Origin of the sequence: Pseudomonas sp. OE 28.3 (assembly GCF_014268205.2) — a bacterium.
Classification (GTDB): Bacteria; Pseudomonadota; Gammaproteobacteria; order Pseudomonadales; family Pseudomonadaceae; genus Aquipseudomonas; species Aquipseudomonas edaphica.
The window spans coordinates 4,403,609-4,518,951 of sequence record NZ_CP077082.1; the positions used below are offsets into that span (position 1 = coordinate 4,403,609).

At 60.6% G+C, this 115,343-nt stretch carries 103 protein-coding genes, 1 tRNA gene and 1 pseudogene (2 of these 105 running past the window's edge); 42 read left to right on the top strand and 63 right to left on the bottom strand.

The features are described from left to right. The 5 genes from HU759_RS19685 to HU759_RS19705 all read right to left on the bottom strand — a co-directional run. Positions 1 to 947 carry the 5' portion of an FGGY-family carbohydrate kinase gene (locus tag HU759_RS19685; RefSeq protein ID WP_170040462.1) on the bottom strand. It extends 586 nt beyond the left edge of the window, so only the first 947 of its 1,533 coding nucleotides appear in the window; it begins with the start codon at positions 945 to 947; its stop codon lies beyond the left edge, outside the window. A 3-nt stretch (positions 948 to 950) separates the two neighbouring features. Further along, positions 951 to 2,030 carry an alcohol dehydrogenase catalytic domain-containing protein gene (locus HU759_RS19690; protein WP_177034834.1) on the bottom strand — a complete coding sequence of 360 codons (1,080 nt, stop codon included), beginning with the start codon at positions 2,028 to 2,030 and terminating at the stop codon, positions 951 to 953. Between the two features lie 26 nt (positions 2,031 to 2,056). Further along, positions 2,057 to 3,049, bottom strand: coding sequence for a ribose ABC transporter permease (locus HU759_RS19695; RefSeq protein WP_099549997.1), 993 nt, complete (start codon positions 3,047 to 3,049; stop codon positions 2,057 to 2,059). Then, positions 3,015 to 4,523 (bottom strand): sugar ABC transporter ATP-binding protein, encoded by a 1,509-nt coding sequence (locus tag HU759_RS19700; protein ID WP_099549976.1) that lies wholly within the window; start codon positions 4,521 to 4,523, stop codon positions 3,015 to 3,017. Before HU759_RS19700 ends, HU759_RS19695 begins: the two co-directional genes overlap by 35 nt. A 63-nt stretch (positions 4,524 to 4,586) precedes the next feature. Further along, positions 4,587 to 5,510 (bottom strand): substrate-binding domain-containing protein, encoded by a 924-nt coding sequence (locus tag HU759_RS19705; RefSeq protein WP_099549975.1) that lies wholly within the window; start codon positions 5,508 to 5,510, stop codon positions 4,587 to 4,589. 322 nt (positions 5,511 to 5,832) lie between these two features. Here HU759_RS19705 and HU759_RS19710 point away from each other — a divergent pair, with 322 nt between their 5' ends. Beyond that, positions 5,833 to 6,504 carry a sterol desaturase family protein gene (locus HU759_RS19710; RefSeq protein WP_017139555.1) on the top strand — a complete coding sequence of 224 codons (672 nt, stop codon included), beginning with the start codon at positions 5,833 to 5,835 and terminating at the stop codon, positions 6,502 to 6,504. Between the two features lie 2 nt (positions 6,505 to 6,506). Next, positions 6,507 to 7,607 carry an SMP-30/gluconolactonase/LRE family protein gene (locus tag HU759_RS19715; RefSeq protein WP_186617592.1) on the top strand — a complete coding sequence of 367 codons (1,101 nt, stop codon included), beginning with the start codon at positions 6,507 to 6,509 and terminating at the stop codon, positions 7,605 to 7,607. A gap of 50 nt (positions 7,608 to 7,657) precedes the next feature. On the opposite strand, the gene HU759_RS19720 is transcribed toward HU759_RS19715, so the two are convergent. The 6 genes from HU759_RS19720 to HU759_RS19745 form a co-directional block, all read right to left on the bottom strand. Beyond that, positions 7,658 to 9,100: a hypothetical protein gene (locus HU759_RS19720; RefSeq protein ID WP_186617591.1), complete on the bottom strand. Its 1,443-nt coding sequence runs from the start codon at positions 9,098 to 9,100 to the stop codon at positions 7,658 to 7,660. Between the two features lie 123 nt (positions 9,101 to 9,223). Beyond that, positions 9,224 to 9,601 carry a hypothetical protein gene (locus tag HU759_RS19725; RefSeq protein ID WP_017139558.1) on the bottom strand — a complete coding sequence of 126 codons (378 nt, stop codon included), beginning with the start codon at positions 9,599 to 9,601 and terminating at the stop codon, positions 9,224 to 9,226. A gap of 2 nt (positions 9,602 to 9,603) precedes the next feature. Continuing rightward, positions 9,604 to 10,587: a hypothetical protein gene (locus HU759_RS19730; protein WP_186617590.1), complete on the bottom strand. Its 984-nt coding sequence runs from the start codon at positions 10,585 to 10,587 to the stop codon at positions 9,604 to 9,606. Between the two features lie 139 nt (positions 10,588 to 10,726). Next, positions 10,727 to 11,791 carry a lipocalin-like domain-containing protein gene (locus tag HU759_RS19735; RefSeq protein ID WP_186617589.1) on the bottom strand — a complete coding sequence of 355 codons (1,065 nt, stop codon included), beginning with the start codon at positions 11,789 to 11,791 and terminating at the stop codon, positions 10,727 to 10,729. Continuing rightward, positions 11,781 to 14,243 carry an FtsX-like permease family protein gene (locus HU759_RS19740; protein WP_186617588.1) on the bottom strand — a complete coding sequence of 821 codons (2,463 nt, stop codon included), beginning with the start codon at positions 14,241 to 14,243 and terminating at the stop codon, positions 11,781 to 11,783. Before HU759_RS19740 ends, HU759_RS19735 begins: the two co-directional genes overlap by 11 nt. A 1-nt stretch (position 14,244) precedes the next feature. Further along, the gene (locus HU759_RS19745) at positions 14,245 to 14,901 is read right to left on the bottom strand and encodes an ABC transporter ATP-binding protein (protein ID WP_017139562.1); all 657 of its coding nucleotides are present in this window, start codon (positions 14,899 to 14,901) and stop codon (positions 14,245 to 14,247) included. A 275-nt stretch (positions 14,902 to 15,176) separates the two neighbouring features. On the opposite strand from HU759_RS19745, the gene HU759_RS19750 reads away from it, so the two are divergent. The 3 genes from HU759_RS19750 to HU759_RS19760 all read left to right on the top strand — a co-directional run bounded on the left by HU759_RS19750 (position 15,177) and on the right by HU759_RS19760 (position 19,241). Further along, the gene (locus tag HU759_RS19750) at positions 15,177 to 15,851 is read left to right on the top strand and encodes a histidine phosphatase family protein (protein WP_026013879.1); all 675 of its coding nucleotides are present in this window, start codon (positions 15,177 to 15,179) and stop codon (positions 15,849 to 15,851) included. A 187-nt stretch (positions 15,852 to 16,038) separates the two neighbouring features. Beyond that, positions 16,039 to 17,697 (top strand): lipid IV(A) 4-amino-4-deoxy-L-arabinosyltransferase, encoded by a 1,659-nt coding sequence (gene arnT, locus HU759_RS19755; RefSeq protein WP_186617586.1) that lies wholly within the window; start codon positions 16,039 to 16,041, stop codon positions 17,695 to 17,697. Between the two features lie 26 nt (positions 17,698 to 17,723). Further along, positions 17,724 to 19,241 carry a glycosyltransferase family 39 protein gene (locus HU759_RS19760; protein ID WP_169988687.1) on the top strand — a complete coding sequence of 506 codons (1,518 nt, stop codon included), beginning with the start codon at positions 17,724 to 17,726 and terminating at the stop codon, positions 19,239 to 19,241. 21 nt (positions 19,242 to 19,262) lie between these two features. Here HU759_RS19760 and HU759_RS19765 read toward each other — a convergent pair whose 3' ends face one another. From HU759_RS19765 to HU759_RS19795, 7 genes are all read right to left on the bottom strand, one after another. After that, positions 19,263 to 19,976: an AAA family ATPase gene (locus HU759_RS19765; RefSeq protein ID WP_169988684.1), complete on the bottom strand. Its 714-nt coding sequence runs from the start codon at positions 19,974 to 19,976 to the stop codon at positions 19,263 to 19,265. Continuing rightward, positions 19,976 to 20,719, bottom strand: coding sequence for an ABC transporter permease (locus HU759_RS19770; RefSeq protein WP_170040444.1), 744 nt, complete (start codon positions 20,717 to 20,719; stop codon positions 19,976 to 19,978). The genes HU759_RS19765 and HU759_RS19770 overlap by 1 nt, the downstream gene beginning before the upstream one ends. A gap of 8 nt (positions 20,720 to 20,727) precedes the next feature. Next, the gene (locus HU759_RS19775) at positions 20,728 to 21,927 is read right to left on the bottom strand and encodes a YcaO-like family protein (protein ID WP_170040442.1); all 1,200 of its coding nucleotides are present in this window, start codon (positions 21,925 to 21,927) and stop codon (positions 20,728 to 20,730) included. Continuing rightward, positions 21,914 to 22,720: a SagB/ThcOx family dehydrogenase gene (locus HU759_RS19780; RefSeq protein WP_170040440.1), complete on the bottom strand. Its 807-nt coding sequence runs from the start codon at positions 22,718 to 22,720 to the stop codon at positions 21,914 to 21,916. The genes HU759_RS19775 and HU759_RS19780 overlap by 14 nt, the downstream gene beginning before the upstream one ends. Continuing rightward, on the bottom strand, positions 22,717 to 23,574 hold the full coding sequence (locus HU759_RS19785) for an McbB family protein (protein WP_170040438.1): 858 nt from the start codon (positions 23,572 to 23,574) through the stop codon (positions 22,717 to 22,719). Before HU759_RS19785 ends, HU759_RS19780 begins: the two co-directional genes overlap by 4 nt. 97 nt (positions 23,575 to 23,671) lie before the next feature. Then, positions 23,672 to 23,839: a hypothetical protein gene (locus HU759_RS19790; RefSeq protein WP_170040436.1), complete on the bottom strand. Its 168-nt coding sequence runs from the start codon at positions 23,837 to 23,839 to the stop codon at positions 23,672 to 23,674. 525 nt (positions 23,840 to 24,364) lie between these two features. After that, the gene (locus HU759_RS19795; RefSeq protein WP_186617584.1) at positions 24,365 to 25,207 is read right to left on the bottom strand and encodes a hypothetical protein; all 843 of its coding nucleotides are present in this window, start codon (positions 25,205 to 25,207) and stop codon (positions 24,365 to 24,367) included. A 631-nt stretch (positions 25,208 to 25,838) separates the two neighbouring features. On the opposite strand from HU759_RS19795, the gene HU759_RS19800 reads away from it, so the two are divergent. Further along, positions 25,839 to 26,141, top strand: a complete 303-nt coding sequence (locus HU759_RS19800) for a hypothetical protein (RefSeq protein ID WP_138454081.1) — start codon at positions 25,839 to 25,841, stop codon at positions 26,139 to 26,141. A 231-nt stretch (positions 26,142 to 26,372) separates the two neighbouring features. Here the strand turns inward: HU759_RS19800 and HU759_RS19805 are convergent, their stop codons facing one another. Further along, complete coding sequence (locus HU759_RS19805; RefSeq protein ID WP_186617582.1) at positions 26,373 to 32,630, bottom strand: non-ribosomal peptide synthetase; 6,258 nt, start codon at positions 32,628 to 32,630, stop codon at positions 26,373 to 26,375. A gap of 504 nt (positions 32,631 to 33,134) precedes the next feature. Here HU759_RS19805 and HU759_RS19810 point away from each other — a divergent pair. Together HU759_RS19810 and adeC are read left to right on the top strand one after the other, a co-directional pair. Then, positions 33,135 to 33,929 carry a helix-turn-helix transcriptional regulator gene (locus HU759_RS19810; RefSeq protein WP_026013880.1) on the top strand — a complete coding sequence of 265 codons (795 nt, stop codon included), beginning with the start codon at positions 33,135 to 33,137 and terminating at the stop codon, positions 33,927 to 33,929. Further along, positions 33,929 to 35,398: an AdeC/AdeK/OprM family multidrug efflux complex outer membrane factor gene (adeC, locus tag HU759_RS19815; protein ID WP_186617580.1), complete on the top strand. Its 1,470-nt coding sequence runs from the start codon at positions 33,929 to 33,931 to the stop codon at positions 35,396 to 35,398. Before HU759_RS19810 ends, adeC begins: the two co-directional genes overlap by 1 nt. Here adeC and hpaA read toward each other — a convergent pair. Beyond that, the gene (gene hpaA, locus HU759_RS19820) at positions 35,325 to 36,185 is read right to left on the bottom strand and encodes a 4-hydroxyphenylacetate catabolism regulatory protein HpaA (RefSeq protein WP_138450176.1); all 861 of its coding nucleotides are present in this window, start codon (positions 36,183 to 36,185) and stop codon (positions 35,325 to 35,327) included. The two genes, adeC and hpaA, sit on opposite strands and share 74 nt — an antisense overlap. Positions 36,186 to 36,313: 128 nt before the next feature. On the opposite strand from hpaA, the gene HU759_RS19825 reads away from it, so the two are divergent. The 8 genes from HU759_RS19825 to hpaI all read left to right on the top strand — a co-directional run bounded on the left by HU759_RS19825 (position 36,314) and on the right by hpaI (position 43,531). After that, entirely contained in the window at positions 36,314 to 36,979 is a 666-nt protein-coding gene (locus HU759_RS19825) for a fumarylacetoacetate hydrolase family protein (protein ID WP_138450178.1), read from the top strand. Further along, complete coding sequence (locus tag HU759_RS19830) at positions 36,976 to 37,746, top strand: fumarylacetoacetate hydrolase family protein (RefSeq protein ID WP_186617578.1); 771 nt, start codon at positions 36,976 to 36,978, stop codon at positions 37,744 to 37,746. The genes HU759_RS19825 and HU759_RS19830 overlap by 4 nt, the downstream gene beginning before the upstream one ends. Before the next feature lie 5 nt (positions 37,747 to 37,751). After that, positions 37,752 to 39,212: a 5-carboxymethyl-2-hydroxymuconate semialdehyde dehydrogenase gene (gene hpaE, locus HU759_RS19835; protein WP_138450182.1), complete on the top strand. Its 1,461-nt coding sequence runs from the start codon at positions 37,752 to 37,754 to the stop codon at positions 39,210 to 39,212. Between the two features lie 69 nt (positions 39,213 to 39,281). Beyond that, a complete protein-coding gene (gene hpaD / locus HU759_RS19840; protein WP_138450184.1) occupies positions 39,282 to 40,139 on the top strand; it encodes a 3,4-dihydroxyphenylacetate 2,3-dioxygenase in 858 nt (285 codons plus the stop codon). A gap of 16 nt (positions 40,140 to 40,155) precedes the next feature. Then, positions 40,156 to 40,548 carry a 5-carboxymethyl-2-hydroxymuconate Delta-isomerase gene (locus tag HU759_RS19845; RefSeq protein ID WP_138450186.1) on the top strand — a complete coding sequence of 131 codons (393 nt, stop codon included), beginning with the start codon at positions 40,156 to 40,158 and terminating at the stop codon, positions 40,546 to 40,548. A gap of 46 nt (positions 40,549 to 40,594) precedes the next feature. Further along, complete coding sequence (locus HU759_RS19850; RefSeq protein ID WP_138450187.1) at positions 40,595 to 41,899, top strand: MFS transporter; 1,305 nt, start codon at positions 40,595 to 40,597, stop codon at positions 41,897 to 41,899. A gap of 11 nt (positions 41,900 to 41,910) precedes the next feature. Beyond that, positions 41,911 to 42,714 carry a 2-oxo-hept-4-ene-1,7-dioate hydratase gene (hpaH, locus tag HU759_RS19855; RefSeq protein WP_170040428.1) on the top strand — a complete coding sequence of 268 codons (804 nt, stop codon included), beginning with the start codon at positions 41,911 to 41,913 and terminating at the stop codon, positions 42,712 to 42,714. Between the two features lie 16 nt (positions 42,715 to 42,730). Beyond that, entirely contained in the window at positions 42,731 to 43,531 is an 801-nt protein-coding gene (gene hpaI / locus HU759_RS19860) for a 4-hydroxy-2-oxoheptanedioate aldolase (RefSeq protein ID WP_170040426.1), read from the top strand. Positions 43,532 to 43,641: 110 nt separating this feature from the next. On the opposite strand, the gene hpaR is transcribed toward hpaI, so the two are convergent. After that, positions 43,642 to 44,064, bottom strand: a complete 423-nt coding sequence (gene hpaR / locus HU759_RS19865; protein ID WP_138453172.1) for a homoprotocatechuate degradation operon regulator HpaR — start codon at positions 44,062 to 44,064, stop codon at positions 43,642 to 43,644. A 208-nt stretch (positions 44,065 to 44,272) separates the two neighbouring features. Between hpaR and HU759_RS19870 the strand changes: the two genes are divergently transcribed. Genes HU759_RS19870 through HU759_RS19890 form a run of 5 tightly spaced genes read left to right on the top strand, consistent with a single transcriptional unit; the run spans position 44,273 to position 48,341 of the window. Further along, on the top strand, positions 44,273 to 45,571 hold the full coding sequence (locus tag HU759_RS19870) for an FAD-binding oxidoreductase (protein ID WP_170040424.1): 1,299 nt from the start codon (positions 44,273 to 44,275) through the stop codon (positions 45,569 to 45,571). A 30-nt stretch (positions 45,572 to 45,601) separates the two neighbouring features. Then, positions 45,602 to 45,967, top strand: a complete 366-nt coding sequence (locus tag HU759_RS19875; RefSeq protein WP_138453175.1) for a cupin domain-containing protein — start codon at positions 45,602 to 45,604, stop codon at positions 45,965 to 45,967. Between the two features lie 11 nt (positions 45,968 to 45,978). Then, a complete protein-coding gene (locus HU759_RS19880; RefSeq protein WP_170040422.1) occupies positions 45,979 to 46,800 on the top strand; it encodes a molybdenum cofactor biosynthesis F family protein in 822 nt (273 codons plus the stop codon). Then, positions 46,793 to 47,596: an SDR family oxidoreductase gene (locus HU759_RS19885; protein WP_138453179.1), complete on the top strand. Its 804-nt coding sequence runs from the start codon at positions 46,793 to 46,795 to the stop codon at positions 47,594 to 47,596. Before HU759_RS19880 ends, HU759_RS19885 begins: the two co-directional genes overlap by 8 nt. Further along, the gene (locus HU759_RS19890; protein ID WP_186617575.1) at positions 47,586 to 48,341 is read left to right on the top strand and encodes an SDR family oxidoreductase; all 756 of its coding nucleotides are present in this window, start codon (positions 47,586 to 47,588) and stop codon (positions 48,339 to 48,341) included. The genes HU759_RS19885 and HU759_RS19890 overlap by 11 nt, the downstream gene beginning before the upstream one ends. Positions 48,342 to 48,461: 120 nt before the next feature. Here the strand turns inward: HU759_RS19890 and feaR are convergent, their stop codons facing one another. The 3 genes from feaR to HU759_RS19905 form a co-directional block, all read right to left on the bottom strand. After that, the gene (feaR, locus tag HU759_RS19895; RefSeq protein WP_138452224.1) at positions 48,462 to 49,403 is read right to left on the bottom strand and encodes a transcriptional regulator FeaR; all 942 of its coding nucleotides are present in this window, start codon (positions 49,401 to 49,403) and stop codon (positions 48,462 to 48,464) included. Positions 49,404 to 49,515: 112 nt separating this feature from the next. Further along, positions 49,516 to 50,082, bottom strand: a complete 567-nt coding sequence (locus HU759_RS19900) for a DUF3156 family protein (RefSeq protein ID WP_170040418.1) — start codon at positions 50,080 to 50,082, stop codon at positions 49,516 to 49,518. Further along, complete coding sequence (locus HU759_RS19905; RefSeq protein WP_170040416.1) at positions 50,045 to 51,544, bottom strand: APC family permease; 1,500 nt, start codon at positions 51,542 to 51,544, stop codon at positions 50,045 to 50,047. The genes HU759_RS19900 and HU759_RS19905 overlap by 38 nt, the downstream gene beginning before the upstream one ends. Before the next feature lie 216 nt (positions 51,545 to 51,760). Here HU759_RS19905 and HU759_RS19910 point away from each other — a divergent pair, with 216 nt between their 5' ends. Next, positions 51,761 to 53,083, top strand: coding sequence for a hypothetical protein (locus HU759_RS19910; protein WP_138452231.1), 1,323 nt, complete (start codon positions 51,761 to 51,763; stop codon positions 53,081 to 53,083). A gap of 38 nt (positions 53,084 to 53,121) precedes the next feature. On the opposite strand, the pseudogene HU759_RS19915 reads toward HU759_RS19910, so the two are convergent. Further along, positions 53,122 to 53,595: pseudogene (locus tag HU759_RS19915) on the bottom strand (flavin reductase family protein); the annotation flags it as partial. Between the two features lie 57 nt (positions 53,596 to 53,652). Further along, positions 53,653 to 54,822 (bottom strand): p-hydroxyphenylacetate 3-hydroxylase oxygenase component, encoded by a 1,170-nt coding sequence (locus HU759_RS19920; protein WP_138452235.1) that lies wholly within the window; start codon positions 54,820 to 54,822, stop codon positions 53,653 to 53,655. A gap of 236 nt (positions 54,823 to 55,058) precedes the next feature. On the opposite strand from HU759_RS19920, the gene HU759_RS19925 reads away from it, so the two are divergent. After that, entirely contained in the window at positions 55,059 to 56,546 is a 1,488-nt protein-coding gene (locus tag HU759_RS19925) for an aldehyde dehydrogenase family protein (protein WP_170040414.1), read from the top strand. Between the two features lie 34 nt (positions 56,547 to 56,580). On the opposite strand, the gene HU759_RS19930 is transcribed toward HU759_RS19925, so the two are convergent. The 5 genes from HU759_RS19930 to HU759_RS19950 all read right to left on the bottom strand — a co-directional run bounded on the left by HU759_RS19930 (position 56,581) and on the right by HU759_RS19950 (position 61,186). Then, entirely contained in the window at positions 56,581 to 57,513 is a 933-nt protein-coding gene (locus tag HU759_RS19930) for a pyridoxamine 5'-phosphate oxidase family protein (protein WP_170040412.1), read from the bottom strand. Positions 57,514 to 57,589: 76 nt separating this feature from the next. Beyond that, positions 57,590 to 58,477: a LysR family transcriptional regulator gene (locus HU759_RS19935; protein ID WP_017139574.1), complete on the bottom strand. Its 888-nt coding sequence runs from the start codon at positions 58,475 to 58,477 to the stop codon at positions 57,590 to 57,592. Then, positions 58,477 to 59,397, bottom strand: a complete 921-nt coding sequence (locus HU759_RS19940) for a LysR family transcriptional regulator (protein WP_017139575.1) — start codon at positions 59,395 to 59,397, stop codon at positions 58,477 to 58,479. Before HU759_RS19940 ends, HU759_RS19935 begins: the two co-directional genes overlap by 1 nt. A gap of 178 nt (positions 59,398 to 59,575) precedes the next feature. Next, positions 59,576 to 60,208 (bottom strand): glutathione S-transferase, encoded by a 633-nt coding sequence (locus HU759_RS19945; RefSeq protein ID WP_017139576.1) that lies wholly within the window; start codon positions 60,206 to 60,208, stop codon positions 59,576 to 59,578. 105 nt (positions 60,209 to 60,313) lie between these two features. After that, on the bottom strand, positions 60,314 to 61,186 hold the full coding sequence (locus HU759_RS19950) for a LysR family transcriptional regulator (protein WP_170040410.1): 873 nt from the start codon (positions 61,184 to 61,186) through the stop codon (positions 60,314 to 60,316). Positions 61,187 to 61,478: 292 nt separating this feature from the next. Here HU759_RS19950 and HU759_RS19955 point away from each other — a divergent pair, with 292 nt between their 5' ends. Further along, positions 61,479 to 62,252 carry a glucose 1-dehydrogenase gene (locus tag HU759_RS19955; RefSeq protein WP_099549962.1) on the top strand — a complete coding sequence of 258 codons (774 nt, stop codon included), beginning with the start codon at positions 61,479 to 61,481 and terminating at the stop codon, positions 62,250 to 62,252. Between the two features lie 13 nt (positions 62,253 to 62,265). Next, positions 62,266 to 63,312: an L-idonate 5-dehydrogenase gene (locus HU759_RS19960; RefSeq protein ID WP_170040408.1), complete on the top strand. Its 1,047-nt coding sequence runs from the start codon at positions 62,266 to 62,268 to the stop codon at positions 63,310 to 63,312. A 203-nt stretch (positions 63,313 to 63,515) separates the two neighbouring features. Here HU759_RS19960 and fetB read toward each other — a convergent pair whose 3' ends face one another. Further along, positions 63,516 to 64,310 (bottom strand): iron export ABC transporter permease subunit FetB, encoded by a 795-nt coding sequence (gene fetB / locus HU759_RS19965; RefSeq protein ID WP_017139579.1) that lies wholly within the window; start codon positions 64,308 to 64,310, stop codon positions 63,516 to 63,518. Further along, positions 64,307 to 64,990: an ATP-binding cassette domain-containing protein gene (locus HU759_RS19970; protein WP_169988666.1), complete on the bottom strand. Its 684-nt coding sequence runs from the start codon at positions 64,988 to 64,990 to the stop codon at positions 64,307 to 64,309. The genes fetB and HU759_RS19970 overlap by 4 nt, the downstream gene beginning before the upstream one ends. A 174-nt stretch (positions 64,991 to 65,164) precedes the next feature. Here HU759_RS19970 and HU759_RS19975 point away from each other — a divergent pair, with 174 nt between their 5' ends. After that, the gene (locus HU759_RS19975) at positions 65,165 to 66,370 is read left to right on the top strand and encodes a DUF1835 domain-containing protein (protein WP_170040406.1); all 1,206 of its coding nucleotides are present in this window, start codon (positions 65,165 to 65,167) and stop codon (positions 66,368 to 66,370) included. Positions 66,371 to 66,377: 7 nt separating this feature from the next. Here HU759_RS19975 and HU759_RS19980 read toward each other — a convergent pair whose 3' ends face one another. Next, positions 66,378 to 66,899: a chemotaxis protein CheY gene (locus HU759_RS19980; RefSeq protein ID WP_099549957.1), complete on the bottom strand. Its 522-nt coding sequence runs from the start codon at positions 66,897 to 66,899 to the stop codon at positions 66,378 to 66,380. 194 nt (positions 66,900 to 67,093) lie between these two features. Here HU759_RS19980 and HU759_RS19985 point away from each other — a divergent pair, with 194 nt between their 5' ends. The 10 genes from HU759_RS19985 (at position 67,094) to HU759_RS20030 (ending at position 82,040) form a co-directional block, all read left to right on the top strand. Then, on the top strand, positions 67,094 to 67,777 hold the full coding sequence (locus tag HU759_RS19985; RefSeq protein WP_225933001.1) for a molecular chaperone: 684 nt from the start codon (positions 67,094 to 67,096) through the stop codon (positions 67,775 to 67,777). 23 nt (positions 67,778 to 67,800) lie between these two features. Next, positions 67,801 to 68,784 carry a fimbrial protein gene (locus HU759_RS19990; RefSeq protein ID WP_026013883.1) on the top strand — a complete coding sequence of 328 codons (984 nt, stop codon included), beginning with the start codon at positions 67,801 to 67,803 and terminating at the stop codon, positions 68,782 to 68,784. Between the two features lie 59 nt (positions 68,785 to 68,843). Next, entirely contained in the window at positions 68,844 to 71,642 is a 2,799-nt protein-coding gene (locus HU759_RS19995; protein ID WP_170040468.1) for an ATP-binding protein, read from the top strand. Next, positions 71,629 to 72,822, top strand: a complete 1,194-nt coding sequence (locus HU759_RS20000) for an EAL domain-containing protein (RefSeq protein WP_017139586.1) — start codon at positions 71,629 to 71,631, stop codon at positions 72,820 to 72,822. Before HU759_RS19995 ends, HU759_RS20000 begins: the two co-directional genes overlap by 14 nt. Before the next feature lie 82 nt (positions 72,823 to 72,904). Beyond that, positions 72,905 to 76,078, top strand: coding sequence for a hybrid sensor histidine kinase/response regulator (locus HU759_RS20005; protein WP_017139587.1), 3,174 nt, complete (start codon positions 72,905 to 72,907; stop codon positions 76,076 to 76,078). 23 nt (positions 76,079 to 76,101) lie between these two features. Then, positions 76,102 to 76,749 (top strand): response regulator, encoded by a 648-nt coding sequence (locus HU759_RS20010; protein ID WP_099549954.1) that lies wholly within the window; start codon positions 76,102 to 76,104, stop codon positions 76,747 to 76,749. Between the two features lie 194 nt (positions 76,750 to 76,943). Beyond that, entirely contained in the window at positions 76,944 to 77,546 is a 603-nt protein-coding gene (locus tag HU759_RS20015) for a fimbrial protein (RefSeq protein ID WP_017139590.1), read from the top strand. A 75-nt stretch (positions 77,547 to 77,621) separates the two neighbouring features. Further along, positions 77,622 to 78,362 (top strand): molecular chaperone, encoded by a 741-nt coding sequence (locus HU759_RS20020; RefSeq protein ID WP_170040402.1) that lies wholly within the window; start codon positions 77,622 to 77,624, stop codon positions 78,360 to 78,362. An 85-nt stretch (positions 78,363 to 78,447) separates the two neighbouring features. Continuing rightward, a complete protein-coding gene (locus HU759_RS20025) occupies positions 78,448 to 80,958 on the top strand; it encodes a fimbria/pilus outer membrane usher protein (protein ID WP_186617573.1) in 2,511 nt (836 codons plus the stop codon). A gap of 245 nt (positions 80,959 to 81,203) precedes the next feature. After that, positions 81,204 to 82,040, top strand: a complete 837-nt coding sequence (locus HU759_RS20030) for an HAD family acid phosphatase (RefSeq protein WP_170040398.1) — start codon at positions 81,204 to 81,206, stop codon at positions 82,038 to 82,040. A 15-nt stretch (positions 82,041 to 82,055) separates the two neighbouring features. Here HU759_RS20030 and HU759_RS20035 read toward each other — a convergent pair whose 3' ends face one another. Beyond that, on the bottom strand, positions 82,056 to 82,544 hold the full coding sequence (locus HU759_RS20035) for a type VI secretion system tube protein Hcp (RefSeq protein WP_170040396.1): 489 nt from the start codon (positions 82,542 to 82,544) through the stop codon (positions 82,056 to 82,058). A 185-nt stretch (positions 82,545 to 82,729) separates the two neighbouring features. Between HU759_RS20035 and HU759_RS20040 the strand changes: the two genes are divergently transcribed. Both HU759_RS20040 and HU759_RS20045 read left to right on the top strand, forming a co-directional pair. After that, positions 82,730 to 83,644, top strand: a complete 915-nt coding sequence (locus HU759_RS20040; RefSeq protein WP_170040394.1) for an NAD synthetase — start codon at positions 82,730 to 82,732, stop codon at positions 83,642 to 83,644. Next, entirely contained in the window at positions 83,641 to 84,207 is a 567-nt protein-coding gene (locus HU759_RS20045) for a hypothetical protein (protein ID WP_017138715.1), read from the top strand. The genes HU759_RS20040 and HU759_RS20045 overlap by 4 nt, the downstream gene beginning before the upstream one ends. 32 nt (positions 84,208 to 84,239) lie before the next feature. On the opposite strand, the gene HU759_RS20050 is transcribed toward HU759_RS20045, so the two are convergent. The 13 genes from HU759_RS20050 to HU759_RS20110 form a co-directional block, all read right to left on the bottom strand. Beyond that, entirely contained in the window at positions 84,240 to 85,424 is a 1,185-nt protein-coding gene (locus HU759_RS20050; RefSeq protein ID WP_170040392.1) for an EAL domain-containing response regulator, read from the bottom strand. Between the two features lie 159 nt (positions 85,425 to 85,583). Beyond that, positions 85,584 to 87,734, bottom strand: coding sequence for a phospholipase C, phosphocholine-specific (locus tag HU759_RS20055; protein WP_170040390.1), 2,151 nt, complete (start codon positions 87,732 to 87,734; stop codon positions 85,584 to 85,586). Positions 87,735 to 88,092: 358 nt separating this feature from the next. Then, complete coding sequence (locus tag HU759_RS20060) at positions 88,093 to 88,515, bottom strand: RidA family protein (protein WP_017138711.1); 423 nt, start codon at positions 88,513 to 88,515, stop codon at positions 88,093 to 88,095. 11 nt (positions 88,516 to 88,526) lie between these two features. After that, positions 88,527 to 90,110: an FAD-dependent oxidoreductase gene (locus HU759_RS20065; protein ID WP_170040388.1), complete on the bottom strand. Its 1,584-nt coding sequence runs from the start codon at positions 90,108 to 90,110 to the stop codon at positions 88,527 to 88,529. A 10-nt stretch (positions 90,111 to 90,120) separates the two neighbouring features. After that, the gene (locus HU759_RS20070) at positions 90,121 to 91,044 is read right to left on the bottom strand and encodes an ABC transporter substrate-binding protein (RefSeq protein ID WP_099549947.1); all 924 of its coding nucleotides are present in this window, start codon (positions 91,042 to 91,044) and stop codon (positions 90,121 to 90,123) included. Between the two features lie 18 nt (positions 91,045 to 91,062). Beyond that, positions 91,063 to 91,836, bottom strand: coding sequence for an amino acid ABC transporter ATP-binding protein (locus HU759_RS20075; RefSeq protein ID WP_138450888.1), 774 nt, complete (start codon positions 91,834 to 91,836; stop codon positions 91,063 to 91,065). Further along, positions 91,829 to 92,794, bottom strand: a complete 966-nt coding sequence (locus HU759_RS20080; RefSeq protein ID WP_017138707.1) for an amino acid ABC transporter permease — start codon at positions 92,792 to 92,794, stop codon at positions 91,829 to 91,831. Before HU759_RS20080 ends, HU759_RS20075 begins: the two co-directional genes overlap by 8 nt. 25 nt (positions 92,795 to 92,819) lie before the next feature. After that, the gene (locus HU759_RS20085; RefSeq protein WP_170040386.1) at positions 92,820 to 95,213 is read right to left on the bottom strand and encodes a TonB-dependent receptor; all 2,394 of its coding nucleotides are present in this window, start codon (positions 95,211 to 95,213) and stop codon (positions 92,820 to 92,822) included. A gap of 488 nt (positions 95,214 to 95,701) precedes the next feature. Continuing rightward, the gene (gene fecE, locus HU759_RS20090) at positions 95,702 to 96,493 is read right to left on the bottom strand and encodes a Fe(3+) dicitrate ABC transporter ATP-binding protein FecE (protein ID WP_186617571.1); all 792 of its coding nucleotides are present in this window, start codon (positions 96,491 to 96,493) and stop codon (positions 95,702 to 95,704) included. A 4-nt stretch (positions 96,494 to 96,497) separates the two neighbouring features. Continuing rightward, positions 96,498 to 97,466: an iron chelate uptake ABC transporter family permease subunit gene (locus tag HU759_RS20095; protein WP_138450896.1), complete on the bottom strand. Its 969-nt coding sequence runs from the start codon at positions 97,464 to 97,466 to the stop codon at positions 96,498 to 96,500. Further along, complete coding sequence (fecC, locus tag HU759_RS20100) at positions 97,463 to 98,452, bottom strand: iron-dicitrate ABC transporter permease FecC (protein WP_170040382.1); 990 nt, start codon at positions 98,450 to 98,452, stop codon at positions 97,463 to 97,465. Before fecC ends, HU759_RS20095 begins: the two co-directional genes overlap by 4 nt. Before the next feature lie 2 nt (positions 98,453 to 98,454). Next, entirely contained in the window at positions 98,455 to 99,375 is a 921-nt protein-coding gene (locus tag HU759_RS20105) for a Fe(3+) dicitrate ABC transporter substrate-binding protein FecB (RefSeq protein ID WP_170040380.1), read from the bottom strand. Positions 99,376 to 99,651: 276 nt separating this feature from the next. Beyond that, positions 99,652 to 102,057, bottom strand: coding sequence for a TonB-dependent receptor (locus HU759_RS20110; RefSeq protein ID WP_170040378.1), 2,406 nt, complete (start codon positions 102,055 to 102,057; stop codon positions 99,652 to 99,654). A 167-nt stretch (positions 102,058 to 102,224) separates the two neighbouring features. Here HU759_RS20110 and HU759_RS20115 point away from each other — a divergent pair, with 167 nt between their 5' ends. Beyond that, positions 102,225 to 102,854: a CatB-related O-acetyltransferase gene (locus tag HU759_RS20115; protein ID WP_017138700.1), complete on the top strand. Its 630-nt coding sequence runs from the start codon at positions 102,225 to 102,227 to the stop codon at positions 102,852 to 102,854. A 5-nt stretch (positions 102,855 to 102,859) separates the two neighbouring features. Here HU759_RS20115 and HU759_RS20120 read toward each other — a convergent pair whose 3' ends face one another. From HU759_RS20120 to thrS, 10 genes are all read right to left on the bottom strand, one after another. After that, positions 102,860 to 103,501, bottom strand: coding sequence for a glycoside hydrolase family 25 protein (locus HU759_RS20120; RefSeq protein ID WP_170040376.1), 642 nt, complete (start codon positions 103,499 to 103,501; stop codon positions 102,860 to 102,862). 208 nt (positions 103,502 to 103,709) lie between these two features. Beyond that, positions 103,710 to 103,786, bottom strand: a tRNA-Pro gene (locus HU759_RS20125). Between the two features lie 90 nt (positions 103,787 to 103,876). Then, entirely contained in the window at positions 103,877 to 104,233 is a 357-nt protein-coding gene (locus HU759_RS20130; RefSeq protein WP_003219935.1) for a MerR family transcriptional regulator, read from the bottom strand. Further along, positions 104,214 to 104,516: an integration host factor subunit alpha gene (ihfA, locus tag HU759_RS20135; protein WP_002553164.1), complete on the bottom strand. Its 303-nt coding sequence runs from the start codon at positions 104,514 to 104,516 to the stop codon at positions 104,214 to 104,216. The genes HU759_RS20130 and ihfA overlap by 20 nt, the downstream gene beginning before the upstream one ends. Before the next feature lie 3 nt (positions 104,517 to 104,519). After that, positions 104,520 to 106,898 (bottom strand): phenylalanine--tRNA ligase subunit beta, encoded by a 2,379-nt coding sequence (gene pheT, locus HU759_RS20140; RefSeq protein ID WP_170040739.1) that lies wholly within the window; start codon positions 106,896 to 106,898, stop codon positions 104,520 to 104,522. 26 nt (positions 106,899 to 106,924) lie between these two features. Then, complete coding sequence (pheS, locus tag HU759_RS20145) at positions 106,925 to 107,941, bottom strand: phenylalanine--tRNA ligase subunit alpha (protein ID WP_034117607.1); 1,017 nt, start codon at positions 107,939 to 107,941, stop codon at positions 106,925 to 106,927. A 109-nt stretch (positions 107,942 to 108,050) separates the two neighbouring features. After that, complete coding sequence (gene rplT / locus HU759_RS20150) at positions 108,051 to 108,407, bottom strand: 50S ribosomal protein L20 (protein ID WP_003174975.1); 357 nt, start codon at positions 108,405 to 108,407, stop codon at positions 108,051 to 108,053. A 27-nt stretch (positions 108,408 to 108,434) separates the two neighbouring features. Next, entirely contained in the window at positions 108,435 to 108,629 is a 195-nt protein-coding gene (gene rpmI, locus HU759_RS20155; protein ID WP_002553160.1) for a 50S ribosomal protein L35, read from the bottom strand. A 59-nt stretch (positions 108,630 to 108,688) separates the two neighbouring features. Beyond that, on the bottom strand, positions 108,689 to 109,240 hold the full coding sequence (infC, locus tag HU759_RS20160) for a translation initiation factor IF-3 (protein ID WP_015884933.1): 552 nt from the start codon (positions 109,238 to 109,240) through the stop codon (positions 108,689 to 108,691). After that, a complete protein-coding gene (thrS, locus tag HU759_RS20165) occupies positions 109,240 to 111,162 on the bottom strand; it encodes a threonine--tRNA ligase (RefSeq protein WP_017138778.1) in 1,923 nt (640 codons plus the stop codon). The genes infC and thrS overlap by 1 nt, the downstream gene beginning before the upstream one ends. Before the next feature lie 365 nt (positions 111,163 to 111,527). Here thrS and HU759_RS20170 point away from each other — a divergent pair, with 365 nt between their 5' ends. Together HU759_RS20170 and HU759_RS20175 are read left to right on the top strand one after the other, a co-directional pair. Then, entirely contained in the window at positions 111,528 to 111,842 is a 315-nt protein-coding gene (locus HU759_RS20170) for a hypothetical protein (protein WP_017138777.1), read from the top strand. Between the two features lie 289 nt (positions 111,843 to 112,131). Further along, a complete protein-coding gene (locus tag HU759_RS20175) occupies positions 112,132 to 112,344 on the top strand; it encodes a cold-shock protein (RefSeq protein ID WP_003234260.1) in 213 nt (70 codons plus the stop codon). Positions 112,345 to 112,417: 73 nt separating this feature from the next. Here the strand turns inward: HU759_RS20175 and HU759_RS20180 are convergent, their stop codons facing one another. Together HU759_RS20180 and HU759_RS20185 are read right to left on the bottom strand one after the other, a co-directional pair. After that, positions 112,418 to 112,738 (bottom strand): I78 family peptidase inhibitor, encoded by a 321-nt coding sequence (locus tag HU759_RS20180; RefSeq protein ID WP_017138776.1) that lies wholly within the window; start codon positions 112,736 to 112,738, stop codon positions 112,418 to 112,420. Positions 112,739 to 112,881: 143 nt separating this feature from the next. After that, positions 112,882 to 113,190 (bottom strand): hypothetical protein, encoded by a 309-nt coding sequence (locus HU759_RS20185; protein WP_170040740.1) that lies wholly within the window; start codon positions 113,188 to 113,190, stop codon positions 112,882 to 112,884. Between the two features lie 172 nt (positions 113,191 to 113,362). Between HU759_RS20185 and HU759_RS20190 the strand changes: the two genes are divergently transcribed. Further along, positions 113,363 to 113,575: a hypothetical protein gene (locus HU759_RS20190; RefSeq protein ID WP_017138774.1), complete on the top strand. Its 213-nt coding sequence runs from the start codon at positions 113,363 to 113,365 to the stop codon at positions 113,573 to 113,575. 33 nt (positions 113,576 to 113,608) lie between these two features. Here HU759_RS20190 and HU759_RS20195 read toward each other — a convergent pair whose 3' ends face one another. The 3 genes in view from HU759_RS20195 to rbsK are tightly spaced (at most 26 nt apart) and all read right to left on the bottom strand, a layout consistent with a single transcriptional unit that may run on beyond the window. Beyond that, a complete protein-coding gene (locus HU759_RS20195; RefSeq protein ID WP_017138773.1) occupies positions 113,609 to 114,637 on the bottom strand; it encodes a nucleoside hydrolase in 1,029 nt (342 codons plus the stop codon). Between the two features lie 26 nt (positions 114,638 to 114,663). Further along, positions 114,664 to 115,068 carry a D-ribose pyranase gene (gene rbsD / locus HU759_RS20200; RefSeq protein ID WP_099549917.1) on the bottom strand — a complete coding sequence of 135 codons (405 nt, stop codon included), beginning with the start codon at positions 115,066 to 115,068 and terminating at the stop codon, positions 114,664 to 114,666. Beyond that, positions 115,065 to 115,343, bottom strand: the 3' portion of a protein-coding gene (rbsK, locus tag HU759_RS20205) for a ribokinase (RefSeq protein ID WP_170040741.1). It continues 639 nt past the right edge of the window; only the last 279 of its 918 coding nucleotides appear in the window; the start codon falls outside the window, past its right edge; its stop codon occupies positions 115,065 to 115,067. Before rbsK ends, rbsD begins: the two co-directional genes overlap by 4 nt.

The window sequence follows — 115,343 nt, forward strand, 5'->3', positions numbered from 1 at the left end:
CAGAACTGTTCGCGAAACCAGCTGACCGACGCCCCGGCGGTGATCGCACCGCCAAAGATGTACAGGTCTCGATGGCCGTTGTAGACGTGAGGCATGCTCACCAGGCCGTGGTGTGCGTCCACGTGCTGGTTCAAATACCCCCAGCACATGCTGGTGCCGATCATCGCCACATGGTTACCCGGCTGCGTAACACCCGCCGCCAGCGTCGCCATCGCCGCATCCACACCGCCGGCCAGGATCGGCGTACCGGCCTGTAACCCCAGGCGCGTGGCCCAGCTTTCGAGCAAACCGCCCACCACGTCACCGGAGTACACCAATCGCTCGGGCATCATGGCCTGTGGAATGCCCAATGCATCGAGCATCTCGGCGGACCAGCCGCGCGCCTTCACATCGTAAACCCCGCCAATATTGCCGGCGCTGCTATGGTCCACCGCCAATTCGCCGGTAAGGCACCAGTTGATATAGCTGTTGGGCGGCAGCAGGTAGCGCGTGTCGGCCCACACCTGCGGCTGATGCTGCTTGAGCCAGAGCATCTTGGTGAAGCCGTAATAGCTGTCCACCGAGTTACCCGTTACTTCGAACAAGCGTTCCTGGTCCAGGTGCTCACGCACCCACGCCACCTGCTCGCCGGCGCGCCGGTCCATCCAGATAAGGCACGGGTGCAGCGGCGTCATCTGCGCGTCAACGGCAATCCCCGAACCGCCATACAGGCTGCTGATGCACATCGCCTTGACCTGCCCGGCCGCCACGCCGGATTTGGCCATGCACTGCGCCACACACGCCTCGACGGCCTCCAGCCACACCTGCGGCCATTGCTCGGCCCAGCGCACTTTCGGGGTATCGACGCGATACCCCTGGCTGTGCTGGGCGATGATCGTACCTTGACCATCCACCAGCAGCGCCTTGGTGCTCTGGGTTCCTATATCGACACCCATTACGTAGTTCATAGATCAAATCACCGGCTTCAACAGCACCTTGATCGACTTGGTCGAGTTGGCCAACGCGAAGGCCTCGGCAAAATCATCCAGCGGGAAGTCATGGGTAACAATGCCCTTGGACGTCACCAGGCCGCGCTCAAACAGGTCGATAGCGATCGGGTAGCAATATGGGCCGAGGTGCGCGCCGCGTACGTCCAGCTCCTTGCGGTCGCCGATGATCGACCAGTCGACGCTGGTTTCGGCGCCGAACACACTGAACTCGACAAAACGCCCGAGCTTGCGGATCAGGTCCAGGCCTTGGGTCACGCCGGCGGGCACGCCCGTGGTTTCGATGTACACGTCGCAGCCATAGCTATCGGTGAGGCCGTTGATAATCTCGCGTGCATTGTCGCGGGACGGGTTGATCACCACGTCGGCGCCAAATTGCTTGGCCAGTTCCAGGCGCTCGTCGACCATGTCGATCACCACCAGTTTTTTCGGGGTTTTCAGTGCAGCCACCTGGACCATGCACAGCCCCAGCGTACCGGCACCGGCGATCACCACCACGTCATCGAGCTGGATTTCGCCACGGTTGACGGTGTGGATCGAACACGCCATCGGCTCCACCAATGCGGAGTCTTCCAGCGACACCGACTCGGGAATCTTGTGCACGATGGCGGTCTTGGGAATGCGCATGAACTGGGCCATGCCGCCTTCGGCGACTTCACGCTGGAAGCCGAAGATATTGTGCACTTCACACATCCAGTACTTGCCCGACTTGCAGAAGCGGCACTTGCCGCACGGCACGATCTGCTCGGCGATCACCTTGTCGCCCACCGCGACTTCAAAGTGTTCCTCGGCGCCCTCACCCACCTCTTCCACGTAACCGAAAAACTCATGGCCCGGCACCACCGGTGCCTTGACCCACGGGTTATCGCCACCCCAGAACATGGCCGCGCCGGAATGGCACTTGCAGTCACTGGCGCAGATGCCGCAGGCGGCGATACGGATCACCAGTTCATTGGGGCGCGCCTTGGGTTTGCCGATTCGCTCCAGGCGGTAGTCTTTCGGGCCGTGGCAAACGACGGCTTGCATCTCGGTGTGCTTGTCCATGTGTTCGGTCCTTTCTTGTCAGGTGTTTATTTATGGCGCTGACGGCTGATGAAAATCGCCAGCAAAATGATCCCGCCCTTGATCACGCTCTGGACGTAGGGCGAGACCCCGAGCATGTTCAATCCGTTATTGAGTACGCCCAGCAGCATCGCGCCGAGCAAGGTGCCGACAATGACCCCGCGCCCGCCGGCAATCGACGCACCGCCAAGGACCACCGCCGCAATCGCATCCAATTCGAACGACACACCGGCATTCGGCTGGCCGCTCATCAAGCGTGAGGTGAGCACCAGCCCGGCAATCGCTGCGGTCAGGCCGCTGATGCCGTACACCAGCAACTTGAAGCGCGCCGCCCGCACGCCCGACAAACGCACCGCTTCTTCATTGCCGCCGATGGCGTAGATGTAGCGGCCGATGCGCGTGTGTTGCAGCAACACATAGGCGGCAAAGTAGGTGACCAGCATGATCAGGATCGGCACGTCGACGCCGAACAGGCTCTGGCGGCCGAAGAAACCGAACCACTCCGGCAACCCCGAAATCGGGTAGCCGTCGGTGTACATCAGGCCCAGGCCACGGGCGATGCCCATGGTCGCCAGGGTGACGATGATCGGCGGCATGTGCAGGTAGGCGACGAACACGCCATTGCCGATGCCGAAGGCCACGCCGATCAGCAGGCCGGCGCCAATCGCCAGGCCCGGCGGCAGGCCCGCGACCATCAGCCCTGCGGTCAAGGTGCCCGACAGCGCCATCACCGGGCCTACCGACAGGTCGATGCCACCGGTGAGAATCACGCAGGTCATGCCCACCGCGATAATCGCGTTGATCGACACCTGGCGCGCAATGTTCGACAGGTTGCTGGTGGTGAGGAAGTTATCGCTGGCGAAGATCATCACCAGGGTCACCACCACCAACCCGACGAAGGGATAAAACGCCGGCGAGCGCACCAGCCGTGCCAGGTTCAGGCGCAGTCGGCGGGTGTCGCCGGTATTAATGGACATATTCACTTGAGCCCCCTGTTGCATGGCGCATGACCTCTTGTGGGTTGACGGCGGCCGCTTCCAGCAGCTTGACGATGGCGCCCTTGTGGAACACGGCGACGCGGTCGCACATGCCAATGACTTCGGGCAGTTCGGAAGAAATCATGATGATCGCGTAGCCTTGTTCGGTGAGGCTGCGCATCAGGGCGTAGATCTGCGCCTTGGCGCCGACGTCGATGCCGCGTGTGGGTTCATCGAACACCAGCACGTCGCAGTGGTGGTTGATCCAGCGTGCGATCACAACCTTTTGCTGGTTGCCGCCGCTGAGGTTGAACACCCGGCTTTCGCCGCTGGGCGCCTTGATCGACAGCTGGCGCATCAGCGCGTCGACGCTGGCGCACTCTTTGCTCTTGTCGATCAGGCCCGTGGCGTTCTGATATTTGGGCAGGTTGTTCAGGGAGATGTTTTCGCGAATGCTGAAATCGGTGATCAGCCCTTCGCTCTTGCGGCTTTCCGGGAGCAGCCCGATGCCGTGGGCCAAGGCTTGCGCCGGGTCATCCAGGCTGACTTTCTCGCCGCGCAACCACACGTCTTTGCTCACCGACGGCAGCGCACCCATCATGCCCAGCGCCAGTTCGGTACGACCGGAGCCGACCAGCCCGGCAAAGCCGAGGATCTCGCCCTTGTGCAACTGAAAGCTGTTGCGCGGGCCATTGCGTACCAACTGGATGTCCTTGACCTCCAGCAACAACGGACCACGGTCTTTCGTGGGTTTGGGTGGAAAGCTGTTTTCCAGGCGGCGGCCGACCATCATTTCGACGAGCCGGTCGATATCGCTGTCGGCCACATCGGTCACGCCTACGTTACCGCCATCGCGCAGCACGCTGATGCGGTCGCACACCTGGAAAATCTCCTCCAGGTGGTGAGAGATAAAGATCACCGCCACACCCTGACGCTTGAGTTCGCGCATGATCTCGAACAACAGTTCGGCTTCGCTGGGCGTGAGCGTAGCGGTCGGTTCATCGAGTACCAACAGGCGCGCATCCAGGGCCAGGGCCTTGGCGATTTCGACGAATTGCTGCTCGGCCACGCTCAGGTGCTTGACCGCGCATTGCAGGTTGATACTCACGCCCAAGCGCTTGAACAACGCCTGACTGGCCTCGACCATTTCACGTTTGCGCAGCAGGCCGAAGCGGTTGCTCAACTCATGCCCGAGGAAGATGTTTTCCACCGCCGTGAGATAGGGAATCAGGCTGAATTCCTGGAACACAATGCCGATACCGGCGGCGATCGCATCGCGGTAAGTGGCAAACTTTTGCACCTGGCCATCGATTAAAATCTGCCCTTCGTCCTGATGCTCGACGCCGCCGAGGATCTTCATCAGGGTCGACTTGCCCGCGCCATTTTCACCCAGCAACGCATGGATTTCGCCGCGTTCGACCTGCAGGTTGATGGACTTGAGGGCTTGTACGCCCGGATAGCGCTTACAGATATTTTCCAGCTTCAGAAGACTGCTCATGCCGCCGACCTCGTATTCAGAAGGAGACCTCAAGCCCCACGGTTCACGTGGGGCCGGGGCGATTTACCAGCTGAAGTCCTTGGCCTTGGCCTGGTCGATCAAGGTGATGTCGACGGGAATGGTGGCCGGCACTTGCGAGCCCCACTTCTTGGCCAGGGCGATGCCCAGAGCCAGGCGGATCTGATCGCGCGGGTATTGCGCCGAGGTGGCGATGAACTTGCTACCGGGCTTCTGGATCGCCTTGATGGCTTCCGGTGCGCCGTCGACGCTGACCAGTTTTACGTCCAGGCCGCTGGCTTCGATGGCCGACAGTGCGCCGAGGGAGCCGTTGTCATTCACGCTGAAGATGCCCTTGAGGCCCGGCTGGGCCTGCAGCATGTTTTCGGTGACGGTCAGCGCCTGGTCACGTTCCTGCTTGCCATTCTGGATGCTCACGATCTTGATGTCCGGGTGCTTGGCCACCGCTTCTTTGCAGCCGCGCACACGCTCAAGGATCGGCACCACGGCGATGCCGTCGAGGATCGCAATATTGCCTTTGTCGCCGATGTTCTTGGCCAGGTATTCACAGGCCTGGAAGCCGGCGTCGAAGTTTTTTGAACCGACGAAGGAGTCCAACGGGCCGTCGGCCTGGGCGTCCACCGCGACCACGACCACACCCGCGGCGTGGGCGGACTTCACCGCCGATTGCACGCCAACCGAGTCGGTGGGGTTGATCAGCAGGATATCGATGCCCTTTTGCAGCATGTCTTCGACATCGCTGACCTGCTTGGACACGTCGTGACGGGCATCGGTGATGATCAGCTTCGCACCGATGGTTGCGCCGGCTTCTTCCAGGGCGTTTTTCATGGTGACGAAATAGGGGTTGTTGATTTCCTGGAAGGAAGCGCCGATGCGGATCGGTTTGGCGGCGTCGGCAAACGCTGCGCTGGTTGCGCCGAGGGTGATGCTGACAGCCAGTAAACACAGGGTTTTCGGGAGCATTTTCATGGCGTGGTTCTCTGTTTTGTTTTTATTTTTAGAGCAAATGTTATCGATAACATTTTGCGAGAAGCTAGCAAGTAAATCAGGCCTGTGCAAGCCCCCGTCGGTCGCCCGCGGTTCAAGTGTGGGAGCTGGCTTGCCTGCGATAGCATCTACTCGCTCTACCTGACACACCGAGGTGTCTGCATCCCAGGCAAGCCAGCTCCCACAAAAGCCTGTTTCCACACAAGCCAGCTCCCACACTTGAACCGCGTACTGCGCAAAAACTCGCACTATCTCGCGTACCAACTAAGCTCAGGCTCCAACAAAAAAACCAGAGCTTGCCGCCATGGCCCATCCCACCGAGACCTTCCGCGCCGGCTACCGCGCCGCCGTGAGCGCCCGATACAACCCCTGGCTGCACGCCAGTTTCGTGCTCGGCTACGGCATCGTCTGCATCGCCCTGGCCTGGTCCTCCACCACGCACATCACCGCGCTGCAGTGGCTGACCGTGCCGCTGACGCTGGTGTTTTTCAACCTGTGCATCTACCTCGTACACCGCCACCTGGGTCATCACAAACACAGCCTGGCCCGGCTGTTCTATGCGCGCCACACGGGTGACCACCACAGTTTCTTTACTCCAGGCCACATGACCTATGACAGCCCGCGAGACTGGCGTGTGATTCTATTCCCGGCCTGGCTGATCGTGCTGCACAGCCTGACGATCACCCTGCCCGCCTGGTGGCTGCTCAAACAATTGAGCCCCAACGTCGCCGGGTTGTTTGCCGGGTGCATGATCCTTGGGTATTTACTTTACGAAGTGTTTCACGCCTGCGAACACCTGCCCGCCGAGCACCCGGTGGCGCGCTTGCCATGGATTCGCCAGATGCACCAATTGCATGCCCTGCACCACCGCCGTGAGCTGATGCAGGGGCGCAACTTCAATATCGTCCTCCCCCTGATGGATTACCTGTTCGGCACCCTGCACTGGGAGCCGAACGCCCACGACAACCAGGAATAGTCATGAGTACCCGCCCCAAAAAACTGCGCCATTTGCTGTTCGTACTGCTGCTTGCAGTCATCGCTTTTCTGCTGCTGATGCCCACCAAAGTGCAACCGGTGAACTGGTCGCCGCCCAAGGCGCCCTCGCTCAAAGACGGCGCCTACGCCGAAAACCAGCGGCTCAAGGGTATTGAAAAAATCGGCGCGCAGGACATCGCCGGCCCCGAAGCCTTGCTGCTCGACCCCCAGGGCTTTCTGATCAGCGGCCTGCAAGACGGGCGCATCATCCGCACCTCGCCGGACAGCCACACGCTGGAAGTGCTCGCCAACACCGGCGGCCGCCCGCTCGGCCTGGCGTTGCACCCGGATGGGCGCTTGATCATTGCCGATGGGGTCAAGGGGTTGCTTGCCCTGGATGCCAATCGCCAACTCAAGCCATTGAGCAGCAGCGCTGACGGCGTACCCTTTGGCCTCACCGACGATGTGACCGTCGATGCCAGCGGGCGCTATGCCTACTTCAGCGACGCATCAAGCCGCTGGGGCTATGGCCAGGACGGCACAGCAGTGATTGAGCATGGTGGCGACGGCCGGTTGCTGCGCTATGACTTCAGCAACGGCACCACAGAGGTGTTGCTGGACCGGCTGCAATTTGCCAATGGCGTGACCCTGGGGCCGGATGAAAACTACGTACTGGTGAATGAAACCGGCGCCTACCGTATCAGCCGCTACTGGCTCAAGGGCGAGCGCAGCGGCACCCATGACCTGTTTATCGACAACCTGCCCGGCCTGCCGGACAACCTCAGTTTCAATGGCCGCGATCGCTTCTGGGTTGCCCTGTATTCGCCGCGCAACCCGTTGCTGGACGGTTTCGCCGGCTACCCGCTGTTGCGCAAGGTGATGGTGCGCGCACTGATGGTGATGCCCAAGCCCATCGAGCGCAAAGCCTTTGTGCTGGGGCTGGACATCGATGGCAAGGTCATCGCCAACTTGCAGGATGGCAGTGCGGGCAATTACTCGCCGGTCACTACCGCGCGCGAATACGGCGACTGGTTGTACCTGGGCTCGCTCACGAGCACCAGCATGGCGCGCCTGCCGTTGAAGCTGGCGCTGGCCGGCGAATAACCAAAAGGGGCAGCCTGTTCAGGCTGCCCCTTCTGACTTACATCACGGTATCAATGGATGATGTCCTGGGTGCAGATGTGCCCAAAGGTCACATACTGCACGTTATCACCGCCGACACCCACGCCCGGGAACTCGTCCAGCTCGATACGCCAGCCGCCGAAGTTGAAGGTGGTGTCCCAGGTGTACTGCACGCCGGTGCTGCTGTCCGGGTACTGCACACGGTTATCGCCAAAGCAGGTACCGAGCGCAGCACTGGCCTGGGATGTGCCGGCACTGTTGGTGGTGGCCTTGAAGTCGGTCCAATGGAACTCGGTGCCCTCAAAGCGCTTGTCGACACGCAGCACAGGTGTGACGCCCAGCAGCGGCGCGCCCGTGGAGTCGGACCAGTTGGTGGTCCAGTTCAACGTGCGCCCCGCCTGAGTCGCCATCCAGAATATCGATGCCGGCACCCGCACGATGTTGTCACCGGTTACCTGCGAGGTGTTCAGCCGTGGCGCAGAACCGAGGCTCAACTTGTAATATTTGCTTGGATCCTGCGTCACGGCCGGGTTGGCCCGCACACGCACCTTGACCGTCGTACCCGGCGTGACGCTCGGGTAGGTGGACGTAGAGCCGGCCGGTACGACGATCCAGTTGACGCCATCAAAGCGCTCGAAGATCCACTGGTTACGGCTGCCACTGTCATCGCCTGCCAGGTACATGCTCACGGCCTGGCCACGCACGGCCTTGAAGTCGAAGTAATCGACGTCGTTGGCGTTGTCGAGGTTGCCGCTCACCTTGTTCATGGTGTCCGGCAGCGCAAAAGCGTCCTGCGGTGTGTCGTTGGGCTCGAAGGCATCGATGTTGGTGTCTACCGCCACGCCGAAACTGAACTGCGCGTTGGTGGCGGTCTTGGCCACCATGTACCAGTAGTAGTCACCAGCCGGCAGCACGCCGTCGATGTATTCATCGGCATTGCCGGCGTTATCAGCGGTGGCCAGCAGTTGCAGGTTGCCTTGGCCGTCGTCGCGGAACAGGCTCAGCGACATGTCGGCGCCGGCACTCTGGTTGATCAACTGCACCAGCACCCGCGCGCTTTTTGGCAGGTTGAAATGGTAAGGGAAATCCTGGCCCGTTTGCACTTCGCTGATGGTGTAGAGGGTGTTGATATCCAGGGTCGGAAACAGCGGAACAAAGTCGGCGACCGCTGCACTTTTCAGCTCGCTCTGATTCGGCTTTTTCAACGTGCCGATAACGGTGTTGAACGGAGCGGATTTGGCAGCCTTGGTAGCCGCCTTGGCCTTGCCGTCCCGTGCATCCAGCAGCTTTTGCCGCAGCGCCTCCGAAATCGGCACCGCAGTGAGCGTGCCGCCAGGTTTGAGCGCGTCAATCTCGCTTTGGCTGACTGTGCCGGGGGTGAGTTTGGGAAGGTTCAGGTCGGCCAGGGCAGAGGCCGAGATAAAGCAGGAGGCCATCATGGCCGCGCCCAGCATAAAGGCTTTGGTTGGTTTCATTTTTTATCCATCCATAGTTAAAAAATTGATGCTCAGGTGATCGGTGACATCCGGTCACCTGGGATGGAATGTAGAACAATACTGTATGCATGAACAGTATTTTTTAGAAAAAATTAACCTCCTTCAAATAGGTAAGTCACCCCACCTGCGCCAAACGGACCAGACCACGGTTGTGATCAGCCAGGTAAACCCCAGGTAATAGGGCCATAACACCCAGCGTTTGAGCGCTAAAGGCACAGACGCCAGTTCGGCCTCGGTCACAACACCGGCTTTCACGTGGCGCTTTGAATCGGACAGAAACTCAAAAATCAGCAACATGCGGTACTGCCTGTCAATCCACTCCTTTCGTCTCCAAAAACGTTTGTTGCCACGAACCCGCTCGTTGTGACTGAAGTAACTTTCCACCTCATCGAGTTTTGTATATTCGGCAAAAAGCATCAGCCCCAGAACGACGAACATCCAAACAAACCACACAATTGAGTAGACCAGAAAAAAATCCATGGTTACGCGCCCTCTGGCTCGAAGATCAAATCACCATTGACCTCCAGGATTTTCCCACCCAGAAGCGCTCCATAATCACCACCTTCATTGCCTACGCCATACCCTCCAGCGGCGCCTCCAATAACGCCACAGGCAAGCGCACCATTCCCCTTCATAGAAATACCCAACACGATGTTGCATGCACGACGAGCGATGGCTGCACCATATTTTCCGCCCACAGCGGCACCTGCCACCGCCCCCACCAACCTTCCCGTTTCCACATACCTCGCCCTTCTACATTGCGCCTCCCTTCCCATCCCGCACGCCTCCTTGATCTCTAATCCTGCTGCTCCCACATCCAATGCCAACCCCACATAAGTGCCCTTCCCCAACCACTTCGACACCTGCGCCACGTCCCCGACCCGCTGCGCATACCCCGCAATCTCAGCCTTATGCAGAAAGCTTTTGGTCGATATCCCTAGCACCTTCTTCAACGATTGATTGCCCCGCAACCCCGTGCCAAACCGCGCCGCGCCTTGCAGTTGCGCGTCCAACTGCCGAAACAGCCCTTGGCGCTGACGAGCAAACTCTCCCCGCTCCAACCCACCGCCCTTCAACCGCTGATGCAAGCGCTCAATCGCTTCCAGGGTCTGCGCCACCTCATCCAGATGCCGTGCCCACGCCGACGTGGCGCTGCCGATACCAATCGAGCCGTTCGCCAGCAAGCTCTGCAGCAAATCGTAGTTATTGATTACCGCCGAACCGGCCGATGGCTCCAGCCCCCAGCGAATCTGCTCGCCATAACGCATCAACCAAGCTTCTTCACTGCGACAGCTGAAGTCGTCAGGGATAATTACCAGTTGCCCCGGTGTTACCAGGCCAGTACGTAAGTGCCGGTTCAACACGTCAAAGTGATCAGAACGCTGACGATTTGGCGCCCCGCCCATCGCCCTGGATTTCAAACTGCCGTAGTCCGTTGTGCGGTCATTGATGAACCCCTGCGCCATGCCTTCCATCCCGGATGCAATGAAGATGGCGTCGGAATATAGGCAAGCACAGGCGGCCCGCACACAAGGGCGGGCGCGGGAAATCACATTTGGGAAGTTGCCTACTCGGCAGAGAAAAATCGCCTACAAAAACCCGCGATTAATACCCGGTCATCTCCAGATACCCCACACCACCGTCAAACTGCACCGGCCCTTCCCAGTACGGGATACTCAGGTTCATCCATGCCTTCGGGTTGACGGCCTGGGGCGTGATATCCAGTTGCTTGCCGGGAATTTTCAGTGACCAGCGCGTAGGAACAGCGCGCCCGTCAACCTCGGTGGTGGCCAGCGGTATGAGTTGAATATCGGCGTTATGCAGGGTCTGGGTGTGCCCTTGCTGGTCGATCCAGGTGCCGGTCAGGTAACCCGCGCCGTCCTTTTGCCGCACGCGAAACAGCATCAACTGCTCGCCACCGTCCAGGTGCAGGGAGAACCAGTCCCAGCCGGTCTGGCTGGCGGCCAGCGGCTGGCTGCTCCATTCGCGGTCGAGCCAGGCCGGGCCGCTGACCTGGTAGGTGGTGCCGTCAAGGGTGACGTTGCCTGCTGCGGTAAAAAACGGCTGGCTGTAGTAGTAGGACGCCTGGCCTTGATCGGATTTGCGGCTGTAGCCGTTTTCACCCTGCAGCACCAATGGGCGGCTGGAAGTCAGGTGCAAGTCGTAGGCAAACTGTGGGCCTGTGGCCTTGAGTTGCATATCGGCCAAGGCGCTGGCGGCATCGGGCCGGGTGGCAAAACTCCAATCGTCGATCCAGGCATTAAACGGCGCTGCCTGGGCGCCGGCCTGGCCAACACCGCCACGGGCGTAGCGCTCGGCGGCGTAATGGCGGGTGGCGGAGGTGACGGCGGCGTGGCCCAGCCAGATCGTCGAGTCACGCCAGCCCGCGTGTACCGGCCCGGCCTTGAGCGCGTTGCGAAACAACGTCCATTGCACGCCGAACACATGGCCTTGGGCATCCTTGAGGTTGGCGGTGACGTACCACCATTCGATGCGAAAGCCGGGGTGCGGGCCGTGGTCTTCGGGAAAGCTGAAGACCTTGCCAGGCACCACCTGGGCGAAATCCGCCGCTTCACTGCCAAGGCCGGCGAAGCTTTCCTGCGGCGCGGGGGCTTTGTCGCAGGCGGTCAATAGCAACACGGCGGCCCAGCACCAGGGGTTAATCTTCATGGGCAAAGGTCCTAAGCAAATCCGCCGGGCGGCTGCGGTACAACTGCCACAGTGGCCAGGCCGAGGCCAGCAGCGTGGCAAGCATCGCCAGCCCCAGCAATTGCGCCAGCTGCCACGGGAACACTTGCAATGGCAGGCGCCAGCCGAACGCCTGCACATTGATCACCGCGTCCAGGCACCACGCCAGCAGCAGGCCCAAGGGTATGGCCAACACCAGCGTCAACACCGCCAGCAGCCAGGTTTGGCCGAGGTTGAGCAGCATCAGTTGCCGGCGCGTCACGCCCAGCGCCCACAGCGGTGCGAGTTGGCCAAGGCGGCTTTGGCTCTGGGTCAGCAGGCTGATAAACAGCGCCACACCGGCGACACCCAGGGTCAGGCTGTTGAGTGCCGCGGTGGCGGCGAAGGTGCGTTCGAACACCTGGCTCGACCAGCCTTTGAGCTGCTGCTGATCGACGATGCGGCTGTCCTCCAGGGCAAAGGCGCGCCGCACCTCCTGCACCAGCGCCGGCACATTGCCGGGCAGTACGCGCAGGTTGAAGCGCGCCGGTGCCAGGCCCGGCCAGTGCGCCAGCAGGTGTTGCGAATTGACCAGCAGATGGCCCTTGGGGTTGCCGTAGTCGGCGTAAACCCCCACCACTTTTGGCGACCACACGCCTTGCGGCGTGGGGAGCTTGATGGCGTCGCCCAGGCCCACCTTCAAGCGGCGCGCCAATTGCTCGCTGAGCATCACGCTATCGCCCTCCAACAGTTGATCCCACGGTGCGCTGACGGCTTGCAGCAGCGGCCAGTGCTGGCGATAGGTCGGATCGTCGACCACCCCGAACACATCCGCCGGCCAGCCCTGCAATTGCACCGCCACCTGCCAGGTGGGCAGCACCGCCTGCACCAGCGGTTGCCGCGCCAACCAGGTGGAAAGCTGCTCAGCCTGGGCCGGGTTTTGCGGGTTGAGGTACAGCTCGGCGGTAAGGCGTTGTTCCAGCCAGTTATTGAACGTCTGGCGAAACCCCGAAGTCATGGAGCCCGCACCAATGTTCGCCGCCAGGGCCAACAGCAACGCCATCAGCGCCAGGCTCAAGGCCGGCAACTGCTGGCGGCAGTCGGCAAGAAACCACTGGCCCAACACCGAACGGCTACGTCCAAGCACCGCCGTCAACAGGCCATTGAGCACCACCGGCAGGCCGAGCGCCGCGCCCAGCAGCAAGGCTGCCATGAGCACAAACCCGGCGGCGAGGCTGTTACCCCACCACAGCGCCAGCACTGCAATCGCCAACGCAGTAGCCGCCACCCAACCCTGACGTCGCAGCCAGCGCCCGTGTGCCTCATGCCAGGCCTGGGCATTGGCCAGCGCCAGCAAGGGCAAACGCGACGCGCGCCACAGGCTGCTGGCGCCCGCCAGCAGCGCGCCGAGCAGGCTCAAGCCCAAGCCGGCCAGCCACCACCACGGGCTGAGGTTTAATTGGCCCGCCACCTCGGCGCCATACAGCCCGCGCAGGCTGGCGGCCACATCCGGGAGCAACAGGCTGGCCAGCAGGTAACCACTGATCACACCCAACACGCCACCCAGCAACGACAACACGCCCAGCTCAACCGCCAGGCTGACGATCAGCAGGCGCGCGCTGACCCCGCAGGCACGCAAGGTACGCAGCAAGCCACGGCGTTGCTCCAGGGCCAGGCCGATGGCGGCGTGGACAATAAACAGGCCGACTACAAAGGATAAAAAACCCAAGGCATCGAGGTTCAGGTGAAAGCTCTCGGTGAGGCGCGAGAGGTTGTTGTCCTCGCCTTGCTTGAGTTGCAGCGCGGCGGGAGGCGTCGGGTGGGTGGCGGCAAAGGCCTTGTCCACCAGCAGGCGCGACAGACGCCCCGGCATGTCCAATAACGGTTGGGCGAAGCCGATATCGGTCAGCAACAGGCCGGGAGCCATGTCAGGCTGAACCTGCAATGGTGGCAACCGTTGGCCGTTCGCCGTCAACGGTCGCGCACCGGCCTGCAACCCCAACGCCTGTAAAGTTTGCGCGGCGATCCAGGTTTGCCCAGGCGGGTTGAAAAACCCGAGCATCTGCGCCTGGCTCAAGCGCTGCCCCGCCACCGCACCGCCAGCGGGCAAGGACAACGGCTCGATGCCCATCAATTGCAGGCGCAGATCTTCATGCCCCTTGAGCTGCAGCCGCCCCTGCACCACCGGCGACACCGGCCAGCCGGCGCGGCGCAGCTCGGCAAACAGTGCTTGCGGGAAGCTCGCGCTGTCCGGCGCAGTCAGGCTGGCTTGGGGCTCACCGCCGATCAATTGGCTGGCACGTGCATAGCTGTCGCGCGCATGGCTGTTAAGGGCTTGCACGCCGGTCAACAACGCGGTGGCCAGCCACAAGCCGGTGAGCACGCTGAAGAACTGCACCGGGTGTCGTCGCCAATGGCTCAACAATGCGCGCAGTGCCCAATAAAATACCCTCATCTCATGCGACCACACGACCACGCCGCAACACCACCTGGCGGTCCAGGCGCGCGGCGATGCGCGGGCTGTGGGTGACCATCAACAGGCTGGTGGGGCTGTCTCGCAGCAGGTCCAGCAGCAATTGCAGCACGTCATCGCTGGTGGCCTCGTCGAGATTGCCGGTGGGTTCATCCGCCAGCAACAAGCCGGGGCGCGAGGCCAACGCACGGCCCACCGCAACCCGCTGCTGTTGGCCGCCGGAGAGTTGTTCGGGATAACGCTTGAGCAAATCGCCCAGGCCCAGGCGCTCAACCAGTTGCGCCTGCCATTGCGGGTCGAAGCGCCCGGCCAGACGTGCCTGGAACGCCAGGTTGTCGTCGACACGCAAACTGCCGATCAGGTTGAACTGCTGGAACACCAGGCCGATTTCGGTACGCCGCCAATGCGCCAGTTGCGCCTCGCTCAGTTGGTCCAGGCGCTGCTCGCCCACCTGAACAGTGCCACTGTCCACACGGTCGAGCCCGGCGACCAGATGCAGCAACGTACTTTTTCCGCTGCCGGACTCGCCCATCAGCGCCAGGCTGCTACGCTCTCCCAGGTACAGGTCGACACCCGCCAGCACCGGCAGTGGACCTTGCGGGGTGGCGTAGCTTTTAACAACACCTTGCACCTGCAACATAAACACGCTCGTTTAAAGGACTGCAAACGAGCATAACGGCTGGTTGACGGCCCCACGCAAATTTTTCACATGGATTTCACCGCTTGCCCACCCTCGCCCCTCTAAATTGCCCGCCATGCGTCGCTAGACGGCAACTTGTTAGTTACCGCCCACGGCAACTTTTAACCGTCGGATGTTCAGCCAAAAGACAGCAGCGCTATGACACGCTCCGCTTCAACTACGGGCATCCGTCAGTGCGTTGCGCCTATTTGAATAAAACACTGAAGACAGTGCCCATGGTGAATGATGTGGTTGACCTTACCCTGACCAAACCGCGCTCACGCCGGGGCTATCTCAAGCGCCTGCGAAAGTGGTGGGCGGGCCTTGCCGTTATCGGCTTGCTGCTCGCCGGTTTCCTGGTGTGGCCGTTCTCGCCGCGCGACCTGAGCGTCGGCAATCGCCTGCTGACCTCGCAAGTGCTGCCGGCCTGGCGTAATGGCGACCTGATCGTGCTGGTGCGTCACGAAGAGCGCTGCGACCGCTCGCCCAATGCCTGCTTCGGCGCACCTGAAGGCCTGACGACCGTCGGCACCCAACGCGCTGAAGAAGTGGGCAAGGCCTTCAAACTACTGGGCCTGGAAAACAGCGACATCGTTGCCAGCCCGGCCTTGCGCACGGTACAGACCTCGCACTTCATGTTCGGCAAAGCCGAGCTGACCGCTGGGGAAAAGACCATCTGTGGCGAGGACATCGATGAAGAACTGCTCAGCCGCAAACGACCTGGTCGTAACCTCGTCTTTGTCACCCACAGCGGCTGTATTGCCGACTTCGAAAGCGCCCTGGGCTACCCCCATGCGACGTTCTCCGAGTACGGCAGTGCCCTGTTCGTGCGCGTACTGGCCAACGGCAAATTCGAGACGCTTGGCATCATGAAAGGCCCCGCCTGGGCCGCCGTACTTAAAAAGCTATAGACACTTTTTTACCTATAACTTTCTTCATGTTCAGCAAAACGACAGCCCTGTTCTGGCATGTTCAACTGCGCCCGCTACTATTGGACGTCATGAATACTTTCATCGACTTAGTGAACTTAGTGATTCTTCCTACAAACTTTTACACATCTGCTTACTTCGCCATTAAACGTCAAGGAGCGACGTTTTCATGACTCGACTGCTTAAACCCTTACCTCTGTTGCTATTGGCCTTCGCGGTATTCTATCTACTGCCCATGGGCCTGCACGGTTTATGGATCCCGGATGAAACCCGTTACGCCCAGATCAGCCAGGAAATGCTCCAGAGCGGCAACTGGGTCGCACCGCACTTCATGGGTGTGCGCTATTTCGAAAAACCCGCCGCCGGCTATTGGCTGATCGCCCTCGGTCAGGCGGTGTTCGGTGAAAACCTGTTCGGTGTGCGTGTGGCTTCGGCCTTGACCACCGGCCTGAGCGTGGTGCTGGCCTACCTTATCGCCCGCCGCCTGTGGAACGACCCACGCAAAAGCTTCGCCTGCGCCCTGCTCTACATGAGCTTCGGGCTGGTGGCTGGGCAAGCAGGTTATTCCAACCTCGATCCGCAATTCACCTTCTGGGTCAACCTCAGCCTGGTAGCGCTGTGGTTTGCCCTCGACAGCCGCACGCCGCGTAGCCGCCTGGGTGCCTGGGCAGTGTTGGGCGTGGCCTGCGGCATGGGCTTTATGACCAAGGGCTTTCTGGCCTGGCTGTTGCCCGTGCTGATCGCCATGCCCTATATCCTCTGGCAGCGCCGCCTGGGCGAATTGTTGCGCTACGGCCCGCTGGCCATTGTGGTCGCCGCGATCATGTGTGTGCCGTGGGCCTTGGCCATTCACTTGCAGGAGCCTGACTACTGGCGTTTCTTCTTCTGGCACGAGCATATCCGTCGCTTCTCTGCCGACAATGCCCAGCATGCGCGGGCCTGGTGGTTCTTCCTGCCGATCATGGTGGTCGCCTGCCTGCCCTGGGCGGCGTTGCTGCCGGCCACACTGATCAAGACCTGGAAAGACAAAGCCCAGCCGGCCATCGTGTTCCTGGCCCTGTGGTTGCTGTTGCCCCTGGCCTTCTTCAGCATGAGCCGCGGCAAATTGCCGACCTACATCATGCCGTGCCTGCTGCCACTGGCCTTGTTGATGGGCCACGCGCTGATCGACCTGATCCAGCAAGGCAAGGCCCGCGCGATCCTGATCAACGGGCTGGTGAACGCCGTGATTGGCCTGGCGGCGATGGTGGCGTTGATCTACCTGCAAATCAGCAACCCGATGTACGGCAACAGCCACGCGGAGATGTTCAGCCTGTCCCTGGCGTTTATCGTATTGCTGGCCTGGATCCTCGCCAACCTGCTGCAAGCGCTGCGCCCGCTGACCCTGTGGGCAATGCCGGCACTGGGCATCGGTTTGCTGGTGGCGTTGCTGCCGGCGGGCATGCCGGAAATGATCACCGATACCGAAATGCCCGACCAGTTCGTGCTTGAGCATCTGGACGAATTGCAACAAACCCATGCTTTGATCAGCAACGAGTTGGGCTCGGCGTCGGCCTTGTCCTGGCGCCTGGGTCGCACGGAAGTGGCGTTTTACGACACCGAAGGCGAGCTGCGTTATGGCCTCAAGTACGCCGACTCGGTGCACCGCAAGGTCGACCTGGACAGCGTGCAGACCTGGCTTGCGCAGGCGCGCCAGCAAGGTTCGGTCGGTGTGCTGATGCGCGTGCGCAGCACCAGCGAACACCGCGAAGAAGGGCAACTGCCACCGGGTGGCAAGCGCTATCGCAAAGGCGCCCTGCTCTTGATTATTTATCCGCAGCTTCCTTAACGTTACGTCTGCCTTGAGAGCCGCCCATGAGTGTCTTCAAAACCGAACGCGGCGCCCTGGTGCTGCTGCTGGGCGTCTCGGCGCTGCTCCTGCTGCTGGGCCTGGGCAGTCGCGACCTGTGGGGGCCGGAAACCCGCTGGGCCAACATCGCGTTGCAGATGCTGCAAAGCGGTGATTACTTCGACCCCTACCTCAAGGGCGCGCCCTACTACGACAAACCCCTGCCCTCCTACTGGCTGATCACCGGCTTCGCCAACCTGATGGGCGGGCTTGGCCCCTGGTCGCTGCGTTTGTCGTCGGTGATTGCGGCGTGGCTGAGCATCTGGCTGGTGTACCTGATCGGCGAACGCCTGTTTCGCAAAGGCACCGGGCTGATTGCCGGTTGGATGCTCGCCACCACCTTCTACTTTCTGTTCTGGGCGCGCGTGGCCACGGCCGATATCCTCACCGTGTGCGGCGTGCTGGCGGCGGTGTGGTGGTATTGGCGCGGGCCGGACGACACGCGGCTGGGGCGCTACACGGTGTTTTTCCTGCTGCTGGCGGCCACCTCGCTGTTCAAAGGTTTGATCGGTTTTGTGCTGCCGGGCCTGGTGCTGCTGCCGCACCTGCTCAGCGAGCACCGCTACAAGCGCCACCTCAACCTGCGCCTGCTGCTGGCCATGCTGATTGCAGCGGCGTTTTATGCGATTCCCTTCGTGCTGTCCCACCTCTACGGCGCGCCGACTTACGGCGAGAGTGGCCTTGAACTGGTGTTCAAGGAAAACGTCGTGCGTTTCTTCGACCCGTTCGACCACATGGGGCCGATCTACACCTACCTGATCTACCTGCCCGCCTACACCTTGCCCTGGGCACCGTGCTGGTTGCTGGGCCTGTGGCTGGCGCTGCGCAACTGGCGCCACACGCCACCGAACGTGCGCTGGCTGGTGTGGGGCCTGGGCCTGCTGTTTGTATTCTTCACCGCCAGTGGCAGCCGGCGCAGCTACTACGTGCTGCCGCTGGTGCCTTTTGCCCAGTTGTTGGCGGCCTGGTGGTTGAGTGAACGCCTGGAGCAAAAAACCGCCAGCTGGCCGCGTTGGCAAAAAGGCTTCGGTTTCACCGCAGGCCTGCTGTTGCTGGTGCTCGGAGGGATCTATCCCTGGGTCAACGGCAATGGCGGCGTGACCCGCTTCGCCGACGACGTACAGGCCGAGGCGGTCAAAAGTGCGCCGTGGGCTCACTGGCAGATGGTGATGGTAGAAGTCGACAACAAGGTGCCGATGTACCTGCAAAATGGCGGCAAACCGTTCTACTACGTCAGCGAGACCCAGGACTTCCCGCGCCAGGGCGACAGCGCCGCCTTGATGGCCTGGCTGGAAAAAACCAGCGGCCAGGGCTTCGACCCGCAGCACACCATTATCGTCGCGCAGTATTCCAAGGAAGACCCGACGCCGCTGGCCTACCTGGGCGCGGATCACACGGTGATCACCACACAGCCGGATAATGGCGAGCGGTTGTTCCAGAAGCGCTCGGGTGGCAGCGTGGCGTTTGTTCCCATAGGTAAATAACGTCGCGCGGCAAAGTCTGACTTAATTTGTTGGCAAGCTTGCCGCGTGAATAAAGGCCTCATCCAGGCTTTTGGCGTCATACGCCCCCATGAACCCTCCTGCGTCAGTAAAGCGGTTAAAGCGTTGCTGACTCAGCATGTAAAAGTCATCGCAATGATTGACGATTTCGTCAACGTTATGTGACGAGACGAGAACAGCAACACCCTGCTGCGCAGCGCCTTCCAAACACCTCCAAATATGATAACGAAACTCCGGATCCACGCCCGCTGTAGGCTCATCCAGAATGACCAGATCGGCCCCTACAGCGAGCAGAGACAGCGTAAAAAACCAACGCTTTTCTCCATAACTGCAAAGCGAGGATTTTTTGTTCCAGATGTCGCAATAGCGCTCGGCAACCCCCGGGCTCCACATTTCGATTTTTTCTAACGCATGCTTTTGAGTAACCGGCACATCAGCACAAAAAATCATCATCATTTTAAACACATCAAACATTCGAAGCACTGGAGGCGTAGTGATAACTTGAGACAAGTAAAGAAACGTTGAGAACGAATTGACTATCTCACCGGCCTCCATTTTCTTCAGACGGCAAATCACATCAAAAAAAGTAGTTTTTCCAGATCCGTTAGGCCCCAGTAAGCCTGAGATGGAGCCCGCTTCGACCACCATTGACGCCTTATTAAATACCGTATGGCGCTCATACCGGACGTCTAGCGAATTCACAATCAAACGTTTCATCAGTAACGACTCCAAACCGGATTGACGAGCAAAAATTTATAGACCACAGCCAGCGACAAAACAAACAGCACTACAATGGTCATCACTACATATAAAGATTCAAAGACACCCCCCTGCATAATCTGGCTAGCCCACCACATCGGATTGAAAAATTTCACCACTTCTATCACCGGATGGGACGAGCTTATACTCACAATCCCAAGCGCCAACATCAGGAAAGACAACACTGAAAACACAGTATTCGCATTTTGAAACCCCAGCGGAACCAGCGTCAATAACAGTGACGGTATCGAAAACAGCAAAAAACAAATGTAGAATCTTCCAGCGACAACAAGAAACTCAACAAAACTCATCTCACCAAAGTACACCCGCGTCAGAACATAGAACACCAAACAATAAACCATTGACATAATTGAATAGGCCAAAAACTGACCAACAAGAAAGACCCTCTTCGTGCGATTCGTATAGACAAACGATCGAAGAAAACCGCTCTCTCTTCTCCCCACTATATAAAACGCCAGCCCAAACATGGCGACACTCGACGATACGAAGGCGTAGAACCATGAGGTCACCGAAATGTAATCAGCCGACATTTCCGCACGGGTCATCCGGGCATACATAATTAAGTAAAAGGTGACAACTGGGGAGAGGACGATCCAAAATAACGCAAGAGGCTCCTTCAATTGTTCTTTGATAAAAAGAGCTGCCAACAAGCCCGACTTGAATAATAAATCAATATTCATTAACCACCTCATGGGAAAGGCACCATTCTCTCCAAACGAGAGGGCAGCACAGAAGCCAGAAAACTCTTGGAGTACTTGTTTATCAAATTTATACTCCCCGAATTATCCATATGTAAAAAAAGATCAGGTGAAAGATACCGGCAAAAAAAACATCCGACACCGTTAACTGTCGAGTAACGTGAATAGAAGTAACCCGCCACACCCAAACCTTTCAATACCGACAACAAACCCTGCAATGTAAACCCCACGGCGCGAGACACTGAAGATTCTTCGACGACCAACACATCGGTAATCTCGTGATAAGTTGCAAATGAATTACAACTTAAAAAATATCGCAAATACGGATCTTCAACCTTACTTATATCAGAGTCAACGGCACCGAATAGATCCATAAATCGATAAGTCTGCCACAACTCAAGCAACGCCTTCTCAAGTGCCTCGGACTCTGTAGAAGCATAAGACATACCTGCACAATAGTTTACATTGTGATGGGGCCTGTTCTGACCGTAGACGACTAATATACAAACGCCTGGAAACCTGGAATCTGAAATATCGAAAACTGAAAGCTTTCCTGCTGCAAGCAAAGCGTGATAAAGGTGTATAACACGCCGACCAACTAATGAGCTATCCACATAAACAGGAGAAACCAAAGAACGACATTTTTTTGTCAGCCAAAATCTCAGAAGAAACTGTCGTTCAAGATACTCTTTTATCGCCCCCAAAAAAGCGACCTCTGAACGCCAATGAAAACTGCACCCACACGTATCTCTCTGAGGGTAAATAAACGTGTCACTTTCAAGGCCCCGCGAGGAAAGGGAGAGGCAGACAGTTGGAATAAAACAACTGGAAAAATCCGATACTCTTACCACCTCACTCATAAAAAATTTATAGCTTTCAAGCGCTGCAATAGAAATACCATTAGAAGCCGTTTGGACAAATGCACCTGTAAAGCTATCGACCTCCGCATTGGTGAGTGATTCATTAAGAGCCCCCCGCTTTTTTGAAAGTATCTCTCTATAAAAATGACGACGTTCAAAATACTCGCCCAACGCGGATCTGATTGAATTCGAACCGTTCCCTACACCCGAACCTGTAGCTGACAGCGCATCGAAAACTTCTACAGAGTTGGGAAAATCGATTAATCCTGAAGGTTGAAATAGCATCGTGCATGGGAGATCAGGCTTGTGCATTGGGTTAATTAATTTCATGATTTCTACCTATAAAATGAACACACATAGGAAAAAACAAGGCCGGATTCAACCCAAGCACCTTACAGACCATTGAATCCGTATAGGCAGACCATAACCGACACGCCAACCCAAGCGATTTTGCCTGGAGCTCCACCAGCATATAAATTGACCCTACCTCCATGAGCGCCATTCGATACCCGCGATACCTATATTTAAACAAGTTTTTCGGTATATAGACTGCGTAAATAATGGCTAAACTCGGGCTACCAATATTATTGGGCGATGCCAAAACAGCGGACTTTATTTTTTCGACATCATGCTCAACTTGCAACAGTTCAAATCGCTTTGATTTCGGAAGCAAATGCAAAATTTTTCCAGCCCCAGGCCACTGATAGTTCTCCTCAGTAAGTGAGCAGATAAAAACCTCAACGGGATAAAGTGCTCCGCCACTTGGATACCCTCTTTTGTATGACTCTCCATTTCTTGACAGCAGCGGAAAAATCAAACTCTCGATTTCTGAAAATCTCAACCCCGAAGATAGGAAACGCTCACACGATTCATTTCTACACAACTTATTTTCCGGAGCCTCGCCCAACAAAGTAATTTCAGTTGTTAAGTTCATATCCGGATAAAGAACCAGTTCATTGCCCGTTAATTGTGCGAGATGCTTCTCATCAAGAAAATGGAGAACTGTGCGATTCTCCAACGACTTATGAAAAGTAAAATTGCCCTTATTATGAAAATCAAGAACTTCATCATGCACAGAACCGTCTAGAAACCTGAGATAATAATCATGCGGTATGTTTTTCATGTCCCTTCCCCCAAGCAGTCACACATGTACCAGTGCGAAGTGGGCTCTTCATAAAGCTGACCATCACTCAGTTGGAGATATGAAACATACAATACATCGTCTTGATATTTACGTGCACTTCCGGGCTCAGTAAAAAACTTAATCTTTCTGACAATAGCTCCGACCACTATCAGCTCTTGATAGAAACTAAGTTCTTTAGAAGGCACACTGACGTGCTTACCCTTACAAAAATTCAAGACACGTGCCCAGTCATTTTTCACCGACACAATCGACGCACTATGAACCAGTCTATCGACATTGCAAAAATGGCAAGGGTTTCCAATTTCCGCAATATAGGGTTGGCCAATGCAAAAAAAACCGCCCATAGGCCAACAAACGGTGATCGCACTTTGTGGTGATGCTTTCGACAAATCGAAATGTAGCTTTTTAACATTGGAATAGTCGTAGGCGCGGCATATCAACACAATGAAATATCTCCCCCCACTAAGCGACGAGACTATATCACTTGAAAACCTCCTTATTTCTAACGTTCCGGACAACTCCTGCCTGAAAAGATCTTCAACATTTGCCCGACCGCTCCAATCATGTACAACAATCGTCTTTTCGAAGTACATTTCCTCTCTCGCTATGAGAGGTATGATTTTCTCCAAAAATTCAAATGCATCACAGGCATTCAAACCATTTTCACAAAAAACCTCGTCCAATTCCTCCCTTGTCATTACACTCGATAGCTTTATCTGTCTAAGTGCTTGCAGCAGTGACTGTGAATGCACCTTGGAAATGCCTGCTTCAGAGATAACCAAGCTTTCCGTTTCAAAATTCAATATTTCATAATTAGGTATAGTTATATTCATCGCTCGACCCCCATAGAGGTTTTCCACCGACGGCTGGAAAACCTCTTTTAGTTGGGCATAGATAGCTTGACCTACTCAGTAGGAGGCGATTGCTCCGTTAAAGAGTTGTGCCCACCACTTCCACCACTGCATCCCCCGCCACCCCCACATCCACCACTACCACCGCACCCCCCTTGGCTTCCTGATCCACCAGCGTTGCCGCTATGTGATGTAAAACCAAACTCGTCATCAAAATCAAAAACAAACTCGCCAAATTCTTCAACAATATTCATTTTCTTTCTCCAGAGCATTAATATATAAGCTGTGTTTAAGCTGCTTATTAAAAGCAACAAAACCAATTTAGCCCTACTAAAAAAAAATGCAAATCTCTCGCGGCGCAGACGTAGGAAAAGTCGCGCTAGGCAATAGGAAATATCCCTCAACAAAATCAGAAGACTAACGATTGCGCACAACCGACAACAAGAAACCAACTTTCAATGACTACTTTTTATTCGTGTAGAATTAATAATTTAGAAACCACCACTCTATAAACACCCTCCGCCCCACATTAAAAAACCCATGCACAACAGAAGATGTTTTTTCAGAAAACAGGCAAGCCATCCGATAAACGGTATTACTTTTCGCTCCAACCTGATTAACTTCAAACATTCGAGCTGTGCCAATTGCAACGCAACACATCGGACATGACCGAATGAGTCCGCGACAATCACTGCACGCTCGCTGGTGTTGATTTGCGCAGTGATGCAACAGGATATTGAACGCCAGCAGTACGTGCCCGTCGGCAACACGGCTAGCGCTTCTCAAACACGGCATAACCGACATAAGCAAAATCCGACAGCCGCCGCGCTTCAGAACCGGGGTAAGTGAAATGGTCACGTGTCAGGTAAGACGCAGGAAGGTCAGGAACGTCCTCCACCCTTCCGTCTATTTCGCCGTTACTGGCCGTGGAATGGGCGCCGCCTTGCTGATCAATGAATTCAAGGAGGTGTTCAGCATTCGCGGCACTGGCTGCGCGAACATCGGCGGGTAACCGGGGGTCGTTCCAGTCACCGCCTACGAGCACTTTGAAGGCGAGCCGTTCGTTCGCGTCGAGCACGTTATCAAGTGCCTTGAACAAGGGATTCACAGTGATTGCCTGCACCGCGCGTCGGTCACCTGCTGCGCGGCCGTGGGGGGCAGGCTTTGGCCAGACGACCCCACGACCGCCCTCCCCCAGTACGCGGTAGCCTTGCTCGGCGAACTGAGTCAGGCGGTCCACCTCGGACGCAAACCCTTTTATACCCTGCACGTCCAGGCGCCCATCCCCTGGATAACTGCCTTTGACCCGGCGCACACAGGGGTCGTTGTCGATGTGGTGGATCACCCGCGCCAGGCGATACATGGCGTCGGCGCGCGACACGGGGTCTGGGTTGGCGGCGGTAAAGTCGCCCACCTGTCGCTTCAAGTGGGTGATCAATCGGGTTTGGCGCTCACGCCTTTGTGGGTTCCAGCCATAGGCGCGTGACATGATGCCCGTGCCCAGCATGGGGTTGTCCTTGTAGATTTGCGTCGCTGAGCGTTGATCATCCGCCGGCCGTGTTTGCGCGCGCGTCGGCAGGCTGGAGGTGTCGGCCTCTGTGCGAGGGGTAGGCAACGTCGGCGCGCGCGTCTGTATGAAAGGCTGAAAGTGTCCAAGCGTTGGGGTCATGAGCCAGGTTGTCCATCAAAATCCAACGGCGTCGAAACGCTGACGCCGACGTTTCAGGCGAAACTGCACAGTGTGTTGGTGGTGACGGCAAAAAAGGTTCCATCGGAACCTGCGGTTGATGGCGATCGTTCCCACGCGCAGCAAAGGAACGCCTCTTGGGACGCGCTGCGTCTCTCCACCATTGCGCACTTGCGTCGCGGGCTGCATTCCCACGCGGAGCGTGGGAACGATCAAATCGGAACCTGCGGTTGATGGCGTTTGGTCATGGTTTGTAAAGGGCCAGCAAGGCGTGTCTCTTTTAATTGCAGGACGTTTCCTAGACAATCCCTGCCGCCTTGTGCCTGTTGGAATCGATGGCTAGTCTGCGATCCGTCACTGCTTATCAGTGATCGGGTTTAGTCGCCCGACCTTCCAACGCGTGCATGGTCCTCCATGAGGTTTTATGGTGGCTGTGCGCAGGGCACCTTCGGGTGCGCCGGAATTTTCGCGTTGGAGCCGGTCGACTAACCTGCGTACAGCCGCCACCCTCGTTTAGTCGCGAAGGGTGTCCGTCCCTTATCTAACGCGAAGGTACACCATGAAAAAAGTCGTCCCCGACCCACCCCGCAATTGCACCAAAGACCGCGCCGCCTTCAATCGCGCCATCGACCATTACCTGCCCTCCAAGGGTGTTCAAATCGAAGACCTGAGCTTCGAAGACGCCCTGCTCTACACCGCCAGCTTGCTCGACAGCGCTTCAGCGACCGCGCTCAATTGCGGTGATCTGCTGGCCAGCCCCCAGCGGGAGAAGATTCTGGCGGTGTGGCATTTGCTGGAGGTGGCCAAGACCACGGTGGACCGCTCTATCGAGTGCCTGAATCCTCCAAAACCAACTGCCTGACTGTGGTCTAAAAATGTGGGAGCTGGCTTGCCTGCGATAGCCATAGGTATCTACACAACCGGTTTTGTGGCAGGTGGGCTGTTGTGGAGAAATTGGCTGCCTTCAAACGTTGTGTAGATACCCATGCTGCGATAGCGGCGTATCAGCAACAGAGGCGTTGCCTGAACTACCGCTATCGCGGCGATGCGGCGACCCGACAAGCCCGGCTCCCACATCGCCCGCCTCCAGGCTTCAGATCCGGCGGCGGCGGTTGAGTTGGGGGATCGCGGTTTGCGGCACTTCTACGCGCTGTACCTGAGCAGTGGTGCAGGCCGCCAATTGCGCCAACGTCGGCTGGCTGAACAAGGTGCGCGCATCCACCTCTAACCCGGCCTTGCGCATCCGCGCCACCAGGTTCACGGCCAACAACGAATGCCCACCCAGCTCGAAGAAGTGGTCGTGACGCCCTACCCGAGCAAGTTTCAACACGTCGGCCCAGATGCCCGCCATCAGGGTTTCCACCTCACCCTGCGGCGGCTCATACGCGCGACTCACCACCGCCTCCAACCCAGGCTCCGGCAAGGCCTTGCGGTCGAGTTTGCCAGCCGGGTTAAGCGGCCATTCATCAAGCTGCACAAAGGCCGCCGGCACCATGTATTCAGGCAACTGTTCCAACACGTACGCACGCAAGGCTTCCAGGCTTGGCGCTTGCCCGCGCAGGGTAAAGTACGCCACCAAACGCTCATCACGAATCAGCACCGCCACGTCCCGCAGCGCCGGGTGCGCGGCCAGGCGCGATTCGATTTCGCCCAGCTCCAGGCGTACGCCCCGCAGCTTGACCTGAAAGTCATTGCGCCCCAGGAACTCAAGGTTGCCATCGGGCAAGTAACGCACCAGATCGCCGGTGCGATACAGCCGATCACCGGCCACAAACGGGCTGTCGATAAAGCGCTCGGCGGTCATCTGTTCCAGGCCCAAATAGCCCCGCGCAACGCCGACGCCGCCGATATGCAGTTGGCCGCTGACGCCCATGGGCACCGGCGTATCATGTTCATCCAGCACATACAGGCGGGTGTTGTTGATCGCCCGACCAATCGGCAGTTGCAGGGCCGGCACGGCGGCGCCGGGTTCCAGGGTCCAGGCGCTGCTGTCCACTGTGGCTTCGGTGGGGCCGTAGACGTTATGCAAGCGCACGTTGGGCAAGCGTGCCTGCACGCCTCGGGCCAGGGCTTCAGTGAGCTCACCGCCGCCGCAGAGCACGTCGGTGAGGCTGGTGCACAGCGCGGATTCTTCCAGTTCCAGAAACTGCTGCAACATCGCCGGCACGAACTTGATCACGCTGATCTGTTGCTCGCGGATCACCTGGGCCAGGTACGCCGGTTCACGGTGCCCATCGGGCCGTGCGAGCACCAGGCGCATGCCATTGGTCAGCGGCCAGAACAGCTCCCACACCGAGCCATCGAAGCTGAACGGCGCACGTTGCAACAAGGCGCCGCCCCGGGCATTCGGGCACAACCGGGAGCCCCAGTGCATCAGGTTGCTTAAGCCCCGATGCTCGATCATCACGCCTTTGGGCGTGCCGGTGGAACCGGAGGTGTACATCACGTAGGCCAGGTTGGCGACGCTCAAACCGGGCACCAACGGGTTGCCGATAGGTGCCTGGTTCCAGGCGCAGCGGTCGAAGTCGATCACGGGCATCGACACCTCGCCGGGCAAGTCACGGGTGGCCGCGTGTACCAGTAACGCCACGGGCTGGCTGTCGCTGAGCATGTAGGCCAGGCGTTCGCGCGGGTAGCCAGGGTCCAGCGGCACATAGGCGCCACCCGCCTTGAGGATCGCCAACAACCCAACCACCAGCTCCAGCCCGCGCTCGACGCACAGGGCCACACGCGAATCCGGCTGGACGCCGCGCTCGCGCAGGTGAAAGGCAAGCTGGTTGGCACGCTCGTTGAGCTCGCGGTAGGTCAACTGCCGTTCGCCGGCCTGCACCGCAATGGCATTGGGAATCTGCCGCGCATGGGCTTCGAACAGGGCTTGGACGGTGAGGGTTTCGGGGTAGTCGGTGTGGGTCGCATTAAAGTCCAGCAACTGCGTTTTCAGTTCGCTGGCCGGCAGCACCTGTACCTCGCGCAGGGGTGTGGTCGGCGCGTGTTCAAGGGCTTCCGCCAGGCCGCACAACACCGTCTCGATATAATCCAGCAAGCGCTCGGCACCGACCTTGCGCGGCGCCTTGGCCGTGAGGCGAAAGCCGCTGGCGACGTCGTCGACCGTCAGCATCAGCGGGTAGCTGAGGATGTCTTCGCTGCTGAGCAGCGCAATGCCCGGCACCAGGTTCAGGTCCCTGTCCGCCGCCGTGTGCCGATAGTTGAGCAGGCTGTTGAACAGCGGCGATGCACCGCTGCAACGCTGGGCCAGGGCCAGCGATGCCTGTTCATGGGCGACCAGCGCGCTCAGTTGCGCATGGGTGTCTGCCAGCGCAGCGACCACGCTTTGCCCGGCCAGGCGCACGCGCAGCGGCAAGGTGTTGATGAACATGCCCAAGGCACGGTCGGCGCCCTCGCCGGCTTGCAAACGGCCGAGCAACACGGTGCCGAACACCACATCATCGCGGCCCGCGACCCGGCTGAGTACCTGGGCCCAGGCCAGGTGAAACAGGCTCGCGGCACTCACCCCAAGCGCTCGCGCCTGGGCGCGCAGGCGCAGGTTGAGGGCGTCTGCCAGGGGCCGTTCGGCCGCTTCGATGTCGGCGCGATTGGCCTGGCGCTCCTGCAAGCCGAACGCCAGGGTCGGCTCGTCAACGTCGGCCAGGCGCTCGCGAAAGAACGCCTCATGTGCCGCCTGGCGCGCTGCCGAGCGGGCCTGCGCGACCACGTTGCGGTAAGGCACCGGTTCCGGCAATTGCGCCTGCTGGCCCAGCAAGTGGGCGCGAATTTCATCCACCAGCACGGTGGTCGAAGTGGCGTCATTGACCAGGTGATGGAAGCGCAACTTGGCGACCCAGCGCTGGTTGTGCGGCTCCTCGGCGTAATCCAGCGCCATCAACGGCGCCTGGCGCAGATCCAGCGGTGCGTGCTGATCGTGCAGCGGCTCGACGCGCAACTGCGCCTGGCGCCACACCACTTGCATCGGTTGTTCCAGCGCATCCCATACCAGGCTGGTGCGCAGAATATCGTGACGGTTGATCACCTGCTGCAACGCTTGGGCAAACGCCTCCAACTGGTCGCGACGGGCAAAACTGAACAGTGCATGTTGCTGATAGGGGTCGCGCGCGTCCGTGAGGTGGTGGTACAGCAAGCCCTCCTGCAACGGCGCCAGCGGGTAGATTTCCTGCACATTGGCAGCCCCACCGGGGATGCCGGCGACGATACGATCCAGGCTCGGCTGGTCGAGTTCGGCCAGTGCGAGCATGTCCGGGGTGATGTGGCTGCAACCTGGCGCAATACGATTGCCCGGCACCTGTACCTCACTGCCTCCACTGACCGCCGCCAGCGCGGCGAGCGTCGGCTGGCCGAACAACACCTGCACATCGGCATGCAAGCCGGCCTGGCGCATGCGCTGCACCAACTGCACCGCCAACAGCGAATGGCCGCCCAGTTCAAAGAAATGGTCATGGCGCCCCACTTGCTGCACCTGCAATAGTTCAGCCCAGATCTGCGCCAGCAGGGTTTCCGCGCCTTCGTACGGTGCTTCGAACTGGCGCGTGACAAAGGCTTGCTGGGTGGGCGCAGGAAGCGCCTTGCGGTCGAGCTTGCCGTTGGCGGTCAGCGGCATCGCCTCCAACTGCACATAGGCTGCCGGCAGCATGTAATCGGGCAGCGAGGCTTGCAGATGGGCACGCAACGCTTCGATTTCGACGCTGTGCCGGGCGACAAACCAAGCCAACAACTGGCCCTCGCGACACTGCACCACGGCTTCCTGGACCGCCGGATGGCTGGCCAGCGCGGACTCGATTTCCCCCAGTTCGATGCGCACGCCACGGATTTTCACCTGGTCGTCATTGCGGCCCAGGTACTCAAGGTTGCCGTCGGGCAGCCAGCGCGCCAGATCGCCGGTGCGGTACATCCGGCCCTCGCTGAACGGGTCATCCACAAAGCGCTCGGCGCTCAGTTCAGGCTGGTTCAGGTAACCCCGCGCCACACCCTTGCCGCCGATATACAGCTCCCCCGCCACGCCAATCGGCACCGGGCGCCGCTGTTCATCCAGCACGTACACCGTGGCATTGTCGATCGGCGCGCCGATGTGCAGCGCATGGCCCGCCTCGACGCGCCCGGAGGTGGCGACCACGGTGGCTTCAGTGGGGCCGTAGTTGTTGATCACGTCGAAGGTTTGTGCGCGGCTGAAACTGCGCAGGCGGTCGCCGCCGATCAGCAGGGTGCGCAGGGTCGGGTGTTGCAGGCGCTGGCTGAAGGTGTACTCGGCCACCGGCGTCGGCAAAAAGCACACGTCCAACGGCTGCGCACGCCACCAGTCGAGCAGCGCGTCGATGTCCTGGGCGTCGTCCTGTGCCGGCGCCAGGTGCAAGGTCGCGCCCACGCATAACGCCGGCCACACTTCCCAGGCCATTGCGTCAAAACCGAAGCCGGCCACGCTGGCCGTCTGGCTGCCCGCGTGCAGGTTGAAGGCGCGGCAGTGCCAGTCCACCAGGTTCGACACGGTGTGGTGCTCAACCATCACGCCTTTGGGCAAACCGGTGGAGCCTGAGGTGTAGATCACATACGCGAGGTTCGACGGCGTGACCGCCACCGGTGGGCTGTCACTGCGGCCATGCGTCGGCAGGTCCAAACGGATTATCGGCACGTCGAGCATCGGCAGGCGCGCCAGCACGTTGTGCTGGGCCAGCACCGCCACCGGGGAACTGTCGTGCAGCAGGTAGCTCAGGCGCTCGGCCGGGTGAGCCGGGTCCACCGGTACGTAGCAGGCGCCGGCCTTGAGGATCGCCAGCAACCCGGCCACGGTGTCCAACCCGCGCCGCGCCACAATCGCCACACGGTCATCCGGCTGCACGCCATGTTCGAGCAATTGGTGGGCCAGGGCATTGGCCTGTTGATCGAGCTGGGCGTAGGTCAATTGCCGGTCCTGATGCACCGCCGCAATGGCGTCAGGCGTGCGCGCTGCTTGCGCCTCGATGCGCCGATGCAGGGTTTGCGCGCTGGCAGGCGCTTGTGCGGTGGCATTCCACTGCTGCAACCGGAGCTGTTCGGCCGGCGTCACCAAGGCAAACTCAGCCAGCGTCAACGCGGTATTCGCCAACCCCTGTTCCAGCAGCCAGGTAAAGCGCTGCGCCAACGCCTGCACCTCGTCCTCGCGAAACCACGCCTCGTTGTACACGCAGTGCAGGCAAGCAGTGTCCTGGTAACGGTTGCTGCGCAGGTGGAAGGCAATCGGCAGCGGCTCGTGGTAGTTGGATACCTTGACCGCGCGGGCCTGGACCTGGCCGAAGCGCAGGTCGTGATCGTCCTGCTCAAAGGACACCGACAAATCAAACAACTGGCCGCGATCGGTACGGCGCAGGCCCAGTTCACGGTTCATCTCGCTCAGGGGAAAACGCTGGTGGCGAAAGTCCTGCTTGAGCTGGTCACGCACACCGCGCACTACCGCGCTGAACGGCAATTGCGCATCGAACTGGAAACGCACTGCACTGACCTGGGTGAACAAGCCCACGGTGGAACGAAAACGTGCGTTGGAACGGTTGAGAATCGGCAGCCCCACCACCCACTCTTCACGCTGGCTGGTGCGGGTGAAATACACGTACAGCGCCGCCAGCAACACATGGAAGGCCGAGGCCTGGTAACGGTTGGCGACTTGCTCCATGCGGTTGAGCAGCACCACCGGGAACGGCTCCACCCAGGTGTTGCTCGGCGCCGGGGCGTTGTGGCGCGGCGTCAGCAGCGGCTCGGGCAGCACCTGGTATTTGTCCAGCCAGTAGGCGCGGTCACGGGCGTAACGGGCCGATGCCTGGTAACGCAGGTCCGTGTCGATAAAGTCGATATAGGACGGGGCGTACGGCTCCGGTTGCCGCCCCTGTTCAAGGTCGGTGTACAGCCGGGCCAGGGATTGCAGCACCTGGCCAAAGCCCCAGCCATCGAGAATCAGGTGATGGGCCTGGATGCCGAGGCGGTAGTGGTCGTCATCGAGCTTGACCAGGACAAACCGCAATAACGGTTCACCACTCATCGCATAGGGCCGGGCCATTTGCGCTTGCATCAGCGCCTGGCTCGCGGCCTGCGGGTTGTGCAGCGCGCAGAAGTCGTGCCGTTGTACCTGCACCGTCAGCGCAGCGTCGAAGGTCTGTCGAGGCAAGCCGTCGGTATCGGTGTGCAACTGGGTGCGCAAGGCATCGTGCTTGGCCACCAGCAACTCGACGGCGCGCTGGATCAGTTCCGGCACCAAGGGGCCGGCGAAATCCATATAGCCGCCAATGTTGTACAACGGCGAGTCGCCTGCTCGCAGTTGGTCGAGCCAGATGTCCTGCTGGGCGGCAGTCAGGGGGAAGCTTGGGGAATGCTTCATAAGATCCTTCTCAATAGGAGTCCGGCACGGCCGCACACGGGCCCATTTCGCCAAAATTGCCGGATTTGAGCATGGCGATCCGAAGGTGTCTGTCACCCGAAACCCGGACATTCATATGGATGGAAACGGGCTTGGCTGATGGTTGACTGCTGAAACGATTAAAGCGCTGTAGGAAATTGACTACACATGGCCGCAGTCAGTTTTTCTCAACACGCCCCAATTACTTATTTTTACTATAAATATCAATTGGTTAATCAGCTCTAATTTTTAGCCATGGTTTTTCGTTGGCGGAATTCTCCGTCTGAAACGTCGAATTAATGACGTAGTTTTTATGGCAGCTTGTGTCCCTCGTTTCCGCTACATACGTAGGACAAATCGCTATGGCTAAATAAAATCTCGAACGCCGAATGACGCTGAAGAAGAGTCACGTTCAAGGAGTACGGGCCGCCCCACACAGACCCAGGGCACCCGTTGACGGTTTTCGACATCAAGGATGAGATGGCTATGAGTCTGACTTCTAGTATTGGCGGCGCCCACAGCCCGCAGTTCTACGCCGAAATGGGTGAATTGATTTCAAACAGCGGCCAGGAAAATTTCGCCGCCAACATGCTGCATCTGGTGGATAAATGGGTGCCGATTCACTTGGTCGACCTGAGTGAATGGACACTCGACGAACTGCGTGACAGCGCGATCGATATTCAGCTGCTGGGCAGCGCCGGGTTGAAAAAACACCTGCTGGCGCCCCAGCCCGTACATGCGTTGAACGACCACCCGCTGCTACGGGAAATGCTGCGCATGCAAGACCCGTTGCTGATCCAGATGAAGGCCAAGGCCAACAGCGCACACCCACGCGGCACCTCGCACCAGTGCAACCTGGTCTCGCGCCAGGGCAACCGACGCTGCGTGATTTCGTTCTACCGCCCGCCGACCCAACAAGGCTTTTCCCTGGCAGAACTGTCGTTTCTCAAGTGCTTGTCGGACACCCTGTTGCCGTTGATGGAACGGCATGCGCGGATTTTGCGCCAGGCCCCTCACAGCCAGGCCGAACCAGCCCACAGCCAGCTGGAACAGTCACAGTTGCAGCGCGAGTTCTACAAGCGCCTGTCCCTCAGCGATATCACCCTGTCGGCGCGTGAGCAGGAGGTGTGCCTGGGCCTGTTGACCGGCGGCACCGTGCCGCAAATGGCGGAAAAACTCAGCGTGAAAAACAGCTCGATCGAAACCTACCTCAAGCGTGCCGCCGCCAAACTGGGCGTCAGCGGGCGCCATGGCCTGGCAAAATGGATGGTTGGCGCCTGATGAAAAAATTCGCCCTCACCACCGTTGGCATGGCCTGGGTGCTCGGCGGTTGCTCGCTGATCCCCGAGTATCAGCGGCCCGCTGCGCCGGTGCCGGCGCAGTACCCACAAGGCGGGGTCTACAGCCTGGCGCAAGCCGGCACTGTGGCGGTCGAGCCGGACTGGCAGCAGCTGTTCCACGACCCGGCGCTGCAACAGCTGATTGGCGCAGCACTGGCCAATAACCGCGACCTGCGGGTAGCGGCGCTGAATGTGCAGGCGTTTCAGGCGCAGTACCGCATCCAGCGAGCGGACCTGTTCCCGGCGATATCGGCCAGCGGCGCCGGCAAACGCCAGAAAGTACCGGGCGATCTGACCGGCACCGGCAAGTCGGCGATCACTTCCAACTATTCGGCCACCCTGGGCCTGAGTGCCTATGAGCTGGATCTGTTCGGACGGGTGCGCAGCCTCAGCGAGCAGGCGATGCTCACGTATCTGGGCACCGAAGAGGCGCGGCGCAGCGCGCAACTGAGCCTGGTGGCCAACGTCGCCAATGCCTACCTGACCTGGCGCGCCGACCAGGAGCTGCTGACCCTGGCGCAGCAAACCCTGACCGCCAACGACCACAGCTGGCAGCTCACCAGCCGCAGCAAAACCGCGGGCAAGGCCTCGGCACTGGATGTGGTGCAAGCCCGCACGGCAGTAGAAAGCACCCGCGCCAGCGTGGCCCGCTATGAGCGCCAGGTCGCCCAGGATGTCAACAACCTGGCCCTGCTGGTGGGCGGCCCGGTGGATGAAAACCTGCCGTCGCGCCCGCTCGCTGATGACCTGGTGGCGCGCCTGCCCGCAGGCTTGCCCTCCGACCTGCTGCAACGGCGCCCGGATATCCTCCAGGCCGAATACCAACTGCGAGCCGCCAACGCCAATATCGGCGCGGCGCGGGCAGCATTTTTTCCGTCGGTGACGCTCACCGCCAACGCCGGCAGCACCAGCAAGGAGCTGTCGGGGCTGTTCAAGGGCGGCGCGGGCACCTGGACCTTCCAGCCGCAAATCAACCTGCCGATCTTCAACGCCGGCAGCCTGCGCGCCAGCCTCGACTACGCCAAACTGCAGAAAGACATTACGGTGGCGCAGTACGAAAAATCCATTCAAACGGCGTTTCAGGAAGTCGCCGACGGCCTCGCCGCCCGGCAAACCTTTAACGACCAGTTGGACGCGCAACGGGATTTCGTCGCCGCCAACCAGGCCTATTACGACCTGGCCCAGCACCGCTACCGCAGCGGTGTGGACAGCAACCTGACGTTCCTCGATGCGCAGCGTTCCTTGTTCAGTTCGCAGCAGGCGCTGATTGTCGATCGGCTGGCGCAACTGGTCGCGGAGGTGAACCTGTACACGGCTCTGGGCGGCGCCTGGAGCGTCAACCCAAGCCCGACTGCCGCAGCCGATATTCCCCCGGTGTCACCTGCGCATAACGAAGGAAAAACCGGCTGAAATACGCCGGGTCCTTGAACCCCAGCTGGTAGCAGATTTCATTCGCGGAGCTGCCGGTAAACAGCAGCAGACGCTTGGCTTCCTGCATCAGCCGCTCCAGGATCAGGCGCTTGGACGGCAGGTCGGCCAGGCGTCGGCACACCTCATTGAGCCGCGCTTCGGTCACGCCAATCCCCTCGGCGTAACGCGCCAGCGGCCAGTGTTCCAGGTAGTGGGCTTCGATAAGTTCGTTGAAACGATGGAAAATGCGCAGGTCTTCATGCCGTGTCGGGCGGGCCGGCAGGCTGTTGGCGCACAGACGCAGCAGGCGAATCATGATCAGGCGGGTAAGGCTCTCCAATGCGGCGGCGCGCCCTGCCCTTTGCGCGTTGATCTCGCTGCTGAGTTCCCCGAAGAGTTGATCCAGCCCTTCGGCATCGGCGGTCAGCGCCACGCAGGCGGCGCCCGATGCAAGGCTGGGGTCGGCGTCGATCAACGCCCACACCAGTTGCTGACGCACGGTCAGCACATGCCCGTCGGCATCCGGCTCCGTAACAAACGCATGGGGCACTGTGGGCGGAGTGAGGAAAAACATCGGCCCCGACTCCACGAACTGGCGGTCATCCAGGTACACCCGCACCGCGCCACTCTTGACGAAATGCACCTGGAAAAACCGGTCATGCCGATGCACGGGCATATTGCGCCCGAAAAACCCCGCCAGGTTGCCGAGCTTGTCGTAATGCACCTCGGCATCGCTGTAACGCTGGTCGTAGACCTGCCCGATGTTGATGTTCGGAATCGGTTTCACAGAACACTCTTCTTATTGTTTTGATCCCGCCGGATTTTGCCACGCTTGACGGTAGTTAACATATTAATTATAACGTTAACACATTAACGAACTGCTTATGCAGCAGTCGCCACCGCCAGGAGAAACGCATGAGCCGTACCCTGCATGATGTTGCCAGCGGCACCTTGTTCGGCGTTGCGCTGAACTACCAGGGTCTGCTGGACCAGCATCTCGCCGCCTTCCAGCAGGCGCCCTACCAGAAGCCGCCTGCCAAGCCGGTGCTGTTTATCAAGACCCCCAACACACGCAACAAGCATGGCGGTGTAGTGCTGCATCCCGCGGGCGAACGCCTGCAACCGGGGCCGGCGCTGGGCGTGGTGATCGGCCAGCGCACCAGCCGCGTCAGCCTGGAAAACGCCATGGCGCATGTGGCCGGTTATGTGGTGGTCAATGAATTCAGCCTGCCGGAAGACAGCTACTACCGCCCCGCCGTCAAAGCCAAATGCCGTGACGGGTTTTGCGCGTTAAGCGCCGAGCTGATCCCGCGTGATCAAGTTGCAAACCCTAACCAACTGAGCCTCAAGTTGTTCGTCAACGGCGAACTGCGCCAGGAAAACTCGACGACCCATTGGGTGCGCGACATCCCGCAATTGATCGCCGAGATCAGCGAGTTCATGACCCTATACCCCGGCGATGTGCTGATCACCGGCACACCGGAGGGCCGCGTGGATGTGCAGCCTGGGGACCAGGTTGAGGTTGAAATCAACGGTATCGGTCGCCTGGCCAACACCGTGCAGGCGGAGGCACACGCATGAAACACGCTCGTATCCGTTTTGAAGGCGAAACCCATCACGTACAGGTAGAGGCTGATTGCAGCGTGCGCCTCAACGACGGCCGCCTGCTCGCCGAACAACAGGTGCAATGGCTGCCACCGGCCACCGGCAGCATGTTCGCCCTGGGCCTGAACTATGCCGACCACGCTGCCGAGCTGGCCTTCACACCGCCCACCGAACCGCTGGCATTTATCAAGTCGGTGGGCACCTACACCGGCCATCGCCAAGTCACTTGGCGCCCGGATAACGTTGCCTACATGCACTACGAGTGCGAGCTGGTGGCGGTCATCGGCAAGACCGCGCGCAACGTCAAGCGCGCGGATGCCCTGGACTACCTGGCCGGTTACACGGTGTGCAACGACTATGCGGTCCGCGACTACCTGGAAAACTACTACCGCCCCAACCTGCGCGTGAAAAACCGTGACGCCACCACCCCGGTCGGCCCGTGGATCGTCGATGTCGCGGACGTGCCCGACCCGAGCAACCTGACCCTGCGCACCTGGATCAACGGTGAACTGCGTCAGGAAGGCAGCACCCGCGACATGATTTTCGATATCCCCTACCTGATCGAGTACCTCTCCAGCTTCATGACCCTGCAACCCGGCGACATGATCGCCACCGGCACGCCCGAAGGCCTGGCCAATGTGGTGCCGGGCGATGAAGTGGTGGTGGAAGTCGAAGGCGTAGGTCGCCTGGTCAACCGAATTGTCAGCGAAGCGGAGTTTTTCTCCGCCCGTAAAGAGGCGTGAGCAGCATGATCAAACACTGGATCAACGGCCGTGAGGTCGAAAGCAAAGACACCTTCATCAACTACAACCCGGCCACCGGCGAAGCCATTGGCGAAGTCGCCAGCGGCGGCGCCGAGGAAGTTGCGCAGGCCGTTGCAGCCGCCAAAGAAGCCTTCCCGAAATGGGCCAACACCCCGGCCAAAGAACGCGCCCGGCTGATGCGCAAACTGGGTGAGTTGATCGAGCAGAACGTGCCGCGCCTGGCCGAGCTGGAAACCCTCGATACCGGCTTGCCGATCCACCAGACCAAGAACGTGCTGATCCCCCGCGCATCGCACAACTTTGATTTCTTCGCCGAAGTCTGCACGCGCATGGACGGCCACAGCTACCCGGTGGACGATCAGATGCTCAACTACACCCTCTACCAGCCGGTGGGCGTGTGCGGGTTGGTGTCGCCCTGGAACGTGCCGTTCATGACCGCCACCTGGAAGACCGCGCCGTGCCTGGCGCTGGGTAACACAGCAGTGCTGAAGATGTCCGAGCTGTCGCCGCTGACCGCCAATGAACTCGGGCGCCTGGCGGTGGAAGCCGGAATTCCCAACGGCGTGCTCAACGTAATCCAGGGCTACGGCGCCACCGCCGGTGATGCACTGGTGCGCCACCCGGACGTGCGCGCTATCTCCTTCACGGGCGGCACCGCCACCGGCAAGAAGATCATGCAAACCGCCGGGCTGAAAAAGTACTCGATGGAACTGGGCGGCAAGTCGCCGGTGCTGATCTTTGAAGACGCCGACCTTGAACGCGCCCTGGATGCCGCGCTGTTCACGATCTTTTCGCTGAACGGCGAACGCTGCACCGCCGGCAGCCGGGTCTTTATCCAGGAGAGTGTCTACCCGCAGTTTGTCGCCGAGTTTGCCGCACGCGCAAAACGCTTGATCGTCGGCGACCCGCAAGACCCGAAAACCCAGGTCGGCTCGATGATCACCCAGGCGCACTACGACAAGGTCACCGGCTACATCAAGATTGGCCTGGAAGAAGGCGCCACCTTGCTCGCCGGTGGCCTGGAACGCCCGGCCAATCTGCCCGCGCATTTGAGCAAAGGCCAGTTTATCCAGCCGACCGTATTTGCCGATGTGAACAACAAGATGCGCATCGCCCAGGAAGAAATCTTCGGCCCGGTGGTGTGCCTGATTCCATTCAAGGACGAGGCCGAGGCGCTGCAACTGGCCAACGACACCGAGTACGGCCTGGCCTCGTATATCTGGACCCAGGACATCGGCAAGGCCCATCGCCTGGCGCGCGGAATTGAAGCCGGCATGGTATTTATCAACAGCCAGAACGTGCGCGACCTGCGTCAGCCGTTCGGCGGCGTCAAAGGCTCCGGTACCGGGCGCGAAGGCGGCCAGTACAGCTTTGAAGTGTTTGCCGAGATCAAGAACGTGTGCATTTCCATGGGCAGCCATCACATCCCGCGTTGGGGTGTGTAGCACCAGAGCAAGCCAGCTCCCAAAGGGGCCTCACTGGTATTACAAGAATAAGTACTCAGGAGAATGATCATGGGCGAAGTGGTTCTGGCAGCGAAGATCTGCCACGTACCGTCGATGTACCTGTCGGAGTTGCCCGGCAAACATCACGGCTGTCGCGAAGCGGCGATCGCCGGCCACAAGGAAATCGGTCGGCGCGCCCGCGAGCTGGGCGCCGACACCGCCGTGGTGTTCGACGTGCACTGGCTGGTCAACAGCGGCTATCACGTCAACTGTGGCGCGCAGTTCCAGGGCACCTACACCAGCAACGAGCTGCCGCACTTTATCAAGAACATGGAGTACGCCTACCCAGGCGACCCGCAATTGGGTGAGCTGATTGCCGCTGAAGCCAACCTCGCCGGCGTGCGCAGCATGGCCCATAACATCCCGAGCCTGGAGCTGGAATACGGCACCCTGGTGCCCATGCGCTACATGCACATGGGCGTGCCGGAGGATGAGAAATTCAAGGTCATCTCCATCGCGGCCTGGTGCGCCTGGCATCGCCTGGAGGACAGTTTCGCGTTTGGCGCCGCTGTGCGCCGGGCTATCGAAAAGAGTGATCGCAAGGTACTGGTGCTGGCTTCCGGTTCACTGTCCCACCGCTTTTCGGATGACCGCCAGGCCGAGGCGAATATCCATAACTGGACCCGTGAGTTCGACAAGCAAGTGGACCTGCACGTAGTGGAGATGTGGAAGCAAGGCCGCTTCGAGGAGTTCTGCGCGATGCTGCCCGACTACGCCGAACACTGCTTTGGCGAAGGCAAGATGCACGACACCGCCATGCTCCTGGGCCTGCTCGGGGGGCCGGACTATGCCAAGCCTGCCGAGATCATCACGCCGCCGTTCGGCAGTTCGGGCACCGGCCAGATCAACGCGATTTTCCCGCTGTAAACCTGGGAGAAAAACCATGCCGCATTTTATCGCCGAGTACACCGACAACATTGAGCAACAGGCCGATCTGCCCAGCCTGTTTGAAAAAGTCCATCACGTGCTGGGCGACACTGGCGTGTTCCCACTCGGCGGCATTCGCAGCCGTGGCGTGCGCCTGGACAGCTGGCGCATGGCTGACGGCAAGCACGACTACGCCTTTGTACACATGACCCTAAAAGTCGGCCATGGCCGCGACCTTGCCACCCGCCAGGCGGTGGCCGAAGCGCTGTTCGCGGTGATCACCGCACACTTTGCCCCGTTGCAAGCGCAACGCTTGCTGGCGCTGTCATTCGAGATGGTCGAGCTGCACCCGCAGCTCAATTTCAAGCAGAACAATGTGCATGCGTTCCTGAACAACCCGACGGGCTAAGCCCCGCCGCCCCTCTCACGGCCACTCAAACAAAAAGTACAACACCATGAGCACAGCCAATTCCACTGCCAGCCACGTGCTGGCTGAGCACGACCGCACCCATCGTTTAGTCACCTGGCGGCTAATGCCACTGTTGCTGGTGTGTTACCTGTTCGCCCATCTGGACCGCATCAACATCGGTTTTGCCAAAATGCAGATGAGCAGCGACCTGCACTTCAGCGACACGGTCTACGGCTTCGGCGCCGGGCTGTTTTTTATCGCCTACGCGCTGTTTGGCGTGCCAAGCAATATGGCCCTGGACCGGGTCGGGCCGAGGCGTTGGATAGCCAGCCTGATGGTGGTGTGGGGCCTGTTGTCCACCGGCATGTTGTGGGTCGAAAGTGCGCGTGGTTTCTACGTGTTGCGCTTTCTGCTGGGGGTGGCCGAGGCCGGTTTTTTCCCCGGCATTCTGGTGTTTCTCAACCGTTGGTACCCGGCACGCCGCCGCGCCCAGGTCACCGCACTGTTCGCGATTGCGGTGCCGATGGCCGGCGTGCTGGGCGGGCCGATTTCCGGCGCGATCCTGGAAAACTTCCATGATGTCGGCAGCCTGCGCGGCTGGCAGTGGATGTTCCTGATCGAAGGCGCGCCGGTGGTGCTGCTCGGTCTGGTGGTGCTCAAGTGGTTGCCGGATGGTTTTGATTCAGTGAGCTGGCTGACGGACGCGCAAAAGCAGCAACTGCGCACCCAACTCAGCAGCGAGGAACAGCGCAAGACCATCACTTCATTCGGCGGCATCCTGCGTGACCCGCAAGTGTGGCTGCTGGTGGCGGTGTACTTTGCGGTGATGTTGGCGGTCAACACCCTCGCCTTCTGGATGCCCACGCTGATCCACGGCGCCGGCATCGGCCGCGACAGCCAGGTCGGTCTGCTCAGCGCCGTACCCTACCTGGCCGGCTGCTTCTTCATGATCGGTTGCGGGCGCTCATCCGACCGCCATCGCGAACGCCGGTGGCACCTGTGTGTGCCACTGCAGATGGCCGCCGTCGGCATCGCCGTGGCGGGCCTGGCGCCGGGCAACCCGCTGCTGGTGATGGGCGGGCTGGTGGTCGCCGGCATGGGCGCCAGTGCCGCCTTGCCGATGTTCTGGCAGCTGCCGCCGGCGTTCCTCTCGACCACCACCCAAGCTGCCGGCATCGCCATGATCAGTTCGTTCGGCAGCATCGCCGCGTTCCTCGCGCCGTACCTGATCGGCTGGATGCGCGACGCGACCCAGAGCGCCAGCCTGGCGCTTTACGTACTCGCCCTGTTTATCGCCCTCGGCGGCCTGCTGGTGCTGCGCACCCACGCCGCCATCGTCAACCCACACTAGAGACCGTTGCCATGCTCGACTCCCAGCAAATCCTCGCCGCCGCCGCCCACCTGGACCGCGCCGAACGCAGCCGCGAACAGGTGCGCCAGTTTTCCCTCGACTACCCCGGCATCACCATTGAAGACGCCTACGCCATCCAGCGCGCCTGGGTGGCGCAAAAGATCCAGGACGGGCGCCGCTTGAAAGGCCACAAGATCGGCCTGACTTCGCGGGCCATGCAGGTCTCGTCGAACATCACCGAGCCCGATTTTGGCGCGCTGCTCGATGACATGTTTTTCGACGAAGGCAGCGACATTCCGTTCGAGCGTTTCATCGTGCCACGGGTGGAAGTGGAACTGGCCTTCATTCTCGGTAAACCGCTCAAAGGCCCGAACTGCACGGTGTTCGATGTGCTCGACGCCACCGAGTGGGTGATCCCGGCGCTGGAGATCATCGACGCGCGCATCCAACAGGTCGACCCGCAGACCAACGCTACCCGCAAGGTCTTCGACACTATCTCCGACAATGCCGCGAATGCCGGTGTGGTGCTGGGCGGCCGCGCCGTGCGGCCCACCGAGATCGACCTGCGCAAGGTGCCGGCGGTGCTGTACCGCAATGGCGTGATCGAAGAGTCCGGCGTGTCAGCGGCGGTGCTCAACCACCCGGCCAAGGGCGTGGCCTGGCTGGCCAACAAGCTGGCCGCGTACGACGTCACGCTACTGCCCGGGCAAGTGATCCTCGGTGGCTCATTCACCCGCCCGGTGGCGGCCCGCCCTGGCGATACCTTCCATGTCGACTACGACATGCTCGGGTCAATTGCCTGCCGTTTCGTTTGAGCCCTGGAGGTTAGCCATGAACATGCCCATCAACCGCTTCAAACAACGCTTGCGCAACGGCGAGGTGCAGATCGGCCTGTGGCTCGGCCTCGCCGATGCCTACTGCGCCGAACTGGCTGCCAACGCCGGTTTCGACTGGCTGCTGATCGACGGCGAACACGCGCCCAATCAGCTGCACAGCATGCTCGGCCAATTGCAGGCCATCGCACCCTACCCCAGCCAGGCGCTGATTCGCCCGGTCATCGGCGACAGCGCGCTGATCAAGCAACTGCTGGATATCGGCGCCCAGACCTTGCTGGTGCCGATGGTGGAAAGTGCCGCCCAGGCCCGCGAACTGGTGCGCGCCATGCGCTACCCGCCACAGGGCATTCGCGGGGTTGGCAGTGCGTTGGCGCGGGCGTCGCGCTGGAACAGCATTGCCTGTTACCTCGACCAGGCCGATGAGCAGATGTGCCTGTTGGTACAAATTGAGAGCCTTGAAGGCCTGGCCAATCTGGATGCGATTGCGGCGGTCGACGGCGTGGACGGTGTGTTTATCGGCCCGGCGGATTTGAGTGCGTCGATGGGGCATCGCGGTAATCCGGGGCACGTTGACGTGCAGGCAGCAATAGAAGATGCGATCAAGCGCATTGTGCAGGCGGGCAAGGCGGCGGGGATTCTCAGTGCCGATGAGGGTTTGGCGCGGCGTTATATCGAGCTGGGAGCGACGTTTGTAGCGGTGGGCGTGGATACCACCGTGTTGATGCGTGGGTTGCAGGCGTTGGCGGGGAAATTCAACGGCGCTCCCACTGCCAACCACACAGGCAGTGTGTACTGAGACACCTGTGGGAGCTGGCTTGCCCGCGATAGCATCAACTCGGTTTACCAGGCATACCGAGGTGTCCGCATCGCAGGCAAGCCAGCTCCCACATTTGGATGTGTGGTGATTCAGCGCTTGATGTTCTTCAGCTCATCCAGCAGCCCCAGCAGCGCCTCAAACTTGTCTGCACCAAACTGATCCTGCAAACGCTGGTAGTTGGCCTCCATGCACTGGCTCATCGACTCAAAGCTCGCCTTGCCCTTGTCGGCCAGGGTCACCAGTACACGGCGCTGGTCTTGCTCGGCCTTGCGGCGGTGCACCATGCCGGCGTTTTCCATGCGCACCAGCACGCCGGTCATGCTGGGTTTAAGGATGCAGGCCAGTTCCGCCAGCTGGTAAATCTCCAGCTCACCGTACTGTTCGAGGATGCGGATGATCCGCCATTGCTGTTCGGTCAGCCCGTGTTCATTCAGGGATGGGCGGAAAAAACTCATGGCGGCTTCGCGGGCTTGCAGCAGCGCCAGCGTCAAGGATTGTCGAGGTTTGGACATAGGGATCAGGGTCACGGGTTATTTAGTTAATAATTTAACGAAACTCTAGCATTCCCGGTCGCCCAGCGCGCTATAACTTGTTGGCAACAGCTGCCCGTGGCGCGCTGAATCAAAAGCCTGGGCACGCAGGGTCAAGACTTCCATCCCGCCAGGGTACCTAATGGAGGCATCCGCTTTAGAGCCTTCCTTCACCTTTTCAGGCTGCGCCATGATCAACATTGAAACCCCCACGTATTACACCGCAACCAAGAAGTACAACCTCGGCTTTCCCACGCTGGAACAGGATATCGACGCCGACGTCGTGGTGATCGGCGGCGGTTTCTCCGGCATCAATACCGCCCTTGAACTGGCGGAAAAAGGTATCACCAACATTGTTGTGCTGGAGGCGCGCTACCTGGGCTTTGGCGGCACCGGCCGCAATGGCGGGCAGATCATGGCGGGCATCGGCCATGACCTGGAGAAGATCAAGAAGGATGTGGGCGAAGACGGCCTGCGACAGGTCTTCGAGATCAGCGACCTGGGCGCCGACATCATCAAGAACCGCATTGCCAAGTACAACATCGACGCGGACTTCTGCCACGGCTACGGCTACATGGGCTTCAACGCCCGCCAGGAAAAAACCCTGCGCGCCTGGGAGAAAGACTTCAAGTCAATCAACAGCCAGCACGAGATTCGCTTCCTGGGTGGCTCCGACGTGCAGCAGATCATCGGTTCCAACGCCTACACCAGCGCCCTATTGCACATGGGCGGCGGGCATGTGCATTCGCTCAACCTGCTGCTGGGCGAGGCCACGGCGCTGGCGGGCCACGGTGTGCGGATTTTCGAGAACAGCCCGGCCCTGGACGTCAGCTATGGCGAGCGCATCACCGTGCGCACCGGGCGTGGTTCGGTGCGCGCGAGCAAGTTGCTGTGGGCCTGCGACAGCTTCCTCAACAAGCTCGAACCCGAGCTGCACCGCTCGACCATCAACACTTACGCGTTCCAGATGATGACCGAGCCGTTGTCAGAAGAGCTGATCCAGCGCATCAGCCCGATCCGCGGGGCCTACAGCGATATTCGCCCAGTGATCGACTACTACCGCGTGACCAATGAAAACCGCCTGCTGTTCGGCGCCGCGACACCCTTGGTCGAGCATATCCCCGGTGACCTCAAGGCCTGGAACCGCAACCTGATGCTGAAGATTTTCCCTTACCTCAAGGACGTGAAAATTGATCTGGCCTGGGGCGGCCCGATGGCGTGCAGCCCCAATCTGTTCCCACAGATAGGCACCTTGCCGGGACGCAGCAATGCGTTTTTCGTACAGGGCTATTCGGGCTTTGGCGTCACCCCCAGCCACATCATCTGCAAGGTCCTGGCCGAAGGTATGAGCGAAGGCTCGGCACGCTATGACCTGGTCAGTTCGATTCACCGCCCGACCATCATCGGCAAGGACGCGATCCGCCCTCTGTTGCTAACGGCGGGCAAATCCTGGCACCAACTTTCCGGCTACTGGAACGGGCGCCGCTAACCCCCTTTTTACTCATCAGGAGCAACTGCCATGACCCTTACCACCATCAAGCACAACGTCCAGCTGTCTGAACTCGATGCCTGGGGCACCGTGGCCGACCTCGGCTCCGAGATCCTTGCAGGCGAAGTGCGAGCCTTCGGCAAGATGACCTTCGGCGCGCCCACCGACCCGGTCAGCAGCGCATATTTTGGCACGACCCAGGGCAAGTTCCGCATGGTCTACCCGTTTGCCGAGCAGGCCACGGTGGTCAGCGGCGAAGTAGTGCTGACCGACGAATCCACCGGTCAATCGACGCGTTTCAAGGCCGGCGACAGCTGGTTCGTGACCAAGGGCACGCCCGTGCTGTGGGAAGTGGTCAGCGAGCATTTCGTCAAACACTACTTCGCCGTTGCCTGAGGAGGCCTCCCATGACGAGTTCCCCAGACTGGATCACCGTGGGCGCCCTGGCCGACGGTTTCGCTCCCCAAGCCTTTATACTGCCGAACCTGGCCGAGCTGGCCGGCAAGACCTTCACCCTGCACTTTGAAAATGGCTGGCAGATCGAGCACCGTTTCGCGCCGGAGCGCCTTAATTGGCACGCCGCCGACGGTCATTCCAGCGGCAGCGCAGCCTACCGCGCCACCTCGATTCGAGCGGGCCTGTACCTGGTCGACTTCATCAAGCATGAGGCTGGCCAAAGCTGGTCGATCAGCCTGGTGCTGGATACGCCGAATGCGTCCTTTACTGCCGTGATCGGGCGTATGCCGGACCCGGCAGAGACCCACGAAGGTCTCTACCACCGAGCCCTGGCCGGCAAACCGCTGACCTCGGTGCAGGTCGACTTCCTGCACGGCAGCCTCGACCGCCCGTGGCAGGACGGCCACTGCAAGCACGCGCCAACCGATGAGCTGGTGGGCCTGCGTAACCAATATCGCTACAGCCCCAGTGAGGTCTACGAGCACATCTACCTCAATGAGCGCTTCTACGCCTGGCAATGCTTGAAGGGCGTGGAGCAAGGCCTGTGCGACATCGACCGCTGCCATTACTACAAGATCGCCGAGCAGTTGTACCTGTTTGTGTGGCAGGAGAAGATTGTGCCCACCCTCGGACTGGTGTTGATCGACCTGCAACAGCACCGCAGCGACGGCAAGATCTTCGGCTATGCCGGGGCGTCGTTCGATGCGCTGTCGAACTTCCCGATCAGCTCGTATTGCCAGGTGCTTAACCGCACGGAGTACCCCCGTGACTGAGCCGCGCACGGTGGTGATCACCGGGGCCGGCACCGGCATCGGCGCCGCCTGCGCGCGCCTGTATGCCGAGCAAGGTGCGCAGCTGGTGTTGATCGGGCGGCGCCGTGAACCCTTGGAACAGGTGGCGCGCGACACCGGCGGCTTGATCCTGGTGGGCGATGCCGCCTGTCCTGGCACCTGGGACGGGTTTATCCGGCTGATCCATGAGCACTACGGGCGCCTCGATGTGCTGCTGGCCTGCGCCGGTGGCCATGGCTTGGGCAGCGCCACCCAGACCAGCTCCGCCACCTGGGAAGGCGCCCTGCGCAGCAACCTCGACAGCGCGTTCTACAGCGCCCGTGCCTGCTTGCCGTTGTTGCAGGCAAGTGCGGGCAACATCGTACTGATCGGCTCCATCGCCTCCTTGGCGGCGGGGCCGGAAGTCTGCGGCTACACCACCGCCAAGCATGCGCTACTGGGGCTAAACCGCTCGCTCGCGCGCGATTACGGGCCTCACGGTGTGCGGGTGAATGCCGTGTGCCCCGGCTGGGTAAAAACGCCCATGGCCGATGCGGAAATGCAGCCCTTGATGGACGCCTATGGCGATACCTTGCAGCAGGCCTATGCACGAGTTTGCGCCGACGTGCCACTGCGTCGGGCCGCCCAGCCCGAGGAAATTGCCAAGGTCTGCCGCTTCCTGGCGTCCAGCGATGCATCGATCATCACCGGGGCGACGATAGTGGCCGACGGCGGTTCAAGCATTGTTGATGTGCCGACCTTGGCGTTCACGCGCCTGGAGGCCAGCCATGCGCCGTGACCTGGATTTCCGCGGGCAAGTGGTGCTGGTAACTGGCGGCGCCCAGGGCATTGGATTGGGCATTGTCGACGCGTTTGCCCAACGTGGCGCGCAGGTGGTGATTGCCGATCGGATGTTGGCACAGGCCCAGGCTGTGGCCGCTGAGCTGTGTGCACAGGGTTATCGCGTGGAGGCCGTCGGAGTTGACCTGGCGGAGTCGGACGCGGTGTTTGCTTGCGTTCAGGGGCTGGCACGGGTGGATGTGCTGGTGCACAACGCCGGGTATTTTCCGTTGACGGCGTTTGACGACATTACCCCAGAGATTCTGCAGCGCACCTTGGCGGTGAACCTGTCGGCGTTGTTCTGGCTGACTCAGGCGGCGTTGCCGATGTTTCGTGAGCAAGGCCGTGGTTGCGTACTGGTGACGTCTTCAGTCACTGGCAATCGGGTGGGTTATCCGGGGCTCACTCACTATGCGGCGTCGAAAGCCGGGGTCAATGGTTTTATCCGCAATGCGGCGTTGGAATTGGCGTCGTTGAATGTGCGGGTCAATGGTGTGGAGCCGGGGATGATCGCTACGCCAGCGATGGGGAACCTGGGTGATGCTGCGTTGAATGACAGCATTGCCGGGCGCGTGCCGTTGGGGCGCCTGGGTTCGGCGCAGGATATTGCTGGGGCGATGGTGTTTCTGGCTTCGGATCTGGCGGGCTACATCACTGGCCAGACCTTAGTGGTGGATGGCGGTTCAACCCTGCCAGAAGTCTAAAACCCAATTCCAATGTGGGAGCTGGCTTGCCTGCGATACAGCCACCTCGGCGTGTCAGTCACACTGCGGTGATGCCATCGCAGGCAAACCAGCTCCCACACCAGCCCACAACGCATTTTCTTACGCCCCCACCGCCTGCAACCGGCTGGACCGGAAATCCTTGGGCGACAGCTCAAACTGCTTCTTGAACGATCGGCTGAAATGCGCCGAATCCGTAAACCCCCACTTATACGCAATCGACGTAATCGACTCACTGCGCAAAAACGGGTTAGTCAGGTCATCCGCACTGCGCTTGAGCCGCGCCCGCTGGATATAGCGGCACACACTGTCATCCTGTTCCTCAAACAACCGATACAAATGCCGCACCGAAATATTCAGCCGGTTGGCCAAACCCACCGGGCTCAGGCCGGGTTGGCTGAGCGACTCGTCAATCACCTTCTGCACATAGCTGCGCAGGTTATTGCCCTGCAACGCCGCCAGCCCTTCGCGGCACTCGTCACCCTGCTCCAGCGCCGAACCCAACAGCGACACAAACGCCGTCTGCAGCGCCGCCACTTCGCCCGCCCCATCGGCCGTATCGTCCTTGCACAGCTGGTCCATCAACACATGCAACATGCGCCCACAGGCCTTGGTCGAAGAAATTTTGCCAAACGCGCGCGACTCCCCGCCCAAGTGCTTGCACACCTCAGGCCGCGACAGCGACAGCGACGCGTGTTCGATCAAGCCAAAAGGGGTAATCTCGATGGAGCCCACCGAGTCCATCAACAGCATCTCGCCAGGCGCCAGTTGCAGGATCTGGCCGTTCTGCACAATTTGCGAATAACCGCTGCGCTGGCTGACCAGGAAACACTCCTGGTCGTTGTCGTGGTCGGCATGGTGCGTGGGGCGCTTGATCAGCCCGGCATTGGTGCGCAGGATCGCCAGGCCACGGGGCAAGTTGTTGATCTCGCCGATAAACAGCGAGCGGTTGAAGGCCAGTTCCGTGTCGAAGTGCCCACACGCAGCGCGCAGTTCGTGGTTCCAGCTGTCCAGCCCGTCGTGTGCCTGCTGTTGGATGCTCATGGGGTGCCTCCGCAATGGCTTGTTCTTGTTGTTCTGCTGCAATAGTTAACATGTTATCTATATGCGCGCAACAACTACCGGTTTACCCTTGCAGAAGCACTATTGATGCCAATCAGAGGTTCGACAACACCCGTTGCAGCCCCACCAGTGTCACCAGCAAATGCTCGCTCTGCACAGGGCTCAGGGCAATGTAACGCCGAAACGCCGGCAGGCGATTGACCACCTCGCTGCCGCCCATATGTTCCAGGCGCACACACCATTGCTGGTCCTGCAACTCGATACGCAGGCGCTTGAAATCCAGCGGCATCAAAGCCCGAAACAACGCCTCATCCGCCAGCAAACGCGCCTGCAATTCACGGCCCAGCGCCTGGTTGCCTGCACGCCGGCGTACACGCACGCCAGTGCGCCGAATCGCGCCGCCATGGTGCACCGCAAAACTGCCCGTGCCTCCTGTCGTCGCAGGCACATGCAGCACGAACTCGGTCATGACCAGGTGCATCAGCAACTGCGATTCGGCGCGTTCGACAATCTCGAACGCCACACCCTCCACTTCCAGTGTCGCCAGCCCCAAATTGCGCCGCAGACGCTCCAGCGTTACCCCAGGCCGATAGCCGGAAGGCGCACGATCCGCGCGAAACAGCTCAAACAGCTTTTGCCGCAAAGTCGCTATAACCTTCATGGGAATGCCCCGGTTCATTGCCGAATTCCTTGGCCAGCACCTCCTCCACGGAGGCCGGCTTGAAGGGGTTGACCTTCTGCACCACGAGGGTCCAGAACAACGCATAGGCGGCGGTGATCGCCAGCATCACGCCGAACGGCACGTAGATATCCGCCGGGTTCATGCCCGGCGGTGTGATAAACCACATGCCCAGCAAGATGCCGATGCTCGAGACGATCTGCGGCAGCGGGAACCACGGCGAACGGTAGGCCCGTGGCAAATCCGGGCGACGAATGCGCAGGCTCACCACCGACACCGTTACCAGCAGATAAGCGAAACTCCAGGCACACACCGCCGCCAGCACCAGGTGCATGATGTTGTCGGTGTTGCCGCCCAGGTACAGCGCGTGCAGACACGGAATCAGCATCGCCACCAGGATGCACAGCAGCGGTGTTTTAAAGCGCGGGTGCAGGTAGGTAAAGACCTTGGGCAATGCACCATCCACCGCCATGCCGTAGAGAATCCGCGGCACACCGGCCATCAGGGTATTGATGGTCGCCGCGCCGGCAAACAGGAAGCCGATGCCCAGCCACAGCGGGCCGACCTGCCCCATCACCTGCTCGGCGAACTTGGGGATGGCCATGGGTGTGTCCAGCAGGTGCACGCCCGACGCAGCGTCCAGCACCACGTTTTCCACTTGGCGCTTCATTGCAGCGCCGTAGATGAACATGCACGTGGCCACGCCCACCAGCCCGAGCATCATCGCCCGGGGCATGACCTTGGCCGATTGGCGCAGGTCTGGCGCCAGCGGCGTGACGAACTCGCAGCCGACGAACATGAACATCGCCATACCCACCAGGGACAGCACGGTGATCGTGTCGGTGCCGACCAATGACACGCCGAACCAGCCGTCCAACTGCACCGCTGGCGCGGCGATCAGGCCAAGCACGCCGAACACCATCAAGGTGGTCCACATGCCAAAGGTGAGGATGATTTCTGCCCGGCCGAAAGCGCTGACACCAAAGGCATTCAGCACCCCGAAAACAACCACGAAGCCCACGCCCAGCAGCCAGGAACCGCCAGCGGACTCGGCCAAGGTATTGAGGTGCTCGAAGTTCACCAAGGCCATTACGCCGGCTAGAATGGTTTCGGCGGTGCCGGCAAACACGTGCACGATCAGGTAGGCCGACAAGGTGCCGGTGATCGCAAAAAACCGCCCCATGCCGCAGTTGATGTAGTCGTACACCGAGCCGGTGGTGGGCAGGATCGAGGCGGCTTCGGCGAAAGTGGTGGCCTGGGCCAGCATCATCACCACGGCGATCAGCATCGCCAGGGCAAACGCGCTGCCGCCGATGCCGAAGCCCATGGTGGCGGTGAGGATCACCGGGCTGGCCATGATCAGGCCAATGGTACTGGCCAAGGCGGTGGGAAAACCTACCGTGCCCCGGTTGAGGTGCGCGGTGAGTCGGTCATTGATCGACATAATGGGGTCCTCGAAAGCGTTTTTTTAATGTGCCAGCACTGTGCGCCCCACCCAAGTTGGTCGTCTTGCCCCTGTCTGCCGCCGGTTTTGTTGCTGCCTGCCACGGCGTATTGCCTGGCGGCCAGGGTCAATTCCCTGGCACGCAAATGAAAGACTTGCGCCTGCAGCGCTCGCCCTAATGCGCCCTCACTCTTAACCAAGCTGGGGACAATAACAATGGAGCACACACTGAAAAACCGTCGCTTGCGCCAGGCGGTAGGGCTGGGCATCGCGTTGCTGGTCGGCAAGGTTCAAGCCATCGAGCTGTACAGCGATGCCGACACCAGGGTCACCGGTAACTTCCTCGCCGTGTACGGCATGTTCAATAGCCCGAAAAACTACGACGGGCGCAGCGGCGGCTCGACCTGGCGTGAGGCGTTCATTAAGTACGGCCTGAGCGTCGAGCAAAACCTGGGCAACTTTGGCGGCGTGTACGGCACCGCCAACCTGGTGAGTTCCGGCACCTGGGGCGATGGCGATGCGTCCGGGGTCACCAACGGCACCGAGCGCACCACCAAATTCGACGAAGCCTTCGCCGGCTGGCGCTCCGGTGACCTGTTTCCGGCGCTGGGCAAGGATGGCGTCGACCTGTCCTTCGGGCGGCAAATCATCACGCTGGGGGACGGTTTTATCATCAACGACGACGGCCCCAACCTGGGCAAGGGCGTGGGCGATGGCGAGTTCAATCGCGGCGGTGCCTACTACATTGCTGCGCGCCACGCGTTCGACAAGGCGGCGGTGATCCGCCTGGGCGGCAAGGACGGCGTGCACGGCAGCCTGATGTGGCTCAAGTCCGACAACCCGGCGCAAGCCATGACCGAAATGGCCATCAGCACCCTCGATTACAGCGCCGCGCCGGGCACCTTGGGCCTGACTTATATTCACGGCATTGACGTGGATGAGCGCTACGCCACTGACCTGCAACGCCAGCGCAAGGGCATGAACCTCTATAGCCTGCGCGGCAGCGGCAATGCCGGTATCGATAACGCGCACTTTGCCTTTGAACTGGCGCGTCAGGACCGCCGCGACAGCCAGCAAAACGCCGGTTACGCCGAGGCCGGCTACACCTTCGCTGGCTTGCCGTGGTCACCCGACCTGACCTATCGCTATGCGCGCTACTCAAGAAACTGGGACGGCATGTTCTCAGGCTTCAATCGCGGCTACGGTACCTGGGTTCAGGGCGAAGTGGCGGGCAACTATTCCGGCCCCTACAACAGCAACACGGGGGTGCAGCACGTGGCGTTCAAGCTCAAGCCACTGGACAACCTGACCCTCGGCGCGTTGTTTTTTGACTACAGCACCGTCAGCACCCGTGGCCAGCTCAACCTGGATGGCCGTGAGCTGGACCTGTACGCCGAGTGGGCGGTCAACGAGCACCTGATCATTACGCCGCTGATGGGCCTGTACAAGCCCAACAAGGATGCCGAAACCGGCGGCAACCAGGTCGTCGGTAACGGCACCAATGTCTACAGTCAGTTGGTGGTTGCCGTACCGTTTTGAAGCCCTTCGGGCGCGCACGGACGCAGCGCCTGAACCTCTGCGTAAGCGCCTTGGTGATAAAGCAACGGCGCACGCCCGAAGTCATCAAAGGCCACTACCTTGCCGATCATGATCCAGTGATCGCCACCGTCGATCTGCTGGTATTTCTCGCAATGAAAGCGCGCCGAGCAGTCGGCGAACACGGGCGAGCCACCCTCGCCCGGTTCGTATTCGATCAAGGCGAAACGGTCTTCACGCGGGCGCGCAAAGTTATTCGACAGGTGCACTTGGTCGGCAGCCAGTACATTCACGGCAAAGTGGCTGGCCTCCTCGAACACCTCGTGACTGCTGGAGCGTTTGTCGATGCTCCACAGCACCAGCGGCGGGTCGAGAGACACCGAGTTGAAACTGTTGGCAGTCACACCGACCTTACGCCCGGAGGCGGTGGCGGCGGTGACCACGGTCACACCGGTGGCAAAATTGCCCAGGGCGCGACGAAAGGCGCGTGGGTCGAAAAGGCTGCTGTCAGACATGCAAGACTCCCGGACGGCGGCTAAACGGCCGCCCTGATTAGTGTGGTGGCAAACCCGTCAGACCATGCTCGGGTCAGGTTCCAGGCCCATCAGCTCGCGGCCGAGGATCTGCGCACAAACGTCGTAGTCGGTGTAGGCATGTGCGCCGGTCATATGGGAATCGCGGAATAGGCGCTGCATCTCGTTATGCTCGAACCAGGCATTGCCGCCTGCTGCCGCAAACAGACGGTCCACCGCCTCGATGCACATTTTGGTCGCGTAGGCCTGATTGGTGCGCCAGAACGCCAGGGTTTCGCGGCTGGGATATTGGTGCGCGGCGCTGTGCTCGGCATGTTCCTGCCAGGTCTTCTCCAGGAAGGCGCGAGCGGCGGCGACCTGATGGGTGGACTCGGCCAGGCGCATCAAGGCCGGGGTCGCCGCGCCCACGGCAGCGCCGGTGTAGGCGCGCACGCGGGTTTTGGTTTTTTCGCGGAACACCTCCAACATGCGCTCGGCCACGCCCAGGCTCACGGTGGAGAACCCGCTGGCGAAATACGGCCGGTACGGCGCGTAGAAAATCTTGCTGTCGGGGTAGAGGCCAAAGCCTGCGGATTTGCCTTCCATCATGTCCTTGGCTTTCTGGATACGATGCTCGGGCACCCAGGCACGGTCGATGATCAAGGTCTTGGTGCCGCTGCCTTTCATGCCGGCGGCGTACCAGTCGTCACGGATCTGGTAGTCGCTGCGCGGCAGCACGGCGAAGCAGTAATCCTGGTTGCCTTCGGCGTTCTGGCGACGGCAGCCGACAATCGCCCACTCGCCATGGTCGCAACCACTGCTCCAACCCATCTCACCGCTGAAATACACGCCGCCCTCGCCCTCGGTGACACGCCCGAAGGGCGCAATACTGCTGCTGGCGGTGGCGTCGGGGTTCGCACCCCAGATTTCTTGCTGCAACTGTACGCTGAACAACGCTAACTGATGGCTGTGAGTACACAGCAAACTCATGGCCCAGGCAGTGCTGGCGCAGCTGCCGGCGAGCAAGGCGATGCAGTCGGCGAACTCGGGCAGCGAGAGTTCCAGGCCGCCAAAGGCTTTGGGCTGAAAGGCACGGTGCAGGCCGATACTTTTGAGCCAGGCGATATTTTCATCCGGCACTTGGCGCAGTTGTTCGGCACGTGCGGTATTCGCGGCAATGGCAGGCAAGAGAGGTTTGAGGTCTTCGAGCAGCGGGTTTGGCTTTTTCATGGATAGCCCTGCTTATTATTGGAAGTCCGGCAGGCGCTCCGAGGTCAAGAGCGGCGCTGGATGCAGGCCCAGTATCGGCCGCGGGGCAGCGGCGCAACATGCACATTCGGCAGGCAAGGTTGTACTTTTCACAAGCACGGCAGGCACAGGCATAAAACCTGGCAGGCACAGTCAAGCCGCCTCCAGGAGGGTTGGTTACCCTCGAGTTTTCCTTTGTGAACTGCCAGGAACCTGCCATGAGTGATATTGCGCTGCTGCCCCACGTCGAAACTTTTTTACGTCGCCAACATGGGCTGTTTATCGACGGCGTCAGCGTGCGCAGCCACGCCAGCCAGACGCTGACAGTGACCAACCCGGCAACCGGCCAGGTGATCGCAGAGGTTGCCGATGCGGACGTGGCGGATATCGACGCGGCGGTGGCTTCTGCCAATCGGGGTTTTAAGCAGTGGTCCCAGGCCGCACCCGCCACTCGCGGGAATGTGCTGCTCAAACTGGCCGATCTGTTGGAGCAAAACCGCGAAGAACTGGCGCAGATCGAAACCTGCCAGTCGGGCAAGATCATCCAGATTTCCCGAGCATTCGAGGTCGACCAGGCGACGCACTTTTTGCGCTACTACGCCGGTTGGGCCACCAAGATCAGCGGCCAGACGCTCACGCCATCGCTGCCCTCCTTCAATGGCGAGCGCTACACCGCCTTTACCCTGCGTGAACCGGTGGGCGTGGTGGTGGGCATCGTGCCGTGGAATTTCTCGACCATGATCGCCATCTGGAAACTCGCCTCGGCGCTGGTCACCGGTTGCAGCATCATCATCAAGCCCAGCGAATTCACGCCGCTGACGATCCTGCGCATCGCTGAACTGGCGATCGACGCCGGGTTGCCTGCCGGTGTGCTCAACGTGCTGACGGGCGGCGGCCATGTCGGCAAAGGCCTGGTGGAGCATCCGGGCACCCACAAGGTATCGTTCACCGGCTCCGTGCCCACTGGCATCGCCGTCGGCCGCAGCGCCATGGGCGCAGGCCTGACCCGCGCAACCCTGGAGCTGGGCGGCAAAAATGCCGCCGGATTCCTGCGCGATATGGACGTGGACAAAGCCGTGGGCGGCATCATCGAAGCCGGTTTTTTACACTCCGGGCAAATCTGCGCGGCGGCCGAACGCTTTTTCGTGCATCGCTCGCAGATCGACGCCGTGCTCGACACGCTCAGCCAGCGCCTCAGCGCCCTTAACATCGGCTCGCCCCTGGACGAACGCACCGAATTCGGCCCGGTGACTCACCGGCAGCACCAGCAAAAACTGCTCGGCTACATCAATCAGGCCCGCGCCGAAAAAAACACAATCATTCACGGTGGCAACCTGATCGAGCGCCCCGGCTCCTACTTCGAACCCACCGTGATCCTGGCCAATAGCATCAACGACACTCTGCTCAACGAAGAAACCTTCGGCCCCATCGCCACCTTCCTGCCCTACGACAGCGAAGACGAACTGCTGGCACTGATGAACAACGGCCCTTATGGGTTGAGCGCCAGCCTGTGGACCAACGACCTCGGCAAGGCGCTGCGCATGATCCCGGCCGTCAATGCCGGCACTGTGTGGGTGAACATGCACACCCTGCTCGACCCGGCGGTGCCGTTTGGAGGCAATCGGTCTTCGGGGGTTGGGCGCGAGTTTGGCAGTGCGTTTATCGAGGATTACACCGAGCTTAAGTCGGTGATGATTCGGTACTGATTACACATGCTGTAAACACTACCTCCCACAGAAGTTACCAACCGCCCATCGCCAGGTTATGCGGCGAAAACTCCGCAAAATGCCAGCGCAGCGCCAATGCCGCCGGGCGGCGTACTACCTGCTCCACGGTCACTGTCCACAGCCGTTGGGCGCCCTCGAACCTGGCCACCTCAGGCCCGTCGAGGATCAGCGAAGTGCGCCCGGCAACCTGCAACACATCGCCCGACTCAAAATCAATAAACAGCAACCCCGCCACCGGGTTGAGCTGCAAATTGCCCAAGGTATTGAAGAACAGGTTGCCGGCAAAATCCGGGATGGTCAGCACGTCGCCTTCAACCCGCACAAACCCCGTATTGCCGCCTCTGTGTGAAACGTCCACCGAGCGTGCGCCATCCACGTCGGCGTAGCTGGCGACGAAGAAAGTGTCGGCGCTGCGGATCAACATTTGTGCCGCAGCGTCCAGGCTGTTGAGGCGCTCGACCGTGGTGCCGGGCTTGCGGGCGATGCCGTCGACGGGCCGCAACTGGATGTATTTGGGGCAGTTGCCATAGGTGTGCACCACATCGACCGAAAAACCTTCGTGGTCCAAACCACCGATGCGGCCGTTCATGCGGTTGCGGCGCCGGGTGTTGAGGTCAATGCCGAGCAAACCCACGCTGGCACCTAAGTGCAAGGCGCCAAGCGCCGGGTCGCTTTTGGACGGCAAACTGTCGATCTGCAAGGTGTGTGGGTCGGGTGAATGCGCAAAGCCCGGCGCGCCTTCAAGCATGGTCGCCCAGGGAATGCCCTGGGGATCCACCACGCCGAGCATCAGGTAGGGCAACAGCGGGTAGAAGTCGCGATGCTGCTCCGGCAAGTGATCGCGAATCACCTTGAGCCCGACCACGGCCATGCGCTCAGCCGCGCCAGCGCTTGCTTGCAGGTGCCGTTCGCCGGCATGCCAGGGAGATTGTTCGACTGGGTTCATGTTGAGCACCTCAGGTTGGATGCGCCCATGCTGCGCCCCACCTGCCAACGTGAGAATGCCCACACTTGGCAATCCACTATTTCACCGACTGAAATGCCGGATGCTCACGCAGCGCCGCCACACAGTGGTCGACAAAACTGCGTACGCGCATCGGTGCGTTGCGGCCCTCGCGGTACACCACATGCACCGGCAACGGTGGCTGTTCAAAGTCAGGCAACACACGGCGCAACTGGCCGCTCTGCAGGTGCTGGTGCAGCGGGTAACTCACGCAACGAATCACCCCCGCACCCTGCACCGCCGCATTGATTGCACCTTGCACGCTGGCACAGCTCAAGCGCGCGCGGGCCTTGAGCTGCAAGCCTTGGAAATCCCAGGCCACCGGGTCGGCACTGGCAATCAGCCGATGCTTTTTAAGCTCGCTCGGATGTCGGGGTTCGCCATGGGCGGCGAGGTAATCGGGGCTGGCGCAGAGGATATGCCGCACCTGCCCCACCGGCCGAGCGATGAGCGATGAATTGGGCAATTCGCCGACCAGGATCGCCACATCCAGCCCCTCTTCGTGCAGGTTCGGGTAGTAGTCGTGGTAGCGCGCCACCAGGCGGACGTCGGGGTAGTTGTCCATATAGCTGGCCAATACCGGCGCCATCACATAACGGCTGAACAGAAACGGCAAGAACACCTGCAAATTGCCCTGGGCCTGCACGTGCAGCCCCTTGGCCGAAGCCTCGGCGGTATCGACGGCTGCCAGCAACCGCACGCAATCGGCCAGATAGGCGCTGCCCGCTTCGGTCAAGCTCACGCCGCGTGTGCTGCGTTGCAACAACGGCACCCGCAGGCGGGCTTCCAGGCGAGCAACCGCACGGATCAGGGTCGGGCCGGAAACCTGGGCCTGGCGCGCCGCCGAAGCCAGGCTGGGCTGATCAGCCAGCGCTGCAAACAGCTGCATGTCGCGATAGCGTTCCATCAGCCGCGGCGCTTCATCGCCGGGTTCAGGGCAGCGTCCTGCCCGAGGCGATGGGTGAGGAAGTCCACAAAGGTGTGGACCTTGGCCGGTACGCGGCCGCTTTTCTGGAACACCACCTGGATCGGCAGCGGTGGCGGTTCAAAAGCCTCCAGCACAACCTCCAACTCCCCCGCCGCCACCGCTGCCGCGACCTGATAAGACAGCACCCGCGTCATGCCCCAACCCAGGCGCGCCAGGTTGATCGCCGCATTATTTGCCGTGACCACCAGACGCGGCTCGATGGGTACCGTCAACGGCTGCCCGGCGTCGACGAACGCCCATTCACTTACCAGCTGGCTGGAGGATGACGTGACGATCTTGGCTTCACGCAACTGCTCAGGCCGTTGCGGCCGACCGTGCTGGTCGAGGTAACCGGGCGATGCACACACCACCCGGCGCACTTCCCCGACCTTTATGGCCTGCTGTCCAAGTTCTTGCAGATGACCGATACGCACGGCCACATCGACGCCTTCGTCGGTCATGTTAACCACACGGTCGACCAGTAAGGCGGTGATATTTACCAAGGGAAAGCGGTCCAGGTAATCCCCCAGCACCGGCGCCACATACAGCTCGCCGAACAGCACCGGCGCGGTCACCGTCAGGTGGCCGCCGGGGATGGAGTAGCTGCCCGCCGCCGCTTCCTCGGCTTCATCGAGCTCGGCCAGGATGCGTCGGCAATCTTCCAGGTAACGTTGGCCGGCTTCGGTCAGGTGCAGGCTGCGGGTGGTGCGTGCCAGCAACTGCGTGCCGATACGCTGTTCCATGGCGGCAATCGCTCGGGTCACGCTGGGCGGCGAGGTTTTCAGGCGCCGCGCAGCGGCAGCGAAGCCCTCCTCCTCGGCCACCGCCAGGAATACCTGCATCTCATGAAATCGATCCATCGGCACGCCTTCTCATTAGCTGAAAACTACTCACCCGTGGCGAGGGAGCTTGCTCCCGCTGGGGCGCGCAGCGGCCCCCAAAAAAATGACCGCGTATTGCCTGAATTAATGCGCTGCCCTTATTGGGGCTGCTGCGCAGCCCAGCGGGAGCAAGCTCCCTCGCCACAGGGGGTTCACATTACTTTGCTTGCAGACCCACGGCGCTGCGCGGCATGCCGACAAACCCCGGCAACGCCTCGATGCGAGCAAGCCAGGCACGCACTTGAGGGTAGTCGGCCAACGACACATTGCCTTCCGGCGCGTGGGCCACGTAGGTGTAGAACGCCACATCGGCGATGCTCGGCTGCTCACCAACCAAAAAGCGGCTTTGGCTCAGTTGTTCGTCCACCAGCTTGAGCAGCGCATGGGAACGGCTGATGGCCGCGACTGTATCGACTTCGGCACCAAACACCACCGCCAACCGCGCAGCAGCGGGTCCGGCGTGCAGTTGGCCGGCAGCCGCCGACAACCAGCGCTGCACGCGAGCCTGGCCGACAGGGTCGCTCGGCAGCCACTGGCCGTTGCCATATTGGTTGGCGAGGTACACCAGAATCGCGTTGGAGTCGGCCAACACCGTGCCGTTATCGTCAATCACCGGCACCTGGCCAAAGCGGTTGAGGTGGGCGATAAAGTCCGGCGCTTTTTGCGCGCCTTGCTTGAGGTCGACCAGGATAAATTCACTGGGCAAGCCCAGCAACGACAACATCAGCTCGACCCGGTGGGAGTGGCCGGACAAGGGGAAACCATAAAGCTTGATCGCAGGCTGGGACATGAGAGGCTCCAAAAGTGGGGGTGTTGACGCCACACATACTCCACCGCTGCCCTGATCGATGGAATCACCAGACTTTACAATCGAGCATTTCACTCGATGAAACAATCACTCGCCAAACAATTCCACGATCAGGTTGAACAAGGTGGTCTTCACCGCACTGTCCAACTCGGTCCAGGCCAACCCCGTGGTGGCCTGAAACCCACCCAATTGCAAAGGCCGCGACACGCAATTGACTGGCAACGCCCGCGCCGCCTGCTGCGGCAACACGCCGATGCCCAACCCGGCGGAGACCAGCGCGAGCATGGTGGTGAACTCACCCAGTTCGCTGGCGATGTCCAAGGGCATGCCGACGGCCTGGATAAACTCATCGTAGAACCCCGGCGCGTAACGCCTGGCGAGGATATACACCGGCCACGTGAGCAGGTCGGCAGGCTGGATGGACTCCAGGGCGGCCAAAGGGTGGTCCATCGGCAGCGCCACGCAGAAACTCTCACGCAAGACCGCACGGGTCTGCACGCCGGGGTGGGCGGCCGGCAGGCGCATCAGGCCGAAATCCAGCTGGCCATTCTTTAACGCGGCGGCTTGGTCGGGGCCGGGCATGTCCTTGAGTTCCAGTTCGATACGCGGGTAACGCTGATGCACCGCGCGTATCAGTTGCGGCAGCAATTGCGGCAATACCGAGGACACAAACCCCAGGCGCACCCGGCCGATTTCACCGCGGTGGGATGCCCGCGCCGCCTCTGCCGCCCGAGCGGCCTGGTGCAAGGTGGCCTGGGCCTCAGGCAAGAACGCCCGCCCCGCTTCGGTGAGTGTGACCGAGTGGCGGTTACGATCCAGCAGGCGCACGCCCAAGCCGCTTTCCAGCAGCTTGATCTGCATGCTCAGCGCCGGTTGCACGATCGACAGCTGCGCCGCTGCCCGACCGAAATGCAGCTCCTGGGCGAGCACCACGAAGGCGCGCAAGTGCTTCAACTCCATTAAATTCTCTCAGCCATTAGAAACGGTTATCACAAACGGTGATCACCCGATCACAAATGAAAATTGGACGCTGCCCAGCGCCTGGGGTGAAGTAAGCCCAATTCATACACGATATGACGGGGCGTGGCCTATAACAATCCGAACACGGACCCCACGTATCTGCTGCGGGTCGCGCTGATCACGATTATCGGATAGATATTGTTGATCACCCACCTCAAGGTCCATCCCTTTGTCGCCCTGGAGTTCATCATGCTGCTGTCGTTGGTAGTGTGAAGCGTTAGGAGAGGTAGCCATGCAAAGCGTTCTAGACAACTTCCGCCTTGATGGCCGGCTGGCGCTGGTCACCGGCTCCAGTGCCGGTATCGGCCTGGCGATTGCCCGCGGCCTGGCCCAGGCCGGGGCGCAGGTGGTGCTCAACGGGCGCAACCGCAGCACCTTGCGCGATGCGGCGGCGCTGCTGGCGGCCGAAGGGTTGACGGTGCACACCCAGGCGTTTGACGTGACCGACAGCACGGCGATCCAGGCCGCCGTGGCGGATATCGAAGCGCGCCTCGGCCCGCTGGAGATCCTGGTGAACAACGCCGGCATGCAACGGCGTGGGCCGCTGGAGGACTACAGCGAACAACACTGGCGCGAGTTGATCAGCACGAACCTGGACAGTGCCTTTCTGGTTGGGCAGGCCGTGGCGCGGGCGATGATCCCGCGCAAGCGTGGGCGCATCATCAATATCTGCTCGGTGCAAAGTGAGCTGGGCCGCCCCGGCATCGCGCCGTATGCGGCCAGCAAAGGCGCGCTGAAAATGCTCACCAAGGGCATGGCCATCGATTGGGGCCCGCATGGGTTGACGGTCAATGGCATCGGCCCCGGTTATTTCAAGACGGAGTTGAACGCCAACCTGGTGGCCAACCCCGAGTTCAGCGACTGGCTGGTGCAACGCACACCGAGTCGCCGCTGGGGCGACGTGGCCGAACTGGCCGGTGCCGCCGTGTTCCTTGCCAGCGATGCTGCCAGCTTCGTCAACGGCCATATTCTGTACGTCGACGGTGGTATCACCGCTTCGCTGTAATCCGGAGAATTGTATGCACGCTATCGTCTGTCACGCCTCCAAAGACCTGCGGGTCGACCCCCAGGACGAACCGCAATCCCTCGCCCCCGATCAACTGCGCGTGCGCATCGCCCGTGGCGGCATCTGCGGTTCGGACCTGCATTACTACCAGCACGGCGGCTTCGGCACCGTGCGCCTGCGCGAGCCGATGGTGCTGGGCCATGAAGTGTCGGCGGTGATCGACGCCGTGGGTGCGGATGCCGGGTTGTTCAAGGTCGGCCAGCGCATCAGCGTATCGCCGTCGCGCCCGTGCGGCGGTTGCCGCTACTGCCATCAAGGGCTGCCGAATCATTGCCTGAACATGCGTTTCTACGGCAGTGCGATGCCGTTTCCGCATATTCAGGGCGCGTTTCGCCAGAGCCTGGTGATCGAGACGCATCAGGCACATCGGCTGGCCGACCACGTGAGCCTGGCCGAAGGTGCGCTGGCCGAGCCGCTGTCGGTGGGCCTGCACGCGATTCAACGCGCCGGCGCGGTGTTCGGCAAACGCGTGTTGGTGACCGGTTGCGGCCCCATCGGCAACCTGCTGATCGGTAGCCTGCGCGCCGCCGGTGCCGGTGAAATCGTCGCCGTGGACCTGTCTGCCAGCGCCCTCGCCTGCGCCGAAAAAATGGGCGCCACGCGCACTCACAACATTGCCGACGGCGCGGATGCGCTCAAGCGCTACACCGCCGAAAAAGGCTATTTCGAGGTAATGTTCGAAGTCTCCGGAAGCGCCCAGGCCTTGCGCAATGGCCTGGAATGCATCGCGCCACGGGGTGTGCTGGTGACAGTCGGACTCGGCGGCGATGTGTCGTTGCCATTGAACCTGCTGGTGAGCCGCGAGATCGACTTGCGCGGCACCTTCCGCTTTCACAGCGAGTTTGCCCAGGCGGTGGATTTGCTCAATCGCGGGATCATCGATGTGAAACCGGTGATCTCCCACACCGTGCCGTTTGAACAGGCGGTGCAGGCGTTTGAACTGGCGGCGGACAAGACCCAGGCGATGAAAGTGGTGCTGGATTTTGGTGTGGCTGACTGAGCTTGATTCACCGTTGTGGCGGCCTTCTGGCAGGACGGGGCCCGGTCAAATGTGGGAACTGGCTTGCCTGCGATTGCATCACCTCCGTGTACCTGATGTACCGAGGTGCCCGTATCGCAGGCAAGCCAGCTCCCACAGAAAAGCGTCATGTGGGTTGAGCAGCGGGCGTCAGGTGACGGGACGGCCAGACCAGCACCTGAGGCTCAAGCGCGTTCCTCTAGCCGATCGCGCAAGAACCGATGGCTGTTGGAAAACAACCGACGGTAGGTGAGCAGCACCGCACCTACCGTGCCCAAGGCCGAGGACGCGGCGATCAGAAACATGATCACGATCTGGTAACGCACCGCGTCCACCGGGCTTTCGCCGGCCAGTACCTGGCCGGTCATCATGCCGGGCAGGCTGACGATGCCGACCACGGTCATCTGGTTCAGCGTCGGGATCATCCCGGCGCGCACGGCCTGGCGGATCGCCTCCTGGGCGGCCTCCCAGCGTGAACCGCCCAGTGCCAGGATCATCTCGATGGTGTTGCGCCCCGAGGTCAGTTCCTGGGTCATGCGCTCAATGCCCAAGGACACGCCGGTGAGGGTATTACCGAGGATCATGCCAAGGATCGGAATCGCATACTGCGGCTCGTACCACGGATGGATACGGATCACCGCAAACAACCCCACCGCCGTGACCAGCCACGAACTGCCCCACACCGACAGAATGCTGTCGACCCGTTGCCCACGGTAAGTGCGGCGCCCACGCCCCGCTGCGGATAACCCGGCGATCAGGGTCATCGCACACATCAGCGGCAGCACCACATACCAGTAGGCAAACTCGAACACCCAACCCAGCAGGTAACCGATGGCCAGCAATTGCACCACGGTACGCACGGCCGCCCACAGCAATTGGCGGCCCAGGCCCAGACGCAGCAACAGCGACAGCGCGCCGTTAATGAGGATCAGCGAGGCGGCGATGCCCATGTCCAATGCCGTGAGGTTTTGATAGTTCATGGCTGGGCGGCTCCGCTCAGGACACCGGCACTCATGTGCAGGTGAATGGCGCTCATGCGCCGGGCCTGGTCGAGGTCGTGGGATACCCAGATATAGGCGCGGGCGTTGTCGGCGGCATACCAGGCGCTGATCAGTGCCTCGACATCGCGCGAGGACGTGGGGTCGAGAGCGGCCGTCGGTTCATCCAGCAACAGCACTTCGGGGTTCAGTTGCAAGGTGCGGATCAGTGACACCACCTGGGATTCACCACCGGACAGGTCGCCGGCGTTTTTGCCCAGGAAGTCCGGGCTTTTACCGGCATGTTCCAGCAGTTTGGTCACCGCTTGCAGGTCGAAGCTGCGCGTGCGCAGGGTCTTGAGGCTGAACGGGAAACGCAGGTTGTCCTCCACCGTGCCCTCCAGCAGCGCCGGGCGTTGCGACAGGTAGCTGATGTGGCTGCGATAGTGGGGAATCTGCGCATTTGCGATCGGCTGGTTGTTCCACAGGATCTGCCCCGACGTGGGCGCATCCAGCAACGCCAGCGCGCGCAGGAACACGCTTTTACCGGAGCCGGAGGAGCCGGTGATGGACACACGGTCGGCGCGTTTCAGGCTGAAATCCGTGGGTTGCAGCAACGCCACTTGGCGCCGCTCGTCCCTGCGCGTGAGGGCGCGGGTTTCGATCAATACGGTGTCTGTCATCAACTCGGTACTCGGCTCGACGGCTTGCAATCCACAACTCCACTGCCTATATTTCGTGCCTGGCGCACTCCACGCCACCTTCCGCGGAAAGGGCTGCGCCCAGGATCCTGACTGAATATCACATTTCTACGACTCCCAACCTGAAAGCGGAAAAGGTTTGTGCAAGGAGATCGTATGTCGCAACGCCTCTCATCCTCGAATACCGACGGCCGCCTCAACCTTGAGCAACAGCGCAAGCGCGCCAAGGAACTGTTGCCACGCCTGAAAACCCTCGACCCGCACGCCACCTTGTCCCAGGCCCAATGGCAGGTCGCCAGGCAGCTGGGTTTCAGCAGTTGGCCCAAACTCAAGGCGCATGTCGACGCCATCGACTTCGCCGCCCGCCACCCGGACTTTGCTGCCAGCGATGAAGCCCGCACCACCCACTGGCGCTGTGGCAGTGACATTGCCCACAGCTTGCAACTGGCCGGGTTCAAGGGGCAGTTCCGCATGCTCACCGATCCGTTATGCATGGGGCCGGTGCGCGATGTGCCCAGTGAAGATTTCCGCGCGATGCGCAGTGCCTTTATCAGCCAGGCCTTTGCCCTGGACGCTGCTGAAGTCGCCCACCGCGTCAATGATGAATACGACCACCTGCAGGCCCTGGCCAGCGCCGATCACAGCGTGCTGTGGTGCGAAGCGGACGCCTATGATCAGCTGTTTCTGGTCCGCGCGCTGGCCGGTCTTGAGCGCGCGCCGAAAAAGCTCGAGCTGATCGAAGTCGACCGTATTCCGGGTGTCGAACGCTTTATCGGCATCGGCCAGCTGGCGCCCGATGTATTGGCGTGGTTGTGGCCCCAACGACGCTTGATCGATGACGCAGCGGTGCAACTGGCCCGACAGGCCTGGGCGGCTTACTGCGACAGCTCGCCGGTCAAGCTTGCGCAACTGGCTCACGGCAACCACCCGGCCCTGCCCTTTCTAGCCAACGCGTTGTTGCGCCAGTTGCAGGAGTTGCCCGGCATTGAGGATGGCCTGTCACTGACTGAACGCTTGTCGCTGCGCTACATCGCCGAGGCCGGGCCGGTGCCGTTCGGCCGGGTGTTCGCCGAACTGATGGCCAAGCGTGAGCCGCTGCCGTTCCTGGGCGACATGATGTTCCACGCGCTGTTGCGGCCATTGATCGACGGCCCGACCCCCTTGCTGATAGAAACCGCAACCGAGCGCGACTGGCCGCGCCGCGAGTTGGCGCTGACACCATTGGGGCATCGAGTGCTGGGCGGCGAGGCTTATTGGTTGGACCACGCCGGGCATGAGCGCTGGGTCGGCGGCGTGTGCCTCAAGCCCGGCCAGCCGCATTGGGCGCTGGCCGAAGACTACCGTCCTGCCTGGCGCAACTGAGACCGGCTCAGCGCTTGGGCGATAACCCGACGGCGCACGCCATCACTGCCGGGTCGCCCAGGTAAACGCTACGCGCAGCCGTCGAGGGTGCAGCGACCCGGCTGTCGACAGCGCGCAACATCGGTCGCTCAACCGTCGGCAGACTATGCAGGGGGTCGACAATCTCCATGCAGCGGCGCAGGGAGTTGAAATCCGGCGACTGCGACAGTGACAGGTGCAAGGTCTGGCTCACCGACACCGACACCACCGAGCTCTGTGCGCATTGCCCGTCGTAGATCAGCGTATGGCGAATCAATGGGTTGTCATGGCAGTACTTCAACAGGTTGACCTGCCGCGAACGCACCAGCGCCGTATTGATGATCAACAGGTCGAATGCCACGCAACCGGAGCGCGTCAACGCCTGCAATTCGTCGAACGAACTCAAGGGGGCGATGCGGTGGTAGCCCAGCTGGTTGAGCATTTTCTCCAGCTTGATCCGCTGCAGCAGGTCTGCATCGGCAATCAAAAGGCGTAAGGCTTTATTGGACATAGGGTAAACCTGACAGTTGGGCATCAGCGTCGATCATTCAACGTCGAACACGGTAACTGTCGGGGCTCGAACATGCCTTTAAGGCGATTCTGAAACGGGCACTGCACGCTTTTAAGAATCGCCTCAAAGCCCTCGCACTCACCCGCCCCTACCATGGCTGCGTTCCCACACGTTGCCATGGAATTTTTGTGTTCATGTTTTTACTCAGAATGATGCTGCTGGCCGGCGGGCTGCTGGTGCTCGCGCCACCGCCGGCCGGCGCGGCGCTGAAGATCGAAGGCACACGCCTGATTTATTATGGCCAGGACAAGGCCGCCGGCATCAGCGTGGTCAACCCGGCCTCACAGCAAGTGGTGGTACAAACCTGGATCACCAGCGAGGACGAATCAGCCGACAGCCCCGTGCCGTTTGCTGCCACCGAGCCGTTGGTGCAACTGGGCGCAGGCGAGCATCACATGCTGCGCATCTTGTATGCCGGTGAAGGCCTGCCCGCCGATCGCGAATCGCTGTTCTGGCTCAATATCATGGAGATTCCGCTCAAATCCGCCGACCCCAACAGCGTGCAGTTTGCGATACGCCAACGGCTCAAGCTGTTCTATCGGCCACCGGCGCTCAAGGGAGGCTCGGCCGAGGCGCTGCAGCAGTTGGTGTGGAGCCGCGATGATCACAGCGTCATCGCCCACAACCCAAGCGCATTCCACCTGTCGTTGATCAATGTGCAGACGGACACCCAGCAGCTCAGCGACTACCTGCTGCTCAAACCCCTTGAGAGCAAGCGTCTGAGTACAGCGACCGCTTTGCCTACAGGATCCACCCTTCACTTCACCGACATCAACGATATCGGTTTGCAGGCCCGCCATAGCGCGGTGCTCAAGTGATCAATCGCGGGAAACTTGCATTTATGTCTCTCACCAAACGTTTACTGCCCCTTCTACTGTGCGGCTGCGCGGCCCTTCCTGCCACAAGCTATGCACTGTCGTGCGTGGAAGATGGCAGCGGCGCCTATGTCGATATCAACCCGCTTGGCACCTCATTGGCGGTTGCGGCTGATGCACCGGACGGTACGATCATCTGGGAGTCGGGCCCACGCTCCACGAATGTGTTGTGCAAGGACGACCGCAACCACGGCCGCGAAGAAGTGTATTTCTACGTCAACCCGGCCAACGTCAGCATCGGCCAAGGCATCCGCGTAGGCATCCGCTACAACAACGCGCCCATCACCCAAAGCACCGGTAAGGTCGGCACCGGTTTTTACTCGGACCGCGGTTGCAACTGGTCCAATTGCACAGGCTGGGACAAAGCGCGCTTTACCCTGAACTTCAGTGTATTCATCGAAAAATACGGCAAGACACCGCCCAGCGGTCAAGCCAGCACCCTGGCTCAATATCGCGTGTTCCAACTCGACGGCGTACGCGGGCTCAACACCAACCCCAACAGCAACCTCAACTACATCGTCACCGGCATGAACGACATCCGCTTCGTGCCCTGCGCGCCCGAACTGACCATTACCCCCAGTGTCGTCAACTTCCCCACCCCATCACGCAAGGCGCAGGTCGGCGCCGTGGCCAGCACCGCGAACTTCAACCTCAGCCTGCGCAAAGTCTGTGACACGCCCTACACCGTCAATGCACGCTTCGCCACCACCCCAGGTGGCGGCAGTGTCATCAACGGCTTGCTGGTGCCGGCCAACAACAGCTCGGTGGGCATCTCATTGTCTCGCGCCGACAGCGATCAGCGCCTGCCCTTCAATGACTGGTTTACGTTGCAGACACTGATGGGCTCCGGCCAGGCACGCAATGATTTTCGCGCCGACCTGAGCTGGCGCACCCTGCCGATTCCGGGGGCTTTCGAAGCCGCAGTGGTGGTGGACATGTTTTACAAGTAGCCGACGACTTTAAGGATCGTCTTATGCCGTTGGCATTGATATGCCACTACTCTGCGCCGATGCGATTGAAAAGTTACCTGCTCCAGATCAACCCCGTCCTCTCCCGACCCGAAGCAGCCAGAAGGCTGCTTCGTATTTTTGCGAGCGTGCTGCTCGTGGGCATCCTGAGCGGGGTCTATACCTTTCTGCTGTCGACCTTCAACAACGACATCTCCCAGCGCCGCGGCTACATGAGCAGCGCCATCGCCGAAGCCCATACTTTTTTCACCAACCGCGAGGCGCTACTGCAAAGCCTGAGCCTGTCGGCGGTGCGCAAACAGTCCAGGCTCTACCCCTCCTCCGAGGAAGAACAACACCTGGAACTGGGCAACACACCCGGCAACCAGTGGAGCATCTGGCTGACCGCACGCATGCGCGACTACCTCAAGGCCAAGCAGCTCAACCTGCTGTATGTGAACGCCGGCCCCAGCCCACAGGTGACGCGGCTGTACGACGCTACCGCGCAGGTACTGCCGATTTCCAAGTGCATGCTCAACCGCCTCAAGGCCCTGCAGCACAGCGACCCGGCCACACTCAACGAGTTGTGGCTGAGCGACAACACCGAAGGCCATTCGCACCTCTACATTTTCATCCGCCTCGACGAGCGCGACCCTGAGTCCGGCTGGCTCGGCCTTGAGATGGAAAGTCGTGAAGTGTCTTCAACCCTCAGCGACCAGAGTGCCGGTGAGTTCATGATGCTCAATTCCCAGGGCATGCTGGTGTTTACCAACAGCACCGACACCCAGCTCAAACAGCAACACCTGCGGCCCGGCGAGGAAAGCTTTTTTGGCTTTGTCGGCAACGGTTTGCTGCCCGACCACCTGGTGATTCGCAAGCACTTGAAGTCTTCGGAATGGCAGTTGATGTATTCCATCGACCTGCGCGCGGTGGTCACCGGCCTGTGGAAACAGCTGCTCGGCTCGTTGTTGTTCTGCCTGTTCAGCCTCACGCTGATCTGGCTGGTGATGCGCCGCGTCGACCAGCGTTTCATTATTCCGTCGATCCATCGCATCCAGGCGTTGATCGAAAGCGAAGCCTTTGGCCGCGATGTGATCCAGATCGCGCCCGTGGCCCTTTGCGTGCTGCGCCGCACCGACGGCCAGGTGGTGCTGGAAAACACCCTGGCCCAGCAATGGTTGGGCAACGGCCCGGAGCGCGAGGCACTGCGGGCCGGCTGGATCGAGCAAGCCTTCGCCCAAGGCCCATGCGAACGCAGTGATTACTTTGAAACCATCGACGGCCGCCACCTGTACCTGAGCAGTGCCCCCACCCGCTATAAAGGCGAGGACGTGCTGTTTTGCGCGTTCAGCGATATCAGTGCGCGCAAGCAAGTCGAAGCAGCGCTGGAAGAAGCACGCCACTCGGCGGACGCTGCCAACGCCGCCAAGACCCTGTTCCTGGCGACCATGAGCCATGAAATCCGCACGCCGCTGTACGGCGTGCTCGGCACCCTCGAACTGCTGGCGCGCACACAACTGGATGCGCAGCAAAGGGACTACTTGCATGCCATCGAAGGCTCGTCGTCGACCTTGTTGCAATTGATCTGCGATGTGCTCGATGTGTCGAAGATCGAAGCCGGGCAACTGGCGTTGGAAATGAGCGAGTTTTCACCGCTGGAGCTGGTGCATGAAATCATTCAGGGCTATGCCGCAGCCGCTCAAGGCAAAGGCTTGCAGCTGTATGCCTGCTTCGACCCGAAGCTGCCCGAACGGCTGATCGGCGACGTGACGCGCATTCGCCAGATTCTGAATAACCTGCTCAATAATGCGGTGAAGTTCACCGACTACGGCCGCGTGGTATTGCGGGTAAAGGTACTTGGCCGTGACGGTGAACGCTCCAGCCTGTTGTGGCAGGTCTCGGACACCGGCAAAGGCATCGCCCAGGAAGACCAGGCGATGATTTTCGAGCCGTTCTACCAGAGTGAAGGCAACACCAATGTGGTCGCCGGCACCGGCCTGGGCCTGCCGATCTGTCAACGCCTGACCGAATTGATGAACGGCAACATCCGCATGGTCAGCGAGCTGGGCCTGGGCAGCAGTTTCAGCCTGATCCTGCCGCTGGAAGAAGCGCCGACCACGCCGATGACCGCGCTGTTGGCCGAGACCATCTATGTAGCGTCGCCCATCCCGGAACTGGCCAACTCCGTCAGCGGCTGGCTGCGCCGCTGGGGTGCCAGGGCCCAGGCCGGCCTGCCGACGTTGCCGGACACGCATCTGCTGCTGCAAGTGCACCCCGGCAGCGTCGACCCATTGCTGGCGCCCGAATGGCCGGGGCCGGTGATTCACGTGAGCAGTAATGCCTGCACCGCCGTGGAAGCCGAGGCCGGCGCCTGGCACGTCAACCTCAACCACCTGGGTGCGATTCATCAGGCCGTGAGCCAGGCGCAAGGGCTGTGGGTGGCCCGTGCCGATGAGCAAACACGCCAGCGCGACCTGAACAAACTCAACCTGCACTTGCTGGTAGCCGAGGACAACATCATCAACCAGCTGATTTTGCGTGACCAACTCGAAGAACTCGGCTGCACCGTGGAGCTGGCGGCCGATGGTCAGGAAGCGTTGCAGCTGTACACCGCCGGTAGCTTCGACGTGGTGTTGACGGACGTGAACATGCCCCACATCAACGGCTATGAACTGGCACGCGAACTGCGCCGCCAAGGCTGCCCGTTGCCGATTATCGGGGCCACCGCCAACGCCATGCGCGGCGAGGCCGACCTGTGCCTGGCCGCCGGCATGAACCATTGCCTGGTCAAACCCTTTGCGTTGCGGGCTCTATTCAACTCCCTGGCGCCTTATGCACGGATCACCCATGAAGCCCCTTAGTATTTTGATTGTTGAGGACCATCCCCTGCAGCACATCTACCTGCAGCACTTGCTCAGTGAGTTGGGGGATTTCAGGCTGGAAACCGCCGAGGACGGCAAAGAAGCGCTGGAGCGTTTACGCCAGCGCGATTTCGACCTGGTACTGACCGACCTGCTGATGCCCGGCATGGACGGCGTGCAATTTATCCAGTGCCTGGCCAACTTGCGCAGCAAGCCGGCCCTGGCGATCATGAGCGCCGCCTCGCGGCGCATGCTGATGGCAGCCAGCCTGGTGGCGAAAAACCTCGATGTGGAAGTGATCGGGCTGATCTCCAAGCCCGTTAACGCCGAGGCCTTACGCAATCTGGTCGATCAGTTGAGGAACACGGTGCGCAAGCCCTCCCCCGAACTGCCCGAGCACATGGACATCGACCGCCATACGCTGGTGCAGGCCATGAGCAGCGGCCAGTTGCAGGCCTGGTTCCAACCAAAAAAATCCCTCGCCAACGGGCGCATCGTCGCCGCCGAAGCCCTGGTGCGCTGGATGCACCCCGAGCAAGGCGTGATGCTGCCGGCCGCGTTCCTGCCGGCGATCAAGGCCTTCGAGCTGGAAGAACGGCTGTTGTGGCTGGTACTCAAACAGGCGATTCACGCCCAGGAGCAGTGGCGCCAACGCGGCTATGAAATCCCGGTGGCGATCAACCTGCCCACCCATCTGCTCAACAGCCATGACCTGGCGGACCGCCTGCTGGAGTTTGTGCTGCACCACGACGGCATTCCCGGAATGATCTGCTTCGAGTTGATGGAATGCTCGGTGCCACAGGACATCAGCAACTTCTACGCCGGGGCCTGCCGCTTGCGCATCAAAGGCTTCGGCTTGTCCCAGGATGATTTTGGCAAGGGCTACAGCTCATACCTCAACCTCGTCTCAACGCCGTTTACCGAACTGAAGATCGACCAGGCATTGGTGCAGGGCAGCCATGACAACGAAGGCATCGCCCAGGCGCTGGCGAGCATCATCGCGCTGGGCCGCAAGCTCGGCCTGACAGTGGTCGCCGAAGGTGTGGAAACGCCAGCGCAATTGGCGCTGCTGCGCAAAATCGACTGCAATCAGGTGCAGGGTTTCCTGATCTCCCACGCGGTGTCTTCGGACCAATTTCAGCAACTACTGAACAATGATGGCCCCGCGACATCTCACTAGCTGGAGGCCCCGGATTATTTGCCCTTTATAAAGCGCAAGCTCCATCCAGTGCCGATTTGTCCTGCGCCTGCGGAAACCCCTGATGAAGCACAACAACGCGATACTCGAAGCCTTTACCCGCAGCTCCGTACGCTTGAACAAAGGCCTGATGGTGCTGATTGGAATCGCGTTGCTGCTGCTCCTCACCAACTACTGGTCATTGCAACGCGGGATCGAAACCCGTTATGGCGCAACGCGCTTTCATTTTGCCCGGCTAATGGAAAACCTCAGCGAGCAGCAAACCTATCTCAAGAGCTTGACGCACCCAGGCATCCAGGCCGAATTGCTGCGGGCAACCAGCGTGCAGGTCAGCCTCAAGAGCCGAATGGTCGAGAACCGCCGCACGTTATATGAAGGCCAGAAGTACTCGTTTTCGGTACCGTTCGACGTCAAGTTCGATGAGCAGCAGGTCGGCGTAGCTGCCCGGCCACCGATTTTTGCCCTGGGCGCACACCTGACCAGCTACTACAGCGCCTTCTGGTCTTCGTCACCGTACGAGGCACCGCAAACTTTTCTGTTCAATCGCCAGACCCACTACACCATCACCATTCCCTCCGTGGGCTATCAGCGTCGCGAAAGCACTGAAGAGACCGGCAACCAGGTGGCGCTGGTCAATGCTGTGCAGCAAAGCCTTGCGCAGACGCCACAGGTACTGGAGCAGGATTGGGTGTACTGGAAAGCAGGGCCGGAGCCCGAGCACTTGCTGGCCTACATTGGCCTGTCACTCGACGGCCAGGGCCAGACGGTGATCGGCACCCTGCTCGACCTGTCGCAGGTCGACGATGTGCAGCGCGCGCTGGATCACTCCGCGTTTGATCGCTTCACCTTGTTTGCGCCCGACGGCACCCGTTTGGTAGGGCCAGCCACCGAGCCGTCGCTCAGCAATGGCGTGCACTTCACGGCACATGGCTTTGAATTCAAGATTACCCAGGCTGGCGACCGGCCCTGGAGCGCAGTCTATGGCCTGAACTACTCGCACTTCTTCCACTCGGCCTTATGGCCATTGAGCACCCTGGCGCTGCTGCTGGTCAGCCTGATAACCCTGGGCTGGGCCGGCAGCCGCTGGTACCGGCGCCAGGTGATCAGTCCGGCGCGCCTGGCCCACGAACGCATCGCCGAAAGCGTGGCGTTCAGCCGCGTGATCATCGACACCGCGCCCACCGGCTTGTGCGTGGTGCGGCGCAGCGACGGCAAGGTGCTGATCGAAAACCAGCGCGCCCAGCAGTGGCCGGGCACCGCACGTCTGGTGGCGGCCATGGCCGGTCAACACGACGGCGTCGAGAACGGCGAAAGCCACTTGGAGATCGAAGGCCGGCACCTGCAAATCGGCTTCGTGTCGACCCGTTATCAGGCCGAGGACGTGCGCCTGTATGCCTTCAACGACATCACCCGGCACATCGAAGACGCCCAGGCGCTGGAAGAGGCACGTCACGCCGCCGATACCGCCAACGAGGCCAAGACGTTGTTCCTGGCGACCATGAGCCATGAGATCCGCACCCCGTTGTATGGCGTGCTTGGCACCCTGGAATTGCTCGGCCTGACCGATCTGGATCCGCATCAGAAGACTTACCTGCACACCATTCAACGTTCGTCCGCCACGCTGTTCCAGCTGATCAGCGATGTGCTGGATGTGTCGAAGATCGAGTCCGGGCAAATGGCAATAGAAGCCGTGGACTTCTGCCCGCTGGACATGCTCGAAGACACCTTGCATACCTACGCCGCTTTCGCCCAGCGCAAGGGTCTGCAACTCTACAGTTGCATTGACCCGCAGTTACCGGACTGCCTGATGGGCGACCCGATGCGCATTCGCCAGATCCTCAATAACCTGGTGAGCAATGCGATCAAGTTCACCGACATCGGGCGCGTGGTGATTCGTGCCCGGGTGATGGCGCTGGACGCCGAGCATGTCGACCTGGAATGGCAAGTCACCGACTCCGGCGTCGGCATTCCCGAAGCGCAGCAGGCCAAGCTGTTCGACCTGTTTTACCAGGCGCCGGACACCGCCAGCGAAGGCGGCGCCGGGCTGGGACTGCCCATTTGCCGCTGGCTGGCGCAGATGATGGACGGTGAGATCCGGGTGGTCAGCGAGCCGGGGCTGGGCAGCAGCTTTACCCTGAAAATGCGCCTGCCGCTGTGCTGCGGCACGCTGACCAACCTGCCGCTGATCGAACCCAGCCCGACGCCGGTGTACGTGCAGGCGCCGGTGCGCGAACTGGCGCAGTCGATGAGTGACTGGCTCAATCGGCTAGGCATCGCAGCGGCCTTGGCGGCGACCACCCAGGAAAAAGACAGCCGCCACGCGGTGCTGGTGGACCTGCTGCCCAGCGAGCCCGCCAAGCCATGGGGCGGCCAACGCGTGCTGTGCCTGCCGGGCGCACACAGCCCGCCGCTGCACACGGCGCAAGGTTGGGTGGTCGACCTGCACGATGTGCGCAGCATCGCCAGCACCGTGTCCCTGGCGCAGCACGGCAAGCATGAGCAACCCGCAGCGGCCCGGCCACAAAGCATCGGGCAGTTGGGCTTGCGCATCCTGGTGGCCGAGGACAACCCGGTCAACCAGGCGATCATCAAGGAACAGCTCGAAGCGCTCGGCTGTTCGGTGAGCCTGGCCGCCAATGGCGAGCAGGCGCTGCAACAGTGGCAACCCCAGGCATTTGACCTGGTGCTGACCGACGTGAATATGCCGTTGATGAATGGCTATGAACTGGCCAGGACCTTGCGTGAGCATGACCCGCACCTGCCGATTATCGGCGTGACCGCCAACGCCATGCGCGAGGAAGGCGTGCGCTGCCTGGCGGTGGGCATGAACGCCTGGATCGTCAAGCCGTTAAGCCTGCAAACCCTGCGCGGGCAGTTGATCAAGCTGTGCAAGGTCAAGCCGGCGCCGGAGCCTGCCACTGCGTCCTGCGACGACAGCGTGCAGCTGTCGGACAAGATGCGCCCGCTGTTCATCAGCAGCGTGCAGCAGGACTTGCAGCGTATCGATACCGCCCTGACGCAACGTGATGCCCACGGCCTGGGCCAATTGCTGCATTCGGTCGCCGGCGCCCTGGGCGCAGTCCAGGCGCTGAACCTGGCCCAAGCGTGCATCGAACTGGAAAGCGCACTTAACCGCGGCAGCCTCGACACGGCACTTGAACTCAAGGTGAAGGCGGTGATGCAGCGTCTGTCGGCCGTTCTGGAAACTCTCCAGCCCGGGCACTCTTCACTCACTTGAACTGGCACTACGGACGGCCCTTTATGAAAAAATTCAACGTGGTAATCGCGGACGATCACCCGATCGTATTGCTGGGTGTTCGCGAGTTGGTAGAGCGCGACACACGCTTCCAGGTGGTCGGCGAGGCCGTGTGCTCGGCCGGCCTGATCGCGCTGTTGCAGCACCAGGGCGCCGACATAGTGATCACCGACTACAACATGCCGGGCGACTCGCCCTACGGCGACGGCCTCAAATTGGTGGAGTACCTCAAGCGGCATTTTCCGCAGGTGCAGATCCTGATCCTGACGATGATTTCCAATCACTTGATCCTCACCCGCCTGCAAGAGCTGGGTGTGGTCGGCATCATCCAGAAAAGCCAGTTGCACACCGAGATTCAATTGGCACTCAAGGCGATCGCCCAGCAGAGCGCCTATCGCAGCCTGGAACCGCCAAAAACCTCGGTGATCGAGACCCTTACGGCTATTGACGAGCGCTTTACCAGTTTGTCGCCCAAAGAGTTCGAGATCCTGCGCTTATTTATTTCCGGCATGAGCGTCAGTGATATTGCGCGCAGCCAGAACCGCAGTTCAAAGACCATCAGCGCGCAAAAGATCTCGGCCATGCGCAAACTTGAAGTGAGCAGTGACCAGGACCTGCTCGCTTATTGCCTGGCACGTAACATTTTCAACTAACCGACAACTAGCAAGCCATTTAAAACAATGGCTTCGCCCTTTATTTTCTGAGTATTCACACGCCCTTTCACCGCTCTAAACCGTCCGTTTCCTGACTTATAAGAATCGTCTTATTCGCTCGCTTGCCCTCGCCGCTTATTCTCCTCTCGCAGTTCAACAACAGCATTTTCCAACTAACACTAACGGACATCATCATGAAGAAGTTTTCCCTGGCTGTTATCGCCTCGGCCATTATCGCCGCTTCCGGCAGTGCATTTGCCGTCGACCCGGCACCGACGCCGACCCTGGGCGGCAGCGGTAAAATCACCTTCACCGGCGTGATCAACAACGATGCCTGCTCGGTCGACGGCGCCAACTCCGACCGCACCATTTCGGTGGACATGGGCAACGTGTCGATCAAGGACATGGGCACCGCCGAAAACCCAACCGCAGGCCGTGTCACCGCCAAAGACTTCAACCTGAACGTCAACTGCAACCAGGGCACCAAAGTCGCGATGATCTTTGACGCCAACAACGGCGGTTCGGGCCTGGTCACCGGCAAAAAAGTCCTGGCCCTGAACCCGGGTTCGGCCACTGCACAGAACGTCGGTATCGCCCTGCTCGACAGCAAAGGCAGCCTGATCGACCTCAGCTCTTCCAGCACCGCGCGCATCGAAAGCACCATGCACGGCGCCGGCACTACTGGCGGCGACGCAACCCTGAGCTTCGCGGCCGCCTACGTCACCACCGCAGCCGCCGGTTCGTCCACCGCCGGTCGCGGTGATGCCACCCTGCCGTTCATCCTGCAATACGAATAACTCGGCGCCCCCGGCACCGAACGCGCGAGGCCCTGCGGCCTCGCCATTGTCTTTTGATTACACCGGATAACCCTCATGCCGCCTCGTTCTATCGCCGCATGCTTGGGGCTACTGGGCTTGCTTATGGCTGCCCAGGCCGCCGCCAGCATTTCATTAAATGCCACCCGCATCGTGTTTGATGGCGACCACAAGGAAGCCAATATCACCGTGCGCAACGGCAACCAGGATGTGTTGATTCAATCCTGGGTCGACATGAACGACGCCAGCGCCAGCCGCGCGCCGTTTGCCGTCACCCCGCCATTGGCGCGGGTATTCGCCAAGGAACAACAATTGCTGCGCATTCTGTACGAAGGCAAAGGCATGCCCACGGACCGCGAGTCGGTGGTGTGGCTCAACGTGCAGGAAATCCCCAAGGCCAGCGCCGCCGAGAACACCTTGCAGTTGGCCATCCGCCAGCGCATCAAGATTTTCTACCGCCCTGCCGGCCTTACCGGCAGCGCGCTGCAAGCGCCTGCGCAACTTGAATGGACACTTGCCAAACACGGCGGCCAGACCCTGCTGCAGGTGAAAAACCCGACGCTGTATCACGTGTCCATGGCCGACATCAAAGTACAGTCGGTGCTGGCCAGCGACTCCACCATGATTGCGCCTGACGAGCAAAAACAGTTCCCGATCGCAGCAGCCATCGCCAACGGCCCGGTGCAACTGTCGTTTTCCAGCATCAATGACTATGGCGCGCAAAACCACTACAGCGCGCCCCTGTCGAGCGGCGCTGCGCTACCTGCGCACGCGACTGAATCGCGCCTCAAACCCTAAGTAGCTTCTCTAACCCACAGGCTCACTTCGCGTGCGTGTTTGCGTGCCCGGCTGTCCGTCAATCAGGGATGTCATAGGTCTTCGCATGTCTTTTCTTTCCAGCAACAGGCCCGCACGTGGCGTACTGAAGTTGAAGACGCTGTCGCTCGCGATGGCTGCCAGCCTGTCGACCTGGGCGGTGGCCGATGACGCAGCGCAAAGCTTCAACACCACGTTCCTGCAGGGCTCGCAGTCGCCAGTCGATTTGCAGCAACTACTCTCAGCCAACAGCGTGCTGCCGGGCAATTACCGGGTCGACCTGTACAGCAACGAAGTGCTGGTGGGCCGGCGTGATATCGACTTCAAACGCAACCCGAACAACGGCCGGGTCGAAGCCTGCCTGACCCTCGACCTGCTCAAGCAATTGGGCGTCGACATGGGCCGGTTGCAGGCCGAAGGCAAACTCGACCCGCAACAACCGCAAGAGTGTTATGCCCTCGCGGACATGATCGAAGACGCCAGCGTGCGTTACGACAGCAGCCGCCTGCGCCTGTTGGCAAGTATTCCGCAAGTGGCCATGCAGCGCGGCTTGCGCGGGTATGTCGACCCAGAGTTGTGGGACGACGGCGTGCCGGCCGCGTTCATCAACTACCAGCTCAACAGCAGCCGCACCGCCGGCGACTATAAAACCCGCATCGCCAATAACCTCGGGCTGCGCAACGGCATCAACCTGGGCGCCTGGCGCCTGCGCAACGAATCGAACATGAGCAGCGGCACCGACCGCTCGAACACCTTCACCAGTAACCGCACCTACGTGCAGCACGACGTGACCGCGATCAAGGGCCAGTTCAGCGCCGGTGAGATTTTCTCCGACACCGACCTGTTCGACAGTGTGCGCTATCGCGGCCTCAAACTGGCCTCCGACGACGGCATGCGCGCCGACAGCGAGCGCGGCTACGCGCCGGTGATTCGTGGCGTGGCGCAGACCAACGCGACCGTAGAGATCCGCCAGAACGACTACATCCTCTACACCGCCAACGTCGCGCCCGGCCCGTTCGAGATCAACGACATCTACCCCAGCGGCTCCAACGGCGACTTGCAAATCACCGTGATCGAAGCCGACGGCAGCCGGCGGGTGACGATGCAGGCGTTTTCCAGTTTGCCGATCATGGTGCGTGAAGGCCAGGTCAAGTACAGCCTCTCGGCGGGCACGTTCAAGAGCAATGCCGACGGCCTGGGGAGCCCACGCTTTCTCAGCGGCACGCTGGCATATGGCTTGACCAGCAACCTCAGCGGCATCGTCGGCCTGCAAGCCAGCGAGGACTACAGCGCGCTGTCGATCGGCGCTGGCAGGAACACTGCGTTCGGCGCCTTCTCCCTGGATACCACGCACTCGTCCAGCAAAGCGCGCGGGCAAACCCATCAGGGCAGCAGCGTGCGGGCGTTGTACGCGAAGACCTTTGCCGGCACCGACACCAACTTCACCCTGGCCGCCTACCGTTACTCCACCGAAGGCTACCGCACCCTCACCGACCACGTGGAAGACAACAGTGAAGACGTGCGCGTGCGCACCGGCCACTCGAAAACCCGTACCGACCTGACCATCAACCAGAGCCTGGGGCGTAACAGCCAGTTCGGCAGCCTGTACGTCAATGCCAGTGACCAGCGCTACTGGAACCGTGGCGGTTCGCGCAGTTTGTCTGCCGGTTACACCGGTAACTGGGGCGACCTGAGCTACAACCTTGGCGTGACGCGCACCCAGCAAATCGTCACCTATGGCGAGCCCAGCAGCGACACCCAAGTGAACCTGTCCGTCTCATTCCCACTGGGCAGCCAGGCTCGTGCGCCGCGAGCCTTTGTCACTACCAGCCATCAGCGCGGCGACACCACCACGCAAGCGGGTATCAACGGTTACGTCGCCGATACCAGTGACACCTTCTATTCGGTGCAGGCGGGCCATAGCGATACCAGCGGCGACTCCGGCTCGGTGAATATCAACAGCCGCACCTCTATGGCGGATGTGAGCCTGGGTTACAGCCAGGGTCAGGGCTACAACTCGCAGAACCTCAACCTCGCCGGCTCCGTGGTGGCGCACGCAGGTGGCGTCAACCTGGGGCAGACCGTCAGCGAAACCTTCGCCCTGGCTGAAGTGCCGGGTATCTCGGGGGCTAAAATCGGCAGCTACAGCGGCGTCGAGACCGGCTACAACGGCTATGCGGTGATCCCCACGGCGCAACCTTACCGGGTGAACTGGATCAGCCTGGACACCCGCGACCTGGGCGGCGATGTGGAAATCACCAACGCCACCCAGCAACTGGTGCCGCGCCGTGGCGCTATTGTAGTTGCGCGTTACAGCGGCACCACCGGGCGACGGGTGTTGTTCGAGTTGTTTGATGCGCAGCACAAGCCGTTGTCGTTCGGGGCTTCGCTGGAAGACTCGGCGGGTAAGCAACTGGCGATTGCAGATCCGAACGGGAATGCGCTGGCGCTGGTGGAGCAGGATCAGGGCACGCTGATCATCAAGTGGGGCGAGCAGCGCTGCAGTGCAAGCTATGCGCTACCGCCGCAGAACAAGGCGTTGAACTATGAGCGGCAGGCGTTGGTGTGTGGGCCTTGAGGGGTGGTGGCTCGTCTGCTTTTCTGTGGGAGCTGGCTTGCCTGCGATGGCATCAACTCGGTGTGCCTGATACACCGAGTTGATGCCATCGCAGGCAAGCCAGCTCCCACAGTTGACCGAGTATGGCTCTGCTGCTGACGTTGCTCTGGCCCTTACATCAACAAACCAGCTCCCACATTCGGGATTGATGTATAGCCTGATTAGGCTAAGGTGCTGCCCACACGCGTCCACCGCCGAGGCATCCCATGCGCCACCTGATTTTCGCCAGTGTCTGCCTGCTGACCACCGCCCTGACCGGCTGCCAGCAGACCCCGCCGGCCAACGACCAACTCGACGCCGTGCTCTGGACCCAGACCTCCATCGAACACGAGCTGATCTACCGCCAGCTGTTCGCCAACGCCACCCGCCAACTCGACGTGGCCCTGGCCGACCCGACCTGGGATGCCCTGCCCTTTCCACCCCGCAACCTGAACGGCTTGCCTCCAGCGGTGGTGGTTGATATCGACGAAACCCTGCTGGACAACGTGCCGCTGAACGCGCGCGATATCATCAATAATCAAATCTATTCCTACGATCGCTGGAACACCTGGGTCGACCAGGCCAAGGCCCAGGCATTGCCGGGCGCAGTGGCTTTCCTGCACGCCGCCGAGCAAAAAGGCATCAAGGTTTACTACCTCACCAACCGCGAACACAGCCAGGTCGCGGCCACCGTCGCCAACCTGCGCCTGCGCGGGTTTCCGGTGGCCAGCGACACGCAGGTCCTGGCCGCCAGCACGCCCATCGGCCATTGCGAAAGCGCCGGCTACGGCAAGACATGTCGCCGTCAGTGGGTCGCCAGCCATGCCCGCGTATTGCTGATGGCCGGGGACTCGCTGGGTGATTTCGTGCAGGCCGAACACAACACCCTTGCCGCCCAACGCAAAGCGGTGGAACCCTATGTGAGCTGGCTGGGGCAACGCTGGTTCCTGCTGCCGAACCCGAGTTACGGCAACTGGTACAGCGCGCCGTATGGGGATGATGAGAAGTTGCCGTTTGAACAAAAACGCAGGCTCAAACAGCAGGCATTGCAGTTGGAACAATAAGAGGCTGGCTGGTGCTCAGGCTTTGATGTTCTGCCGAATGTTCCAGCCAAACTTCACTGGCCCGCCGTCCTTGGTACCGTCGACCTTCTGCGGCTGGTAGCTGACGTCGACGCTGGCGAAATTGAGAGCGACGCTGTCATGCACGACGTCGGTGTTGCTTTCAGCATTCGTGCTGTAGGACACCACCATGACTTCCTTCAGGGTAATCACCAGATACTCCACCGGGCTCGCACCGCCGGCCTTGCGTACCACCAACCTGGCCTCGGGGTAATGCTTGCCGCTGGCGCAGGCCATCATCAGGTTGGGGCTGGACTTATCCAGTGGTTTTGTCAGGTTCAGGTTGGCGATATTGACCTTGCCCGCACCGCCGCCCGTACCGCTGTGCATCGAACCCGACTGCGACATGCCCCACGCCCATTGGGTGATGTCGATCTCGTCGCGATGGGCCTGGTCCCTTGATTCACCCTTGATATCACCCAGCTTCAAAAACATATCGACTGCCATGTTTGCTCCCTGCCTTGGTATACGTCGGTAGTGACGTGGGGCGCACTTTTCCTCAGCCACCGCGGTGCACGCAAGACGCTAACGCCGGTTAGAGACGCACCCGACGTTAAATGGCGAACCTTCCGACATTCAGCGGCACCGCCTCATCTTTACGCTCTCGACTCCCGCAATAACAGGAGTTAAGGATGACGGCTTCCCTGCTCAAAGATGGATTCCCTTCGGCCCACCGCACCACGCGTCAGCGGATTGAAAGCAGTATTGATCTGCGCAAGTTGTTCTTCACCATCGATAGCGACCCGGCGCTGATTGGCGCGGGGGTGGTGTATATCGATGACATGTTTAACGTGGTGGTACTGCGTGAGTTTCAGGCGATTTGCAGTGTGCGACCGATCAAGGTCGTGCTGCGTGAGGCGCCCAAGTATGTGGGGCCGGTGGAGTTCAAGCGGATGTTGGAGCATGAGCCGCGCGAGTCGGAATGGGTGGCTGAAGCGCTTGGCACGGCGGTGACCTGTACGGGGGCGATTCTGAGTTGGGTAGTCATTACCAGTGGCGTGATGTTGATGCCCTTTACGGCGGGGACGAGCGCGGTAATTACGTTTATCGGCAAGGCTGCTCTGGCTGCCAGTATGACCCAATGCGCCATCGGGTTAGGTCGAACCAGTGTAGAAGCGTTTGCGCCCCAATACCTTGATCTTCTGGATAACGAAACCTGGTATCAGGCCGTTGTTACGACGCTGGATGCCATTGCATTACTTGGCGTCGCCACTTCTGCCTTGACCACAATCAAAACAATAAACACAGCAACAAGAGTCACTGGCAAACCTCTCAAACAAGTACTCAAAGGTCTGAACCGGCAAGAACGAGCGAGACTGAATGATGAATTGCTCAGGCTTCGTGATCCTCGATTAACCCTAAAAATCCTCAAGGTGAAACAAGCCACCGGCGTATTACCAAAACGAATCAGTGCCACAGAAATGCAACTTGCTACCGCCAATCACATAAAAGACACCTTGGCTGCAACCCTGGGTTTCGCGAGCAGCTCGATGCCAGGAAATATCAAGACGTGGGCTATTGGTATCTACGAGGAAGTCAGCCAGTGAGCAAGCATGTACCAAAAAAAGGTCTTAGCGGATCCGAAAAGGATGAAATATATGAAGATCGCAAAGCCCTGACCTCTGAGGATCGCGCTTACGCATACTTCTATTTTGAGAACCCACAAACGTTCAGGAGACGCTACGCGCTAGTGATTGGCGCCGATCTAATTACCGGCTGCTCCACGATTGCAATGACTGCCGTCTTACTGTTGCTGACCTTTCTCTCCAGACTTCCGGAAGACCTTGCAATTAAGATCTGTTTTCTCGGCAGCATCGCAGCAGGCCTTGTCCTGTTTTTTTCCAAGGCTCAGGTCAACTATGGGCATATCCGCGCGGTATGGATCAGTGTCGGTATTTACTTAATTTGCTTGCTGATATCCCTACCCGCAATTGCGTACCGCCCGCCGCTTTTTCTCTACGCTATGTCATTGCTTAGCCCACTGACCGGCCTGCTGATCCTCAACAGCAACCGCTGCCGCGAACTGCGCCACAAGATGGTCGAAATCCGCCTCAAGCGCGAAGACATCATCGCCACCCTGAAAAAACAGGGCCGCTGGAAATGGTGGTGAGCGCCCTGCCACCTGTATTCGCTCAACGCCCATCAAGCCACGTTCTGCAACCGCCACAACAACTGCTCGCCACTCATCGCCGGCGCATACACATACCCCTGGCCCACCCTGCAGCCCATCGCCAGCAATTGCCGCTGCTGCTCCTGGGTTTCGATGCCTTCCACCACCACGCTCATGCCCAGGCTGTCGCCCAGCGCCAGGGTGCTGTGGATCACCGCACGGCAACGTGGGTCGGTGGTCATGCCGCGCACAAACTCGGCATCCAGCTTGATCTCGTTGAACGGCAGCTGACACAGGCGTTGCAAGGATGAAAACCCGGCGCCGAAGTCATCCAGGGACAGGTTGCAACCGAGCATGCGCAAACGCATCAGGCACGCCAGGCTGCTCGCCGAGGCTTCCAGCATGCCGCTTTCGGTCAGCTCGAAAGTCACGCTGGAGCGCGGTGCCTTGAACGGCGCCATGACGTCCTTGATCTTCCTGCCCAACCCACCCTGAGCCAATTGCTTGGCGTGCAGATTGAACGCCAGGTTCAAGGTCATGCCGCTTGCCCTGACGTGTTGTTGCAGGGTCAAGGCCTGGTGCATCTGCGCAAACAACAATGGGTCGAGCAGCCCGCAACGCTCCAGCACCGGCATGAAGGCCATTGCCGGTAACAGACCGTAAAGCGGGTGCTGCCAGCGGCTCAACACTTCCACGCCGATCATCTCGTTGGTCCACAGGCTGAATTTGGGCTGGTAGTACGCGTGCAGCTGGCCGGCAGCTAATGCGTCGCATACTTGCGCCTGAGTAAACAATGGCAACGCAGGTGAAACCGCAGGCACGATCCCCCCAACAGGCTGATGACGATGCAATACCTCTTCGAGCTGATTGAGGGTCGCCAGCTTTTCGACATGGCCAAGCAAACACACGCCGAGCAGGCTGGTGAACTGTTGCAGGGCTTGGCTGATCCCGGTCGGCTGATGGCCGCTGACAATCACGCCATGCAGCCACCCTTGTTGCGCGGCATGTTGCAAAAACTCCAGCCCATCCATGCCGGACATGGACAAGTCGCACAGTACGACATCCACCCCGTGAACGCTTTCCAGGAGGGCCAAGGCTTCAGTGGCATGCGTCGCCTCGATCACCGCATGCCCCAACCGTTTGAACTGGCTCACGACGACGGCGCGCTGAAAGGCGTGCTCCTCAAGGATCAGGACGCGTAAAGGCTGGCTCGTCATTGGCGTGGGCTCGTGGGTGGTGGACCCAACGATTGTCTAAAACTGCCCGGAAAAAGCGCGGATGTTTAATCCTTTATGAACGTAGGATATTTCTCAAAATACTAACTCCCGGCCAAAGGCAGCGGATCGGTTCAACGCTATCCGCCGCCTCAGGGTTTGCTACACCGGCTTGCCCATCAACGGGTCACTGATGCTATGCGCCCCCGTCTCAACCCGCCCCGCCACACGGCGCACCCAGCCATGCTCATTACGCACGGTGAAGTCATACCAGCCACCGCTCGGCTGACGGGAGAATGTGCGTTGCTGCGAGCTGTGGCCAGCAATCTCCAGCAGCCATGGGCCTTGATGGGTGTAAGGGCAGCGCTTGATCGTCACCGAGGCTGGATGCTTGCTGGGGTTGATCACCGTCAGTTGAACGCTGTCCCCCTGGTAAGCCACTGACAGTTCGGGTTCGCGGCGTTGCAGATCACCCTTGAATGATCGGTGAAAGCCGTTCGGCCCCAATAGCCACAGGTCATAGCCGCCAGCCACTGGCCAGGTATCACTGAGGTGCTGTTCGGCGCCCACGGTGTAGCGCCGCGGGATGTCTTCCAGGTGCAGTCGGTCGTAGACGTGGAAGACCGCGCCCTGTTCGCCATGGTTGAAGAAGTTCAACGTCAGCTCACCGGCGCGACGATCAACGTCACCTTCGACGTTCAACTGGTATGGCAACGCACGGGATGGTCGAGCCATGCGCGCCTGATGCGGCGCCTGTTGCCGACCTTCAGCAGGCACCACAACCTGGGCCAGTTGTTCCTGGCGCTGGCGCAGCAAATCCGCCGCCCGGCGGGTGGTTTCATGCAGTGGCGGCAACAACTCGGTGTTGGGGTTGACGAAGTTGAACGCCGAGGTGAGGTCGCCGCATACGGCGCGGCGCCAGGCGCTGATATTGGGCTCGCGCACCTGGAAGCGCTTCTCCAGAAATTGCAGCACCGAGGTGTGATCGAACGCCTGGGAGTTGACCCAACCGCCGCGGCTCCAGGGCGACAGCACCAGCATCGGCACCCGTGGGCCAGGGCCGTAAACACCACCGTCAGGCGCAGGCTGTTGCGTGGTGCCGGGCGGCGCCGGGTGCGTGAAGATTTCGCTGTCGAACTTGACCGTGGATTTGCCGGCAAAGCTGCCATCGGCACGCTTGGACGGGGCTGACGGTGAAGGGACGTGGTCGAAGAAACCGTCGTTTTCATCGTAGTTGACCAGCAATACAGTCTTGCTCCAAACCTGCGGGTTTTCAGTCAGCGACTTGAGAATCTCCTGGGTGAACCAGCCACCCTGCACCGGGCTGGAAGGCCCAGGATGTTCGGAGTAATTGGCCGGGGCGACCAGCCAGCTCACCTGAGGCAAGCGGCCGTTTTTTATGTCATCGCGAAAGCCCTGGATGATCGCTTCCAGGTCACTGCCGTTTGCCGATGGCAGTGTGTTGCCGTTGCCTTTGTACAACGGCACACGGGCGTTGAGTTGATCGCTGTAGGGCACAAAGGCCTTGAAGTCTTTCGGTGGTTCCGCCGGGTTGCCGGCCGCAACGCTGGCGGCGCGGTACTGGCGAAAACCAGCCAGCGGGTTGTCGCCAAAGTTATCCGGCAAGAACTGGTAGACCTTCCAACTCACGCCCGCCTCTTCCAGGCGCTCAGGGTAGGTTTTCCAGGTGTAACCCACGCTCACTGCGCCAGGGCCGTCCCATTCATTGACCACCGCAGCCACATTGGCGCCGGTCGGGCCGTTGGTGCCGGTCCAATGGAACAGCCGGTTCGGGTTGGTGCCGGCGTGCACCGAACAGTGGTAGGCATCGCACAGGGTAAAGGTGTTGGCCAACGCAAACTGGAACGGCAATTCCTGCTCGCGGTAATAGCCCATTGACGTGTTGGTCTTGTAGGTTGGCCAGGCATTCATGCGGCCGCTGCCCCAGGCGGCGTGTTCGTCAACCCAGGAATGTGGCGTGCCGTCGACACGCTGGGCATTGCCGCGTGAACTGTCCAAATGATAAGGCAATACGCGCCGCCCCTTGCCCTGTTGCTCCCAGACTTTGCGGCCGCCCGGCAGCGGAATGGTGAAGCGGTCGCTGAAACCACGTACGCCGGGCAAGGTGCCGAAGTAGTGGTCGAACGCGCGGTTTTCCTGCATCAGGATGACTACGTGTTCGACGTCCATGATCGTGCCGGTGCGGTTGTTGGCGGGGATCGCCAGCGCCTGGCGGATGGAGTCGGGTAGCAGGGTGTAGGCGGAGCCGATGGCGGCGGCCTTCAGCAGGGTGCGGCGGGTGAGAGTTGGCATGGCACTAATCAATCCCTGGGGTGCTTGAGATAAAAACGCTCAAGACAAAGTAGAGACTGCAAGCGACAAAAAGGTGACATGCGGTTACTGACAATCCGATGATCTGTTCACGGGCCTGCCACCAATGGTGGTGAGCAGCTTGTTGTGGCTAGTGGCTTATTGTGGCAAGCAGGCTTGTTGTGGCGAGCAGGCTTGCCCTGCGTTGGGCTGCGCAGCAGCCCCAGTAAAGGCACCGGGATTCTCCTGAAGGAACTCAGCGCCTGGTTTCAGGGCCGCTGCGCGCCCCAACGCAGGGCAAGCCTGCTCGCCACAACAAGCCACAGCAAGCAAGCTATCCACAACAGCGCATTCAATAGAGTCAGGCCGTTCTGGCCGCAATCGCCTCCACTTCCACCAGCGCCCCTGGCAACGGCAATGCCACCACCTGCAACGCCGTGCGCGCAGGCTTGTTCGGCTGCTCTGGCGTGGCGAAGAACTGCGTGTAACCACGCTGCAACCCGGCAAAGTCGAGCTTGCCGTCGGTCTCTTCGGCCCCCACCAGAAACACGCGCAATTGCACGATATCGCCCAGGTCCAGGTCTTGCTGCTGGAGGATCTTGCGCAGCTTGTTGAACACCGACACCGTCTGCACTTCGGTGTTGCCGTAAACCCCTGGCACGTTCGGGTCGGCCAGGTCGGGCAAGGTACCACTGACGAAAATCAGGCTGGCGGAGGCCGGTACGGTGACGGTTTGCGAGATGGGAAAATCGCCGACGCTGGTGCGTTGGATGCTGTCGCTCATGGTGATGCTCCTCAGGAGGCGGCGAGTGCCGCAATCTGTTGTTGTTGGGTAACGCGCTCGGCCAGCTGCGCGACCACATGCCGCGCCGAGTTGGCTGCCGACTCCTGCCAGATGCCCACACCGCTTTGCACCAGGCCGTCGCCGGCGAAGTACACGCGGCCGTGGGCCTGTTCCAGCAAGGCACTGGCGTCGGCCGGGAAGTGTTCGCGTTGCAGCCATGGGCCTTCGCTGTAGGGGATCTGTTCCCAGGACACCGCCAGCGGGTGGCGCAGGTGTTTTGAATAACCCGGATGCAGCAGTTCCACGGCTTCTTTGGACGTGGCGTACTGCTGGTCGAACGGCTTGGCGCCAAACACGTCGGCGCCCTCCCCGGTCACGTAGCCGGCCACCAACAAACCGTCGCGGGTGTTGAGGTCGTTGCTGGGGTACCACAGCAGGCGCGCCGGGTGTTCGATCCACGACAAGCCGCCGTAGGTGCGATAGTCGGTTTCCCAGAAGCGCGGCGATTGCCACGCCACTTTGGTCGCCTGATCACTGCGGGTGCTGAGCAAGGCGGCTTTGACCCGGTCGCTGAAGTCGGTGTCGAGTTTGGCCAACAGTGGCAACGGCAAGGTCGAGACCAGGTAATCGGCCCGCACCACCTGTTCGCGGCCGCTTAGCTGGTCGTGGTAGGTCACCGCCACGCCGTCTTCAAGCTGGCGGATCTGCCGCACCTGGGCGCCGAGTTGCACGTGCTCACGCACGCGCTGGTAGAAGGCGTCGGTGATGCGGTCCATGCCGCCGACGGGTTGGAACATGGTGGCGGAAAATTCCGGGAATTCGGTGTGCAATAACGCGCCCCACAACTCCGGATGCAGCAGCCGGTCCAGCGCCAGCGGGCTGCGGCTGGCGGGCAGCGCGCCGGGGTGGGCAGGCGACTCCAGGTGACCGGAGCGCAAGCTGCCTTCAAAGGCCAGTTCCTGCGACAGATCGCCATACACCTGCAAAAACGCCAGCAAGCGCGTGCGCTCTTCACTGCTCAACACATCATCGAGGGCATCGCGCTGCACGGCTTTGGCCAGCAAGCCGGACAAATGCCCGCGGGTGTCATTGATCGCCTGGCCGACGGTGAACGCCGGCTGTTGCAGGTCGGGCCGCACCTGGGCGCCGTGGCTGCTGTTGACCAGCACTTCCAACGGCACACCCAGCTCGCTGCAATAGTCGAGAAGCGTGCGGTGCTGGCTCGGAATCCTGGCGGGACCGGCGTTGAAATACAGGCCGTTATCAAACGCTACGGTTTGCGTGCGGCCGTCCTTGTAGTCCACGCGGTCGCCATTGCGCAGGGTCCAGGTGCGCCCGCCCACGCGGTTGCGGGCCTCCAGTATTTGTACGCTGAACCCGGCGCGGCTGAGTTCCAGGGCCGTCACCAACCCGGCAATCCCGGCGCCCAGCACCAGCACACGAGTGCCCTGCCCCAGGCCCGCGTTGAGTTTCAGCGGTTGCGGGCGGCGATGTGACGACGGCCCCAAACCCAATACCGCCAATGCATCCTTGACGGCCTTTTCGCCGCCTACAGCGGCGATGCTCGACAGCGCTTCACGGCGTGTCAGTCCCATGTCGATGCTCCTAGTCCGGCAGGCCCGGTGGGTTGATCAGCGAGGTGTCGACGCGCTCGATGTCCAGGCCCCAGCGTTGCAGCACCTGTTCGTATTGGCCGCCGGCAATCGCGCCTTGCAGGGCGGTGTGAATCGGCTGGATCAGGCCGTTGTCCTTGCGGGTGGTCACGGCGATATCGGCCTTCAACGGCCAGCCGCCGTTCACCGTACCCACCCGCTTGATGCCACCGGTGACCGCCGCCGAATAGGCATACACCGAGTTAGGCCCGAACAGCGCATCGCTGCGACCGGACTGCACCGCCAGTTGCGCGGCGGCCTGGTCGTCGATGTATTGCAGGAGCGCAGGCTTGATACCGGCCTTTTCATTGGCCTCGTTCCAGGCCAGCAAGACCTTTTCCTGGTTGGTGCCGGAGCCGACGATGATCTTCAGCCCGGCAATGTCGGCGGCCTGTTTGATCTCGGTGATTTTGTTGGTGCTCTTGACGTAAAAGCCGAGCACATCCTGGCGATAGGTGGCGAAGTCAAAACGCTTCTTGCGCGCCTCGGTCACGGTGACGTTGCTGATCACCGCGTCGTACTTGCCGGAGCTGACGCCCAGCGGCCAATCCTCCCAACTGGTCTGCACCACATTGAGTTGCAGGCCGAGGCTGTCGGCCACCAGCTGCGCGGTGTCGGCTTCGCTGCCAATGGTGGTCTTGTCGTCATTGGCCAACAGCGCCAGCGGCGGCCCGGCCACGCCGGACACGGCCACGGTGAATTTGCCGGGCTGGGCGAACTTGAAGCCCGGCGGGATCTGCGCAATCGCCGCTTCATTGCGCGGTACATGGATACGCACACGGTCGGGGCTGAAATCCACCTGTTGCACGGCGAACGCGGTTTGCGCAGCACCGACGGCAAGCGTCAGCAGGGCCACGCGGGCAGTATTGATGAACATGGGCAGTCACTCCTTGAACTAAAGCACCTTGCCCAGAAAGGCCACGGTGCGGGGATGTCGGGGTTGGCGAAACATCTGTTCGGGCGGGCCTTCTTCGATCAGTTGGCCGTCACACAGGAACACCACGTGGTCGGCCACTTCGCGGGCAAACCCGATTTCGTGGGTGACGATCACCAGGGTCACACCCAGTTGGGTCAGGCCTTTGATCACGTCGAGCACTTCGCCCACCAGCTCCGGGTCGAGGGCTGAGGTGGGTTCATCGAACAGCAGCACTTTGGGATCCAGCGCCAGGGCGCGGGCGATAGCCACACGCTGTTGCTGGCCACCGGAGAGCTGGCGTGGGTAGGCATCGACTTTGTCGGCCAGGCCGACCTTGGCCAGCAGCTCGCAGGCCTTGGCCTGCGCCTCGGCCTTGCTCCAGCGCTTGTGGGCCAGCGGTGCTTCGGCGACGTTTTCCCAGGCGGTGAGGTGCGGGAACAGGTTGAAGTTCTGGAACACAAAACCCACGTCAATGCGGCGCTTGAGAATCTCGCGTTCTTTTAATTCGTAGAGCAGGTCACCCTTGCGCCGATAGCCGACGTATTCACCGTCGATGGTGATGTGCCCGCTGTCGATTTTTTCCAGGTGATTGATGGTGCGCAGCAAGGTGGATTTGCCCGAGCCGGACGGCCCGAGAATCACCGTGACCTTGCCTGGGTCGATGGTCAGGTCGATGTCTTTCAACACCTGCTGGTTGCCAAAGCGCTTGCCCACGCCCTGGATCTGAATGCGCCCGGCGCGTGCTTCAGCCATGGGTTTTCTCCTTGAGCCAGCCGCGCAGGCGTTGCAGCGGTGTGGGCGGCAGTACCCGCGCCGTACCGCGCGCAAAGTGGCGCTCGACGTAGTACTGGGCGCTGGTCAGCACCGTGGTGATGATCAGGTACCACACGGTCGCCACCACCAGCAGCGGGATCACCGCCTGGGTGCGGTTGTAGATGACCTGCACGGTGTAGAACAGCTCCGGCAAGGCCAGCACGTAGACGATGGACGTGCCCTTGACCAGGCCGATGATTTCGTTGAAACCCGACGGCAAAATCGAGCGCAGCGCCTGGGGCAGGATGATGCGAAAAATCCGTCGCGAAGCCGGCAAACCGAGGGCCGCCGCCGCTTCATGCTGGCCGGCATCCACGCCAATCAAACCGCCACGAATGATCTCCGCTGCGTAGGCGGCTTGCATCAGGCTCAGGCCCAACACCGCCACGGTGAATTGGCTGAGCACATCCACGGTCGACCACTCGGCGAACACCACGCGGGTGAACGGCACCCCGAGCACGATGTGGTCATACAGGTAGGCAAAGTTGTAGAGGATGATCAGCACCAGCAGCGCCGGCATCGAGCGGAAAAACCAGATATAGCCCCAGGCCAACGCCGCCAGCAATGGCGAGCCCGACAGCCGTGCCAGCGCCAATGCAGTGCCGAAGAGGATGCTGAACACGGTACTGAGCAGCGTCAGCAGCAGCGTCTGGCCGAGGCCGCGCAGCACCGAGGCGGAAAAGAACCACTGGCCGAACACGCCCCACTCCCAACGCGGGTTGGTGGCCAGTGAATGCACGATGGCGAGCAGCACCAGCGCAGCGAAGATCGACCCGGCCCAGCGCCACGGGTGGCGGGCGGGAACCACTTGCAGGGCCTTGATGGGCGTTGCAACGCGGCGCTGGCGAACCGGGCTGACGTCTTCGATCAGGTCATAGGATTTGGCGACAATGGGCATGTTCTATTCCTCGCGGGTTGCGGCCTTAGAAGGCGTAAGTCAGCCGGGTGTAGTAGTACCCGCCGGTAAAACCGTAGGGCGAATAAGTGCCGTAGCTGGCGAGCATGGTGCTGCTCGGCACGCCTTGTTTCTTGGGGTAAAGGTCGAACAGGTTCTTGGCGCCGACGGCGATGTTGAGGGCTTTGGTGAGGTTGTAGCCAAGGTCGAGGTCAGTGATCCAGCGGGCGTTGTAAACCCGGTCCAGGTCGCGATTGGCCGAGAAATTGACCTCTTTGTAGGCGCCGTAGCGGGTCAGGGCCAGGTTGAGGTTGAAGCGGTCGATGCTCCAGTCGCCGCCGAGGATGAGTTTGGTCTTGGGCTGCACATCGGTGATCAGGCCACGGGCCTGGCGGTCCATCAGGTCATAGGGCGTGCCGAGGATATCGGTGGACGCCTTGTAGTTGAGGATCTTGGTCTGGTTCCAGTTGAATGCGGCGGTCCACTTCAAGGCGCCGAACTGGCCGAGGTCCTGGTTGTAGTTGCTGACCAGATCCACGCCCTTGGTGCGGGTGTCGGCGCCGTTGATAAAGTACTGGCCGCCGGAGGTGGAGTTGATGCCGTTGCTTTGCAGTACCTGAGTGACTTCGGGGCCGAGCAAGGTGCCGGTCAGGGTGATGCGGTCGCGCAGGTTGATCACGTAGGCGTCGGCGGTGAAGTTCAGGCGGTCGGTGGGCGTAAGGGTGAAACCCAGGCTGAAGTTGGTCGAGCGCTCGGGCTTCAACTCTTGGGCGCCGAGGGCCTTGGCCGCCGCCGAACCCACCGGCAATACGCCGTAGTTGATCGACTGATACACGCCGTCGACCACGCCATAAGTGGTGGAGCGCGCACTGAACAGGCTATTCGCCAGGGACGGCGCGCGAAAGCCGTTACTGACGGTGGCGCGCACGGCAAATTGCGGGGTGAAATCGTAGCGTGTGGTCAGCTTGCCGCTGCGGGTGGCGCCGATGCCTTCGTTGTAATGCTCGTAGCGAAAGGCGGTGCCGATGTACCAGTCCGGCAGCGGGTTGAAGCCCACATCGACATAGCTGGCGAGGCTGTTGCGCGAGGCGCTGCTTTCTTCATCCGGCGAAATGCCGTTGGTGACCTGCGCCCCGGATGACGCGCAGTTGCCGGGCGCCACGCAGTAGCCGCCATTGGCATAAGACGCGTAGTCACCCGCCTGCACCTCATAGGTGTCGCGCCGATGTTCGAAGCCGTAGGACAGGTCCAACGGTTTTTGCAGGCCGACATCAAAGCCGCGCTTGAAGTCGAGGTTGGTGGTCAGCTCGGTGGAAATCCAGGTGCCAGAAGTGAAGCTGTTGGGCGTGTACTCGCCCAGCGACGGGTTCTGGTTGTGGGTGGTGCCCTGTTCCGCCTCGTTGCGCCCGTAGGTGGTGGACAAATCCCAGTCCCACGCGCCAACGGTGCCTTTGCCGCCGAACGCGGCCTGGAAATCGTCCTCGTCGATGTACCAGGTCGGCGTGTACCCGGCCGGGTAGCCATTCGGCCCGGTGGTGATGGTGTTGGTGATGGTCGGCAGCCGGTAGTTCTGCCCCTGCTCGGCCTTGCGCCGCGAGTAGGTGGTGAAGGAATACAGGCTGAGGCTGTCATCAATCGGCAGCTCGGCGTTGTAGCCCAGGGTCAGCAGATTGGTCTTGGGCGTGCCGTAACCGCCGTAGGTCGATCTGCCGGCCTGGTTGTAGGCTTGCTCATAGGTGTAGCCGTTGGCGCTGGCTTTGTTGTCGTCATTCTGGCTGCGCGCATCCAGGGCCAACTGCACAACGCCGCCGTTGCCGATTTCAAACCCCTTGTTGAGGCTTTGTTGCACGGTTTGCTTCTTGCCGTCGTAGCCCTGACCGACGTTGGTGACGGCGGTGCCGCTGGTATCAGCCTTGAGGATCACATTGATGACCCCGGCGATGGCATCCGAGCCGTACTGGGCGGCGGCGCCGTCGCGCAGCACTTCCACATGGTCGATGGCACTGATGGGGATCAAATCCAGGTCGGCCGGTGCCGCGCCGGTGTTGATGCCATTGATGTTCAGCGTGGCGCTGGTGTGGCGACGTTTGCCGTTGACCAGCACCAGCACTTCGGCAGCACTCAAGCCGCGCAGGTTGGGCGCACGGGCAATGCCGCTGGCGTCCCAGCCGGTTTTTTCAGGCAGGGTCAGCGACGGGATCACCGCGCTCAAGGCTTCCATCAAGCCAGGCTTACCGGTGCTTTGCAGTTGCCTGGCGCTGACCACATCGATCGGCACCGGGCTGCTGGTGACGGTGCGCTGCTCGGCGCCACGGTTGCCGGTGACCACCACGGTGGACAAGGTGCTGTCGTCCTGGGCGGATGCAGTGCCGGCCAACAGGGCCAGCGTGAGTGCGGCGGTGGGGGGTAAAACTTGCTTCATGACCACTCCAGGCTTTCCGAATCGCGAAGTCGGGCAGTCGCGCGGCGGGCGCGGTGCTCGTTTTTCAGGGTGTCGCTGCGATGGGGAACTAGGTGTGGAGTGAGCGAGGGTTTTGAATCGGCAACATACGTTGAACTCCCTTCCAACGATTCTGCCGCGGGGTCTTTACCCGGTTATGGCGCGCAGAATCTGAATCACGCTGGGTACCATCCGAGGTCAGGGGTAGGCTGTTGCGATCAAACATAACGGAATGGATTTTAAAAATATAATGCTATTTGGGTATAAGCTAATATTCTCTACTTTCATTATTAGCGAATAACTTTATTCATATAAATAATGTTTTCCTGCTGATCGTTCCCACGCTCCGCGTGGGAATGCCTCATGGGACGCTCCGCGTCCCGCCCTGCAACCTTGTGACGCGGAGCGTCACGGGCTGCATTCCCACGCGGAGCGTGGGAACGAGCATTAGTGCGTGAGAGCGAACAGGGTCAGGCGTGGATGCGAGTGCTTTTTTCCACCAGGCACATTGGCGTGCCGGCAACCGGCTCCTGCATGATCTGCACTTGCACGTCGAACACCTGGCGCATCAGCTCGGCGCTGATCACTTGGGCGGGCGGGCCGTCAGCCACCAGCTTGCCGGCGTGCATCACCGCCAAGTGGTCGGCGTAGCGGCAGGCCTGGTTGATGTCGTGCAGTACGGTGATAACGGTTTTGCCCTCGACGGCCAGTTCGCCCATCAGGTCGAGCAGTTCCACCTGATGGCTGATGTCGAGGTAAGTGGTGGGTTCGTCGAGCAACACCACTGGCGCATTCTGTGCCAGCACCATGGCCAGCCAGGCGCGCTGGCGCTGGCCGCCGGACAAATCCGCCAACGCGCGGTCGCCCAGGCTGTCCAGCTCCAGGCGCTGCATGGCCTGGGTCACCTGGGCTTGATCGTTGCCGCTCAGGCGCCCCCACAACGAGTTATGCGGGCTGCGGCCGTAGGCGACCAACTGGCGCACGCTGACACCTTCCGGCACCGGCAATACCTGCGGTAAAAATGCGATCTGCCGCGCCAGTTGCCGAGCGGACAAGCTGGCGTAGGCGTGGCCATCCAGGGTCAACTCGCCCTGGGTCGGCTTGAGGATGCGCGCAAACGCCTTGAGCAAGGTGGATTTGCCGCAGCCGTTGGGGCCGATCAGCGCGGTGACGCGACCTGTCGGCGGTACGAACGAGAGGCCCTGCACAATGCGCGTGGCGCCATAGCCGATGTCGAGTTGGTGTGCCTGCAAAATACTCATGTCATCAACCCTTGAACCGTGCCAGCAACCAAAGAAAATACGGCGCACCAATCACCGCCGTAAGCACGCCCGCCGGGATTTCGCTGGGCGCAATCAACGTGCGTCCAAGCGTGTCGGCCAGCACCAGCAATAACGCGCCAATCAGCATCGCAGCCGGCAGCAGGTACTGGTGATGCCCACCCACCAGGCGCCGCGCCATGTGCGGTGCGACCAGGCCGATAAAACCAATCGGCCCGATCACGCCGACACCCAGGCTGGTGAGCACCACCGCGCAGGCCATCGCCCACCAGCGGGTACGGCCAAGCGCAGTGCCCAGGCTGTGGGCGGCCTCATCGCCGAGAGCAATGAGGTTCAGGGGTTTAGCCAGGCACAGGCCCAGCGGGATCAACAGCAGAAAAGGCAGCACCAGCGCCACATGGTGCCAATTGCGGCTCCACAAACTGCCCGTCAGCGCGAGCAACGCGGTGTTGATATCCAACGGATGGGACAGGATCAAAAACTCGGTGACGCTGGACAAGGTCACCGCAATCGCCACCCCCGACAGCGCAAAACGCACCCCGGAAAAACTCACGCCGGTGTTGTACAGCGCCAGCAGCAAGGCCCCACCGGCACCGCCCAGGCAGGCCACCAGTGGCAGCCAGGCAATCGGCAGGTGTGGCCAGCTGATGATCGCCACGGTCAGCGCCAGCCCGGCGCCCTGGGTCACGCCGAGAATTTCCGGCGAGGCCAGCGGGTTGCGGATCACGCCCTGCACAATCGCACCGGCCAGGCCGAAGGCGCAGCCGGCCAGAATGGCGATCAGGCTGCGTGGCAGGCGGTGGTTCCACACTTCAAAATCGAGGGCATCGTGGGCCAGCAGGCGCTCCAGCACGGTGGCAGGTTTGAGCCACACCGTACCGGCGCTGAGGCTCGCCAGCAACGCCACCAGCAGCAAGCCCAGCAGCAGCCATAAACGTAATCGTGGCCGAATCATAGGGTGCGCCTGGCAAGAAACAGGAAGAACGGTGCGCCGATCAAAGCAGTGACCACACCCGCCGGGGTTTCCACTGGAAAGGCCACCGCGCGACTGAGCAAGTCGGCGCCCAGCACGATCACCGCGCCCAACACCGCGCTGAGCGGAATCAGCCAGCGGTAGTCGTTACCGAGAAACTGGCGAATGATATTGGGCGCGATCAGCCCGACAAAGCCAATGGGGCCGACCGCGCACACGCTGGCGCCCACCAACAGCAAGCTGGCGACAAACACCTGCAAGCGCAGGCTGGCGATACCGACGCCCAACGAGCGCGCGGCGTCTTCGCCGAGGTTGATCAGGTTCAGGCGCGGCGCACACCACAGCGCCCACACGCCGCCGATCAGCGTGCACGGCCAGAGCAATTGCACCTGGGCCGCACCCACATTGGCCAGCGACCCGGCCAGCCAGTTCAGCACGCTTTGGGCCTGGGCCTCGACCAGAATCACCGTGAGCCGGGTCAAGGCCGCGCACAGCGCCGCAACCGCCACACCGGCCAATACCAACCGACCTTGCGCGGTGGTCGGCGACCACGCGCCGCCGAGGCTGAACACCGTGACCCAGGCCAGCGCGCCGCCCAGGCAGGTCATCAACAAGGCGCCCCCGGCAAAGGGCGGCGCAACCAAACCGGTGGAAAACAAGGCCAATCCCAATGCCGCGCCGGCCGTCACGCCAAACAATGAAGGCGATGCCAAGCGGTTGCGGGTGATGCCTTGCATCAGTGCACCGGCCAGCCCCAGACAGGCACCGACCAACGCCGCGCACAACGCACGCGGCACGCGCAGCTGCGCCACGATATAGGCCATATTGCCGCCAATGCTGCCCTGATGAACCAGGCCGTTCCAGGCATCCGTCGCAGTGATGGTGAACGGCGACCAGCTGTACAACGAGTACCAGAACAACACGGCACCCAGCAGCACAATGCCTGCCGCCGCGAAACTGCGCTGCACGGTTATTGGCTCAATACGGCTTTGCCGCCCTTGAGAATCGCCAGGGTGTCTTCAGCGATTTGCTCCGACGCCAATACACCTCGGTTACGCGCCCAACTGTCGCCATCGACCTCGGCCACTTGATGATTACGCACCGCACCGAGCACTTGCCACAACGGCTGCTTGCTCCAGGTGTCGACGATACTTGGGCGTCGATAGTGACCGACCAGCAACCAGCCAGGGTCAAGCGCGAGCAATTGTTCCAGGCTGACAAATTCAGTCGGCGCAGCCTTGGCGCGTACCGACGGCACTTTCAGGCCGATGGCTTGCAGCACGCTGCCGGCGTAGGAGTCAGGCCCGTGTACGGAAAAACTGTCTTCACGGGCAACCCCGAACAACACGCTGGCACCCGCCGGAATCTGCTTGGCAATGGCCTGCAAGTGTTCACGGTTCTGGGCGATGCGCGCGTGCATCTGCGCGCTTTTGCCCAGGGCCGTGCCGATCAGTTCGGCGGATTTAAGGCTGCCTTCGTAATCTTCTCCACGTGATGGCAGCAACAAGGTCGGCGCGATGCTCGCCAAGTCGCTGTACAACGCCTGATGACGATTGAGGTCGGCGACGATCAAGTCCGGCTTGAGCCGGGCGATTTCTTCGATGCTCGGTTGCGAACGCAAGCCCACCGACTTCCATTGGCCGATGGCCTGGCGCACACGCGGCAAGACGCGGTTGGCATCGCCATCGTCCGCAGCGCCGACCGGCGTAACGTCTATGGCGGCGAGACTGTCGAGAAAGGAAAACTCCAGCACCACCACGCGCTTGGGCGCATCCGGCAGGTGCACCGCGTGCTGGCCATCATTAAGGTCGATGGGCGCGGCGTTCAACACGCTGGAAGACAACGCCAGGAGGCAGGCGGCAAGGGTCGGGATGGAGCGCAACATTCGCATGACAAAGACCTCGGCGTTAAAACACCCCGGCTGGACGGGCCGGGGAAAACGGCGGGTACTATTCCATATTGAGGCGATGCAATCAAAAAACATTCTTATTAACGCGGCACGTCCGTGGTGTGGGCTGGCTTATGTGGTCAGGGCTATGTGGCAGTTGGCTTGTGTGGGAGCTGGCTTGCCTGCGATAGCATCGACCGGGTCTTACTGACAGACCGAGGTGCCTGTATCGCAGGCAAGCCAGCTCCCACATTGGTCTTCCCCTCATGATCGTTGCGTTTAGAAGTCGACGGTGGCCGACAGCAAATACGTGCGCGGCGTGGACAGGGTCAGGCCCGGCTCACTGTCATCCGAAGCACCCGCTGAACTCCAGTAGCGTTTATCGGCGACGTTCTCGACATTCGCCCGCAAGGTGATGTGCTTATCGTCGACCTTGAAGGCATAGCGCGCACCAACGTCAAGGCGTGTCCAGGCGTCGATTTCCTTGACGTTGGACTGGTCCAGGTACTGCGAGCTGGAATAGATACCCCGGCTGGTCAGGGTCAGGCCTTCCACCGTCGGCACATCCCATTCGGCGCCCAGGTTGACGTTGTACTTGGGCGTGGCCGGCGCGCGGTTGCCGTCGAAAGTACCGTTGGTGGTGTGGGTCAGTTCGCTGTCGATAACCATCACGCCGCCCAGCAAGCGCACGCCCTTGAGCGGCTCGCCGAACACGCTCAGCTCCACGCCGTCGTTCTGGCGTTTGCCGTTGGGCCCGAACACTCGCGTAGTAGCGTTGGTTTCGTAGGCTGGCTGCTTGATGCGGAACACCGCGGCCGTCACGGCAAACGCGCCGGCGTCGTATTTGGCGCCTACTTCAACCTGGCGGCTGACAAACGGTGGGAAGATTTGATCTTCGTTGATCGAGGTCGACGGCGCGATTTTGCCTTGGCTCAGGCCTTCCATGTAGTTGGCGTACAGCGACAGTTTGTCGGTGGCTTTAAACAGGATGCCGCCGGAGGGCGAGACCTTTTCCTCATCGTAGGCCGTAGCGCCTTTGACGTTGTTGGTCCAGTCGTCGACCTTGACCCGCTGCCAGCGCGCGCCCAATGTCAGCAATAAACGCTCGTCGAAAAAGCCCAGGGTATCGGACAGCGCCACGCCACTGAAGCGGTTCTCGGTGTAGACCTTGGAATCCAGGCGTGTTGGCCGTGAAGGGGTTGGGGTTTCTACCGGGTTGTACAGGTTGCTCGGCGCCGCCGCGTAACGGGCGCCGCCGTTTTCAAAGTCCATATAGAAGTAGCTGGCCGCCAGGTTGATCTCATGGCTGACCGGCCCGGTATGCAACCAACTGCGCACCCCGGCGGTGGCGGTGCGCACGTTTTCATCGCGGGTGAAATCCCGTGGCAATACGCTGAAATCCCCGGCGTTGTTGGTGACGGACACCGCGTGACGCAAGAAGTCGTGGTTGCTTTTACGCGCGCCGACGCCGCCATACAGCATGACGCTGTCGCTGAGGTCGAACTCGCCGTTAACCGTGCCGAAGGTGTCATCGGTACGGGCTTTGCTCCAGGGCTGTGCGTAGTTATGCCGTACGTCATTGGCGCTCGGCACCCTGGCATTGGCGCCGACTTGTACACGTTCCTGCGGCGCATCGGTGTCGCGCTCGGTGTGGCCGATATCCGTGGAAAGGCGCAGGCGCTCGCCGCGAAAATCCAGGCCCAGCACCGCCATTTCACGGTCGACGCTCTGGTGATCCCATTCGGTATCGCCGGACTGCTTCACGCCATTGAAACGGATGCCGAATTTGTTGTCCTCACCAAAGCGCCGCCCCACATCCACGGCGCCACCGGCCTGGCTGCCGGAGGCCCAGGTGCCGGTCAGCGAGGTGATGTCCTTGTCGGTAGCGCGCTTGGGCACCACGTTGATCCCGCCGCCCACACTGCCGCGCGGCGAGATGCCGTTGATCAACTGGCTCGGGCCCTTGAGGATGTCGACGCGCTCGGCCATTTCCATGTCGATGGTGTACGTCGGCAGTACGCCGTAGAGGCCGTTGTAGGCCACATCACTGTTGAACAGGCTGAACCCGCGAATGGTGAACTGCTCGTAGCGCCCGCCCGCCGGGTTGGTGGCGCGCACCGAAGGGTCGCTGGCGACCAGATCGCCGAGGGTACGCGCCTGCTGGTTCTTCACCGCCTCGGCGGTATAGGTGGTCATGCTGAACGGGGTTTCCATAAAGTCCCGTGAGCCGAGCAGGCCTTGCGAGCCACGCCGCGCCACCTGGCCACCGGCATAGGTATCGCCATCGGCCAACCCAGTGGTACCGACGATGGACGTGGGTGCCAGTTGCAGGCTGCCGCTTTCCGGCACCGGCATCAGCCTGTAGGCCTGCGTGCCCATCGGTTGCAACTGCAGGCCCGAGCCCGTCAGCAACTGCGCAAAGCCCTCCTCCACGCCGTATTCACCCGACAAGCCGGCGCTGCTGCGACCGCTGACCAGCGCCGGGTCCACCGACAGGTTGACCCCGGCGAGCCCGGCGAAGCGCGTCAATGCGGCGCTCAGGCTACCGGCCGGCACCTGGTAACTGCGGCGGGCGGTGCTGCCTTCGGCATAGCTGAGCGGGACAAATAACGGGCTGGCACTGAGGCTCAGCATCAGGCTCAGGTTCAGCAACGGGCGCAAGCGCATGGGTCGGACTGCGGGCATGGGGAGAAGCTCTCGATTTTGTTCACTTGCCTGGAATGACAGGCGAGGCGCAAAAAAGGGACAGGGGTTGGCGATTTTTTTCAGCAGATAAAGCCTTCGTCTTGCATAGAGGGCAGCCATTGCTCACGATGTCGCCTGATTTCAATCTCTGCATAAAGGCTCACCGCATGAAGTTATTGCGTAAATGGCGCGAAAAAAAAGCGCGCAAGGCAATACGCGCGCTCTCCCCGCTGGAGCGCTCGACGCAAAAACTGCGCAACCGCTATCCAAACTACAGCTTTGGCATAGGCACCTACGGCGATTTGAAGGTGCACGACTGGCATGAAGGCACGACCCTGCGTGTCGGCGCCTACACCTCGATTGCCGGCAATGTGGAAGTGTATTTGGGCGGCCATCATCGCACCGACTGGCTCAGTTGCTACCCCTTCCCCGCCAAGATGAAAAGCCTCGCGCACATTACCGACTTTGGTGGCAGCAAAGGCGACGTGATCATTGGCAATGATTGCTGGATCAGCTCCCACGCGAAGATTCTGTCGGGCGTGACCATCGGCAATGGCGCAGTCGTGGCGGCAGGCGCGATTGTGACCAAGGATGTGGCGCCTTACGCCATCGTCGGCGGCAACCCGGCCAAACATATCCGCTGGCGTTTTGATGAACCGACTCGGCTGATCCTTGAGCAATCCGCCTGGTGGGACTGGCCGGAGGCTGAGGTGCGTGAGGTGGCGCATTTGCTGTGCAGTACGGATATCGGGCCGTTTGTGGAGTACCTCAGCCAGCGCGGGCGTTCGGCTGGCTGAAGCCTTCAGCGCTTGATCCAATCCAGATCCACGGCACCTTGAATGCCATCGACCTGGCCTTTGCTGCTGTGCTGCCACCAGTGCCAGCGCTTGCCGTGGCTACGCCAGGTTTCGGGCACTGTCGGCTGCTTGGCATCCCAGTGGGCGATCCACAACGGGCACGGGCTGAAATCGTACTTGCGCCACGCCACACGGTCAGCCCAGATGCTGGGTGACGTGTAGATGTATGGATGGGCGCCATCGAGCACCTGCGTGCTGAGCAGCATTACCAGTTCGTACAAGGCATCGGCCATCTGATCCGCGCTCGCCGTTTCGTTGCGCGAGGTTTCTACATCAATGGCCAGGATGTGCTTCCCGACCTCGAAGTTGGCCTCGCAGATCCGCTGCCGAATATTGGCCAGTTGTTCGCCGGGGGTACTGCTCAGTGCACGAAAGTAGTGGTAAACCCCCGCAGTCAAACCGTGGGCCAGCATCCCGGCAAAGTTTGTTGCAAACCGAGGGTCAGTGTAGGTGCCCCCTTCGGTCATCTTCACAATGGCATGGGTGACACCGGCTGACGCGACGCGGCGCCAGTCGATCTCTCCTTGCCAGCGCGATACATCAATGCCACGTGCATGGGTGGTAGGGGTTTGCTGTTCACAACTCATGAGTTTCTCCAAGACGCTGGGTGCGTTATGCAACCTTTCATCTCGGATACTTTCATTCTCAAGCGCCGAAAAACCGTATAAGAGTACTGCCTGCTTAGGGATACGCTTGGGTATGGCAGACGGTACAAGGGAGAAAAATTGGGGCGTTCCCCAAAAAACGCGCACATGAAAAAGCCCAACCTTTTCAGATTGGGCTTGATCGAGAATATGGTCGGGACGGAGTGATTCGAACACTCGACCCCTAGCACCCCATGCTAGTGCGCTACCGGACTGCGCTACGCCCCGACTAGGCGTGTTACTGGGTTTGCTTCGTAACGAAGCGATCCGGAATATACCGCAAGCTTTTGAAATGTGGAAGTATTTTAAAAGCTTGTATCACTTCTTCAACACCACCAGCACATCTTCGAGTTCGGAGATCATCTGGCGGATCATTTGCTTGTATTGGGTGGTGTCGTCTTTGGCTTCATCACCGGACATACGCTGGCGCGCGCCGCTGATGGTGAACCCCTGGTCGTACAGCAACGCACGGATCTGTCGGATCATCAGCACATCCTGGCGCTGATAATACCGACGGTTCCCGGTGCGTTTGACGGGGTTGAGTTGAGGAAACTCCTGCTCCCAATAGCGCAGCACGTGCGGCTTGACCGCACAGAGCTCGCTGACTTCACCAATGGTGAAGTAGCGTTTGCCTGGGATGACGGGTAGTTCGTCGTTATGACTTGGTTCCAGCATAAGCCTCAACTCGGGCCTTCAACTTCTGCCCTGGACGAAAGGTGACCACACGGCGAGCCGTGATCGGGATTTCTTCTCCCGTTTTTGGATTGCGGCCAGGCCGCTGGCGTTTGTCCCGCAGGTCAAAATTGCCGAAACCGGACAATTTGACCTGTTCGTTGTCTTCCAGAGCGTGCCGAATTTCTTCAAAGAACAGCTCGACCAATTCCTTGGCTTCGCGTTTGTTCAGACCCAACTCTTCGTACAGACGTTCCGCCATCTCAGCTTTCGTCAAAGCCCCCATACGTCACTTCCTTAACGTGGCGTTCAACCTTTGTTCGAGCGAGGTGAGGATATTTTGTGTCGTGGTATTCACCTCATCGTCATTAAGAGTGCGCGATGGATGCTGCCAGGTCAAGCCAACTGCAAGGCTTTTTCTATGCGGATCAATGCCTTTACCCTGATAGACGTCAAATAGCCTGAGGTCTGTCAGCCATTCCCCTGCATTTTCACGGATTACGTCCAGAACGGCAGTGGCGGCCACTTCACGGTCGGCGATCAGCGCGAGGTCACGACGCACTTCAGGGAAGCGCGACAACTCGCTGAATTTAGGCATCTTGCCCGACGCCACTTCAGCCAGAACCAGCTCAAAAACAAAGACCGGACGGTCCAGGCCCAATGTTTTCGACAGCTCAGGGTGGATGGCACCGACAAAACCCACCAAACGCCCTTCGCGCTCGATACGTGCAGTCTGGCCCGGGTGCAATGCCGGGTGGCTACCAGACACAAACGTGAAGTCATCCAGTGCACCGGCAAAGCCCAGCACCGCCTCCACATCGGCTTTAACGTCGAAGAAGTCCACGCCATCGCGGCCCTGTGCCCAGCCTTCTGGCAGGCGGCTACCGCAGACAACACCCGCCAGCATCGGCTCTTGCTTGAGGCCATCGAGTTGGCCGACAAAGCGCAGGCCGCTTTCGAACATGCGCACGCGGTCCTGCTGACGGTTCAGGTTATGGGACAGTGCCTTAACCAGACCCGGCCACAGCGACGAACGCATGGCGGCCATGTCATTGGAGATCGGGTTAGCCAACAGCAACGGCTCAACACCTGGGTTGAACAGCTCAAACTGCTTTGGATCGATGAAGCTATAAGTCACCGCTTCCTGGTAGCCACGGGCAACCAGCAGGCGACGCAACTCTGGCAGGTGCGCACGCGCCTCGGCCTTGGGTTGCGGTGCCAGACGCGCTTGCGGGTAACGAACCGGCAGGCGGTTGTAGCCGTACAGGCGGGCCAGCTCTTCGATCAGGTCGACTTCCAGGCTGATGTCGAAACGATGGCTTGGCACTTCTACGTGCCACTGCCCTTCCCCACCGGCGGAAATACCCAGGCCGAGTGCGGACAGCAGTTGCTCGATCTGCGCAGGTTCAATCACCAGGCCAAGCATTTGCTCGACGCTTTTGGCGCGCAGGGTAATCGGTGCAATCGACGGCAGGAACTGCTCGTTGACGGTTTCGGTGATCGGGCCGGCTTCGCCGCCGGTGATTTCCAGCAGCAGGCCAGTGGCGCGCTCCATGGCTTCACGGGCCAGTTTCCAGTCCACACCACGCTCGTAGCGGTGCGAGGCATCGGTGTGCAGGCCGTAGGAACGAGCCTTGCCAGCGATGGCGATCTGGTCGAAGAACGCACTCTCAATGAAAATATCGCGGGTGGTTTCGGACACGCCGCTGTGCTCGCCACCCATCACGCCGGCAATCGCCAGGGCGCGGGAATGGTCGGCAATTACCAGGGTGTCGGCGCGCAGGCTGACTTCCTGGCCGTCGAGCAATACCAGCTTCTCGCCTTCTTCGGCCATGCGCACGCGGATGCCGCCATTGATTTCGGCAAGATCGAAGGCGTGCAGCGGTTGGCCCAGCTCCAGCATCACGTAGTTGGTGATGTCCACGGCGGCATCGATGCTGCGCACGTCGGCGCGACGCAGGCGCTCAACCATCCACAGTGGGGTTGGCTTGGACAGGTCGACGTTGCGGATCACACGACCCAGGTAACGTGGGCAGGCGTTTGGCGCCAGTACGTCGACAGGGCGCACTTCGTCGTGGACTGCAGCGACTGCGGCCACCACCGGGCGGGTGACCGGGGCGTTGTACAGCGCGCCCACTTCACGGGCCAGACCGGCGAGGGATAGGCAGTCACCCCGGTTCGGGGTCAGGTCGACCTCGATGCTGGCGTCTTCCAGTTCCAGGTAAACGCGAATGTCCTGACCCACTGGCGCATCGGCCGGCAGTTCCATCAGGCCATCGTTGCCCTCGCCGACTTGCAGCTCGGCCTGGGAACACAGCATGCCGTTGGACTCAACGCCACGCAGCTTGGCTTTCTTGATCTTGAAGTCGCCCGGCAGTTCGGCGCCGATCATGGCAAACGGAATCTTCAGGCCCGGGCGCACGTTTGGCGCTCCGCACACGACCTGGAAGGTTTCCACGCCATTGCTGACCTGGCACACACGCAGCTTGTCGGCATCGGGGTGCTGCTCGGTGCTCAGCACCTCGCCCACCACCACGCCGGTGAAAACACCGGCGGCCGGCGTTACGCTATCGACCTCAAGGCCGGCCATCGACAGACGAGCAACCAGCTCGTCGCGATCTACCTGCGGGCTTACCCAGCCACGCAGCCATTGTTCACTGAATTTCATCCTGCTCTCCTAAAGATTCGTTACGACTAGCGAAATTGCGCGAGGAACCGCAAGTCGTTGTCGAAGAACAGACGCAAGTCGTTCACGCCGTAACGCAGCATGGCCAGGCGCTCAACGCCCATGCCGAAGGCAAAGCCCGAGAACTCTTCCGGGTCGATCCCGGACATGCGCAGCACGTTAGGGTGAACCATGCCGCAGCCCATCACTTCCAGCCAGCCGGTCTGCTTGCAGACGCGGCAGCCTTTGCCGCTGCACATCACGCATTCCATGTCGACTTCAGCGGATGGCTCGGTGAACGGGAAGAACGATGGACGGAAACGCACCGCCAGCTCTTTCTCGAAGAACACCCGCAGGAACTCTTCGATGGTGCCTTTGAGGTCGGCGAAATTGATGTCGCGATCGACCAGCAGGCCTTCGACCTGGTGGAACATCGGCGAGTGGGTGATATCAGAGTCGCTGCGGTACACACGGCCTGGGCAGACGATGCGGATCGGCGGCTTGTTCGCTTCCATGGTGCGGACCTGTACCGGCGAGGTATGGGTGCGCAACAGCATGTTCGCGTTGAAATAGAAGGTGTCGTGCATCGACCGGGCCGGGTGATGGCCTGGGATGTTGAGCGCCTCGAAGTTGTGATAGTCGTCTTCGACCTCGGGGCCTTCGGCAATGCCGTAACCGATATGGGTGAAGAACTGCTCGATACGTTCCAGAGTCCGGGTGATCGGATGCAGACCGCCCGAGGCCTGGCCACGACCAGGCAAGGTGACGTCAATGGACTCGGCGGCGAGCTTGGCCGCAAGATCGGCCTCCTCGAGCGACGCCTTGCGCGCATTGAGCACCTCGGTGACACGCTCCTTGGCGACGTTGATCAGCGCGCCGACTTGCGGACGCTCTTCAGCCGGCAAATTCCCCAGGGTCTTCATCACCTGAGTCAATTCACCTTTTTTGCCAAGGTAGTGAACCCGGATTTGCTCCAGGGCATTTACATCTTCAGCGCTATGCACAGCCTCAAGAGCTTGGGCAACGAGCGCATCCAGGTTTTCCATGTACAGACTCCAGATACAAAATAGGGGAAGAGCTTGAAGGCTCTTCCCCTATTTATGACGTTTACCACCTTGGGCTACAGGAGCAGCCCAAGGTGACTGTCGGGGGTACTTAAGCCAAGGTGGCTTTAGCTTTCTCGACAATCGCAGCAAACACCGCTTTTTCGTTCACGGCCAGTTCAGCCAGAACCTTACGGTCGATTTCGATGGACGCTTTTTTCAGGCCAGCGATGAAACGGCTGTAGGACAGACCGTTAACACGTGCACCAGCATTGATACGAGCGATCCACAGAGCGCGGAACTGACGTTTTTTCTGACGACGGTCGCGGTAGGCGTATTGGCCTGCCTTGATTACCGCTTGCTTGGCAACACGGAATACGCGTGAACGCGCGCCGTAGTAGCCTTTAGCAAGTTTCAGAATTTTTTTGTGACGCTTACGGGCAATGACGCCACGCTTTACACGAGCCATGAGTTATTCCTCTATTCTTGACTAAAATTAACGAAGGCGCAGCATGCGCTCGACTTTTGCCACGTCAGACGGATGCAGCAAGCTGCTACCGCGCAGTTGACGCTTACGCTTGGTCGACATTTTGGTCAGAATGTGGCTCTTGAAAGCGTGCTTGTGCTTGATACCGTTAGCAGTTTTCAGAAACCGCTTAGCAGCACCACTTTTAGTTTTCATCTTTGGCATGTTCGGTACTCCGCATTCAGTTGATAAACATAATCAGAAGGCCTGCCGTGCCCTGTTGATTACTTCTTCTTTTTCGGGGCGATGACCATAATAAGCTGGCGTCCTTCCATCTTAGGATGCTGTTCGACCGAACCGTACTCGAGCAAGTCAGCTTCAACCCGCTTGAGGAGTTCCATCCCCAGCTCCTGGTGGGCCATCTCACGGCCGCGGAATCGCAAGGATACCTTGGCCCTGTCCCCATCACTCAGGAAACGTACCAGGTTGCGCAGTTTTACCTGGTAATCCCCTTCCTCCGTCCCTGGACGAAACTTGATTTCTTTTACTTGAATCTGCTTCTGGTTCTTCTTCGCTGCGGCAACCTGTTTCTTCTTCTCGAAGATCGATTTGCCGTAGTCCATCACCCGACAAACAGGTGGGATTGCATCGGCGGAGATTTCCACCAGGTCCAATTTGGACTCTTCAGCAATACGAAGCGCTTCATCAATCGAGACGATGCCAATCTGCTCGCCGTCAGCGCCAATTAACCGAACCTCGCGTGCCGAGATATTCTCGTTGATCGGGGCTTTCGGTGCAGCTCGTTTATCTTGTCTCATTTCACGCTTAATAATAATTACTCCGAATCTGGGCGACCACGCCGGGAAACCGCTTGCGCGAGGAACTCAGCGAACTGGGCGACGGGCATCGAGCCCAGGTCAGCACCTTCACGAGTACGCACAGCGACAGTCTGCATCTCGACTTCCCGATCTCCGATAACCAAAAGATAGGGAACCTTGAGCAAAGTATGCTCGCGGATTTTAAAGCCGATCTTTTCATTTCTCAAGTCGGACTTGGCACGAAATCCGCTTTCGTTGAGAGTTTTTTCAACTTCAGCGGCAAAATCGGCCTGTTTATCAGTGATATTCATGATCACTGCCTGGGTCGGAGCCAGCCACGCAGGGAATGCACCCTCGTAGTGCTCGATCAGGATACCGACGAACCGTTCGAACGAGCCGAGGATCGCCCGGTGCAGCATAACCGGGTGCTTGCGGCTGTTATCTTCGGAGACGTATTCGGCTCCCAAACGGATCGGCAGGTTAAAATCGAGCTGCAGGGTACCACACTGCCAGACGCGACCAAGGCAATCTTTCAGCGAGAACTCGATCTTCGGACCGTAGAAGGCGCCCTCACCCGGCTGCAGATCGTACGCAAGGCCCGCGCTATCTAGCGCAGCGGCCAGTGCAGATTCAGCGCGATCCCACAGTTCGTCGGAACCAACACGTTTTTCCGGACGAGTGGACAGTTTCATTTCGACTTCGGTGAAACCGAAATCGCGATAAACATCCATGGTCAGCTTGATGAACGCGGCGGATTCAGCCTGCATCTGCTCTTCGGTGCAGAAGATGTGAGCGTCGTCCTGGGTGAAGCCACGCACACGCATGATGCCGTGCAGCGCACCCGACGGTTCGTTACGGTGGCAGGCACCGAACTCGGCCAGGCGCATCGGCAACTCGCGGTAGCTCTTCAGGCCCTGGTTGAACACCTGCACGTGGCATGGGCAGTTCATTGGCTTGATGGCGTAGTCGCGGTTTTCCGACTGCGTAGTGAACATGTTGTCGGCGTAGTTGGCCCAGTGCCCGGATTTCTCCCACAGGCTGCGGTCAACAACCTGAGGCGTCTTGATCTCCAGGTAGCCGTTGTCACGCTGAACCTTGCGCATGTACTGCTCGAGCACCTGGTACAGGGTCCAGCCGTTCGGGTGCCAGAACACCATGCCCGGCGCTTCTTCCTGGAGGTGAAACAGGTTCAGGCGCTTGCCGATTTTGCGGTGATCGCGCTTTTCAGCTTCTTCGATGCGCTGGATGTAGGCCGCCAGTTGCTTCTTGTCAGCCCAGGCCGTGCCGTAGATCCGCTGCAATTGTTCGTTCTTCGCATCACCGCGCCAGTAGGCACCGGACAGCTTGGTCAGCTTGAACGACTTGAGGAAGCGTGTGTTCGGCACGTGCGGACCACGGCACATGTCGACATATTCTTCGTGGTAATACAGGCCCATGGCCTGTTCGTCCGGCATGTCTTCCACCAGACGCAGCTTGTAGTCTTCGCCACGGGCGGTGAACACGTCGATCACTTCGGCGCGCGGCGTGACCTTCTTGATCACGTCGTAATCTTTTTCGATCAGCGCGTGCATGCGCGCTTCGATAGCGGCCAGGTCGTCCGGAGTGAAAGGACGCTCATAGGCGATATCGTAGTAAAAGCCTTCGTCAATGACCGGGCCGATCACCATTTTTGCCGTTGGGTACAGCTGCTTGACCGCATGGCCAATCAGGTGCGCGCAAGAGTGGCGAATGATCTCCAGCCCCTCTTGATCCTTGGGCGTGATGATTTGCAGGCTGGCATCACCAGTGATCAGGTCGCTGGCGTCAACCAGCTTGCCGTCGACCTTGCCGGCCACGGTGGCCTTGGCAAGACCTGCACCAATGGATGCGGCGACCTCGGCTACGGAAACCGAATGATCGAATGAACGTTGACTGCCGTCGGGAAGAGTAATAGTTGGCATGGCGCCTCCTCTCCTAGTGGTGACCCCTACCAAAGGTCACGTGGGTTGGGATGAGCCAGTACAAGATCCAACACCAGGCCGTTCAATGATGAACGCCTGCCTTACAGCGGCAGGAGCCTTTCGGCCAACCGATAATCGAACCAGAGTGACTGGAGTGAACTCAAAAAACATGGCAAGGCGGCAATGGGCGCGCCTGGAAATAGCCAAGCGGGTGATGCTAGCACAGATGAACGGTCATCGCGCCTGCCGCGCCAGATGAAACATAAAATCCCGTGTTTGATGCCTGTAAAAGTGAACTTGAGCTGTACGAAAGCCCTCAAACCCGCTGAGAATCGCTGTTTGCCCACGAATCAAAGGAGCACTTCATGATGCGCTTTACCTCGACCCTCGCTCTCGCCGCTTCCCTGGCTTTCTTGTCTGTTGGCGCACACGCCGCCGCCCCTTCGAACTGGCCTGAAGGTGCCCGTGACAGCTTCATCAAAGATTGCAGCTCGGCAGCCCAACAAAACGTGGACGCCAAAACCGCCAAAAGCCATTGCGAATGTGGCGCGGACAAGATCAATGCCGAATTGAGCACCGCTGAAATCAAAGAGCTCATGACTAACCCGAACTCCAGCCCCGAGCTAAAAAACAAAGCTGTCGCGGCTATTTCGTCCTGCAAAGTCGTGAAGAAAAAATAACAACGACCACTGATCAGACGGCCATTTGACTGAAAAAACAGCCTGAAAACTGCCATTTCGCACAAATTACTCAGCTTTTACGGCTTTTTTTAACAGCTGGTATTTCGCTGCAAAGCCCCGTAGATCGGGGCTTTCAGCCAACCAAGGCACTAAACGCAACGCTATTGATTAGCAAACAATGCCTTGGGGGGGCTTACAAGCCGAACATTTCGACTATGATACCCCGGTGTGCCCAGTTGGCCTGAGCAGCACAGCACTACTGAAAATATATGTTTCTTGGAGATACACCATGTCTAATCGCCAAACCGGCACCGTTAAATGGTTCAACGATGAAAAAGGCTTCGGCTTCATCACTCCTCAAGGTGGCGGTGACGACCTGTTCGTACACTTCAAAGCTATCGAAAGCGACGGTTTCAAAAGCCTGAAAGAAGGCCAAACCGTTTCCTTCGTGGCTGAGAAAGGCCAAAAGGGTATGCAAGCTGCACAGGTTCGCGGCGAGTAATTCTCCGCTGAGCTAAAAAAACCCCGTCCATGTGACGGGGTTTTTTATGGGCGCTGCAAAAGCCGCGAAGCGATCAGCCGCAGTTGACCCGCGTGATCACCAGGTTGTCGTCGGTGTTCAGGTTCAGACGGTCGGAGCGGTATTCCAGGGTGATCATGTCGTTAGGCTTGAGGATCCGTGCGTTCTGCGCGCCGGCACGGGTACGCGCCTGCTCCAGCAATTGAGGCGAGGCTTTCTGGCCGATGGCGAATTCGGCAGCCTTCGACTCGCAGCGAGTGTGACCTGCATCGGCAACGGCGGCATCTTTGCCCGGCTCAGGGGCACCCGGGGTGCTGCAACCCGCCAACGCGAGTGCTGCCAACAAAGTACCGAATGATGCGAGCTTCCAAGGCATGAAGCCTCCTATGAAAAAAATGGACAGAGATCGTGCGACAGCGATCTGGCGGTTTGGTTTCAAGACGTAAATCGCCTAAGAGCAAGTCTGCCTGACTCAAGGCGAGCATTCGCCGGATCAATCGTCACCAGATATGAACGAATTCAGTAGATATCGATGTAGTCAAACGGCGGCTTCGGCCAGTTCTGCTCGAGCGCGTTGAAAATCTGCCGGACCCAGACTTCATCGCTGGCCGCGACGTTACCGACATAACCCGAGCCTTTGGCCCAGGTCTCGAGGCGAAACAGCAGGCCGTCGATGTCGACTCCGCCTACGGCCTTCCCGGAAGAAATAAACGCGATACCGCCCTTGGTCACCCGCAACTGGGTGTGCTCGTCGTCACTGGCACTCGCGAGCAACTGGCGCACGGCTTCCAGCGTGAGGTTCTCGGGGTTGTTCAAATCGATCTGCACCTGGTGTCCCCGGCAATTGAATGGGGTAACAGTGTCGCACAGCATCGGCCTCATCCCGAAACGTCTCATGCCTAAGTAGCACTGCCAAACCCTACGCAAAAATGGTTAACTGCCCCGGTTAGAACCGCGTTCCAGCGCATTGCCCAGCCTTCCCGCCCCGTGAGCCCCGACCATGAGTACCGTAACCCTCCAAGCCGACATCAAAGCCAAGTGGCCTCAAGGACAAAGCTCCTACAGCCCCGGAAGCCCGGAGGAGTTGGCCATCATCGGAATCGACCTGCTGGTCAAGGAGCTCGGCACTCAGGCCGCACAGGCGTTCATCGGCCAGGTATTCGAGAAATACCCGGCCGACCACATGGGCGCTCATAACCCCGAGCGCGAATAAGACCCGGCCGGCGAGCGCCGACCGGCAAACACCTTACTTCAGACGGGCCAGGCGCTCGGTCAACAGATCGAAGAAGCCCTGGGCGTCGCCGTTCTCAACCCAGAATGCGTTCTTCGGCTGCTTGAGGCCGTCATACCAGTCGACGACGGTCTGGCCGAAGGTCGGGCCTTCGCGGCTGTCGATCACCACGTTGACTTCACGGCCGCTGAACAGGGAAGGCTTGAGCAGGTAGGCAATCACGGTAGCGTCATGCACCGGGCCACCCGGGATGCCGTAGTGCTCCATGTCGCCCTTGACGTATTCATTGAGAATATCGCCCACCACCTTGCTCGCATTGTTCTTGATGTCGGCAATCTGTTTCAGGCGCGCGTCACTGGTCAGCACCTTGTGGGTCACGTCCAGCGGCAGGTAAGTCAGCTTGACGCCACTTTTGAGCACAATTTCAGCCGCGACAGGGTCCGCGAACAGATTGAACTCAGCCACCGGGGTGATATTGCCGCCATTAAAATGCGCCCCGCCCATCACCACCACTTCCTTGATGCCTTGGGTGATCTCCGGCGCCTGGGTCAACGCCAGTGCCAGGTTGGTCTGCGGGCCGAGCATGGCGATGGTGATGCTGTGAGGCTTGGCGGTGCTCAAGGTCTTGATCAGGTAGTCAACGGCATTGCCTTCGGCCAGGCCTTTTTTCGGCTCATGCACGGCGACCCCGGAAATACCTTCCTTGCCATGGATATTCTCCGCATAGATCGGCGTGCGCAGCATGGGTTTTGGCGCGCCGGCGTACACCGGGATGTCTTCGCGCCCTGCCCACTCGCGGGCCAGGCGCGCGTTGCGGGAGGTCTTGTCGAGGCGCACGTTACCGGCGACGGTGGTCAGCGCACGAATGCTCAGTTCCTGCGGGGACGCCATGGCAAACAGCAACGCCACGACGTCATCGGCGCCTGGGTCGGTGTCGATGATCAGGTCGATTTTTTCCGCCGCGTGGGCGCTGGCTGCGGTGAGTGCGGACAAAAGCAGGACACTCCGAAATAGATTTTTCAGGGTTGGGAGACCACGTTGCATGAAACACTCCTTGTCGTAGGGAAACTCTAGAAGGTAACGCCGGACACCAGCGCGATATTGCAATACGGCTGGCACTCGCCCGTGCGCACCACGGCGCGGGCCTTGTGGCTGAGCTGCTTGAATTCTTCATGGCTGACCAAACGGCGCTCGCCCAAGGCGGCCTGTTCGGTCAACACATTAAGTGGCGTCAGCGCAGGTGGCTGCTTGAGCAGGATCTCTTCGGCCAACACATGGCTTTCTACCTGCATCTCGCTGAGCACAATGCGCAGGGTGCTGATGAAATCCGGAATGCCCTGGGTGAGCGCCAGGTCAATCAACTCGACGCCTGGCGGCACTGGCAGGCCGGCATCACCGATCACCAGGATGTCACCGTGGCCGAGGGATGCGATCACGCGCGACAGCGCAATATTGAGCAATGGTGTCTTTTTCATGAGGCCATAAAACCTTGTACGTCCTGCAGCGTAGGAATCGAGGGTTGCGCACCCGCCCGCGTGACCGACAGCGCGGCAGCCACCTGGCCAAACCGGATAGCCTCGGCTTCACTTTTGCCATTGGCCAGCGCCGCGGCAAAACCGCCAACAAAGGTGTCACCGGCAGCCGTGGTGTCCACCGCCTTGACCTTGGGCGCCTGCAAGTGCTCGAAACCTTTGCCATCGGCAAACAACGCGCCCTGGCTGCCAAGGGTAATAATGACCTTGCCGGCACC

Coding starts and splice junctions, on each gene's coding strand:
- HU759_RS19690 (WP_177034834.1), bottom strand. CDS start 2,030: ATGGACAAGCACACCGAGATGCAAGCCGTCGTTTGCCACGGCCCGAAA.
- HU759_RS19695 (WP_099549997.1), bottom strand. CDS start 3,049: ATGCAACAGGGGGCTCAAGTGAATATGTCCATTAATACCGGCGACACC.
- HU759_RS19700 (WP_099549976.1), bottom strand. CDS start 4,523: ATGAGCAGTCTTCTGAAGCTGGAAAATATCTGTAAGCGCTATCCGGGC.
- HU759_RS19705 (WP_099549975.1), bottom strand. CDS start 5,510: ATGAAAATGCTCCCGAAAACCCTGTGTTTACTGGCTGTCAGCATCACC.
- HU759_RS19710 (WP_017139555.1), top strand. CDS start 5,833: ATGGCCCATCCCACCGAGACCTTCCGCGCCGGCTACCGCGCCGCCGTG.
- HU759_RS19715 (WP_186617592.1), top strand. CDS start 6,507: ATGAGTACCCGCCCCAAAAAACTGCGCCATTTGCTGTTCGTACTGCTG.
- HU759_RS19720 (WP_186617591.1), bottom strand. CDS start 9,100: ATGAAACCAACCAAAGCCTTTATGCTGGGCGCGGCCATGATGGCCTCC.
- HU759_RS19725 (WP_017139558.1), bottom strand. CDS start 9,601: ATGGATTTTTTTCTGGTCTACTCAATTGTGTGGTTTGTTTGGATGTTC.
- HU759_RS19730 (WP_186617590.1), bottom strand. CDS start 10,587: ATGGCGCAGGGGTTCATCAATGACCGCACAACGGACTACGGCAGTTTG.
- HU759_RS19735 (WP_186617589.1), bottom strand. CDS start 11,791: ATGAAGATTAACCCCTGGTGCTGGGCCGCCGTGTTGCTATTGACCGCC.
- HU759_RS19740 (WP_186617588.1), bottom strand. CDS start 14,243: ATGAGGGTATTTTATTGGGCACTGCGCGCATTGTTGAGCCATTGGCGA.
- HU759_RS19745 (WP_017139562.1), bottom strand. CDS start 14,901: ATGTTGCAGGTGCAAGGTGTTGTTAAAAGCTACGCCACCCCGCAAGGT.
- HU759_RS19750 (WP_026013879.1), top strand. CDS start 15,177: ATGGTGAATGATGTGGTTGACCTTACCCTGACCAAACCGCGCTCACGC.
- arnT (WP_186617586.1), top strand. CDS start 16,039: ATGACTCGACTGCTTAAACCCTTACCTCTGTTGCTATTGGCCTTCGCG.
- HU759_RS19760 (WP_169988687.1), top strand. CDS start 17,724: ATGAGTGTCTTCAAAACCGAACGCGGCGCCCTGGTGCTGCTGCTGGGC.
- HU759_RS19765 (WP_169988684.1), bottom strand. CDS start 19,976: ATGAAACGTTTGATTGTGAATTCGCTAGACGTCCGGTATGAGCGCCAT.
- HU759_RS19770 (WP_170040444.1), bottom strand. CDS start 20,719: ATGAATATTGATTTATTATTCAAGTCGGGCTTGTTGGCAGCTCTTTTT.
- HU759_RS19775 (WP_170040442.1), bottom strand. CDS start 21,927: ATGAAATTAATTAACCCAATGCACAAGCCTGATCTCCCATGCACGATG.
- HU759_RS19780 (WP_170040440.1), bottom strand. CDS start 22,720: ATGAAAAACATACCGCATGATTATTATCTCAGGTTTCTAGACGGTTCT.
- HU759_RS19785 (WP_170040438.1), bottom strand. CDS start 23,574: ATGAATATAACTATACCTAATTATGAAATATTGAATTTTGAAACGGAA.
- HU759_RS19800 (WP_138454081.1), top strand. CDS start 25,839: ATGAAAAAAGTCGTCCCCGACCCACCCCGCAATTGCACCAAAGACCGC.
- HU759_RS19805 (WP_186617582.1), bottom strand. CDS start 32,630: ATGAAGCATTCCCCAAGCTTCCCCCTGACTGCCGCCCAGCAGGACATC.
- HU759_RS19810 (WP_026013880.1), top strand. CDS start 33,135: ATGAGTCTGACTTCTAGTATTGGCGGCGCCCACAGCCCGCAGTTCTAC.
- adeC (WP_186617580.1), top strand. CDS start 33,929: ATGAAAAAATTCGCCCTCACCACCGTTGGCATGGCCTGGGTGCTCGGC.
- HU759_RS19825 (WP_138450178.1), top strand. CDS start 36,314: ATGAGCCGTACCCTGCATGATGTTGCCAGCGGCACCTTGTTCGGCGTT.
- HU759_RS19830 (WP_186617578.1), top strand. CDS start 36,976: ATGAAACACGCTCGTATCCGTTTTGAAGGCGAAACCCATCACGTACAG.
- hpaE (WP_138450182.1), top strand. CDS start 37,752: ATGATCAAACACTGGATCAACGGCCGTGAGGTCGAAAGCAAAGACACC.
- hpaD (WP_138450184.1), top strand. CDS start 39,282: ATGGGCGAAGTGGTTCTGGCAGCGAAGATCTGCCACGTACCGTCGATG.
- HU759_RS19845 (WP_138450186.1), top strand. CDS start 40,156: ATGCCGCATTTTATCGCCGAGTACACCGACAACATTGAGCAACAGGCC.
- HU759_RS19850 (WP_138450187.1), top strand. CDS start 40,595: ATGAGCACAGCCAATTCCACTGCCAGCCACGTGCTGGCTGAGCACGAC.
- hpaH (WP_170040428.1), top strand. CDS start 41,911: ATGCTCGACTCCCAGCAAATCCTCGCCGCCGCCGCCCACCTGGACCGC.
- hpaI (WP_170040426.1), top strand. CDS start 42,731: ATGAACATGCCCATCAACCGCTTCAAACAACGCTTGCGCAACGGCGAG.
- hpaR (WP_138453172.1), bottom strand. CDS start 44,064: ATGTCCAAACCTCGACAATCCTTGACGCTGGCGCTGCTGCAAGCCCGC.
- HU759_RS19870 (WP_170040424.1), top strand. CDS start 44,273: ATGATCAACATTGAAACCCCCACGTATTACACCGCAACCAAGAAGTAC.
- HU759_RS19875 (WP_138453175.1), top strand. CDS start 45,602: ATGACCCTTACCACCATCAAGCACAACGTCCAGCTGTCTGAACTCGAT.
- HU759_RS19880 (WP_170040422.1), top strand. CDS start 45,979: ATGACGAGTTCCCCAGACTGGATCACCGTGGGCGCCCTGGCCGACGGT.
- HU759_RS19890 (WP_186617575.1), top strand. CDS start 47,586: ATGCGCCGTGACCTGGATTTCCGCGGGCAAGTGGTGCTGGTAACTGGC.
- feaR (WP_138452224.1), bottom strand. CDS start 49,403: ATGAGCATCCAACAGCAGGCACACGACGGGCTGGACAGCTGGAACCAC.
- HU759_RS19900 (WP_170040418.1), bottom strand. CDS start 50,082: ATGAAGGTTATAGCGACTTTGCGGCAAAAGCTGTTTGAGCTGTTTCGC.
- HU759_RS19905 (WP_170040416.1), bottom strand. CDS start 51,544: ATGTCGATCAATGACCGACTCACCGCGCACCTCAACCGGGGCACGGTA.
- HU759_RS19910 (WP_138452231.1), top strand. CDS start 51,761: ATGGAGCACACACTGAAAAACCGTCGCTTGCGCCAGGCGGTAGGGCTG.
- HU759_RS19920 (WP_138452235.1), bottom strand. CDS start 54,822: ATGAAAAAGCCAAACCCGCTGCTCGAAGACCTCAAACCTCTCTTGCCT.
- HU759_RS19925 (WP_170040414.1), top strand. CDS start 55,059: ATGAGTGATATTGCGCTGCTGCCCCACGTCGAAACTTTTTTACGTCGC.
- HU759_RS19930 (WP_170040412.1), bottom strand. CDS start 57,513: ATGAACCCAGTCGAACAATCTCCCTGGCATGCCGGCGAACGGCACCTG.
- HU759_RS19935 (WP_017139574.1), bottom strand. CDS start 58,477: ATGGAACGCTATCGCGACATGCAGCTGTTTGCAGCGCTGGCTGATCAG.
- HU759_RS19940 (WP_017139575.1), bottom strand. CDS start 59,397: ATGGATCGATTTCATGAGATGCAGGTATTCCTGGCGGTGGCCGAGGAG.
- HU759_RS19945 (WP_017139576.1), bottom strand. CDS start 60,208: ATGTCCCAGCCTGCGATCAAGCTTTATGGTTTCCCCTTGTCCGGCCAC.
- HU759_RS19950 (WP_170040410.1), bottom strand. CDS start 61,186: ATGGAGTTGAAGCACTTGCGCGCCTTCGTGGTGCTCGCCCAGGAGCTG.
- HU759_RS19955 (WP_099549962.1), top strand. CDS start 61,479: ATGCAAAGCGTTCTAGACAACTTCCGCCTTGATGGCCGGCTGGCGCTG.
- HU759_RS19960 (WP_170040408.1), top strand. CDS start 62,266: ATGCACGCTATCGTCTGTCACGCCTCCAAAGACCTGCGGGTCGACCCC.
- fetB (WP_017139579.1), bottom strand. CDS start 64,310: ATGAACTATCAAAACCTCACGGCATTGGACATGGGCATCGCCGCCTCG.
- HU759_RS19970 (WP_169988666.1), bottom strand. CDS start 64,990: ATGACAGACACCGTATTGATCGAAACCCGCGCCCTCACGCGCAGGGAC.
- HU759_RS19975 (WP_170040406.1), top strand. CDS start 65,165: ATGTCGCAACGCCTCTCATCCTCGAATACCGACGGCCGCCTCAACCTT.
- HU759_RS19980 (WP_099549957.1), bottom strand. CDS start 66,899: ATGTCCAATAAAGCCTTACGCCTTTTGATTGCCGATGCAGACCTGCTG.
- HU759_RS19985 (WP_225933001.1), top strand. CDS start 67,094: ATGTTTTTACTCAGAATGATGCTGCTGGCCGGCGGGCTGCTGGTGCTC.
- HU759_RS19990 (WP_026013883.1), top strand. CDS start 67,801: ATGTCTCTCACCAAACGTTTACTGCCCCTTCTACTGTGCGGCTGCGCG.
- HU759_RS19995 (WP_170040468.1), top strand. CDS start 68,844: ATGCGATTGAAAAGTTACCTGCTCCAGATCAACCCCGTCCTCTCCCGA.
- HU759_RS20000 (WP_017139586.1), top strand. CDS start 71,629: ATGAAGCCCCTTAGTATTTTGATTGTTGAGGACCATCCCCTGCAGCAC.
- HU759_RS20005 (WP_017139587.1), top strand. CDS start 72,905: ATGAAGCACAACAACGCGATACTCGAAGCCTTTACCCGCAGCTCCGTA.
- HU759_RS20010 (WP_099549954.1), top strand. CDS start 76,102: ATGAAAAAATTCAACGTGGTAATCGCGGACGATCACCCGATCGTATTG.
- HU759_RS20015 (WP_017139590.1), top strand. CDS start 76,944: ATGAAGAAGTTTTCCCTGGCTGTTATCGCCTCGGCCATTATCGCCGCT.
- HU759_RS20020 (WP_170040402.1), top strand. CDS start 77,622: ATGCCGCCTCGTTCTATCGCCGCATGCTTGGGGCTACTGGGCTTGCTT.
- HU759_RS20025 (WP_186617573.1), top strand. CDS start 78,448: ATGTCTTTTCTTTCCAGCAACAGGCCCGCACGTGGCGTACTGAAGTTG.
- HU759_RS20030 (WP_170040398.1), top strand. CDS start 81,204: ATGCGCCACCTGATTTTCGCCAGTGTCTGCCTGCTGACCACCGCCCTG.
- HU759_RS20035 (WP_170040396.1), bottom strand. CDS start 82,544: ATGGCAGTCGATATGTTTTTGAAGCTGGGTGATATCAAGGGTGAATCA.
- HU759_RS20040 (WP_170040394.1), top strand. CDS start 82,730: ATGACGGCTTCCCTGCTCAAAGATGGATTCCCTTCGGCCCACCGCACC.
- HU759_RS20050 (WP_170040392.1), bottom strand. CDS start 85,424: ATGACGAGCCAGCCTTTACGCGTCCTGATCCTTGAGGAGCACGCCTTT.
- HU759_RS20055 (WP_170040390.1), bottom strand. CDS start 87,734: ATGCCAACTCTCACCCGCCGCACCCTGCTGAAGGCCGCCGCCATCGGC.
- HU759_RS20060 (WP_017138711.1), bottom strand. CDS start 88,515: ATGAGCGACAGCATCCAACGCACCAGCGTCGGCGATTTTCCCATCTCG.
- HU759_RS20065 (WP_170040388.1), bottom strand. CDS start 90,110: ATGGGACTGACACGCCGTGAAGCGCTGTCGAGCATCGCCGCTGTAGGC.
- HU759_RS20070 (WP_099549947.1), bottom strand. CDS start 91,044: ATGTTCATCAATACTGCCCGCGTGGCCCTGCTGACGCTTGCCGTCGGT.
- HU759_RS20075 (WP_138450888.1), bottom strand. CDS start 91,836: ATGGCTGAAGCACGCGCCGGGCGCATTCAGATCCAGGGCGTGGGCAAG.
- HU759_RS20080 (WP_017138707.1), bottom strand. CDS start 92,794: ATGCCCATTGTCGCCAAATCCTATGACCTGATCGAAGACGTCAGCCCG.
- HU759_RS20085 (WP_170040386.1), bottom strand. CDS start 95,213: ATGAAGCAAGTTTTACCCCCCACCGCCGCACTCACGCTGGCCCTGTTG.
- fecE (WP_186617571.1), bottom strand. CDS start 96,493: ATGAGTATTTTGCAGGCACACCAACTCGACATCGGCTATGGCGCCACG.
- HU759_RS20095 (WP_138450896.1), bottom strand. CDS start 97,466: ATGATTCGGCCACGATTACGTTTATGGCTGCTGCTGGGCTTGCTGCTG.
- HU759_RS20105 (WP_170040380.1), bottom strand. CDS start 99,375: ATGCGAATGTTGCGCTCCATCCCGACCCTTGCCGCCTGCCTCCTGGCG.
- HU759_RS20110 (WP_170040378.1), bottom strand. CDS start 102,057: ATGCCCGCAGTCCGACCCATGCGCTTGCGCCCGTTGCTGAACCTGAGC.
- HU759_RS20115 (WP_017138700.1), top strand. CDS start 102,225: ATGAAGTTATTGCGTAAATGGCGCGAAAAAAAAGCGCGCAAGGCAATA.
- HU759_RS20120 (WP_170040376.1), bottom strand. CDS start 103,501: ATGAGTTGTGAACAGCAAACCCCTACCACCCATGCACGTGGCATTGAT.
- HU759_RS20130 (WP_003219935.1), bottom strand. CDS start 104,233: ATGCTGGAACCAAGTCATAACGACGAACTACCCGTCATCCCAGGCAAA.
- ihfA (WP_002553164.1), bottom strand. CDS start 104,516: ATGGGGGCTTTGACGAAAGCTGAGATGGCGGAACGTCTGTACGAAGAG.
- pheT (WP_170040739.1), bottom strand. CDS start 106,898: ATGAAATTCAGTGAACAATGGCTGCGTGGCTGGGTAAGCCCGCAGGTA.
- pheS (WP_034117607.1), bottom strand. CDS start 107,941: ATGGAAAACCTGGATGCGCTCGTTGCCCAAGCTCTTGAGGCTGTGCAT.
- rplT (WP_003174975.1), bottom strand. CDS start 108,407: ATGGCTCGTGTAAAGCGTGGCGTCATTGCCCGTAAGCGTCACAAAAAA.
- rpmI (WP_002553160.1), bottom strand. CDS start 108,629: ATGCCAAAGATGAAAACTAAAAGTGGTGCTGCTAAGCGGTTTCTGAAA.
- thrS (WP_017138778.1), bottom strand. CDS start 111,162: ATGCCAACTATTACTCTTCCCGACGGCAGTCAACGTTCATTCGATCAT.
- HU759_RS20170 (WP_017138777.1), top strand. CDS start 111,528: ATGATGCGCTTTACCTCGACCCTCGCTCTCGCCGCTTCCCTGGCTTTC.
- HU759_RS20175 (WP_003234260.1), top strand. CDS start 112,132: ATGTCTAATCGCCAAACCGGCACCGTTAAATGGTTCAACGATGAAAAA.
- HU759_RS20180 (WP_017138776.1), bottom strand. CDS start 112,738: ATGCCTTGGAAGCTCGCATCATTCGGTACTTTGTTGGCAGCACTCGCG.
- HU759_RS20190 (WP_017138774.1), top strand. CDS start 113,363: ATGAGTACCGTAACCCTCCAAGCCGACATCAAAGCCAAGTGGCCTCAA.
- HU759_RS20195 (WP_017138773.1), bottom strand. CDS start 114,637: ATGCAACGTGGTCTCCCAACCCTGAAAAATCTATTTCGGAGTGTCCTG.
- rbsD (WP_099549917.1), bottom strand. CDS start 115,068: ATGAAAAAGACACCATTGCTCAATATTGCGCTGTCGCGCGTGATCGCA.